The 94,962-nt window shown below is 69.3% G+C and carries 89 protein-coding genes and 2 pseudogenes; 48 read left to right on the plus strand and 43 right to left on the minus strand.

Going from position 1 to position 94,962, the window contains the following annotated elements; translation table 11 throughout:
* A partial coding sequence (locus D0D37_RS08235; protein WP_116199938.1) for a glycoside hydrolase family 2 protein occupies positions 1-2,675 on the plus strand: 2,675 nt, incomplete at its 5' end.
* 201 nt (positions 2,676-2,876) lie between these two features.
* Here D0D37_RS08235 and D0D37_RS08240 read toward each other — a convergent pair.
* Complete coding sequence (locus D0D37_RS08240) at positions 2,877-3,227, minus strand: ArsR/SmtB family transcription factor (protein ID WP_341867975.1); 351 nt, start codon at positions 3,225-3,227, stop codon at positions 2,877-2,879.
* Between the two features lie 75 nt (positions 3,228-3,302).
* On the opposite strand from D0D37_RS08240, the gene D0D37_RS08245 reads away from it, so the two are divergent.
* The 5 genes from D0D37_RS08245 (at position 3,303) to D0D37_RS08265 (ending at position 9,781) form a co-directional block, all read left to right on the plus strand.
* Complete coding sequence (locus tag D0D37_RS08245) at positions 3,303-4,454, plus strand: MFS transporter (RefSeq protein ID WP_116199940.1); 1,152 nt, start codon at positions 3,303-3,305, stop codon at positions 4,452-4,454.
* A gap of 163 nt (positions 4,455-4,617) precedes the next feature.
* The gene (locus D0D37_RS08250; protein ID WP_244223434.1) at positions 4,618-5,319 is read left to right on the plus strand and encodes an IclR family transcriptional regulator; all 702 of its coding nucleotides are present in this window, start codon (positions 4,618-4,620) and stop codon (positions 5,317-5,319) included.
* Between the two features lie 96 nt (positions 5,320-5,415).
* Positions 5,416-7,032: a thiamine pyrophosphate-dependent enzyme gene (locus D0D37_RS08255; RefSeq protein WP_116199942.1), complete on the plus strand. Its 1,617-nt coding sequence runs from the start codon at positions 5,416-5,418 to the stop codon at positions 7,030-7,032.
* Entirely contained in the window at positions 7,029-8,489 is a 1,461-nt protein-coding gene (locus tag D0D37_RS08260; protein ID WP_116199943.1) for an aldehyde dehydrogenase family protein, read from the plus strand. Before D0D37_RS08255 ends, D0D37_RS08260 begins: the two co-directional genes overlap by 4 nt.
* A gap of 44 nt (positions 8,490-8,533) precedes the next feature.
* Complete coding sequence (locus D0D37_RS08265) at positions 8,534-9,781, plus strand: MFS transporter (RefSeq protein WP_116199944.1); 1,248 nt, start codon at positions 8,534-8,536, stop codon at positions 9,779-9,781.
* A gap of 32 nt (positions 9,782-9,813) precedes the next feature.
* On the opposite strand, the gene D0D37_RS08270 is transcribed toward D0D37_RS08265, so the two are convergent.
* The 4 genes from D0D37_RS08270 to mgtA form a co-directional block, all read right to left on the minus strand.
* Positions 9,814-11,091 (minus strand): ABC transporter ATP-binding protein, encoded by a 1,278-nt coding sequence (locus D0D37_RS08270; RefSeq protein WP_116199945.1) that lies wholly within the window; start codon positions 11,089-11,091, stop codon positions 9,814-9,816.
* A gap of 18 nt (positions 11,092-11,109) precedes the next feature.
* The gene (locus tag D0D37_RS08275) at positions 11,110-12,843 is read right to left on the minus strand and encodes an ABC transporter permease (RefSeq protein WP_116199946.1); all 1,734 of its coding nucleotides are present in this window, start codon (positions 12,841-12,843) and stop codon (positions 11,110-11,112) included.
* 3 nt (positions 12,844-12,846) lie between these two features.
* Complete coding sequence (locus D0D37_RS08280) at positions 12,847-13,566, minus strand: MgtC/SapB family protein (protein WP_116199947.1); 720 nt, start codon at positions 13,564-13,566, stop codon at positions 12,847-12,849.
* 65 nt (positions 13,567-13,631) lie between these two features.
* Positions 13,632-16,199, minus strand: coding sequence for a magnesium-translocating P-type ATPase (gene mgtA / locus D0D37_RS08285; protein WP_116199948.1), 2,568 nt, complete (start codon positions 16,197-16,199; stop codon positions 13,632-13,634).
* Between the two features lie 249 nt (positions 16,200-16,448).
* Between mgtA and D0D37_RS08290 the strand changes: the two genes are divergently transcribed.
* The 3 genes from D0D37_RS08290 to D0D37_RS08300 all read left to right on the plus strand — a co-directional run bounded on the left by D0D37_RS08290 (position 16,449) and on the right by D0D37_RS08300 (position 18,711).
* Complete coding sequence (locus D0D37_RS08290) at positions 16,449-16,799, plus strand: ArsR/SmtB family transcription factor (RefSeq protein WP_116199949.1); 351 nt, start codon at positions 16,449-16,451, stop codon at positions 16,797-16,799.
* 25 nt (positions 16,800-16,824) lie between these two features.
* Positions 16,825-17,547, plus strand: coding sequence for a mycothiol-dependent nitroreductase Rv2466c family protein (locus D0D37_RS08295; protein WP_116199950.1), 723 nt, complete (start codon positions 16,825-16,827; stop codon positions 17,545-17,547).
* 348 nt (positions 17,548-17,895) lie between these two features.
* Positions 17,896-18,711 (plus strand): alpha/beta hydrolase, encoded by an 816-nt coding sequence (locus tag D0D37_RS08300; RefSeq protein ID WP_162834125.1) that lies wholly within the window; start codon positions 17,896-17,898, stop codon positions 18,709-18,711.
* Between the two features lie 3 nt (positions 18,712-18,714).
* On the opposite strand, the gene D0D37_RS08305 is transcribed toward D0D37_RS08300, so the two are convergent.
* Positions 18,715-20,091, minus strand: coding sequence for a helix-turn-helix domain-containing protein (locus D0D37_RS08305; protein ID WP_116199952.1), 1,377 nt, complete (start codon positions 20,089-20,091; stop codon positions 18,715-18,717).
* Positions 20,092-20,274: 183 nt separating this feature from the next.
* Between D0D37_RS08305 and D0D37_RS08310 the strand changes: the two genes are divergently transcribed.
* A complete protein-coding gene (locus tag D0D37_RS08310; protein ID WP_116199953.1) occupies positions 20,275-20,637 on the plus strand; it encodes a hypothetical protein in 363 nt (120 codons plus the stop codon).
* Positions 20,638-20,763: 126 nt separating this feature from the next.
* Here the strand turns inward: D0D37_RS08310 and D0D37_RS08315 are convergent, their stop codons facing one another.
* Positions 20,764-21,621 carry a sigma-70 family RNA polymerase sigma factor gene (locus D0D37_RS08315; protein ID WP_116199954.1) on the minus strand — a complete coding sequence of 286 codons (858 nt, stop codon included), beginning with the start codon at positions 21,619-21,621 and terminating at the stop codon, positions 20,764-20,766.
* Between the two features lie 72 nt (positions 21,622-21,693).
* Here D0D37_RS08315 and D0D37_RS08320 point away from each other — a divergent pair, with 72 nt between their 5' ends.
* Positions 21,694-22,380, plus strand: a complete 687-nt coding sequence (locus tag D0D37_RS08320) for an FMN-dependent NADH-azoreductase (RefSeq protein WP_244223435.1) — start codon at positions 21,694-21,696, stop codon at positions 22,378-22,380.
* On the opposite strand, the gene D0D37_RS08325 is transcribed toward D0D37_RS08320, so the two are convergent.
* Entirely contained in the window at positions 22,370-25,012 is a 2,643-nt protein-coding gene (locus D0D37_RS08325) for a glycoside hydrolase family 3 protein (RefSeq protein WP_116199955.1), read from the minus strand. The genes D0D37_RS08320 and D0D37_RS08325 overlap by 11 nt on opposite strands.
* 201 nt (positions 25,013-25,213) lie before the next feature.
* On the opposite strand from D0D37_RS08325, the gene D0D37_RS08330 reads away from it, so the two are divergent.
* The 3 genes from D0D37_RS08330 to D0D37_RS08340 all read left to right on the plus strand — a co-directional run bounded on the left by D0D37_RS08330 (position 25,214) and on the right by D0D37_RS08340 (position 27,082).
* On the plus strand, positions 25,214-25,957 hold the full coding sequence (locus tag D0D37_RS08330; RefSeq protein ID WP_116199956.1) for a dienelactone hydrolase family protein: 744 nt from the start codon (positions 25,214-25,216) through the stop codon (positions 25,955-25,957).
* 112 nt (positions 25,958-26,069) lie between these two features.
* Positions 26,070-26,426, plus strand: coding sequence for a hypothetical protein (locus D0D37_RS08335; protein WP_116199957.1), 357 nt, complete (start codon positions 26,070-26,072; stop codon positions 26,424-26,426).
* Positions 26,427-26,437: 11 nt separating this feature from the next.
* On the plus strand, positions 26,438-27,082 hold the full coding sequence (locus D0D37_RS08340; protein WP_116199958.1) for a phosphate signaling complex PhoU family protein: 645 nt from the start codon (positions 26,438-26,440) through the stop codon (positions 27,080-27,082).
* Here the strand turns inward: D0D37_RS08340 and D0D37_RS08345 are convergent.
* The 4 genes from D0D37_RS08345 to D0D37_RS08360 all read right to left on the minus strand — a co-directional run bounded on the left by D0D37_RS08345 (position 26,994) and on the right by D0D37_RS08360 (position 30,337).
* Complete coding sequence (locus tag D0D37_RS08345; RefSeq protein WP_116199959.1) at positions 26,994-28,193, minus strand: phosphatase PAP2 family protein; 1,200 nt, start codon at positions 28,191-28,193, stop codon at positions 26,994-26,996. The two genes, D0D37_RS08340 and D0D37_RS08345, sit on opposite strands and share 89 nt — an antisense overlap.
* A 128-nt stretch (positions 28,194-28,321) precedes the next feature.
* Positions 28,322-28,699 carry a hypothetical protein gene (locus tag D0D37_RS08350; RefSeq protein ID WP_116199960.1) on the minus strand — a complete coding sequence of 126 codons (378 nt, stop codon included), beginning with the start codon at positions 28,697-28,699 and terminating at the stop codon, positions 28,322-28,324.
* The gene (gene ftsW / locus D0D37_RS08355) at positions 28,696-29,904 is read right to left on the minus strand and encodes a putative lipid II flippase FtsW (RefSeq protein ID WP_116199961.1); all 1,209 of its coding nucleotides are present in this window, start codon (positions 29,902-29,904) and stop codon (positions 28,696-28,698) included. The genes D0D37_RS08350 and ftsW overlap by 4 nt, the downstream gene beginning before the upstream one ends.
* Positions 29,905-29,965: 61 nt before the next feature.
* On the minus strand, positions 29,966-30,337 hold the full coding sequence (locus D0D37_RS08360; protein ID WP_116199962.1) for a winged helix-turn-helix transcriptional regulator: 372 nt from the start codon (positions 30,335-30,337) through the stop codon (positions 29,966-29,968).
* Between the two features lie 96 nt (positions 30,338-30,433).
* Here D0D37_RS08360 and D0D37_RS08365 point away from each other — a divergent pair, with 96 nt between their 5' ends.
* Together D0D37_RS08365 and D0D37_RS08370 are read left to right on the plus strand one after the other, a co-directional pair.
* Complete coding sequence (locus tag D0D37_RS08365; protein WP_116199963.1) at positions 30,434-31,261, plus strand: alpha/beta fold hydrolase; 828 nt, start codon at positions 30,434-30,436, stop codon at positions 31,259-31,261.
* The gene (locus D0D37_RS08370; protein ID WP_167493510.1) at positions 31,252-32,376 is read left to right on the plus strand and encodes a hypothetical protein; all 1,125 of its coding nucleotides are present in this window, start codon (positions 31,252-31,254) and stop codon (positions 32,374-32,376) included. The genes D0D37_RS08365 and D0D37_RS08370 overlap by 10 nt, the downstream gene beginning before the upstream one ends.
* On the opposite strand, the gene D0D37_RS08375 is transcribed toward D0D37_RS08370, so the two are convergent.
* Positions 32,301-33,299 carry a DMT family transporter gene (locus D0D37_RS08375; RefSeq protein WP_116199964.1) on the minus strand — a complete coding sequence of 333 codons (999 nt, stop codon included), beginning with the start codon at positions 33,297-33,299 and terminating at the stop codon, positions 32,301-32,303. The two genes, D0D37_RS08370 and D0D37_RS08375, sit on opposite strands and share 76 nt — an antisense overlap.
* A 92-nt stretch (positions 33,300-33,391) precedes the next feature.
* Between D0D37_RS08375 and D0D37_RS08380 the strand changes: the two genes are divergently transcribed.
* The 5 genes and pseudogenes from D0D37_RS08380 (at position 33,392) to D0D37_RS08400 (ending at position 37,262) form a co-directional block, all read left to right on the plus strand.
* Complete coding sequence (locus D0D37_RS08380) at positions 33,392-34,282, plus strand: LysR substrate-binding domain-containing protein (RefSeq protein ID WP_425266909.1); 891 nt, start codon at positions 33,392-33,394, stop codon at positions 34,280-34,282.
* Positions 34,283-34,354: 72 nt separating this feature from the next.
* On the plus strand, positions 34,355-35,668 hold the full coding sequence (locus tag D0D37_RS08385; RefSeq protein ID WP_116199966.1) for an FAD-binding oxidoreductase: 1,314 nt from the start codon (positions 34,355-34,357) through the stop codon (positions 35,666-35,668).
* 54 nt (positions 35,669-35,722) lie between these two features.
* A pseudogene (gene fdxA, locus D0D37_RS08390) lies at positions 35,723-36,072 on the plus strand (ferredoxin).
* A gap of 23 nt (positions 36,073-36,095) precedes the next feature.
* A complete protein-coding gene (locus tag D0D37_RS08395) occupies positions 36,096-36,788 on the plus strand; it encodes a helix-turn-helix transcriptional regulator (RefSeq protein WP_116199968.1) in 693 nt (230 codons plus the stop codon).
* A 78-nt stretch (positions 36,789-36,866) separates the two neighbouring features.
* Positions 36,867-37,262, plus strand: coding sequence for an Imm7 family immunity protein (locus D0D37_RS08400; RefSeq protein WP_116199969.1), 396 nt, complete (start codon positions 36,867-36,869; stop codon positions 37,260-37,262).
* A gap of 190 nt (positions 37,263-37,452) precedes the next feature.
* Here D0D37_RS08400 and D0D37_RS08405 read toward each other — a convergent pair whose 3' ends face one another.
* Both D0D37_RS08405 and D0D37_RS08410 read right to left on the minus strand, forming a co-directional pair.
* Positions 37,453-37,926, minus strand: coding sequence for a DUF2249 domain-containing protein (locus tag D0D37_RS08405; RefSeq protein WP_244223436.1), 474 nt, complete (start codon positions 37,924-37,926; stop codon positions 37,453-37,455).
* A 135-nt stretch (positions 37,927-38,061) separates the two neighbouring features.
* Positions 38,062-38,493: a hypothetical protein gene (locus tag D0D37_RS08410; RefSeq protein ID WP_116199971.1), complete on the minus strand. Its 432-nt coding sequence runs from the start codon at positions 38,491-38,493 to the stop codon at positions 38,062-38,064.
* A gap of 171 nt (positions 38,494-38,664) precedes the next feature.
* Here D0D37_RS08410 and D0D37_RS08415 point away from each other — a divergent pair, with 171 nt between their 5' ends.
* The 4 genes from D0D37_RS08415 (at position 38,665) to D0D37_RS08430 (ending at position 41,575) form a co-directional block, all read left to right on the plus strand.
* Positions 38,665-39,663 (plus strand): zinc-binding dehydrogenase, encoded by a 999-nt coding sequence (locus D0D37_RS08415; protein ID WP_244223437.1) that lies wholly within the window; start codon positions 38,665-38,667, stop codon positions 39,661-39,663.
* A gap of 70 nt (positions 39,664-39,733) precedes the next feature.
* The gene (locus D0D37_RS08420; protein WP_116199973.1) at positions 39,734-40,141 is read left to right on the plus strand and encodes a RidA family protein; all 408 of its coding nucleotides are present in this window, start codon (positions 39,734-39,736) and stop codon (positions 40,139-40,141) included.
* Positions 40,138-40,992 (plus strand): MBL fold metallo-hydrolase, encoded by an 855-nt coding sequence (locus D0D37_RS08425; protein WP_116199974.1) that lies wholly within the window; start codon positions 40,138-40,140, stop codon positions 40,990-40,992. Before D0D37_RS08420 ends, D0D37_RS08425 begins: the two co-directional genes overlap by 4 nt.
* A 55-nt stretch (positions 40,993-41,047) precedes the next feature.
* Positions 41,048-41,575, plus strand: a complete 528-nt coding sequence (locus D0D37_RS08430) for a pyridoxamine 5'-phosphate oxidase family protein (protein ID WP_116200024.1) — start codon at positions 41,048-41,050, stop codon at positions 41,573-41,575.
* 886 nt (positions 41,576-42,461) lie between these two features.
* Here the strand turns inward: D0D37_RS08430 and D0D37_RS08435 are convergent.
* Complete coding sequence (locus D0D37_RS08435) at positions 42,462-42,971, minus strand: MarR family winged helix-turn-helix transcriptional regulator (protein ID WP_116199975.1); 510 nt, start codon at positions 42,969-42,971, stop codon at positions 42,462-42,464.
* A 55-nt stretch (positions 42,972-43,026) separates the two neighbouring features.
* Between D0D37_RS08435 and D0D37_RS08440 the strand changes: the two genes are divergently transcribed.
* Complete coding sequence (locus tag D0D37_RS08440; RefSeq protein ID WP_116199976.1) at positions 43,027-44,976, plus strand: MFS transporter; 1,950 nt, start codon at positions 43,027-43,029, stop codon at positions 44,974-44,976.
* 85 nt (positions 44,977-45,061) lie between these two features.
* Here D0D37_RS08440 and D0D37_RS08445 read toward each other — a convergent pair whose 3' ends face one another.
* From D0D37_RS08445 to D0D37_RS08495, 11 genes are all read right to left on the minus strand, one after another.
* The gene (locus D0D37_RS08445) at positions 45,062-45,886 is read right to left on the minus strand and encodes an HpcH/HpaI aldolase/citrate lyase family protein (protein WP_116199977.1); all 825 of its coding nucleotides are present in this window, start codon (positions 45,884-45,886) and stop codon (positions 45,062-45,064) included.
* Positions 45,883-47,091, minus strand: coding sequence for a CaiB/BaiF CoA transferase family protein (locus D0D37_RS08450; protein ID WP_116199978.1), 1,209 nt, complete (start codon positions 47,089-47,091; stop codon positions 45,883-45,885). The genes D0D37_RS08445 and D0D37_RS08450 overlap by 4 nt, the downstream gene beginning before the upstream one ends.
* Positions 47,088-49,070: an SUMF1/EgtB/PvdO family nonheme iron enzyme gene (locus tag D0D37_RS08455; protein ID WP_116199979.1), complete on the minus strand. Its 1,983-nt coding sequence runs from the start codon at positions 49,068-49,070 to the stop codon at positions 47,088-47,090. Before D0D37_RS08455 ends, D0D37_RS08450 begins: the two co-directional genes overlap by 4 nt.
* The gene (locus D0D37_RS08460) at positions 49,070-49,969 is read right to left on the minus strand and encodes a ribokinase (RefSeq protein ID WP_116199980.1); all 900 of its coding nucleotides are present in this window, start codon (positions 49,967-49,969) and stop codon (positions 49,070-49,072) included. Before D0D37_RS08460 ends, D0D37_RS08455 begins: the two co-directional genes overlap by 1 nt.
* Positions 49,966-51,294 (minus strand): ADP-ribosylglycohydrolase family protein, encoded by a 1,329-nt coding sequence (locus D0D37_RS08465; RefSeq protein ID WP_116199981.1) that lies wholly within the window; start codon positions 51,292-51,294, stop codon positions 49,966-49,968. The genes D0D37_RS08460 and D0D37_RS08465 overlap by 4 nt, the downstream gene beginning before the upstream one ends.
* Positions 51,291-52,451 carry an ADP-ribosylglycohydrolase family protein gene (locus D0D37_RS08470; protein ID WP_244223438.1) on the minus strand — a complete coding sequence of 387 codons (1,161 nt, stop codon included), beginning with the start codon at positions 52,449-52,451 and terminating at the stop codon, positions 51,291-51,293. Before D0D37_RS08470 ends, D0D37_RS08465 begins: the two co-directional genes overlap by 4 nt.
* Before the next feature lie 87 nt (positions 52,452-52,538).
* Positions 52,539-53,822, minus strand: coding sequence for an ABC transporter substrate-binding protein (locus D0D37_RS08475; protein WP_116199983.1), 1,284 nt, complete (start codon positions 53,820-53,822; stop codon positions 52,539-52,541).
* A 38-nt stretch (positions 53,823-53,860) separates the two neighbouring features.
* Positions 53,861-54,688: a carbohydrate ABC transporter permease gene (locus D0D37_RS08480; RefSeq protein WP_116199984.1), complete on the minus strand. Its 828-nt coding sequence runs from the start codon at positions 54,686-54,688 to the stop codon at positions 53,861-53,863.
* A gap of 3 nt (positions 54,689-54,691) precedes the next feature.
* A complete protein-coding gene (locus tag D0D37_RS08485) occupies positions 54,692-55,645 on the minus strand; it encodes a carbohydrate ABC transporter permease (protein WP_116199985.1) in 954 nt (317 codons plus the stop codon).
* On the minus strand, positions 55,642-56,667 hold the full coding sequence (locus tag D0D37_RS08490; protein ID WP_116199986.1) for a LacI family DNA-binding transcriptional regulator: 1,026 nt from the start codon (positions 56,665-56,667) through the stop codon (positions 55,642-55,644). Before D0D37_RS08490 ends, D0D37_RS08485 begins: the two co-directional genes overlap by 4 nt.
* 170 nt (positions 56,668-56,837) lie before the next feature.
* Positions 56,838-57,392 (minus strand): TetR/AcrR family transcriptional regulator, encoded by a 555-nt coding sequence (locus tag D0D37_RS08495; protein WP_116199987.1) that lies wholly within the window; start codon positions 57,390-57,392, stop codon positions 56,838-56,840.
* Between the two features lie 66 nt (positions 57,393-57,458).
* Here D0D37_RS08495 and D0D37_RS08500 point away from each other — a divergent pair, with 66 nt between their 5' ends.
* The 4 genes from D0D37_RS08500 (at position 57,459) to D0D37_RS08515 (ending at position 60,359) form a co-directional block, all read left to right on the plus strand.
* The gene (locus tag D0D37_RS08500; protein WP_116199988.1) at positions 57,459-58,220 is read left to right on the plus strand and encodes an ABC transporter ATP-binding protein; all 762 of its coding nucleotides are present in this window, start codon (positions 57,459-57,461) and stop codon (positions 58,218-58,220) included.
* Positions 58,221-58,230: 10 nt separating this feature from the next.
* The gene (locus D0D37_RS08505) at positions 58,231-58,449 is read left to right on the plus strand and encodes a hypothetical protein (RefSeq protein WP_116199989.1); all 219 of its coding nucleotides are present in this window, start codon (positions 58,231-58,233) and stop codon (positions 58,447-58,449) included.
* Between the two features lie 233 nt (positions 58,450-58,682).
* Positions 58,683-60,008, plus strand: coding sequence for an FtsX-like permease family protein (locus D0D37_RS08510; protein ID WP_116199990.1), 1,326 nt, complete (start codon positions 58,683-58,685; stop codon positions 60,006-60,008).
* 24 nt (positions 60,009-60,032) lie between these two features.
* The gene (locus D0D37_RS08515) at positions 60,033-60,359 is read left to right on the plus strand and encodes a putative quinol monooxygenase (RefSeq protein ID WP_116199991.1); all 327 of its coding nucleotides are present in this window, start codon (positions 60,033-60,035) and stop codon (positions 60,357-60,359) included.
* An 80-nt stretch (positions 60,360-60,439) separates the two neighbouring features.
* On the opposite strand, the gene D0D37_RS08520 is transcribed toward D0D37_RS08515, so the two are convergent.
* The 3 genes from D0D37_RS08520 to D0D37_RS08530 form a co-directional block, all read right to left on the minus strand.
* Positions 60,440-60,763 (minus strand): winged helix-turn-helix domain-containing protein, encoded by a 324-nt coding sequence (locus D0D37_RS08520; protein ID WP_116199992.1) that lies wholly within the window; start codon positions 60,761-60,763, stop codon positions 60,440-60,442.
* Positions 60,750-61,247 (minus strand): hypothetical protein, encoded by a 498-nt coding sequence (locus tag D0D37_RS08525; protein ID WP_116199993.1) that lies wholly within the window; start codon positions 61,245-61,247, stop codon positions 60,750-60,752. The genes D0D37_RS08520 and D0D37_RS08525 overlap by 14 nt, the downstream gene beginning before the upstream one ends.
* Before the next feature lie 137 nt (positions 61,248-61,384).
* On the minus strand, positions 61,385-62,410 hold the full coding sequence (locus tag D0D37_RS08530) for a LacI family DNA-binding transcriptional regulator (RefSeq protein ID WP_116199994.1): 1,026 nt from the start codon (positions 62,408-62,410) through the stop codon (positions 61,385-61,387).
* A gap of 137 nt (positions 62,411-62,547) precedes the next feature.
* Between D0D37_RS08530 and D0D37_RS08535 the strand changes: the two genes are divergently transcribed.
* The 3 genes from D0D37_RS08535 to D0D37_RS08545 are packed head-to-tail and all read left to right on the plus strand — an operon-like array spanning position 62,548 to position 67,546.
* Complete coding sequence (locus tag D0D37_RS08535) at positions 62,548-63,882, plus strand: MFS transporter (protein ID WP_208719861.1); 1,335 nt, start codon at positions 62,548-62,550, stop codon at positions 63,880-63,882.
* 26 nt (positions 63,883-63,908) lie between these two features.
* Complete coding sequence (locus D0D37_RS08540) at positions 63,909-65,966, plus strand: hydantoinase/oxoprolinase family protein (RefSeq protein ID WP_116199996.1); 2,058 nt, start codon at positions 63,909-63,911, stop codon at positions 65,964-65,966.
* The gene (locus tag D0D37_RS08545) at positions 65,963-67,546 is read left to right on the plus strand and encodes a hydantoinase B/oxoprolinase family protein (protein ID WP_116199997.1); all 1,584 of its coding nucleotides are present in this window, start codon (positions 65,963-65,965) and stop codon (positions 67,544-67,546) included. Before D0D37_RS08540 ends, D0D37_RS08545 begins: the two co-directional genes overlap by 4 nt.
* A gap of 27 nt (positions 67,547-67,573) precedes the next feature.
* Here D0D37_RS08545 and D0D37_RS08550 read toward each other — a convergent pair whose 3' ends face one another.
* Positions 67,574-67,984, minus strand: a complete 411-nt coding sequence (locus tag D0D37_RS08550; RefSeq protein ID WP_116199998.1) for an NUDIX hydrolase — start codon at positions 67,982-67,984, stop codon at positions 67,574-67,576.
* A gap of 418 nt (positions 67,985-68,402) precedes the next feature.
* Between D0D37_RS08550 and D0D37_RS08555 the strand changes: the two are divergent.
* Positions 68,403-68,807, plus strand: a pseudogene (locus D0D37_RS08555) (hypothetical protein); the annotation flags it as partial.
* Here the strand turns inward: D0D37_RS08555 and D0D37_RS08560 are convergent.
* Positions 68,799-69,164 (minus strand): ArsR/SmtB family transcription factor, encoded by a 366-nt coding sequence (locus tag D0D37_RS08560; RefSeq protein ID WP_116200000.1) that lies wholly within the window; start codon positions 69,162-69,164, stop codon positions 68,799-68,801. The pseudogene D0D37_RS08555 and the gene D0D37_RS08560 overlap by 9 nt on opposite strands.
* A 125-nt stretch (positions 69,165-69,289) precedes the next feature.
* Here D0D37_RS08560 and D0D37_RS08565 point away from each other — a divergent pair, with 125 nt between their 5' ends.
* From D0D37_RS08565 to D0D37_RS08580, 4 genes are all read left to right on the plus strand, one after another.
* Positions 69,290-70,525, plus strand: a complete 1,236-nt coding sequence (locus tag D0D37_RS08565) for an FAD-dependent monooxygenase (RefSeq protein ID WP_244223439.1) — start codon at positions 69,290-69,292, stop codon at positions 70,523-70,525.
* Positions 70,526-70,576: 51 nt separating this feature from the next.
* Entirely contained in the window at positions 70,577-71,386 is an 810-nt protein-coding gene (locus D0D37_RS08570; RefSeq protein ID WP_116200001.1) for a BPL-N domain-containing protein, read from the plus strand.
* A 186-nt stretch (positions 71,387-71,572) separates the two neighbouring features.
* Positions 71,573-76,102, plus strand: coding sequence for a DUF11 domain-containing protein (locus tag D0D37_RS08575; protein ID WP_244223440.1), 4,530 nt, complete (start codon positions 71,573-71,575; stop codon positions 76,100-76,102).
* A 44-nt stretch (positions 76,103-76,146) separates the two neighbouring features.
* Complete coding sequence (locus tag D0D37_RS08580) at positions 76,147-76,692, plus strand: AAA family ATPase (RefSeq protein WP_208719862.1); 546 nt, start codon at positions 76,147-76,149, stop codon at positions 76,690-76,692.
* A gap of 6 nt (positions 76,693-76,698) precedes the next feature.
* On the opposite strand, the gene D0D37_RS08585 is transcribed toward D0D37_RS08580, so the two are convergent.
* The 4 genes from D0D37_RS08585 to D0D37_RS08600 form a co-directional block, all read right to left on the minus strand.
* Entirely contained in the window at positions 76,699-77,319 is a 621-nt protein-coding gene (locus tag D0D37_RS08585) for a hypothetical protein (protein ID WP_208719863.1), read from the minus strand.
* Positions 77,320-77,413: 94 nt separating this feature from the next.
* Entirely contained in the window at positions 77,414-78,574 is a 1,161-nt protein-coding gene (locus D0D37_RS08590) for a sulfotransferase family protein (RefSeq protein ID WP_116200003.1), read from the minus strand.
* Positions 78,575-78,584: 10 nt separating this feature from the next.
* A complete protein-coding gene (locus tag D0D37_RS08595) occupies positions 78,585-79,364 on the minus strand; it encodes an SDR family oxidoreductase (protein ID WP_116200004.1) in 780 nt (259 codons plus the stop codon).
* 4 nt (positions 79,365-79,368) lie between these two features.
* Complete coding sequence (locus D0D37_RS08600) at positions 79,369-80,538, minus strand: DUF1214 domain-containing protein (protein ID WP_116200005.1); 1,170 nt, start codon at positions 80,536-80,538, stop codon at positions 79,369-79,371.
* A gap of 87 nt (positions 80,539-80,625) precedes the next feature.
* Here D0D37_RS08600 and D0D37_RS08605 point away from each other — a divergent pair, with 87 nt between their 5' ends.
* On the plus strand, positions 80,626-81,513 hold the full coding sequence (locus D0D37_RS08605) for a helix-turn-helix domain-containing protein (protein WP_116200006.1): 888 nt from the start codon (positions 80,626-80,628) through the stop codon (positions 81,511-81,513).
* 58 nt (positions 81,514-81,571) lie between these two features.
* Here the strand turns inward: D0D37_RS08605 and D0D37_RS08610 are convergent, their stop codons facing one another.
* Positions 81,572-82,045 (minus strand): nuclear transport factor 2 family protein, encoded by a 474-nt coding sequence (locus tag D0D37_RS08610; protein ID WP_116200007.1) that lies wholly within the window; start codon positions 82,043-82,045, stop codon positions 81,572-81,574.
* 82 nt (positions 82,046-82,127) lie between these two features.
* Here D0D37_RS08610 and cysD point away from each other — a divergent pair, with 82 nt between their 5' ends.
* The 6 genes from cysD to D0D37_RS08635 all read left to right on the plus strand — a co-directional run bounded on the left by cysD (position 82,128) and on the right by D0D37_RS08635 (position 88,731).
* Positions 82,128-83,045 (plus strand): sulfate adenylyltransferase subunit CysD, encoded by a 918-nt coding sequence (cysD, locus tag D0D37_RS08615; protein WP_116200008.1) that lies wholly within the window; start codon positions 82,128-82,130, stop codon positions 83,043-83,045.
* Positions 83,045-84,883, plus strand: coding sequence for an adenylyl-sulfate kinase (cysC, locus tag D0D37_RS08620; protein WP_116200009.1), 1,839 nt, complete (start codon positions 83,045-83,047; stop codon positions 84,881-84,883). Before cysD ends, cysC begins: the two co-directional genes overlap by 1 nt.
* Before the next feature lie 257 nt (positions 84,884-85,140).
* Positions 85,141-85,857: a class I SAM-dependent methyltransferase gene (locus tag D0D37_RS08625; RefSeq protein ID WP_162834126.1), complete on the plus strand. Its 717-nt coding sequence runs from the start codon at positions 85,141-85,143 to the stop codon at positions 85,855-85,857.
* Between the two features lie 76 nt (positions 85,858-85,933).
* Complete coding sequence (locus D0D37_RS48430; RefSeq protein ID WP_279630267.1) at positions 85,934-86,068, plus strand: hypothetical protein; 135 nt, start codon at positions 85,934-85,936, stop codon at positions 86,066-86,068.
* Positions 86,069-86,128: 60 nt separating this feature from the next.
* Complete coding sequence (locus D0D37_RS08630; protein ID WP_116200011.1) at positions 86,129-87,292, plus strand: YcaO-like family protein; 1,164 nt, start codon at positions 86,129-86,131, stop codon at positions 87,290-87,292.
* A gap of 17 nt (positions 87,293-87,309) precedes the next feature.
* Positions 87,310-88,731, plus strand: a complete 1,422-nt coding sequence (locus D0D37_RS08635; RefSeq protein WP_116200012.1) for a TfuA-like protein — start codon at positions 87,310-87,312, stop codon at positions 88,729-88,731.
* Here D0D37_RS08635 and D0D37_RS08640 read toward each other — a convergent pair whose 3' ends face one another.
* The 4 genes from D0D37_RS08640 to D0D37_RS08655 all read right to left on the minus strand — a co-directional run bounded on the left by D0D37_RS08640 (position 88,732) and on the right by D0D37_RS08655 (position 91,727).
* On the minus strand, positions 88,732-89,313 hold the full coding sequence (locus D0D37_RS08640; protein ID WP_116200013.1) for a hypothetical protein: 582 nt from the start codon (positions 89,311-89,313) through the stop codon (positions 88,732-88,734).
* A gap of 121 nt (positions 89,314-89,434) precedes the next feature.
* Positions 89,435-90,148, minus strand: coding sequence for a type 1 glutamine amidotransferase domain-containing protein (locus D0D37_RS08645; protein ID WP_116200014.1), 714 nt, complete (start codon positions 90,146-90,148; stop codon positions 89,435-89,437).
* On the minus strand, positions 90,145-91,065 hold the full coding sequence (locus tag D0D37_RS08650) for an acetoacetate decarboxylase family protein (protein WP_116200015.1): 921 nt from the start codon (positions 91,063-91,065) through the stop codon (positions 90,145-90,147). Before D0D37_RS08650 ends, D0D37_RS08645 begins: the two co-directional genes overlap by 4 nt.
* Before the next feature lie 80 nt (positions 91,066-91,145).
* Positions 91,146-91,727: a TetR/AcrR family transcriptional regulator gene (locus tag D0D37_RS08655; RefSeq protein WP_116200016.1), complete on the minus strand. Its 582-nt coding sequence runs from the start codon at positions 91,725-91,727 to the stop codon at positions 91,146-91,148.
* Between the two features lie 63 nt (positions 91,728-91,790).
* Between D0D37_RS08655 and D0D37_RS08660 the strand changes: the two genes are divergently transcribed.
* Positions 91,791-93,059, plus strand: coding sequence for an NADH:flavin oxidoreductase/NADH oxidase family protein (locus D0D37_RS08660; RefSeq protein WP_116200017.1), 1,269 nt, complete (start codon positions 91,791-91,793; stop codon positions 93,057-93,059).
* Here D0D37_RS08660 and D0D37_RS08665 read toward each other — a convergent pair.
* Positions 93,028-93,510 carry a hypothetical protein gene (locus tag D0D37_RS08665; protein ID WP_116200018.1) on the minus strand — a complete coding sequence of 161 codons (483 nt, stop codon included), beginning with the start codon at positions 93,508-93,510 and terminating at the stop codon, positions 93,028-93,030. The genes D0D37_RS08660 and D0D37_RS08665 overlap by 32 nt on opposite strands.
* On the opposite strand from D0D37_RS08665, the gene D0D37_RS08670 reads away from it, so the two are divergent.
* Positions 93,491-93,745 carry a hypothetical protein gene (locus tag D0D37_RS08670; RefSeq protein WP_116200019.1) on the plus strand — a complete coding sequence of 85 codons (255 nt, stop codon included), beginning with the start codon at positions 93,491-93,493 and terminating at the stop codon, positions 93,743-93,745. The two genes, D0D37_RS08665 and D0D37_RS08670, sit on opposite strands and share 20 nt — an antisense overlap.
* On the opposite strand, the gene D0D37_RS08675 is transcribed toward D0D37_RS08670, so the two are convergent.
* Positions 93,715-94,110, minus strand: a complete 396-nt coding sequence (locus tag D0D37_RS08675) for a winged helix-turn-helix transcriptional regulator (RefSeq protein WP_116200020.1) — start codon at positions 94,108-94,110, stop codon at positions 93,715-93,717. The two genes, D0D37_RS08670 and D0D37_RS08675, sit on opposite strands and share 31 nt — an antisense overlap.
* Positions 94,111-94,184: 74 nt before the next feature.
* Between D0D37_RS08675 and D0D37_RS08680 the strand changes: the two genes are divergently transcribed.
* Positions 94,185-94,829 (plus strand): NAD(P)-dependent oxidoreductase, encoded by a 645-nt coding sequence (locus tag D0D37_RS08680; protein WP_116200021.1) that lies wholly within the window; start codon positions 94,185-94,187, stop codon positions 94,827-94,829.
* The last annotated feature ends 133 nt before the right edge of the window (positions 94,830-94,962 follow it).

The raw sequence follows: 94,962 nt of genomic DNA on the forward strand, positions 1-94,962 counted from the left end.
AGCTCGAGGATGTGTATAAGCAACAGCCGGCGCTGTCCTGGGCACTGGACAGTGCACTGCCCGCGGCGGACGGCACCGCCGCGGGCAGTGCACTGTCCAGTGCCCAGGACATCGCCGGACTGAAGCCGGCTGTGGTCCCGGGGACGCCGCTGACGAGCATGATCGCCAACGGCGAGTATCCCGATCCGCTGTACGGCCACATCGTGACCGACACCGTTCCGGACACCCTCAAGGACACCGGCTACTGGTACCGGGTCGCGTTCCGGGTGCCGAAGCTGGTTCCAGGGCAGCGATTCTGGCTGCAGTTCGACGGGATCAACTACCTCGGGACCGTCTGGCTCAACGGCACCCGAGTCGGCACTGTCGAGGGCGCGTTCAAGCGGGCGGTCTTCGAGGTCACGGACATCGTGGCGAAGGCCGATGGGATGGCCTGGCTGGCAGTGCTGGTCGGAAAGCTCGACTACACCGACCCGCCCGCGCTGCCGAGTTACGCCAGCGGCGTCACGCGCGGCGGCCGCAACGGCGGCCCGACCGGAATCACGCTGAAGAACGGCCCGACTTTCTTTTGCACCGCTGGCTGGGACTGGCTGCCCACCATCCCTGACCGGGATCTAGGCATCTGGCAGCCGGTCACCTGGCGTACGACTGGACCGGTTCGGCTGGCCGACGTGCAGGTCACCTCCACGCTGTCGAAGGACTTGCGCACGGCGGACGTCGCCGTCGAACTTGCGCTGGACAGCGCCGGTGCGAAGTCCGTACTGGTGAAGGGATCGCTCGACGGACGCGAGTTCCGGCGGACAGTCAATGTTCCGGCAGGCGCGTCGTCGGTCGTACTGACGTCGAAGGACCTGGCCTGGCTGCGGTTGGACCGACCGAAGCTGTGGTGGCCCAACGGCTACGGCGACCCGTACCGCTACCGGCTGTCAGTCAGCATCGAATCGGGCGGCCAGGTCCACGACGAGCGAACGGTGGACTTCGGGATTCGCCGCATCGAGTACACGACACCGATGCGCTCGCCGTCCGGGGCGACGACCAACTGCCTGGCGATCACAGTCAACAACCAGCCGATCCTGGTAATGGGCGGCAACTGGGGCTTGGATGAGGCACTCAAACGAATCCCCCGGGAGCGGTTGCGCGCCCAGGTGCGCCTGCATCGCGACGCCAATCTCAACCTGATCCGCAACTGGAACGGCCAAAGCAGCACCGAGGACTTCTTCGCCGCCTGCGACGAGTACGGCATCCTGGTCTGGCAGGATTTCTTCTGTTCGACCGAAGGCCCGCCCGCGGAGAACACGGCCCGCGACCTCGCCAACATCCGAGACTGCATCGTACGATTCCGCAACCACCCGTCGATCCTGCTCTGGTGCGGCGGCAACGAGGGCCCGCCGCCGCAGCCGCTGATCGACGGCTTGGACGCACTGGTCGCCGAACTGGACCCGCAGCGCGTCGTGCTGACCAGCTCAGCCGGGGACACCGGAAAGAACCCAGTCGACGGATACCGGTCCGGCGGCCCGTATCACTGGGTACCGCCCGCGAAGCACTTTTCGCTCAACGACGGAACCCAATGGCCGCCGTTCCACAACGAGGTCGGTTCGTACTCGATCCCGACGCTGGAGTTCATCCGGAAGATGCTGCCGGAGTCTTCGTGGGAACACCCGGACGACTTCTGGGCTGACCGAGATGTGAACGGCAACGGAGGAAACGGCGGCGGGGCAGGCTACCTGCGCCTGACGGCCGAGCGATATGGGGAAGTGCGGAACCTGCCGGACTTCGCGCGCAAGTCGCAACTGATGAACTACGAGTGCATCAAAGCTATTTACGAGGCACCAGTGGCCAACATGCGGAGTGCTGGGCCATACCCGCGTACCGGGGTCATCATGTGGATGACCAATCCCGCGCAGCCGAGCTTTGTCTGGCAGATGTACAGCCACGATTTAGAGGCACACTCGTCGTTCTATGCGGTTCAGCACGCATGCCGGCGGATCAACGTAATCCTTGACGGGCAAAGTTCCGATGTCGTGGTGGCGAACCACACGCAAGCACCGGTGCGGGGCCGCGTCGAGGTCACGCTCTACGGGCTGAACGGCGCGGAAGCCGACCGCAGTTCGTTCGAGGTGGATGCTGGAGCCTCTGACCGAACTGTAATCGGGAACGTCGCTTCGCAATTGAAGGACGTCCCGTCCGAGATTGTCTTTGTCCGCTTGGTGTTCAGGGATCCTCGAGGCTCGGAGACCGTCCGAAATTTCTATTGGATGGAGAACCCCGCACGGGCGGCCGGGTTTGCCAGTCTGGACGGGATGCCCGCAGCCGAAGTCTCGGTGATCGCCGGAATCTCCCGAGGACGAAACGGCACCGAGATGGCTGTCGATGTACGCAACATCGGGAAGTCCGTAGCGTTGATGGTGCATCTGCAGGTTTACGACGTCCGGACCGGTGAGCGAATCTTGCCAGCCACCTTCAGCGACAATTACCTGAACTTGGCTGCCGGAGAAGCGACGACGGTAAAAGTTCAACTGGACAACGACCAGACCCGGCAGCACCCGAACCTAGGAGTCCGAATAGATGGCTGGAAAATCGACCAGCAAGCGTCAAGCTTGCGAGGGCGAGGCACCACAGTGACCTTCAACCAGGAAGCACTGAACACTCACCCAGCAATAACCACGTTCGCCCGCTAAAACCGCAGCCAACGCACCCAACCGGCGAGGCACCCACTCGACCCCCGCACCCCGATACGAAGCCTTCTCTGCGGTCTGAGGGTGGTTGTCAAGGCGTCTTTCCCGCCTTGACAACCACCCTCAGACCGTCAGCACAATCAGCTTCGGGGTGCCCCACGCAACCCCCACGGCAATGTCGCCGCCAGGCGGCGAGCCGCACTCTCACCCAGCAGAAGAACCCCGCTCCGCAGCACCAAGAACAGCCCCCAACAACCCAGGAAACCGCCCCTCCACATCCCCAAGGCGAACCCGCACAACCCGCCGCCGCCCCTCCGCGACAGTCCGAGTCAACCCAGCCTCCCGCAGCACCCGACAGTGATGCGAGAACGCAGGATTGCTCAGCCCCGCCTTCTCCACCAGCGTCGCACAGTCAATCGGCCCCCCAGCCTGATACATCGCCTTCAAAATAGCCCGCCGGCCAGGATCGGCGAGAGCACTGAGGATCACCGTCAGATCGAAAGACTCGACCGACGGCTCAGGCAACGTACGCGGCACGAGCGGACCTCCTCCCACACTTTGACCGTCATCGAATCAGAGTCAAATGTCCCGGATGTGACGATTCGACAAGCATCGAACGGTGCACGTCTGATGATCCTGGCAGCAGGCACGTTCGTGCTGGGAGTAGACGGATTCGTACTGCCAGGCCTGCTCACGGACATCTCCCGAGACCTGTCCGTAAGCGTGGCCACAGCAGGCCAGCTCACCACGACCTTCGCGATCTCCTACGCACTCGGATACCCAGTGATCGCGACGCTAGCGGGCCGAGCGGACCGCAGGGTCGTCATCGGAGCCGGGATGGCGGCGTTCCTCATCGGCATGGTCCTGCAAGCAGCAGGCCCGACCTTCAGCACCGTACTGGCCGGACGAATCATCGCCGCGCTAGGCGCAGCCGCCTTCCAAGCCAACGCCTTCGCCATAGCAGGCGTCCTAGCCCCACCGGAACGACGAGCAAGGGCATTCGCCGTAATCGGCGCAGGATCCAGCCTCGCCGCAGTGCTCGGAGTCCCGCTCGGCCTCCTGATCGGGCAGGCCTGGGGCTGGCGCGGCACCCTGTGGACGATCGTCGCGCTGGCCGCAGCAGCAGCAGCAGTCCTAGCCGGAATATTCGTCCCCTCGATGACTTTGCCCGCCACGACGATGCGCGACCGGCTCGCGATCATGGTCAACCCGCGCATCGTCACCCTCCTGGCAGTAAGCGCGCTGGTGCTGGCCCCATCGTTCTTGCTGATCGCGTACGCGTCAGCAGTAGTAGGAATCAGCTCACCGGGCAGCGCAACCGCGATTCTGCTCGCCCTGCTCACCAACGGAGCGGGCTTCTTTCTGGGCAACCGCCTCGTCGGATGGTTCGCCGACCGATTCGCCTCGCTGCCGCTGATCCTGGCCGGGCTCGGAATCGCAGGCGTGGCCGCAGCGTCGCTTTCGGTCCTCCAACAGTGGTTCGTCCCGACCCTCGCAGTGCTGTTCCTGCTGGGAATACTCGGCTCGGTACTGTTCATCCCGCAGCAAAACCGGGTGTTCGCAGCAGGCGGAGACGTCGCAGCAGTCGCGCTGAGCCTCAACGGCTCGATGAACTACGTCGGAACCGCGATCGGCGCGGGAATCGGCGGGCTCGTGCTGGCGAACGCCGGAGCGGAATGGCTCGGCCCCGCAGCGGCGGCCCTGGCAGCCCTGGTGCTCGCGATCGCGCTGGGCACCGCACCGGAACGGCGGGCGGCGAAGCTGGCCCGCGCAGCACCGTGAACGTCCAGTGTGGACAGACCGGAGAACGGCGGGTTGCCGTGTCCGCGGGACTGGCGGATGATGGGCGGCCAGTCCCCGTCCCGTTCCACCGCAGCCCCGGAGGCACGCGATCGCCGGCAACGCCGCCGAACCCGGGCGCACGGTCCTCAGCCGCGCGTTCGCGGTGCTGGATTCCTTCCTGTCCGGCCGCCCCGAGCAGACTCACGGCGAGATCACCCGGGCGACCGGGCTCGCGCCTGCCACGGTGCACCGGCTGCTGGCCGAACTGACCGGCTGGGGCGCGTTGGAGCGCACCGGCAGAGGCCGGTACCGGATCGGGCTTCGGCTGTGGCAGCTCGGGGCGCAGGCTCCGGGCGGGCGCGAGCTGCGGGACGTCGCGCTGCCGTTCCTGCAGGACCTGCTGCAGGTGACGCACGAGGTCGTGCATCTGGTCGTCCTCGACGGGGACCGCGCGCTGTATCTGGAAAAGCTCGAGGCGCATCCGGATGTCGTGGTGACCTCGCGGGTGGGATTGCGGTTGCCGTTGCACGCGGCGGGGCCGGGCAAGGTGCTGCTCGCGCACGCGCCGCCGGAGTGTCTCGAAAGCATTCTGACCGGCGGGCTGGAGCGGCGGGCCAGCGGGACGATCACGGATCCGGCGCGGCTGCGCCAGGTGCTGGCGGAGGTCCGGCTGCAGGGATTCTGCATTTCCCGCAACGAGATGACCGAGGGCGCGTCGTCGGTCGCGGCTCCGGTGCGCGGGCCGGGCGACCAGGTCGTCGCGGCGATTTCCGTGGTGGTGCCGAGTTGCACGCCGAATCTGTCGCCGCTGGTGCCGGTGGTCCGGATGGCCGCGCTGGGGGTCACGCGGGCGTTGCAAGGCTGAGGAACTTTTCCGCTGAGTGGAAGAGGGGCTGGGCGGCCGGGAACCGAGCCGGGACACTCCGGACCCACCTGCTTCGCACTGCCCGAGGAGAAGTCCGTGAGCCCTGCCCCGACCGTTCGCGACGCCGCGTTCGACGTGCTGCGCCGGTTCGGCGCCACGACGGTGTTCGCCAATCCCGGGTCGACCGAGATCGCGCTGCTCACCGACCTGCCCGACGACCTCGAATTCGTGCTGGCGCTGCACGAGGGTTCGGTGGTCGGCATGGCGACCGGCTGGGCGCTCGCGAACGACCGGCCCGCGGTCGCCATCCTGCACACCACCGCCGGGCTCGGGAACGCGGTCGGCGCGCTCGCGACCGCCCGGGTCAACCGCGCGCCGATGGTCGTGCTCGTCGGGCAGCAGGACCGCCGCCACCTCGCGCTGGAGCCGTTCCTGACCGGCCATCGGCTCGACGACCTGGCCCGTCCCGCGCCGGTGTGGATCGCGGAACCGCCGCGTGCACAGGACGTTCCGGGCGCGCTGGCCCGTGCCTGGCACGAGGCGCGCGAGCACCGCGGCCCGGCGCTGGTGATCGTGCCGATGGACGACTGGTCGGAACCGGCGGCCGTGGACGAGCCGCTGCCCGCCCCGGCCAAGCTGGTCCGCGCGAACGCCGCCGAGCCCGCGGTGCTGGCCGAGCTGGCGGAATTCCTCAGTACCGCAAGCAATCCGGTGCTCGTCGCAGGTGCCGGAGCCGACGATCCCGAGTCGTGGCGCGGGCTGACCGCGCTGGCGGAGAAGCTCGCCTGTCCGGTGTGGCAGGAGGCGTTCGGCGCGCGCGCCGGATTCCCGCAGGACCACCCGCAGTTCGCCGGACATCTGCCGCCGGGCCGCGAAGGATTGCGGAAAGCGTTGTCCGGCCACGACGCGGTGCTTTCAGTCGGTGCGCCGGTTTTCCGCCAGTACCCGCGGGAACCGGGACAGCTGACCGAGCCGGACACGCGCATCGCCGTGGTCACCGACGATCCGAACGAAGCGCACCGCAGCCCGGTCGACCTTGCCGTGCTGGCGCGGCCGTCGGCGGTGTGCGGTCCGCTGGCGGAGCTGATTCCGGCGAGGGAAGCGGGGCCGGGAAAGATCGGCCGGACCGTCGAGCTGCCTGGAGCGCCGGAGAACGGCGCGCCGCTGGGACCGGACCACGTGTTCGGTCTGCTCGCTCGCCAGTTGCCCAAGGACACGGTGCTGGTCGAGGAATCCCCGTCGAGCCGCCCGTTGCTGCACGCGTACGTGCCGGCCCGCGAGCCGCTCGGATTCCTCAGCGCGGCCATGGGCGGGCTCGGGTTCGGCATTCCGGCGGCGATCGGGCTGCGGATGGGCGGACTGAAACGGCCGGTGGTGGCGGTGATCGGGGACGGCTCGTCGCTGTACTCGATCCAGGCGTTGTGGAGCGCCGCGCATTACGGCGTCGGCGTCCTGGTGATCGTGCTGTCCAACGGCGGCTACGCGATCATGGACAAACTCGCCGTCCGGCACGGCGAACGCACGGCCGGGGGCGGAAAAGCGCCGTGGCCTGGGTTCGACGAGGTGAGCGTGAGCGGCCTCGCGAAGTCGCTCGGCTGCCCGGCGCGGCGGGCGGAAACCTACGAGGAACTGGAGTCAGTGTTGAACGAGGTGCTGCCGACGTTGGCCGCGCGCACGGAACCGCTGGTGCTGGAAGTGGCGGTGACGGCATGACGTTGCTTGGAAGCGAATGGCAGGGCCGGATCTTCTCCGGCGGCTGGATCCCCGGCGCGGGCGGCGAATACGACGCGGTCGAGCCAGCCACCGGGGACAAGCTGGCCCGGGTCGGCGCGGCGGCTCCGGAGGACGTCGCCAAGGCAGCGGCGGCCGCACAGGAAGCGCAGCGGGAGTGGGCCGCTCGGCCGTACGACCAGCGGGCGCGGGTGTTGCGCCGGGCGGCGCGGCTTTTCGAGGACCACGGCGACGAGATCGACGAATGGCTCATCCGGGAATCCGGTGCCACGCGGGGATTCGCGCAGTTCCAGACCCGCGCGGTCGCGGCCGAGGAATGCCACGAAGCCGCTGCGCTGGCCGCGCATCCGTACGGGGAACTGTTGCGTTCCAGCCAGCCTCGGCTGTCGATGGCGCGCCGGGTACCGGCCGGGGTGGTCGGCGTGATCTCGCCGTTCAACGCGCCGGTGATCCTGTCCATCCGCGCGATCGCACCCGCCCTGGCGCTCGGCAACGCGGTGCTGGCGAAGCCCGACCCGCGCACCGCGGTGTGCGGCGGCGTCGTGCTGGCCCGGATCTTCGAGGAAGCCGGGCTGCCCGAAGGTCTGTTCCACCTCCTGCCCGGCGGCGCGGACGTCGGCGCGGCGCTGGTCGAGGACCCGCTGGTGCGCGTCATCGCGTTCACCGGTTCGACGAACGCGGGCCGCCGGATCGCCGCGGCGGCGGGGGAGCGGCTCAAGCGCGTGCACCTCGAACTCGGCGGCAACTCGGCGCTGGTCGTGCTCGCGGACGCGGACGTCGAGCAGGCCGCGTCGGTTGGTGCGTTCGGTTCGTTCAACCATTCCGGGCAGATCTGCATGGCGACCGGACGGCACCTGGTCGCGGCCGAAATCGCCGACGACTACGCCGCCGCGCTCGCCGAACACGCGGCCAAGCTGACCGTCGGAAACCCGGCGAACGGCGACGTCGCGGTCGGTCCGCTGATCGACGCGGGACAGCGCGACCGCGTGCACTCGGTGGTCACCGGGAGCGCCGAGGCCGGCGCGAAGATCGCCACCGGCGGCACCTACGAGGACCTCTTCTACCGCCCGACCGTCCTTACCGACGTCCCGCTCGGCGCGCCCGCCTACGCCCAGGAGGTGTTCGGCCCGGTCGCGCCGGTCGTGCCGTTTTCCACAGTGGACGAAGCGGTCCGCCTGGCCGGCGGTACCGAATACGGGCTGTCGCTGGGCATCCTGACCCGGGACGCCGCGCGGGGCCTGGCACTGGCCGAGCGGATCCCGTCCGGCCTGGTGCACATCAACGACCAGACGGTCAACGACGAAGCCCTCGCGCCGTTCGGCGGGGTGGGGGATTCGGGCACCGGCTCCCGGCACGGCGGCGCGCAGGCCAACCTGGAGGCGTTCACCGAAACCCAGTGGGTCACCGTGCGCGGCGACCTTCCGCAGTATCCGTTCTAACCGAAGCATCCGCCCAGGTCCCCTCCGACGACGCAGGTGATGACATGACGGTCTCGACTGATCCCCGGGCGCGCCACGCCCGCTGGGTGGCTCCGCTGTGCTGGACGGCGGTGGCGCTCGAAGGGTTCGACCTGGTGGTGCTGGGCGTCGTGCTGCCCGCGCTGCTCAAGGACAAAGCGTGGGGGCTCGACCCCAATACGGCGTCGCTGATCTCGGCGGTCGGGTTGCTGGGCGTGGCGGTCGGCGCGTTCGCGATCGGCCCGCTCAGCGACCTGTTCGGGCGCCGCGGGATGATGCTGCTGACCGTGCTCAGCTTCTCGGTCTGCACGCTGCTCTGCGCGTTCGCGAACGGACCGTGGCTGTTCGGCGTGCTGCGGTTCCTGGCCGGGCTCGGGCTCGGCGGCGTGCTGCCGACCGCGCTCGCGCTGATCACCGAGTACGCGCGGATCGGCCGCGGCGGCAGCGCGACCACCGTGCTGATGACCGGCTACCACGTCGGCGCGGTGCTCACCGCGCTGCTGGGAATCCTGGTGCTGCAACGGCTCGGCTGGCAGTGGATGTTCGTCATCGGGGCCGCGCCCGCGCTCGTTCTGGTGCCGCTCATGGCGAAGTTCCTGCCCGAGTCGAAGGCGCTGGTGCGGGCGAAGGAAGAGCGGCGGAACCGCAATCCGCTCGGCGTCCTGTTCCGGCACGGCTACGGGCGCGCGACGATCGCGTTCTGGGTGACGTCGTTCATGGGGCTGCTGCTGGTGTACGGCCTGAACACGTGGCTGCCGCAGATCATGCGCGCGGCGGGCTACGAACTCGGCGCGGCGCTGGCGCTGCTGCTGGTGCTGAACGTCGGCGCGGTCATCGGCCTGCTGGTCGGCGGCCGGGTCGCGGACAAGATCGGCTACCGCCGGTCCACCATCCTCTGGTTCGCCGCGGCCGCGGTGTTCCTGGCGCTGTTGAGCATCAAGCTGCCCGGGGCGAGCGTGTACGTCGGGGTGCTGCTGGCGGGGATCTTCACCTTCAGTTCGCAGGTGCTGGTCTACGTGTACATCGCCCGCGTGTACCCCGCCGAGGCGCGCGGCACCGGGCTCGGCGCGGCGAGCGGGATCGGGCGGTTCGGCGCGATGTCCGGGCCGCTGGTGACCGGGCTGCTGCTGTCGGCGGGGCTGGCGTATCCGTGGGGCTTCTATCTGTTCGCGGTGGTGGCGGTGATCGGGGCGCTCGCGATCGCGCTGGTGAACCGGGACCCGGCACCGGACGCCCCGGCGGACAGCCCGGCGCCGCGGGTGGAGACCTCGTGAGTGTTTATGCCGGTTAGAACCGGCATAAACACTCACGACGAGGTGACGGTGAGGCGGTCGCTGTCGGTGTCGTAGTCGAACAGTTCCGCGTACCGGCCCCAGTCGATCGCTGTGTCCAGTTGCTGCCGGGCGTCGGCGGCGGAGAAGCCGCGGCGGAGGAGGTCGAGGAAGAACTCCGCGCGCAGCGTGCCGTCCGAACTGGCGGTGAGCGCGTTGACGATCGTGCGCACCAGCGGCGCCCGGTCGCGGACCTGACCGGCGAAAATCTTCTTGCTGGTCTGGATGTCCGCGGTGGTGAAGGCGGCACCGACCGGCGTCACGTGCAGGTCGCCGCCTGCCACGAAGAGAAAGTCCAGCAGGGCGGCAGCGTCCACGAGCGGCAGCAGGTCGTCTACCTCGAAGCTCAGCTCGGCGGCGAGGTCCGGCAGGTCGGCGTGGCTGCCGCGGGCGTGCACGAGTTCGACCAGACCGGCGAGGCCGCCGACCGAAGCGTGCGGAAGCGGTCGCGCGGTGGGCGTGGCCTGGGCGGGTTCGACGGCCGCCGGGTCGCGTCCGGTGAGCAGGTCGTAGAGCCGGTCGACCAGCGCGGCGAACGCGGGGGATTTGCGGTCGCGCGGGCGGGCGAGGTCGACTTCCACTTCCGCGCGCAGGTTTCCGGGATTGGAGCCGAGGACCAGCACGCGGTCCGCGAGCAACACTGCCTCCTCGATGTTGTGCGTGACGATGCAGACCGCCTTGGTCGGGAAATCGTCGCGCTGCCACAGGCTCATCAGCTCGGTGCGCAGGTTTTCCGCGGTCAGCACGTCGAGCGCGGAGAACGGTTCGTCCATCAGCAGGACGTCCGGTTCGAGCACGAGCGCGCGGGCGAACCCGACGCGCTGCCGCATTCCGCCGGAAAGTTCCTTGGGATAGGCGGATTCGAAGCCGTCGAGGCCGATCAGGTCGATCGCCTGCAGCGCGCGGTCCCGGCGGGCTTTCGGCGGGATGCCGCGCGCGGCTAGGCCGAGTTCGACGTTGTCCTGCACGGTCAGCCACGGCATCAGCGCGAAGGTCTGGAACACCATCGCGGTGCCCGGATTCGCCCCGTCGAGTTCGTCGCCGCGGTAGCGCACGGTGCCGCGGGTCGGGCCGATCAGTCCGGCGATCGTGCGCAGCAGCGTCGATTTCCCGCTGCCGGACCGGCCGAGCAGCGCGACGATCTCGCCCGCGCGCAGGTCGAGCGTGATGTCGTCGAGGACGCGCAGTTCGTCGCCCGCCGAACCGGGGAAGCTTTTGCTGACCTGCTCGACGGACACGAGTACTTCGGACATGGTGGGGACCTCTCAGGATCAGGACAGGGAGAACCGGCGTTCGGCGAGGCGGTAGAGCCGCCGCCAGAAGAGCCGGTTGAGGCCGACGACGTACAGGCTCATCACCGCGACTCCGAGCAGGATCCGCCCGGAGTCGCCGGTACCGGTCGCGTCGGCGATGTACGCGCCGAGGCCGGTCGCGGTGAGCGTGACCCCGTTGTAGGAAACGATTTCCGCGACAATGGACGCGTTCCATGCTCCGCCCGCCGCGGTGATCCCGCCGGTGACGTAGCTCGGGAAGATCGCGGGCAACACGAGCCTCCGCCACCACAGCGCGCGCGGCAGCCGCAGGTTCGCGGCGGCCTCGCGCAGGTCGTGCGGGATGGCCGAGGCGCCCGCGATGACGTTGAACAGGATGTACCACTGCGCGCCGAGGCTCATCAGCAGGATTCCGCCCCAGTCCAGGGAAATTCCGGTCGCCACGAGGACCGCGGTGATCAGCGGGAACAGGAAGTTCGCCGGGAACGACGCGAGCACCTGCACGACCGGCTGGGCGAGTCGCGACACCCGCGGGTTCATCCCGATCCACACGCCGATCGGCACCCACACGAGCGTGCCGACGACCACCAGGGTCACCACTCGCGCGAAGGTGAGCAGGCCGAGCAGGAGGACGTGGCCGATCTCGCCGTACCCGGTGGTCTCGCCGATGAACAGCACGCCGCGCACGGTTCCGTAGCTGATCAGCCCGAAGATCACGACGCTGAACACGATGTCCGCGGCGCGTCGCCGGGCGGAGGAGAACCGCAGCGGGTACTCGGCCAGCCCGAAGACCGCCAGCGTGCGATCGAGCGGGAACACCAGTTTGCCGAGCACCCGGCCGAGCAGCGTCGGGATCCGTGAGCGGCGCAGCAGGTCGAGCACCAGGCTGCGGGGTGCTTCGGCGGCTTCGGAGTTCTCGATGCGGAACCGTTCCGACCACGCCGTGAGCGGCCGCCAGAACAGCACGTTCACGCCGACGACCAGGATCACCATCACGCCCACAGCCAGCAGCACCTTGCCGAGGTCGCCCTGTTCGGAGGCGGTCGCGACGTACGCGCCGATGCCGGGCAGCGCGAACTTCTGGTTGTTCACGCTGAGCGCTTCGGAGGCGGTGAGGAAGAACCAGCCGCCGCCGAAGCTCATCATCCCGTTCCAGACCAGCGGAATCATCCCGCTCGGCACGTCGACGCGCCAGAATCGTTGCCAGCGCGACAGCCGCAGCAGCCGTGACGCTTCATCGAGGTCGCGCGGCTGCGATACCAGCGAGTGATGGAACGCGAACGTCATGTTCCACGCTTGCGCGGTGAAGATCGCGAAAATCGACGCGCATTCCAAGCCGAATTGCGAGCCAGGGAACAGTGCGATGAACCCGGTGATCGTCACCGACAGGAATCCGAGCACCGGCACCGACTGCAGGATGTCGAGCACGGGCAACAGGATCTTTTCGGTACGCCGCAGACGGGCCGCTGCGGTCGCGTAGACGAAGGTGAATCCGACCGACAAGACGAGCGCGACGAACATCCGCAGCAGCGAACGTCCGGCGTAGTAGGGAAGTTCAGCCGGGTCAGTGGACACTGTGGACGGTGCGGTCGCCGGAGTCCACGCCGTGGCGGCACCGTGCGCGAGCCGCACGATGAGCCACAACGCCGCGGCGGCGCCGAGGAACACCGCCACGTCGGCGAGCGTGCGGCGAGGCCGGACGAGCGCACCGCGGGTGGGGAAGGTTCGCAGCATGGTCTAGTTCTCGCTGTCTTCCTCGGTGTAGGAGAGTTCGGCCTGCCAGCGCACGCTGGTCACCGACGGCTCCATGGACAGCCGGCTCACGGCCGACTCCATCTGCTTGTCGTCGCGCTGATCGGCGGACAGTTCAGCGCGCACCTGCACTTGTCCGGCGGTATCGGTATTGGTGCTAGTTACCGATTGCAGCGCGAAATCCGTACGCGCCAACGCCTGTACGAGCAATGCGCGCACGTGTGCTTCGGCATCGTCCTTGGTCACCGCCAGGAAGGTGTACTGCGTCGGGGTTTCGCGGCCGGTCGCCGGACGGCGGTCGACCACCCGGCCGAGCGGGCGCAGCGCGATGTTCACCGCCATCACCACCGCGGTGCCCGCGCCCGCCGCCGTGTACAGCCCGGCTCCGGCCAGCGAGCCCACCGCGGCGGAACACCACAGCGTCGCCGCGGTGTTGAGTCCGCGCACAGTCAATCCTTCGCGCAGAATGACGCCCGCGCCGAGAAAACCGATTCCGGAAACGATTTGCGCGGCGACCCGGGTGGGGTCGGCGCTGGCTCCGCTGAATCCGTGCGCGGACAGCAGCACGAAGAGCGTCGAACCGGCTGCGACCAGCGCGTTTGTCCGCAGCCCAGCCATCCGGGCGCGGTATTGGCGTTCAAATCCGATTACTGTGCCGAGGCCTACGCCGGTGCCAAGGCGCAGCAGCATCTCCGCAGTCGTCATCTGCGCTCCCACTGGTTGTAACGAAAAGTTCGGAAAGGGGTTGGAAAAGCGTCAAAAAAGGACGGTTACCACCACGTACGTTGGCGTGCGTAACCGCGTTTCGCTACTTGAGCCGCCAGCGCGTACCCGGCCAGGACGAGCACCAGCCACACCAGGTAGCTCGCGGGCAGCGCCTGCATCCGCAGCGGTTCGGCGAGCGGTGACAGCGGCACCAGCAGTCCGACGAGCGCGGCAGCGGCCGTGGCCAGCACGACCGGGCGGCTGGCGCGCAGGGGAGTGCCGCGGCCGCGCAGCACGAGCACGACCAGCAGCTGCGACAGCAGACCCTCGACGAACCAGCCGGTCTGGAACAGCAATGGGTCCGCTCCCGCGCCGAAGACGTGCCACAGCACCGCGAACGTCGCGAGGTCGAACAGGGACGACAACGGGCCGAAGACCAGCATGAAACCGGTCAGCCCGCGGGCGTCCCACCGGCGCGGCTTGCTGAGGTAGTCGTCGTCCACCCGGTCCCACGCGAGCGCGAGCTGAGCCAGGTCGTAGAGCAGGTTCGACACCACGAGCTGGATCGGCAGAATGGGCAGGAACGGCAGGAACGCACTGGCCGCGAGCACCGACAGCACGTTGCCGAAGTTCGACGCGGCGGTGATGTTGACGTACTTCAGCGTGTTGCCGAGCGTCCTCCGTCCTTCGGCTACGCCGCGGGCGAGCACGCCGAGGTCGCGCTCCAGCAGCACCAGGTCCGCCGCGTCCTTTGCGGCGTCGGTGGCGGTGTCCGGGGCGATCCCGACGTCGGCGGTGCGCAGCGCGGTCACGTCGTTGACGCCGTCGCCGACGAAGCCGACCGCGCGACCGTTCTCCCGCAACGCCGTGACAACGCGGGCTTTGTGCGCTGGGGTGAGCTTCGCGAAGACGGTGGTGTCCTTGACGATCTCGCGTAGCTCAGCGTCGTCCGCCGCTTCCACCTGGCGGCCGAGCACGACGTCGCCGACCGGGATGCCCGCCGAATCCGCGACGCGCGCGGCGACGTGCCGGTTGTCGCCGGTCAGCACTTTGAGCGCGACGCCCTGCTCGCCAAGGGCTTTCACCGCGTTCACGACGCCGTCGCGGACCGGGTCGACGAATCCCACGAAACCGACGAGGATCATTTCGTTCTCGTCGGTTTCGTCAAATCCGTCGAGCCTGGCGTTGACTTCCCTCGCCGCTACCGCGAGCACTCGCATGCCGTGTTCGGCGTACGCGCGCACTAGTTCGTCCGCGCCGATCCGAGCGGCGTCGTCGAATTCGGCGACGACACCGTCGCGGCGTGCGTAGCTGCAGCGCGGCAGGATCTCGTCCGGGTCGCCCTTGCTGATCAGCAGGTGCTCGCTGCCGCGCCGGACCACGACGCTGGCCCGGCGGCGCGCGTGGTCGAAGCCGATCTCGGCGACGCCGGTGAACAGCGCGTCGGCGACCAGGTCGTCCTCGCCGTCGAACAGGGTCTCGATCGCCTCGTCCAGCCGGTCGTGCCGGTCGGTCTGGAACCGCACCGCCAGCCCGGCGTACTCGGCCGCTTCGCCGTCCGGGCTGCCGGAGTAGTCGACGCTGTGCGCGTAGGCGATCCGGTCCTCGGTGAGCGTGCCGGTCTTGTCGACGCACAGCACGTCCATCGCGGCGAGATCCTGAATGGCGTTGAGCCGCTTGACAATTACCTGCCGCCGGGACAGCGCCGCCGCCCCTCGGGCGAGGTTCGTCGTGACGATGACCGGCAGCATCTCCGGCGTGAGGCCGACCGCGACGGCGACCGCGAACATCCCGGCCTGCGCCCAGTCGCCGGTGACCGTGCCGTTGACGACGAGCACGATCGGCACCATCACGAGCATGAACCGCACGAGCGTCCAGCCGACGCGACGTACCCCGGCGTCGAAGCTGGATTCCCCGCGTGGTTCGGCGGATTGCTGGGCGAGCGCGCCGAAGTAGGTGTCACTGCCGGTCGCGGCGATGACCGCGGTGGCCGTTCCGCCGACCACCGACGTGCCCGCGAAGCCGAGCGCGGGCGTCTCGACGAGTTCATGCTCCTCGTGCTTGACTGGCTGGGGCGCCCGCTTCGCGACCGGCAGTGCCTCGCCGGACAGCGCGGACTGGTCCACCACGAAGTCTTTAGCAGCGACAATGCGGACGTCCGCCGGGATCACGTCACCAGGCCCGAGCAATACGACGTCGCCAGGCACGAGGTCTGCCGTGGGGACCTCGCGCTCGCTGCCAGGAAACTCCGCCGCGGCACGTCGACGCACCGTGACAGTGGTGGTGATCTGGTCGCGGACCGCACTGATCGCGCGCTCGGACCGGGCGTGCTGCCAGTAGCGCAGACCGATGCTGAGCACGACCATCACACCGACGGTCACCGCGCCGCGAATGTCGCCGACGCTTGCGAAGACGACGCCGAGCGCGGTCAGCAACGCGACGAACGGGCTGCGTGCGGCGGCCCAGACGCGCACGGGCGCACGGATCGTGCCGTCGATGCGGTTGTCGCCGAAGCGCCGCAACCGTTCGGCGGCTTCGTTCTCGGTGAGGCCTTTCGGCGAGCTGTCGAGATTCCGGAAAAGAGCGAGCACCGGCGCGTCGCCGTGGGCGCGCAGGGCGGGAAAGCGGGTCATGGTCGTCCCCTCGAGGTCAGCTGGGCGTCAGCGGACCGCGCGGGTTCTTCCGGACCTAGCTGGCTGCCGGGGTTCCCGCACGGTCGTGCCGACTACTTCCTTCGCCGGTCACCCGGCTCACCTCCTCCGCAAGACTCATCGACCGGCGTTTCGCGCCGGCCGGGGACCAGTAGAGCGCAGATCACGAAAACAGTCAAACACTTGTGCAACTGATGGGGGCTAAGTCACGCTGGGGGCCCACCCGAGAGGATGTCCGTCGTGTCCACCCCATCCGAGCCCCCGTCTCTCCCGGCCGACCTGCTGCAGGACGCGGCCGCGACGTTCGGCCTGCTGTCCGCGACCGTGCGGCTGCACCTGCTCTGGCTGCTGTCGCACGGGGAACGCGACGTCGGCACGCTCGCCGAGGAGACCGGCCAGACCGTGCCGACCGCGAGCCACCACCTGGGCAAACTGAAGCTCGCCGGCCTGGTCCGGGCTCGTCGCGAGGGAAAGCGGCAGGTCTACGTGCTCGACGACCCGCATGTGCGGCACATCGTCCAGCTGGCGGTGCAGCATCACCAGGAACTGTCCGGCGAGGTTCGGCGGAGCAAGGGCGCATAATCGCTTCCGGACGTAGAGTCGGGCCATGGCCGAGCTGAACTTCTACTTCGATCCGGTGTGCCCGTTCGCGTGGATGACCAGCAAGTGGGTCCGCCAGGTCGCCCGGCAGCGCTCGTACTCGGTGGACTGGCGGTTCATCTCGCTGCGGTTGCTGAACTCGCACCTGGACTACGCGACGCACTTCCCGCCGGAGTACGACGCCTCGCACACGGCTGGCTTGCGGTTGCTCCGCCTTGCGGCAGCGGTGCGCGCCTCGCATGGTCGGGAGGCGGTTGGTCCACTGTACGAGGTGTTGGGGGAGCAGAACTTCGAAAGCGGTCTGGTCGAGGACACTGCCGAGGCCCGGGCGGCCCACGGCACTCTTTCCGCGGCCTCTGCTGCTTTGTCGCGGGTTGGTCTTGACGTGTCGCTTGCTTCCGCGGTGGATGATTCTCGGTGGGATGCGGAGATCCAGCGTGAGACCGATGAAGCGCTTTCGCTGACTGGCAAGGATGTCGGGACGCCGATCCTGCACTTCCAGCCGCCGGAGGGGGTCGCGTTCTTCGGCCCGGTGATCAGTCGGCTGCCGTCGGATGCGGAGGCGGTGGAGTTGTGGGACCACGTCGTGGGGTTGGCGAGGTTCGCGGGTTTCGCTGAGCTGAAGCGGAGTTTGCGGGAGATGCCGCAGCTGCCGTCGTTCGGGGTGGCGGCGGGGGAGACTGGGAAGGAACAGGATTGGCATGGCGGGAGCCGTAGGCTGAAGAAGTAGGCGGCGGCTCACCTCAGCCGAACTCCAGACCGCGTGACCTTCGAGCAGTACGTCATGCGGATGCCGAAGGCGGCGATGACGGTGGTTCTCGACGTTCCCGGCACGTCGGTTCAGGTGATGTGGCGGCATCGCCGGATTTTCGACCGGTGGGTTGGGGAACTCGGCCGCCGTTGCCGTCTGTGCGTGAGCGGATCGCCGGTCAGGGCGAGGAGAGGCCCAGGCATGGTTCCAGGCTGACCGCATCGCGAACGCAGCCTCTGTGGCTTGCGTTACTCCGCCTGTCTTCTGGCGCTCCCGAACGTCTCGAACCTGACACACTGGGTTGTGACGACAACTCCGGGAGTGTCCATGTCGCGCGACAGCTATCGGACAGTTCGTGCACCGGACGGCCTCGATCTGGCCGGCACCCTGACCGAGCCGGACGGCAGACCTCGGCACGCGGTGCTGCTCGTGCAGGGCGCGAGCGTCACGCGCGAGGAAGGCGGCTTCTTCACCCGGCTCGCCGCGGGGCTGGCCGAGGTCGGCATAGCTTCCCTGAGAGTCGACCTCCCCGGCCACGGCGAGAGTGAAGGCCGACAAGAGGATCTCTCGCTTTCCGCTCTGCTGAACGTGATTCGCGGCAGCATCGAGCATCTGTCCAGCGCCGTCCCGGGTGTGCCCATCTCGCTCGCGGCGGCGAGTTTTTCCGGCGGTGTCGCGGCGTACTACGCGGCCAAGCGACCGGACGACGTCGAGCGGCTGGTTCTGTTCAACCCCCTCCTCGACTACCGCGGGCGGTTCATCGGCCAGAAGCCCGAGTGGTCGGCGGACGGCTACCTCAACGACGAAGGAGCCGCCGCTCTCAAGGAGCGGAACTATCTCGAGCACGGGCCCGGTTTCCGGCTCGGCCGCGCGTTGCTCAACGAGGCGTTCTGGTTCGAGGCACGGCAAAACCTTTCCCGCATCACCGCGCCGACGCTCATCGTGCACGGCACCGAGGACACCTTCGTCCCGGTCGAGTCGTCGCGGACGGCCGACTGGGAGCTGACCTGCGAGCACCGGCTGGTCCAGCTCGACGGGGCGCAGCACGGCTTCGCGGTGGACGGCGATCCGGCGTACGCCGATCCGCGAACGCGAGCGTGGCAACGGCAGGTGATCCGCGAAGTCCAGGAATGGCTGCGCTAACGGTCAGCTGTTCAGCGCCTCGCGCAATTCCCGTACGTCGGGGCGGTTGTGCCACGGCTTCAGCACGCCGACGACTCGGCGGAGTTCTTCCTTGGTGCGGCGCGAGTTCGTTTCCGCCGCGCGATGCGCGGAGATGAGGCCGGTTTGGGCCGCTTGGTCCGGTTCGCCGGAAAGGGCCAGCGAGTTCGCCATGAGGGACAGGAAGAACCCGTAGTCGCGACGGGAGAATTGGGTTTCCTTCAACGTTTTCTCGTACAGTTCGACCGACCGGCGCGGTTCGCCCGCTTCGGTGTAGCAGATAGCGGTCTGCATGTTCAGAAGAGTCGCGTTGAAATGCGCGCCCAGCGGCGATTCGGCCGGTCCGGCGTCGCCCAGCAGTTTCCAGGCGACGTCGAGTTTCCGGTTCACCTGGTCTGCCGACGCGCCGAGCATCGCCTCCGCGCGGGCTTCCTGTTGGGCTGCCTCGGCTTGGAGTCGCTGGGGGAGTGCCCAGGGACCTTTGCGCACCGCCCTGGTGAGGATGAGCATGCGCCGCGGATCGCGTTCGTCGTAGGCGACTTGGGCTTTTTTGAGCAGAATGTAGCCCTGCATCGTGCTGTCGCCCGCCGCCTGCGCCCATTCCATCGCGCGGTCGTGCCAGTACAGCGAATCTTCCATCTGCCTGCGGTCCCGGTAGAGCCATCCGGCGAACTCCGCGCCCTCGGACCCGATTCGCAGAAGGTCCCGCTGATCGTCGGCGGTCGCGTCGCGGGCGATGCGGTCGATGATGTCCAGCACGCCGAGCGTCATCGGAAGGGTTTTGGCCGCACCGCGTTCGCCGTCCTCGTATTTGTACTGGTCGAGCTGCCGCCGGAAATAGTGCGTGACGGTTTTGTCCATGTACCGCCGGGGATTCTCCACCGCTCGCGCGACGTGCTCGGCGCTGCCGATGCCGAGTGCGGGCAACGCCGCGACCGGCAGGCCGTTTTTGAGCAGTGAGCGACGACTGAGCGGGCTCATGGCGTCCCATTCTGTGGTCGGAGCCGCTGGCGGGGCCGCGTCGCCGAGAGCGGGCACGAGCCGGCCGAGGACGCTGGCCGCGACCGTGGCCCGGTCCAGCGGCAGCGCGACCGGCCGCCCGTCCACGATGACGGGGAGCAGCACGCTCGGCGGCCCCCGGAGGTCCGGCGCGGTGCCTTCCCGGAGCAGTTCCTCGAGCCGGGCTGGGCTGATGCGCAGAAGCCGGGCCAGCCGGTCGCGCCGGTGCGGACGAGGCTCGGACCGGCCGGATTCCCAGGCCCGGATGCTCTTTTCGTCCGCGGGGAGCAGCGCGGCGAGCTTTTCTTGCGTCAGGTTCGCCGCTTTGCGTGCCCGGACAAGCCCTTCTCGCCGTTCGCCCATGGGCGACACTCCTTCGCCACGAACCGGGGTCGTCAGATTACCGCAGGTGACCATGGGCGGGGCAAGGCAATTCGCTCGGTTGCCGCCCGCTTTTCGCCCGGTTTGCTGGCTGGTCCAGGCCACCGCCCGGCCCCATGGTGGTGGGGCACGCGAAGACACTTCCGAAGCTGAGAGGTGCATCGCATGAAGGCAGCAGCGGCACTAGGCGAGGCGACCCGCACCGGCCGTCCGGCGGTGGTCATCGTGTGCTGCCTGCTGTTGCTGCTGGTCCTGCTCTCGATGTGGCTGTGGCGGGCGCGCCGCCCGATCCCGCCGGCGCGCGGACGGCTGACCGTCCGCGACCTCAAGGCCCGGCTGGACTACGAGGTCCAGGCCGAGATCCAGCAAGCCCGGCTGGCCGAATTCCGCCGGACGGCCGAGGAACTCGCCGCCGAACGCGCCGAAGACGACACCGAGGTCATTCCGAAGGTCGAGGACACGATCGTCTTTCCGGAGGTCCCGAAACCGCGAAAAGGAGAGAAACCCGATAAAGCTCGGTGCGGTTAGGAGCGTCCCGCCCATCGCTCACTGCACCGTTACGCCTGCCCCAGCCTGGCGCGGCACGCCACCTCCCGCGGGCTGGGGCAGGCCCCATCCGTCTGCCGGTCGTTCCCGAGCAAAATGTATAACGGCCTATACGGTCTCGCGGAAAAGTGCGGCAATCTCGATCCTCGCCAACCGCTCGGGACTCACGATCACTTCATAAGCCTGCAAAAGACCGCCCCGGACCTCGATCTTCAGCACTCCCACCAGCCGCCCGGCCGGGGCGAGCACCAGCCCGACATCCCCGTCGACCAGCGCCAGTTCCGCCAGCCGCGCATTCCCCGCGAACAGCTTCGTCCCCTGCGCAACCTCGTCCGCCCCTCGCAGCACCGCAGCGGCACCGGGAGGCAGCATCGCCGGATCGGTACGCCGCACGACGTCCGGAGCCAGCACCGTCAGCAGCGTCGCCATGTCCCCGCCCCGAGCCGCGGACAGGAACGCCGTCACCACCTCCCGGTGCTCGGCCAGCTCCGCGACGGGAACAGCTGGTTCCCCGCGCACCCGCAACCGCGCGCGGCTGGCTAGTTTTTTCGCGGTCGCGGGCGTCCGGTCGAGGATCGGCCCGACCGCGTCGAACGGCACCGCGAACAGGTCGTGCAGCACGAACGCCACCCGTTCGGGCGGAGCCAGCCGGTCCAAGACCACCAGCAGTGCCCGGCCGACCTCCCCGGCCAGCAGGACCTCGTCTTCGGGAACAGCACCTCCGGCGGCATCAGGTACCGAAGAGACGGGCGTTTCCCGGCGGGCCCGCAGTGCGTCCAGGCAGAGCCGCGACACGACAGTGGTCAGCCAGCCGCCGAGGTTGTCGACGCCGGACGTGCGGTTCAGCCGCAGCCACGACTCCTGCACGACGTCCTCGGCTTCCGCCGCGGAACCCAGCATGCGGTAGGCCAGCGCGTGCAGCCGCGGGCGGTCGTCTTCGAAGCGCCGTGCCAGTGCGTCGTCCATCGGTCACCTTTTCCCGTCTCGATCCGTCATGGGAGTGCCGGCCCGAGGACCAAGGACGAGGAGAGGAACCGGATGACCGTCATGCTAGCGCCCCTGCTGCACGTCGATTCGAGCGCTGACCGCGAGGCGTCGGTGAGCAGGCAGCTGGGCGCGTTGTTCGCCGACGAGTGGCGCAGAGGAGGCGGAACCGTGTGTCGCCGCGACGTTTCCGCCGAGCCGGTACCGCCGCTGCGCGAGGCGTACGCGCGGCTCGGCCGCCGGGTGGAACGCAAGGGAGTGCTGTCGCTGGAAGACATCGCGACACTGATCGCGGACGCGGACGAACAGCGCGAATGGGATCTGACGCTGCCGCTGGTCAACGAGATCAGGGAAGCTCGCGCCGTGCTGATCGGGGTGCCGATGTACAACTTCGGCGTGCCCGCGACGCTCAAGGCGTGGATCGACCGGATCAGTTTCCCCGGCGTGTTCGTCGATCCGGACACTGGCCGGAAACTGTTGGCGGACAAGGACTTTGTGATTCTCAACGCCCGCGGCGGAGGATACGGTCCCGGCACGCCGCGGGAGAATTTCGAGTTCCAGGAGTCGTACCTGCGCGCTTATCTCGGCGACAAAGGCGTCGAGCGGCTGACGTTCGTGTCCGAGGAGTTCACCCGGGTCGGTGACGTTCCGGCGCTGGACGGGCTCGAAGACCTGGCCGCCGCGTCGCGCGCGGCGGCCAGGTCCCGGGTCGTAGAAACCGCTCAACGGCTCATCCGGTGAGGTCGGAACACTTCCGCGCGTCCGGATCCTTCGCCCCGCCCGGCGACCACCGCACGTTCGCGAACGACGCCGAGAACGCGCCGTCGGTGTAGACGAGGAACGGCGTGTCGACGCTCTCGAAGTCCAGCCCGCTCGCGAAGCAGGACAACGGGATCTTCACCGTCGACTTCTGTCCGGCGGGCAGGTCGCCGAACAGTTTCGTGGCGTTGACCTCGGACGAGCACGGGTAGACGCAGTGCAGGCTGACCACCGTCCGGTTCACCGGCGGCGAATGCACGATCACGTCGAACTCGAGCGCGCCGTCCGCGTTGAGGTACCCGCGAAGGTCGTCCGTGCCGCCGGGATGCTGCGAGTACAGCTGCGCCGCGCCGGTGCCGGTCCACGTCGCCTTCAGGCCGTCGCCCTGGACGTTGACGTCGGCCGGCACCACGTTGATCTCCGGGTGCGACGCGGTGCCGTCGGGACCGATCTCGGTGCCGCCCCAGTTCGCCGCCGAGCCGATGAAACTCTTGTACGGCGCGACATCCGTGCGGTCGAAGATCGGCAGGTCCTCGGTCGCGGTGCCGCCGCCTCCGGTCGACCCGCAGCGGGCCGGGCCTTCGGTCTCGTCGAGCTTGCCGACGGTGGTCCGCTGGTTCGACGTGAGGCCGTAGCCGAGCGCGAACAGCGGGTCGTAGCCGGGACTCCACGGGTTGAGCGGCGTCTGGCACGCGCTCTTCGGCCACGAATAGGACAGCTTGCCGTGGTACCCGCCGCGGTCCTTGCCGCGCACCAGCATGTCCGCGACGCCGCCGCCCTCAGTGCCGGGCAGCCAAGCGGCGACAAACGCGTCGGAACGGTTGAGTTCCTTGTTGACATACAGCGGACGCCCGCTGACGTACACGGTCACCACCGGCGTGCCCTTGCCGCTGACTTTGTCCAGCACCGCAAGGTCTTCCGGATACAGCTTCGCCGCTTCAAGGCTCTTCCGCTGCAGATCGCCGACGCCTTCCGCGTACGGAGTCTCGCCGACCACCGCGATGACAGCGTCGTAACCCTTGGGGTCGACGGTGCCAGTGGGGTCAAAGGTGACGTTGGCGGTGCCGAGATCCTCCTTGAGCCCGGCGAGGATCGAGGTGGCACCAGGGAAGTCCGCGTTGGTGTTCCCGGTGCCCTGCCAGGTCAGCGTCCAGCCGCCAGTCTGGTTCTGGATGCTGTCCGCGCTCTTTCCGACCACGAGCACCTTCGCGTTGCGCGCCAAGGGAAGCACATTGCCGTTGTTCTTCAGCAGCGTCTGCGACTTGCGTACCGCGTCGCGAGCGAGCGCCTTGTCCGTGAGCGCGTCCGGCGAACCGGCGTACCAGCGCTGCGACGGCTTGCGCTCCTCGAACAGCCCGGCGCGCAGCTTGACCCGCAGGATCCGGGTGACCGCGTCGTCGATGCGCGACATCGGGATCTCGCCGCCGCGCACCTGCGCGACCGTGTTGGCGATGAAGGCCTTCCAGTCGTTCGGGACCATCACGACGTCGATGCCCGCGTTGATCGCGCGCGGGCAGCTGGCGTTGGTGCAGCCGTCCACCTGGCCGATGCCGTTCCAGTCGGACACGACCAGGCCGTCGAAGCCCATCTTGCCCTTGAGGATCTGGTTGAGGACCTTGTCGCTGCCGTGGATCTTGCCCTCGTCGATGCCGAGGGCGGGGTTGGTCCAGCTGTTGAACGACGCCATGACCGTCTGCGCGCCCGCGGCGAGCGCGCCGTAATAACCCTGGCCGTGCAGGTTGATCATGTCCGCTTCCGAAGACGCGTTGACGCCCTGGTCCTGGCCGTTGGTGGTGCCGCCGTCGCCGATGAAGTGCTTGGCGGTGCCGATCACGCCGTTCGGCCCGATCCGCAGCCGCGCGCCTGCCTGCAAGCCGTTCATGGCTTCGTAGCCATAGGCGCGGGTGATGCGCGGGTCCTCGGAGAAGCCTTCGTAAGTGCGTCCCCAGCGATCGTCCTGCACCACGGCGAGGGTCGGCGCGAACGCCCAGTCCTGGCCCGTCGCCCGGATCTGCCGCGCGGTGGAGTTTTCGACGTCGCGCACCAGGCACGGGTCGTGCGCGGCACCGAGCGCGATGTTCTGCGGGAAAACAGTGGAGCCGTACACATTGTTATTTCCGTGCACGGCATCTATGCCCCAAATTACCGGAATCTTTGTCCTCGTGGCCTTGGCCGCGTCCCAATAGGAATCCGCGAGCTTGAGCCAGTCCTGCTGGCCGGCGTGCTTGTTCCCGCCCGGCCACGAGCCGCCGCCGTTGAGCACGGACCCGATGGAGTACTGGGTCACCTCGGCGGGCGTGATCGCGCCGATCTCGGGCTGGGTCATCTGCCCGACCTTTTCTTCCAGCGACATGCCGGAGAGGATCTGCTTGATCCGCCATTCGTCGACCGGGTTCTGCGGCATGGCGCTGCGCACCTTCGGCCAGTCCGACAGCTTGGGCAGCGAGTTTTCGATGCGGGCACAGCCGTTCCGGTCCAGCGCCGGGCGGCCGATGTCCGGCTGGCGCGGGGGAGCGGCGTGCGCGGCCTGCGCGGGGATCAGCCCGCCCATGAGGACGAGCGCGGCGAGCGCGACCCGGTTCCGGGCGCGCGGGGAGCGTGGAGGTCTGGCCATCGACAGTCCGTTCTGCGGAGGGCGGCCCGGAGCGGGCCCGGTGATCCTGACCGGGCAAACCGGACTCCGTCAATCCGCCGACCGCAGTGGTTCAGTCCACTGACCGGACAGGAAACACGACAATCGCGCGGCCAGGCGGCTCCTCGCCGAACGGGGATAGATTGATCGCGTACGCACTGCAATCAATGGAGGACAAAGCGGATGCGCAAGGAAAAGCTGGACGTTCCGGCCGCCGACGGGACCGCGGACGCGTACCTGGCCGTGCCGGACGGCGGGCCGCATCCCGGGGTGCTGCTGTTCCCGGACGCGTTCGGGCTCCGGCCGCGGATCGAGGAGATGGCCGACCGCATCGCCGAGGCCGGTTACGCCGTGCTGGCCCCGAACCTGCTCTACCGCGGCGGCCGGTCGCCGCTGGTCGACCTCGCCGCGCTGGAGGACCCGGAACGGCGGGGAGCGGAATTCGGCAAGCTGATGCCGCTGCTGGAAGCGCTCGACACCGAGACCATGACCCGTGACGCGGAGAAATACCTCGACTGGTTCGCCGCGCAGGACGGCGTCGCCGAAGGCCCGGTCGTGATCGCCGGCTACTGCATGGGCGGCACGAACGCGCTGCGCGTGATCGAGGCGTTCCCGGACCGGGTCAAGGCGATCGCGTCGTTCCACGGCGGGCGCCTCGCCACCGACCAGCCGGACAGCCCGCACCTGCGGGTCGGCGCGATCACCGGCGAGGTGTACTTCGGGCACGCCGACCAGGACCCGTCGGCCACCGCCGAGCAGATCAAAACGCTGGAGCACGCCCTGGACGAGGCAGGCGTGACCTACCGGTCGGAGGTCTACGAGGGCGCGTCGCACGGCTTCACGATGTCGGACACGGCGGCGTACCACGAGGAGGGCGAGAAACGGCACTGGGAGAACCTGTTCGCGCTCCTGGAACGGGTTCGCTGACCTGCTGTCCGTGAAGGGCTCCTTGAGGGAATCAGAATCCCTCAAGGAGCCCTTCACGGCACGCGGCCGGGTCCTGCGCGCGGAATCGGCGGCGGCCGTTTACGCTGACCGCATGGCCGATGGTGCGCTGTGCCGCGAACCAGTGGAGCTGACCGGGCGCGAGCGCTCGGTCCTGCGGAGCGTCGCGGTCCGCGGGACGGAGCCCGAACTGTTCTGCGAGCTGGAGGCCGGGCACGGCCACGAGCACGCGACCCCGGTCGGCGGACGCGGCGAGGAGCCGCTGATGTGGCTGCGCTGGTGGCCCGGCCGCCGGGTGCTGGAGACCCGCGCGCGCTGCGGCGCGGAGTCCGACGAGGGCGTGTTCTGCCGGGTGCCCGGCGGGCACGAGGGCAGCCACAGTTACGAGCTGGCCGAGCCCGAGGAGGCCTGGCCGCTGGCCGACGCGGGCCTGTCCGCCGGCCGCCGGTAAAGTCGCTCCACATGCGCGAAGGCTTCCAGGACGACCTGAAACAGCTCGACGGGCGTCTGGCGGCGATGGCCGAGGCGGCAGCCGAGGCGATGCGCCGGGCCACCCGGGCCCTGCTGACCATGGACCTGCCGCTGGCCGAACAGGTGCTCAGCGGCGACTCCGACCTCGACGACCAGCGGGCCGCGTGCGAGGACGAGGCGTATTCGCTGCTCGCCCTGCAGGCCCCGGTGGCGGGCGACCTGCGCGCCGTGCTGGCCGCGGTGTACTGCGCGGAGAAGCTCGAGCGGATGGGCGACCTCGCCGCGCACGTCGCGGGCACCGCCCGGCGCGGCCACCCGGACCCGACCGTGCCCGCCGACCTGGAAGCGGTGTTCGCCGAACTCGGAGAGGTCACCTCGGCGATGGCCGAGCGGCTCGCCGGCCTCGTGCACGGCGAGGCCCGCGGCGGCTACGCCGAGCTGAGCCGCGCCGACGAGCGCGTGGACGCGCTGCACGCCCGCGTGATGGCGACGGTCACCGCGCCGGACTGGACGCAAGACCAGCGGATCGCGGTCGCGCTGAGCCTGCTCACCCGTTTCTACGAGCGTTTCGCCGACCAGGCGGTGTCGGTCGCGAAGCGCCTGGAGTTCGCCGCGACGGGCGATCTCCCGGGCTGACGTCGGGCGGCGGACCGGCCGGAGCCTGGTTCGACGGACGCGGCGGCGAACCCGCGGCGCGCCCCTGCGGCGGACCGGGCGGGCGAGGCTTTTGCGAGCGCGCCGGACGGGCTGGCGGCTGCACGGGCGGCGGGGCCGGGTTCGGCGGCGGCGCGTCGGCAGGACGCGGCTGGGGCGCGGCAGTGCGGACCGGCTGCGAGTTCTGCTGCCGAGGCGGCGGGGTGGCTGGGTCGCGAGGTGCGGCAGTGCGGATCGGCTGCGAATTCTGCCGCCGGGGCGGGCCTCCCGCGTTCCGGGCATCCGGCTGCGGGCGAACTGGGCGGCCGCTGGCGTCCTGAGGTGCTGAATCGGCGGGACGGACCGATCGCGAACCCCGCGGCGGCAGAGAACCAGCGTCGTCAGGGCGAACCGGCGCGGCGTCAACGTCCCGACGCCTGCCGTCCGGACGGCCCGCGCGAGGCCCCCGTGGCTTCTCCTCCGCCGGAGCAAGCACCGTCGTAGCTTCCGGTACGACTCCTAAGAGCCCGAACGGCACCTTCCCCGCGAATCGCCGCACGAGCCCGGCCGCCGGAGCCAAGGCGTACCGCTGCAGCAGCAACGCCATCCCGGCCCCGAGCGCGAGTCCGATCAGCACGTCGTGCGGATAGTGCGCCCCGACGAACACCCGCGAGAAGCCCATCGTCGCCGCGAAAGCCGCGAGCCACGGCGCGCCCTTGCGCCAGGCGAAGGCACCGCCGAGCGCGACCGCTGCCGCGATGGTCGAGTGGTTGCTGGGGAACGACCAGTCGCCCGGCGGCGGGCAAGCGCCGACGATCGCCTCCGGCGGCAGCCCGCGGCACGGCCGCTGCTCGTGCACGAAGGCCTTCACGATCTCGCTGAGCACGTACGCCACCACCGTCGCCGCCGGGACCAGCAGCGCCGCAGCCATCCGCTCGGGCGAGCCGGTCGGACGCGCCCGCCACCAGAGCCAGGCGAAGAACGGGGCCACGAGGACCAGGCCGTAGGACGTGTACGCCAGCACGAGAGACTGCACCCAGCCCGGCATCGCCTGGGCGAAATGGGTGATCGCGTCGTACGTCTCGCTGCTGGAAGCTCCGGCCGTGGTCGCCATACAACCCCTCTCCGGTCCGCCGGTTCGCCTGGCGGCCATCTCGCGTTCACCCGAAGGTCACGAGCGTACCGAGCGGCGGAGGAGAGTCCGCGACGCCCCGTGAGTCCGCGAGGACTCTCTGGGACGGTTCAGGAGTCGGTGGTGTGCTTGCAGGTCACCGGCTTGCCGGGACCGGGAGCGCTCGCCTTGGCGAGTTCCTTCTTCTTGTCCAGCAGGATCCGGCAGTGCAGTGTCGCGCCCGTCGAAGGCGTCGCGGTGACCGAGGCGTCCTGTCCGGCGCTGACGACGACGTCCTGCTTCCACGGCAGCCCGAGCGGGCCGGTGAGCTGGTGCGGCGCGACCTTGTCTTCGTAGCGGTTGCCCGATTCGCCGTAGGTGACGCCGGTGGCCGTGGTCTGCTGGTCGGACGTGAGTTCGTAGGTGATCGCCCACGATTTCCCGGTCGGGTTGGAGCACGCGGCGAGCGCGACGACCGCGAAAGTAGCGGAGAGTGCCTTCTTGATCACGCTCGGACTGTACCGGAGCCCTTCTTCTCGAGCCCGGCGAGGAACGTCTGCGCGGCCGGTTCCTCGCGTGCGGCCTGGGCGAGGATGCCGAACTGCAGCATGGTGACCACGAGCGACGTCCCGCCCGCGGACACCAGCGGCAGCGTCACGCCGGTGACCGGCAGCGCGCCCGCGACGTAGCCGATGTTGATCAGCGCCTGCGCCACCAGCAGCAACGTGGTCGTCCCGGCGACCAGCCGCACCCACGGATCGGAGACCCGGGCCGCGGTGCGCAGGCCGATCACCGCGAGGCAGCCGAACAGCCCCAGCACCGCGAGGCAGCCGGCGAACCCGAGTTCCTCGCCGACGAGCGCGAAGACGAAGTCGTTCTGGACGTCCGGCAGGTAGCTCCACTTCGCCGCGCCCCGGCCGAGCCCGACGCCGAACCAGCCGCCGTCGGCGAGGGCGTACTGCGCCTGCTGTGCCTGGTAGCCGCTGCCGCTCGAATCGGGATTCGGCGAAAGGAAAGAAAGGATGCGCGCGAGACGATAACTGGCGAAAAGGGCGAGTACGACGATTCCGGCGACGCCCCCGGCGAGAATGGCGGCGAACAAGCGCTTCGGCGCGCCGGCGAACCACAGCAATCCCAAGGTGATCAGCGCGAGCGTGACCGTGCCGCTGAGATTCGGCTGGGCCAGCAGCAATGCGCACAACGCGAGCGTCACCGGGATCAGCGGCACGAGCAGGTGCCGCCAATGGTGCAGCACCTTCTGCTTCGACACCAGCAAATGCGCGCCCCAGAACACCAGCGCGACCTTCGCGATTTCCACTGGCTGCAAGGTGATCGGCCCGGCGGCGAGCCAGCGTTGCGCGCCGCCGTGGTCGGAGCCCAGCGGGGTCAGCACGAGAAGCAGCAGCACGAACGCGGCGGCGAGCGCCGGGGTGGCGGCCTTGCGCATCCGGGAAAACGGGATGCGGAGGCCGAGCGCGAAGGCGGCCGCGCCGAGCGCGACGAAGGTCAGATGCCGGAAAAAGGCTTGGTACACCCCGGTTCCGGCGGCCGGGTTGGCCGCCGCGGCCGAGGACGACAGCGCCATCACCGCGCCGAGCAGCGTCAGCAATGCCCAGATCGCGGTGATGATCCGGAACGACGCGAGCGGATGTGCGAAGAACTGTCCGATTGCGTGCCGGGCGGGTTTGCTGTCCCGTTCGGTTGGCGACTCCACAGCGGGAGTGTGTGCCGTTTTCCCTTCGCGGTGGCTGACCGACTCGCCAGTGTGCGGGAAATTACCGGTCGGATTCCTGATTGGCCTGGTCGACGTCGGCCATGTGTTCTTCCGCCCACGTGCGCAATACCGCGAGCGCGGACTCCAGCGACGCGCCGAGCGCGGTGAGCCGGTAATGCACCCTGGGCGGCACCGTCGCTTCCACGCGCCGCGAGACGAGACCGTCGCGGACGAGGCTCTGCAGGGTCACCGAAAGCATCTTCTGCGACACCCCGGGGATGCGGCGGCGCAGGTCGGCGAACCGCACCTCGTCCGGCGCGGCCTCGGCGAGGATCTTGACCGTCATCGACGTCCACTTCGTCCCGATCCGGTCGAGCAGCCGCCGGGTCGGGCAGGCCGGGTCGAACAGATCGCCGCGGGCGGAGGAGGTCACCTCGGGCTCACCACCTGTCGGAAAAGTGCCGTCTTGGCGGCACCGCTGGAGTTACCTACCGTGTGCTGGTAACCAATGGTAACCACAGGAGGTCCGATGAACGCGGTGCGGCAGGTCGAAGCGAACGGCGTCCGGCTGAACGTCGCCGTCGCCGGGAGCGGTCCGGCCCTGGTGCTGCTGCACGGGTTCCCGCACACCTGGCAGTTGTGGCGCGAAGTCATCCCGACACTGGCCGAGCAGTACCGGGTCATCGCGCCGGATCTTCGCGGCCTGGGCGCGAGCAGTCGTCCGGAGAGCGGTTTCGACGCGGGAACGGTCGCCGACGATGTCGCGGCCCTGCTCGACGCGCTGGACGAGCCGAACGCCGAGGTGGTGGCGATCGACCTGGCGGTGGCGGGCGCGTTGCTGCTGGCACTGCGGCAGCCGGAGCGAGTGCGCCGCCTGGTGCTGATGGAGTCGCTGCCCTGGGGTTTCCCGGCCAGCCCGCCGTGGTGGTTCGGCTTCCACGCGGTGCCGGGCCTCGCGGAGACTGTCCTTAATGGACACGAGGCGGAGTACGTCGGCTGGTTCCTCGACCAGGGCACGCTCGGCCGCGGCGTTCCGGCGGATCTCCAGGCGGCGTTCGCCGAGGCGTACACCGGGACCGACGCGCTCCGCTGCGCCTTCGAGTACTACCGGGCGTTGCCGGAGAGCGCCCGCCAGTTGACCGAAGCGGCGGCGAAGCGGCTCACCGTCCCGACGATGGCGATCGGCGCGAATCCGGTGGGCGACGCGCTGGAACAGCAGCTGCGCCCGATCGCCGACGATCTCACCGGGCACCTGCTGCCGGACTGCGGGCACCTGATTCCGCTGGACTGCCCGCGCGGATTCCTCGATCTCCTGCTGCCGTTCCTGTCCCGGGAGATACTGGCCGGGTGTCGTTGACGTCCGAGCTGGCCGACCCGCGGGGGACTCTCGCGCGCTGGTGCGCGCGGGTGTTCACCGGCACGGCCGCGGCCGCGCGCCGGATCGAGGAGGCGACGAACGGCGTGCGCCCGATCCGTCCGGTGCTTGCCCGTCCGCCGCGCCAGCACTGGGCCGAGATCGGCGGTGCGTTCGGCCAGCGGATCGCCGACCTCGTGCAGCCCGCCCCGCCGTACTACGCGCTGCTCGGGATGGTGCGTGCGCAGTGGGGCAGCGGTCCGTGGGCGCATGCGCAAGCCGCTCAGTACCCGACGCACGACGAGCTTCCGCCGGAGTACCGGGCACGGGCGCTCGGCATCCGTCCGGCCGCGGCGACCTGGCTCGACCTCGGCGACGGAATGCCTCACGGCGAAGCACTTCCGGGTGCCGAGGAGTTGTGGGGCGAACTGCTGGAACGCGCTCGCCGCTACCAAGCGCAGCACGCCCCGCCCGGCGTGCTCGGCGGACCGGGTGCGGAGGCCGGACTGGCGCGGACCGACTGGGTGCTGTCGGCGTGCGAGGACATCTACCGCTCCGGCCGCATCGACCCGCAGCTCGCCCGGGTCGTCGACGGCGGCGGCACGATCGCGGACCTGCGCGCCCTGCCCGCCGACGCGGCGGTGACCGAACTGGCGGAACTCGCGAAACGCTTACACGACAACGGTGCGCTGTGGGAGCTGCGCCGCCTCGCCGGTGCGCCGCCCGAGGGCTATCCGCTCGGGATCGCCGGGCCGACCATCGTGCCCGGCTGGGCGGACGGCGATCTTTTGCTCGGGAAGCTCGACCCCGAAGAGGGGATCGCCGCCGGCACGCTGCTGGACGTGAAGACCGTGCTGACTGTCGGCGATCCGGACCGCGCCGGGCGCTGGCTGTGGCAGATCCTGCTGTACGCCTGGCTCGACGTCGCCGACCTCTACCGCATCCGGGAGGTCGGGCTGCTGCTCGGGCGGCACGGCAAGCTGGTCTGCTGGCCGGTCGACGAGCTGGCCGCGGACCTGCTCGGCGGGGACGGACTGGTCGATCACCGTCGCGACGAGTTCAGGGACATGGCGCGCGGGCTGCTCGACGCGGCCGGGCTGAGCTTGGCCGGCGACTGAGCCGCGGGTCGCTTCGACGCGCCGCGACCGGCGAAACACACCGCGCCGAGCACGATTACGCAGCCGACGAGCTGCAGCGCGCCCGGCCGCTCGCTCAGCAGCAAGAACCCGAGGGCGACCGCGCCGACCGGCTGCAGCAGCATCATCGTCGCGCCGGTCGAGGCGGCCAGCCGCGGCAGCGCACCGGCGATCAGCAGCCACCCGATGACCTGGCCGACCATGGCCAGCGCGGCGAACCAGCCGAGCGAGGGCAGGCTGGGCGTCAGGTCGAGGCGGCCGAACGGAAGTCCGAGCGCGACCGACACGAAGCCCGCCGACACGGTCGCCAGCGACAGCGAGCGGACCTGCGTCGCGGGGCTGCTGCTGAGCCGGAGCAGCAGCAGGTACCCCGAATAGCCCGCCCCGGCGGCGAGCGCGAAAACCAGGCCCAGCACCGGGTTCGAGCCGGTCATCGTCGAGCCGAACACGCCGCCCGCGAGCACGATGCCGACGATCAGCGTCGGTGCGACGAACTTGAACCGCGGGTCCGGCCGCTCCTTGAGGAAGAGGAACGCCAGCAGCGGCACGATCACGACCTGCACCGAAAGCAGCATGGTCGCGACGCCCGCGCCGACGCGCGGGATCGCTTCGCCCCACAGGACGAAGTCGAGACCCAGACCGAGCCCGGCCAGCAGCGGCAGCAGGAGCTTCGCGCGCACGCGGGTCCGCCGCGCTTCGCTGAACGCCAGGAGCGCGAGCAGCGGCAGTGCGAGGACGCAGCGCCAGAACGCGCTGGTCGCCCCGCTGGCCCCGGAAACCTTGATGAGCACCGAGGTCAGCGCGATGCAGAGGCTGCCGGCCGCGGCCAGCAGCCGAGGGTCGGCGCGACCGGTGAGCGCGGCGATCGGACCGGCGGTCGGCAACGGGGCGGTTTCGGTGGTCATGCCTTCTATCGTGGGGTCGCTAACTATCAAGGACAAGTGAATGTTCCTGCGGGAAATCCGGTAGCATCACTACTGTGTTCAGTGTGGATCGGATGCGCGCCCTGCACGCGGTCGCGCAGCACGGCTCGGTCGCCCGCGCGGCGGCCGCGCTGCACGTCACGCCGTCCGGGGTGTCGCAGCAGCTGGCGAAACTGGAGCGGGAAGCGGGCCTGGCATTGCTGGAACCGCGCGGCCGGACCGTGCGGCTCACGCGCGCCGGGCAGGTGCTCGTCGGACACGCCGAACGCGTGCTGGCGCAACTCGCCGAAGCGCGCACGGATCTCGAACGGCTGCGCGAGGACGTCTTCGGGCCGTTGCGGATCGGGTCGATCGCGACCTGTGTGCACGCCCTGCTGCCGCCCGCGCTCGCCACGCTCACTGAACAGCACCCGCGGCTGAACGTGACGCTGGGCGAGGGCGAAGCCGAACAGACGTTGCCGAAGGTGCTCGCCGGCGACCTCGACGTCGCGGTGTTCGAAAGCTGGGCGGACCGGCCGACCGTGGTGCCGCCGGGGATCACGCAGGTCACGCTGTTCTCCGACGTCGCCGACCTGGCGCTGCCCGCCGGGCATCGGCTCGCGCACCGGCGCACGGTCGACCTCTCCGAGGTGGACGACGTGTCGTGGATCGGCTGGACCGGCCGGTCCGGCTGCTACGAATGGCTCGTGCACGTGCTCCGTTCGCAGGACCTGGAGCCGCGGATCAGTTGCACCATCGGAAGTTACGTGACGCAGCTGGCGCTCGTCGCGGGCAACGTCGGGGCCGCGCTCGTCCCGCGGCTCGCCCGAGGACCGGTGCCGGACGGGGTCCGGATGCTCGCGACGCGGCCGGTGCTGAACCGCACGATCATCGCCGCGTGCCGGTCCGGCGAGGAGGCGCACGGCGGGGTCCGGGCGGCGCTGGAGGCGCTCGGCGAGGCGTCGGCGACTTATGTGAACCACTGAATCTTCTTGCGCGGCTGCCCTTTTCGGCCGGTTCGGCCCTAGAGTCGACCTCGACGAGCAGGGGAGCCGCCCATGACCGCCGAGGATGCTGCCCGTGCCTTGCGGGCTCGACTGTCCGCCGGGCAGGTGCACACGTCCGGTCCTCAGTACGAATCGGCGGCGACGGTGTGGAACGCCGCCGTCGTCTCGCGGCCGGCTGTGGTGGTGGAATGCCGGAGCACGGCGGATGTCCAAGCCTCGGTGCGGGCCGCGCGCGAACTGGGTTTGCCGTTGTCGGTGCGGAGCGGCGGCCACGACTGGGCCGGACGCGCGGTGGCGGACGGCGGGATCACGCTCGACCTTCGGCCGCTGAACCGGGTCGTGGTCGATCCGGGGCGACGGGGCGCGGTGGTCGGCGGCGGTGCTCGGGCCAACGATGTGCTTGCCGCGGCGGAGGCGCACGGCCTGACCGCGGCGGTCGGCACGATCGGCACTGTTGGTTTCGCCGGGCTCGCACTCGGCGGCGGATACGGTCCTTTCGTGGGGAAATACGGCCTCGCCGCGGACAACCTGCTCGGCGTCGAGATCGTGCTCGCGGACGGCGAAGTCGTGCTCGCCAACGCTTCGCGGCTGCCGGACCTGTGGTGGGCGCTGCGGGGCGGCGGCGGGAATTTCGGCGTCGTGACGTCGCTGGGAGTGCGGTTGCACGCGTCACCGCAAATCACCACCGGTCCGGTCTGGTATTCGGCGACGGACGCCGCTCGGGTTTTCGCTGCGGTAACGGAAATCCAGGCTGGCGCGCCGGACGAACTCACCGTGCAGACCGGCGTCCTGGCCGGTGCCGACGGTGCGTTGTGCGTGCTGGTCTGGCCGACCTGGTGCGGTCCTGCTGATCCGGACAGCTTTCTTGCCCGGCTCGGAACTCCGCTCGCCTCGCAGATCGCGCCGGTCTCGTCGTACGCGGCGGAGATCGCCCGCCGGGACGCGATGTTCCCGGGCGGCCGATCGGTCACCATCCGCACGCGGTCGCTTCCGGCGTTCACTCCGGAGGCTGTCTCGGTGCTGGTGACGCAGACGGAAGCGCGGACTTCGCCGCTGTCGGGACTGTCGATCCACCATTTCCACGGCGTGGCCGCCCGGATTTCGGCGACGGACACGGCGTTCCCGCTGCGAGAAGACCACCTGATGGTCGAGGTGCTGGGACTGGGAGAGGACACCGACGACCGAGCCTGGGCGGATGCCACGTCGGCCGCGTTGGCCCCTCACGCGTTGCCGGGCGCGTACGCGAACCTGCTGGGACCGGATGTGCCCGCCGCGAACCCCTTCGGCCGCAACACGGCCCGGCTTCGGGACATCAAACACCGCTACGACCCGGACGGAGTTTTCCACGCCATTCCGTTGGCGTGACCTTTTTGCCGAGTGCATTGGTAAAAAAGAAGAGCCAGGGGGAGGGGGCGGGCCGTGGCGTACGTGATCGCCGAGCCGTGCGTGGACGTGATGGACCGGGCCCGGTGGACTGCATCTACGTCGGCGAGCGCTCGCTCTACATCCATCCGGACGAATGCGTGGACTGCGGCGCCTGTGAACCGGTGTGTCCGGTCGAAGCGATCTACTACGAGGACGACCTCCCGGAACGCTGGCACGTCTACGCCGAGGACAACGCCCTGTTCTTCAGCGAAACCCTGCCCGGCCGCGACGCGCCGCTGGACAGCCCCGGCGGTGCGGTGAAACTCGGCGACCTCGGGGCGGACACGCCGTTGGTCGCCGGGCAGCCGCGTCCGGAGATTCCCGCGCAGCAGTGTTTGCCCTAGTCCGCTCGGTTAAACTGGTCCGCATGAGCGAGCAGACGCTGACCGACCCGCCCGGCTCCCGCGCGCTGGGCGAGAGCCGGACCCGGGTGCTGGACGCGCTGCGTTCGGCGGCCTGTCCGGTCGCGGTGCAGGACGTCGCCGCACAGGTGGGCTCGCACCCCAACACCGCGCGGTTCCACCTGGACGGACTGGTCGAATCCGGCCTCGCCGAACGTCGCGCCGAAGACCGCACCCGCCCCGGCCGCCCGCGGACGGTCTACGTCGCGATCGCCGAGGAAGCCGCCGAGGGACGGCGCAGCTACCGGCTGCTCGCGGAAATGCTGACCGGCCTGATCGCGGAACACGTCGCCGAACCCGGGAAAGCCGCGGAATCGGCAGGCGAAGCGTGGGGCCGCTACCTGGCCGACCGTCCGCCGCCGAACCGGAGCGTCGACGAGGCCGAGGGAATCCGGCGACTGTCCACTGTGCTCAGTGACGCCGGTTTCGCCCCGGACCTGGCCGGTGATTCGGAGCGGCCGGTGATCCGGCTGCGGCACTGCCCGTTCCGGGAGGTCGCGGAGGAACGCCGGGATGTGGTGTGCGGTCTGCATCTCGGGCTGATGCGCGGGGTGCTGGCCGAGGTGCGCGCGCCTTTGACGGCGGAGCGGCTGGAGGCGTTTGTCGAGCCGTCGTTGTGTTTGGCGCATTTGAAACCGACGGGCAAACGTCGTCGCTGACCGCCGTCCTCAGCGGCACTGCGGTCAGTGGCTGGAAAACCGATCGCCTTAGCTCTTGGCCGAGCTTAGGCTTTTGCTATGTTCGAATACCACGGGTGGATCAGTCTTCGCTCGACCGCTGAGGCTGTTGACGACGAACCGCCCCTGCGCCTCGAAGAGATCCAGGCCCTGGTCGACGACTTGGCCGGCTACGCGCTGATTGATCTCCAGCCGATGAACGGCTCGTATTACCTCCACCTCGGCGGGCACCCGAATCACCGCGGGCAGCAGGGCGACGAGGTGATCGACTTGTTCGTGAAGGTCGGGCGGCTCGCTCCGGGGTCGTACGGGCTGCTGTACGTCCACGACGACGAACATCCGGAGCACCAGATGAGCTTCCGGGTCTTCCGGCTGGTCCGCGGCGAGGTCACCGAGCACGCGGATCACCTTCTGTCGCCGGCGATCCCTGTCTTGGAGGATGCGGAACCGAGCTGATCGCAAGGTGGCGGTCGACAGGGGCAAGCCGAATCCTCGCCAGCTGTCTGATGTGGACAGACACCGCAGCGAGACCCGAAGCGAGGCACGTCAAGGGATTCCACTGTGCGCGATCGATCGGCGGCCGGGGTGGAGGAGACCGGCCGCCGCGGGACGGGTGCCGAAGGGGAGTCAGCGCCGGTATCGAGGGTCAGGCCGGGACCGCGGCCCGGCCGATCCGTACTCGCCACTTCTCGGGCCCGGATTCCACGTATTCCCACGTGAAATCCTCGCCGTGCGTGGCGGTGAACTCGCGGCGCAGCGGCTTCGGGTCGTGGTTGTTGACGAGCACGAACGATTCCCCGGGCGCGAGCCGCGCGTAGCGGCCGAAGATGCGCGGATGCCGGGTGCCGTGCGGGATTTCGCGGACGTCCAGGACTTCCGCGCCGTCCAGTTCGCCGCCGTCGAGGAGCATGCGCAGCTCGTCGACCGAGTGCAGCACGGCGTCCTGGATCCGCCGCAGGGCGCGGACCAGCAACCGGGTCGCGGGGGCTCCGGCGGCGGTCGCGTTGAGGACGCGGTCGGCGGCGGAAAGGTACTCGGTCAACGGGCCCGAGGCGAACGCGATCAGCCGCGCGTTGGCCTCCGCGCGAGCCCTGCCGTCGAGCTGGAGTTCCGTGACCACGGCGGCCTTTTCCCGGTACTCCGCCAGAATTCGGCCGGACTGGGCGCGGAGGGCATCCAGTCACGGGAACCTCCCGGAAAGAGTATTTACGAGACTAACAGTGTAAAAGAACACGCCCGCGGACGTGACGCGGACTCAGGACGGGCCGATCCGCGCGAGGACGAGCCCGACCGGGATGCTGATCAGCAGCAGTACGACCAGTGCCTGGAACCCGTGCCGCAACCAGCGGGCGCGGCCGTCCGGAGAGCCGCCGCGCACGCCGAGGACCAGCAGTGCCAGACCGATGACCAGAACCGCGCCGCCGACGTCGACCACGGGGGTCGCCCCGGAGAGCGTTCCGGCTAGTACAGCGGCATTTCCGAAGTTCCAGGCCGCGACTTGAGCGCCGACCAGCCGTCGAGCTGGCACCGTCGGGGCGAGCAGTGCCTGTCCGATCCCGAGGCCGAGCTGGGCGATCCCGCCGACGAGCACGAGATACGCGACCGCCCACGCGCCGTGCGGGGTCGGATGCGGGGCGATGACCGCGGACGCGAGCCCTCCGGCGATTGCGCACCCGATGCCGAGCACGGCGAACGGTGCCGCGGCGGCGGTGCGAGGAGTCGTATCTCCAAACTAGTCTAGTGAAAACGATCAGCGCGGACCGGTCGGCGCGGGTGCGTCCGGAGCGAAAAATTCCCCGCTGTGACGGGATTCGCGTCGGGTCGGCGGCGGCCGGACCCGGCTGTTAGGTTCGCGGACGTGACAACAAAAGCGATGCGGGCGGTGGTTCACGAAGGCGCGGCGGGAGTCGCCGGGGTGCGGGTCGCGCAGGTCCCGGTGCCGCGACCCGGTCCGGGCGAAGTGCTCGTCCAGTTGAAGGCGGCCGGGCTGAACCACCGGGACCTGTTCATCGTGGACAGTCGCGATCCGGCCGACCCCTGGACCGTGCTGGGCTCGGACGGTGCCGGGGTGGTCGTGGCGGCGGGTGCGGACGCCGCCGTCGAGGTCGGCCTCGAAGTCGTCATCAACCCGTCTCTCGACTGGGCCGAGCCGGACGTGGTGCCGGAGGTGCCCGCCATTCTCGGGGTGCCGACGAACGGCACGCTGGCCGAGTACGTAGTCGTTCCGGCGGGCAACGTCGTGCCGAAACCCGAACACCTGAGCTGGACCGAAGCCGCCGCGCTCCCGCTGGCGGCACTCACCGCGTACCGGGCGCTGTTCACTCGCGGCGGGCTGACCGGCGGGGAACACGTGCTGCTGCCCGGTATCGGCAGCGGTGTCGCGACGTTTGCCCTCGCCATGGCGAAAGCTGTGGGCGCGACGGTCAGCGTCACCTCTCGCAGCCCCGAAAAGCGCGCCAGGGCAACGGAATTGGGCGCCGACCGCGCGATCGGCAGCGGCGGCGACTGGGTCGCCGAACTCGGCGAACCGGTGGACCTGGTCGTCGACAGCATCGGCTCGGCGACGTTCGACGCCTGCCTCTCCGTGCTGCGCTCCGGCGGCCGGATGGTGACGCTTGGCGCGACCACCGGGCCGGACGTGGAGTTGTCGCTGCGCAATCTTTTCTTCCGGCAGATCAGCCTGCTGGGCACTTCGATGGGCAGCGCGCGGGAATTCTCACAAATGGTCGCGCTGGTCACGGAGCACCGCCTGCGGCCGGTGGTGCACCACATCTACGACCTTGCCGACGGGCCGCGCGCGCTGGCGGGGCTGGCTGCTGGGGACCAGTTCGGCAAGCTGGTGGTCACGATCGGCTGATCCGGCCGGTCAGTTTTTGTCGGTGCCTTGTGCTCAACTGAGGGCACGAACCAAGGGAGGGGAACACCTGATGAGCAAGCGCTGGAATCCCGAGACGGTCGCGGCGCCGGTCGGCCGCTACAGCCACCTCGCGCAGATTCCTGCCGGCCACGAGCTGGTCGTAGTGGCCGGGCAGATCGGAGCCCGGCCGGACGGCATGCTCGCCGGGCCGGACGCGGAAGCACAGACGCGCGAGGTGCTGGCGAACATCGAACGCGTGCTCGCCGCGGCGGGCGCCGGGCCGGAACACCTGGTCAAGGTCTTCAGCATGGTCGCCGGCACCGAGCACCTGCCCGGCTTCCGCGCGGCCACCGGCGACGTGTTCAGCCGTTGGTTCCCGGAAAGCGACTGGCCGACGCAGTCGCTGATCGTGGTGTCGGCGCTGGCCAAACCGGAGCTGGTCGTGGAGATCGAGGCGATGGCCGCGGTGCCGCGATGACCATCACGCTCGGACAGTTGCGCATCGACCCGGTGACCGAACTGGACCACTGGCCCTTCGCCCCCGCCGACCTGTTCCCCGGGGTCACCCCGGAACATCTCGGGGACCATCAGGGCGACCTGGACCTGATGATCACCACGTACTTGGTGCGGACGCCGGACCAGACCGTGCTCCTCGACGCGGGGAACGGCAATGCCAAGGAGCGCCCGGTCCTGCTGGCGCACCACCAGCTCGACACGCCGTACCTGGACCGGCTGGCCGCTGCGGGCGTCGTGCCGGAGGACGTCGACGTCGTGGTGGCGACCCACCTGCACCCGGATCATTGCGGCGGCTTCACCCAGCTGGTCGACGGATCCTGGGACCCCACCTTCCCGCGCGCCCTGTACCTGATCCCGAGCGAGGAATACGCCTGGCTGCAGCAGATCCACGCCGAACGGCCCGAAGGAGGCGTCGCGGGCGACCTGGCCCGGACCTTCGAGGACAGCGTGCTCCCGGTCGTCGAGGCGGGTCTGGTCGAACTGATCGACCTCCCGTACGAGGTCGCGGACGGCATCACCCTGCGTTCCCTGCCCGGCCACACCACCGCCCACCTGATCGCCGAACTCACCGGCGGCGGCCGGCACGCGCTGGTGAGCGGGGACGTGCTGCACCACCCGTTCCAGTTCTCGGACCTGACGCTGCACCAAGGCGGCGACGCGGACCCCGCCGTTGCCGTGGAGTCGCGGCGAACCCTGTGCGAACTGGCCGCCGACCGGGACGCTCTTGTCCTGCCCGCGCATTTCCCCGCCGGACGAATCGACCGAGACGGCGACGGTTTCCGCTACCGCCCGGTCGCGTCAGGAGCCGCCTGACCCATTTTCTGGCGGGGCCGTGTCGATTCGGCGGCGTCCCGTTCGACGCATGGGCATGACTGACTACGAACCGACCTCGACCCGCAACCTCGACCGCTACGGAAACGCCCCGCTGCAGTGGAGCCGCGCCCGTGACGTCCTGGCCGCTGACACCCCGACCGCCGACTTGACGTTCTTCGTGGCGACCGTCCGCCCAGACGGCCGTCCACACTCGGCGGGCGTAGGCGCGGTCTGGGTGGACGACGCCCTGTACTTCGTCGGCGGGCCGGGCACACGCCGCTCCCGAAACCTCGCGGCGAACCCGGCATGCAGCATCTCGGTACGCCTGCGCGGCCTAGACCTGGTCTTGGAAGGCGACGCCCACCGAGTCACCGACATCGGCACCGTGGCGCACCTGGCCGAGGTCTACCACTCCGGCGGCTGGCCAGCGACCGCGGACGGGGACGCACTGACGGCGCCGTTCAGCGCCCCGAGCGCGGGCCCGCCGCCGTGGCACCTGTACCGGCTCACCTTGCGGCGTGCCGTGGGAGTCGCGTCGGAGGAGCCGCATGGGGCGACATGCTGGGAGTTCGCTGGGGAGTGAGCACGCCTGATTCTCGCGGCGTCGTTGCGGGACTGCATGCCGGGAGTTCGCCGACGGGGAGCGCAGCCTGCTTGTCGCGGAGTGGCTGGCGGGGACTGCCCGCCGGGCGTGCGTGGGCGCGAAGCGGGGTCTGTTCCCTCCCGAAGTCGCTGCGGGGGACTGCCCGCCGGTCTTCTTGTCGCGGGGTTCCGTGACGGACCTGCGTGCCGCGGATCCGGGGCGCAGTCTGCTTGTCGTGGAGTGGCTGCGGGGGAACTGCTTGCCGGGCGTTCGTGGGCGCGGAGTGCGGTCTGGTTGCGGCGGGGTGGCCGTGGCGGAGGTGCTTGCCGGACGTTCGCAGGTGCGGAGAGCGACTTGCTCCTCGCGGGGTGACGTTGCAGGCCTGCTTGCCGGACGGTCGCGGGTCCGGAGCGCGGTCTGTCTCTCGCGAAGTGGCTGCGGGGGAATTGCTTGCCGGGAGTTCGCGGGCGCCGTGCGTCCGGATGTCGTGGGTCGGCCATGGCGGGACGCTTGCCGGAAGCCTGCGGACCGGAACGCGGTCTGCCGAGGCAGCGGTCGCGGAGGAAGCGTGCGTCGCCTGCCGGACGTCGCACGGCTGTTGAGCCGGTCCTCGGTGTGGCGATGGCGGAGGGTGTTGCCGTCTGCCGATTAGCCCACGGCCGCGCGCGGTGACCGGCCTGGCGGAGGAGCGGTCTTAGCAGGAACCCACAGCCACCCCTGCGGTAACTTCGCCGCGCGTTGAGCGCAGTGCCACAGCAGCGGCCTGGCGGAACCACCTGTCTTCACCCTCTGTCTGGCTCGCGGTCGGCGGATTCTGCCGTAGGGGAGCGGCCGTTCGCGATGCAACGGCGGGGGAGCGGCCGTCAAAAGCCGCCCGCTCCGGGCATCAAGCACGCCCGTCCGGCCCCTCCCACTCCAAGAGCAACTCCCGAAGATCGTCGTTCATCCGGTCCTGTTCCGCATGCGACAGCACGCCCAGCAACCGAGCCTCGGTCTGTGTCTTCATCCCGAACACCTCTTGCGCCCGCGCCAGGCCCTCGTCAGTAAGACTGACCAGGATCTGCCGCCGGTCGCCAGGATCGATGTCCCGCCGCACCCAGCCCTTGCGTTCCAGCCCGGCGACGCGTTTGGTCACCCCGCCGGAGGTCAGGCGCATGCTGTCTAGCAGTTGCCCGGCCGAGAGGCGATACGGGGGACCGGCTCGTTTGAGCGCGCCCAGCAGTTCCACTTCCCACAAGCCGACCCCGAAGGCGTCGAACTCGCGGCGCAGTTCCGTTTCCAACAGCCGGGCGGCGCGGAGCAGGCGGAAGCTCAGCGCCTTGCTGACCCGGTCTACCGCGCGCACGCCGGTGATCTGCGCCATGACCCCGTCGACGTGGTCCCGCTCCGCTGGCATGGGCGAGTATTCTAACACCAGTAATTATCTTACCGGTCTCGAATCAGGACGGTCCGTGCACGCTTCCGCTACTCCCGAGCCCGATCCGCAGCGTTGGCGCGCCTTGTGGGTGTGCCTCATCGCGGGGTTCATGACGCTGCTCGACGTCAGCATCGTGAACGTCGCGCTGCCCTCGATGGAGCACGGGATCGGCGCGACGCCCGCGGACGTCTCGTGGGTCGTGTCCGGTTACGCGCTCACGTTCGGTCTCGCGCTGGTGCCGTCGGGGCGGCTCGGCGACGATTACGGCCGCCGCCGGATGTTCTTGCTCGGGCTGGCGTTGTTCGTGGCGACCAGCGTGCTGTGCGGAGCGGCGCCGAACGCGACCTGGCTCGTCGTCGCCCGGCTCGGGCAGGGCGTCGCGGGCGGGTTGCTGAATCCGCAGATCATCGGCCTGATGCAGCAGCTTTTCTCCGGCCGCGAGCGGGGCAAGGCGTTCGGCGCGTTCGGGGCGACGGTCGGGCTGTCCACCGCGATCGGTCCGGTGCTGGGCGGGTTGCTGATCCAGGGCATCGGCGTCGACGAGGGTTGGCGCTGGGTGTTTTACGTCAACCTGCCGATCGGCATCCTCGCCATCCTGTTCGGGCTGCGGCTGCTGCCGAAGGACTCGCGCAGCGGCCGGAAGCGGACGCCGGACCTGCTCGGGTCGGTGCTGCTCGGCGTGGCGGTCGTGCTGGTGATGCTGCCGTTGATCGAGGAAGAGGAACAGGCGACGTCGCCGCGCTGGTGGCTGATGGGCGTCGCGGCCGGGCTGCTCGTGTTGTTCGTGCTGTGGGAGCGCTGGCTCGGCAACCGCGGCAAGCAGCCGCTGGTGAACCTGAAGCTGCTGACCGTGCGCAGCTACTCGATGGGTTCCGCGCTCGGCATGGTCTATTTCGCCGGATTCACCGGGATTTTCCTGGTTCTGACGCTGTTTTTCCAGCAGGGCCTCGGCTACACGGCGCTGCAGGCCGGCGCGGCGATGCTGGCGTTCGCGATCGGCTCGGCGATCTCGCCGACCATCGGCGGACGGCTCGTGCACCGGTTCGGCAGGCCGATGGTCGTCCTCGGGACGCTGCTCGTGGCGATCGGGCTCGCCGGAACCGCGTGGCTCGTCCACGACTACTCCGGCGCGAACACCGCGTTCGTGCTGGCCGGACCGTTGTTCGTCGGCGGGTTCGGCAGCGGGCTGGTGATCTCGCCGAACTCGACGCTCGCCCTGGAAGAAGTCCCGCCCGCGGAAGGCGGCACCGCGGCCGGCGTGCTGCAGACCGGCCAGCGGATCGGTTCGGCGGTCGGCACCGCGCTCGGCGGGTCGCTGTTCTTCGGCGAACTCGGCCGCTCGCACGGGGATTACCACTCCGCGACCGCGCTCGGGCTGATCGGCTCGACCGCTCTGGTCGTGCTCGCGCTGCTGTTCGGCGTCGTCGACGTGCTGCTGTCCCGGACGCGCAAACGCCGCAGCACTCCGCAAAGCGCCCCGCCCGCGGCGATTTCCGGCACGGTAGGCGGTCTCGCTCCCGCTGAAACCGCCTCGGTGTCGCTGACGTCCCTGGAGACCTACGAAGTACGCCGCACCACGACCGGCACGGACAACACTTTCGCCCTGGACGCCCCGGCGGGCACGTACCTGCTGCTGGTCCAGGCAGGCGGCCGCGAGCCGGTGGCCCGGCACGTGCAGGTGGGCTCCGAACCGATGCGCGAGGACGTCGAACTGGCGCGGTCGGTCCGGCTCACCGGCACCGTGCACGCGATCCGGGGCCCGTTCCCGGGTGCGCAGGTCGCGGTGCTGGACGCTGAAGGCCAGGTTCAGCGGGTGACCGTCACGGACGAGGCGGGCCACTACGCCGTGGAGGACCTGTTCCCCGGCGAGTACACCGTCGTCGTGACCGGATACCAGCCGGTCGCGGGCCCGGTGCAGCTGACGACCGAGGGCCCGGCCCGCTTCGATCCGTTGCTGCGGCTGGTTTCCGCGGATCGGGCTTAACGTCCGTGAGGGGAACCCTCACGGACTCTGAGTCCCTCAGGGTTCCGCTCACGGACGTCGGGCGTCGCGTCCCGGTCGGCAGGGGTTAGTCGGAGACGAGCGCGAGGACTGCCAGGGCCTGGTCTCGCATCGCGACGTCCAGGAATGTCCCGTCGGCAAGCGCGATCGCGCCCACCCCGGCCTGGGTGGCGCCGTCCATTCGGGACAGCACCTCCCGTGCCCGGGCGACCTCCTCTGCGGTCGGCAGGAAAGCCGCGCGGATCGTCGGCAGCTGGGCCGGGTGAATCGCCGTCCGGCCGCGGAATCCGAGCGCTCGCCCGGCCCGGCAGCTTTCCGCCAGCCCGTCGAGATCCCGGACATTCGCGTACACCGACATCGCCGGCGGTGGCAGCCGCGCGGCGCGGGCGGCGTTCACGATCCGGCTGCGCGCCCAGGCGAGCCCGGCTTCGTCGGCGAGGCGCAGGTCGGATCGCAGATCTGCCTCGCCCAGTCCGAGCGACGCCGTCTGCGGGGAGGCGAGCGCGATCTCCAACGCCCGCTCCACCCCGAGCGCCGACTCGATCAGCGGGTGCAATTCCCGTCCAGGCAAAGCATCGGCGTGCGACCGGACGTCGAGTGACCCCTCGACCTTCGGCAGCCGCGCGCCCACCCACGGTGGCAGCGCGGCGACCGCGGCCATGTCTGCCGCGTGCCACGGTGTGTCCGGGTGGTTGATCCGCACCTGCACCGCACGCGACGCGGGCACGTCGGCCAGCAGGCGCATCGCGTTGTCCCGCGCGGCGTCCTTCTGCGCGGGCGCGACGGCGTCCTCCAGGTCGACCAGCACGACGTCGGCATCGGACGCGAGAGCCTTGACGACCCGATCGGGCCGGTCCGCCGGGACGTAGAGCAAGGTCAGCGCGGGCGTCATACCGCTCCCTCCGCACGCAACTCGGCGATCCGCGACGAGGTGAAGCCCAGCGAGTGGAGCACCTCGTCGGTGTCCGCGCCGTGCGGACGTCCGGCGAATCCGATGACGCCGTCGTTGTCCGACAACCGGAACAGCGGTCCCTGCATCAAGGTCGTGCCCAGTTCCGGGTCTTCGATCTCGTGGATCGTCCCCAGCGCACGGAACTGCGGGTCGGCCACGATGTCGGCCGCGTCGTAGATCGGGGCGACCGCAGCCTGCGCTTCCTCGAACGCGGCCACGACCTCGTCGCGCGTGTGCCGCGCGATCCAGCCGCCGACAGCCTCGTCCAGTTCGTCCGCGTGCGCGGCCCGGTCCGCGCCGGTCGCGAACCACGGCTCGTCGGCCAGTTCCGGCCGTCCGACCAGCCGCACGACGCGCTCCGCGATCGACTGTGCCGAGGTCGAAACCGCCACCCACTGCCCGTCGCTCGTGCGATAGGTGTTGCGCGGCGCGTTGTTCGTGGACCGGTTGCCGGTGCGCGGCTGGACCGTGCCGAGCTGGTCCCATCGCGTGATCTGCGGCCCGAGCATGGCGAGAATCGGCTCGATGATCGCGACGTCCACGACCTGGCCGCGTCCGCTGGCAGCGCGCCCGGCGAGCGCGACCATGATCGCGTACGCGGTGGCCAGCGACGCGACCCCGTCGGCGAGCCCGAACGGCGGCAGCGTCGGCGGCCCGTCCGGTTCGCCGGTGGCCGCGGCGAAGCCGCTCATCGCTTCGGCGAGCGTGCCGAAGCCGGGCCGCGAGCGATACGGTCCGAGCTGGCCGAATCCGGTCACCCGCGCCAGAACCAGCCCCGGATTGCGCGCGGACAACTCCTCGTAACCGAGGCCCCAGCGTTCGAGCGTGCCCGGTCGGAAGTTCTCGATCACCACGTCCGCGGTCTCGGCGAGCGCCAGGAACACCTCGCGCCCGCCGTCGCTGCTCAGGTTCGCGGTGACGGTGCGCTTGTTTCGCCCCAACGTCTTCCACCACAGGTTGACGTCGCCCTTGGCCACCCCGTGCGTACGCGACGGGTCGGGCCGCGACGGATGTTCGACCTTGATCACCTCGGCGCCCATGTCGCCGAGGTGCATCGCGGCCATCGGCCCGGCGAACAACGTCGACGCGTCCACGACCCGCAGCCCGGCCAGTGCCCCGGCGGAAGCTTCCCTCGACACGGTCATCGCGTCACGTCCCACGCGCAGCGGAACCCGACCGTCGCGCCCCTCGCTAGCCCCAACCCCGGCAACAGCAGCTTCACGCTGTACTCCGGCGCGTGGCGACCGCCTTCGACGTACCATTCCGAACCCTCGGCACGGTAATCGCTGCCGCCCTTGAGCATCACGAACCGGGTCCTCCCGTCGGAGTGTTCGCTTTCGGTCCAGTTCCACACCGCGGGCGCGCCGCGCCGCAGCCCGCCGGTTTCCCCGGCGAGCTGCCATTCGTCCTCGGTTGGCAACCGGCCGCCGCGCCACGCGCAGTACGAGCGGGCGTCGTCGAGGTCCACAAAGGTCACCGGCTCGTCCTCGACCGCAGGCCGACCGTCTACCCAATGCGCGAGGAACCGATGCGGCTCGACCGGCTGATATCCAGTAGCGGCAAGGAATTCCGCGAACTCGCCGTTCGTCACCTCGGTAGCGGCGACCGCGACCGGCGACGCCAGCGAACCGTCCCGCTGCAGTGTCCGGGCATCGTGCAGCCGCGGCGGCAACGGCTTCCATTCGTCCACATACGGCGCGCCTTGGTACATCCCGGTTTCGCGCCCGCGATACCGGACCGTCAGCATATAGGGCCCGGCAGGCAGCTCGACAACGTCCGTGAGGGGAACCCTGAGGGACTCAGAGTCCCTCAGGGTTCCCCTCACGGACTTCAGGCCGGGCTGGAGCCGAGCGGCGAGGCGGTGCGGGAAACGGGCATCGGGATCGTGGGGGAGGGTCGCCACCCGCGAAAGCCACGACGGCTCCGCCGCACCCTCGGCGACCCGCAGCAACGCCGAAATCCCGCGCGCGGGCACGCATCCGTCGGTGAAAAGATCGATCACCGGACCGTCAACGACCGGTCCGAGGTAATCCGAGTCGCCGCGGTTGATGACCGTCCACAGTGTCCAGTCGCCGAGTTCCCAGCGCGACGCGTAAACCCCGGCCGCCTCCGCTTCCGGCGTCAACGGGGCCAGCGGCGTCCACTCGCCCTCGCGCAGCAGGTCACCGGCTGCACGCTGCACCGTCACCATCCGCCGCACGGTCGCCGCGTCCCGCTGAGACCAGCCGACCCACACGCCGAACACGACTTCCCACACCATCACGCCGACGCCGTTCAACCACGCCGACTGCAGTTCCTCGGTGTGCTCGCGGTGCCACCGTCGCACGTGGTGCTGCATGTGCCGCCGCTCGTACCAGTGCGAACGCAGCACACCCGGCACCGGCGAATCGGCGAAAAACTGCGCCCACGAAGCCGAATGGTCCTCGATCCGCTCGACCGGCAGCTTCGATTCGCCCTCCAGCACGACCCCGGGCCGTGCGCGTTCGAGCTGCTCGACCAACGCCGGATCGGCCTTCTTCAACGTGTCCAGGAAGACGCCGTCCGCCCCGAAATCGGCCAGCACCGCGGACAATCCGGTGGCGTCGTCCTCGCCGCGACGAGTGCCGACGTCCCACGGGTTGTAGTCCACGAACACCCGCACGCCCGCCGAATGGAACACCTCGACCAGCTCGCGGAGGCCGGGCACGTCGCGGTAGAAATCCCACTGGTTGCGGTCGTCGAGGCCGATCACCGGGTACGCGTGCCACAGCACGACCGCGTCGAGGCCGCCGAACCGCTGATGCGCGTCGGCGAGGAACCGTTCTGGCGTGAACCGGTGTTCCTCGAACGAATACAGCAGCTCGTCCCACAACCACACCTGCGCGACCGTGTGGCATCCGGCGACCCACGCGGCTTCCGGCCGGTCGTAGGCGCGGCCGTGGTAGCTGTGCCGTTCGTGCGCGTCGGCACGCCATTGCCGCAGTCGCGCCCGCCACTCCGGACGGTCGGCGGGGTTCGCCGGGCCGACGAAGATCTTGGCCTCGTCGAGCGCGACGAGCTGTTCAGCCGACAGGGGAGCGCCGAGCGGGACCTCGGTCGGCTGGTCGATCGGGCGCGGGACGAGCGGGTCGAACACGTACGTCATCAGGCGTTTCCTCCGGTCGCGGACTCAGCGAACTCGGCGACCTCCGCAGCGGTCGGCACGGCGGACTGCGCACCGGGCCGGGTGACAGCGAGCGCGGCGGCAGCTCCGGCACGCTCGGCGGCTTCCCGGAGCGGGCGCCCCTCGGCGAGCACCGCCGCGAGCACGCCGCAGAACGTGTCCCCGGCTCCGGTGGTGTCCACAGGGGACACCTGGAAGCCAGGCAGGTGCACGATTTCCTGCTCAGCGACGACACAACCGGCCGCGCCGAGCGTGATCACCACTGCAGGTGCCCGCCGCTGCAGGATCCGAGCCAGCTCCTCCGGACTCCCCGAGGTCCCAGCCAGGTCCGCGGCTTCATGCTCGTTGACGATCAGCACGTCAAGGTCAAGCTCCGGCAGCGGCCGGGAAGGCGCGGCGTTGAGCACCATGCGCGCGCCAGATCGCCGGGCGGCAGCGGCAGCGGTCACGGTCTCCAGCGGAACTTCCAGCTGCGCGAGCACGACGTCCGCCGACGCGATCCGCTCCAGCTGCTCCTCGGCAAGCGAGAGCCGCGAGTTGGCCCCGGGCGCGACCACAATGGAGTTCTCGCCGTCCGGCGACACCATGATGAATGCGGTCCCAGTCGCACTGTCCACTCGCGACACCAGATCCGTCCGCACCCCGGCCTTCTTCAACGACGTCAACAGAAAGTCCGCGCCGTCGTCGACACCGAATGCCCCGAGAAACGTCGTCTCCGCCCCACCGGCAAGCGCCGCCGCAACGGCCTGATTGGCCCCCTTGCCACCCGGACTACGCCGCAAATCCCCGCCCAGGACGGTCTCGCCCCCGCGCGGCTGCCGCGGAACGTCAACTACCAAGTCGACGTTCGCCGATCCGACGACGGCAACCCGCCCGGTCACCGCGCCACCCCGGCCGTCCGTGCGGCGAGGTCGGTGATCCGCTGCTCGCCGCCCGGCAACGACGTCGCGATCCGGTTGTCCAGCGGCTTCGTCCACTGCTCGCCGATCCGGTCCACGCCCAGCAGCGCACCGACCACCCCGCCGACCGTCGCAGCCGCGGAGTCCGTGTCCCACCCAGCCGTGACAGCGAGCGAGATGCTCTTCCCGAAGTCACCGTCGCCGCAGGTCAGCGCGTACGCGATCACCGCGGCGTTGTTCAGCACGTGCACCCAATGGAGGTCGCCGTACCGGGCATGCAACCGGTCCAGTCCGTCGCGTACCGAACCACTACCAGCAGCTTCCCGCCCGAACCGCACCGCCGAGGAAATACGACTCTCCGGAGGCAGAACAGTTTCCGCCGCATCGAGGACATTGTGGACGGAGTCGCACACCATCGCCGCCGACGCCAGCGCAGCCGCCCACATCGCGCCGTAAATGCCGTTCCGGGTATGGCTGAGCCGCGCGTCGACCCACGCGAGCCGCGCGGCGCCGCGGACGTCACCGGGGGAGACCCAGCCGAAGACGTCGGTCCGGATCAACGCGCCGATCCACTCGCGGAACGGGTTGAGGTGCGTCGCGGTCTCCGGCACCGGCCGCGCGTCCAGCAGATTCCGGTACGCGGCCCGCTCGGCGGTGAACACCCGCCCGGCGGGCAGCTGCTCCAGCCAAAGCTGCGCGACGTCGTCCGTGGTGAACTCGCGGCCGTGCCGTTCCAGCAGCGTCAGCGCGAGGATCGGGTAGTTGAGGTCGTCGTCCTCCGGCATCCCGGAGATGTTCTCCTCCAAGGAAGTCGGCCGGGAGCGCCGGTTCCACGGCCACCTCGCCGCGACGTCGTCCGGCAGCCCGATCTCGGTGAACCACCGGTCCAGCGGCCAGCGTCCGGTCGCGCGCAGGATCTCCTCGATGCCCTCGCGCGGAATCTTCTCGACCGGCTTCCCGAGCAGACATCCCGCCGCCCGGCCGGTCCACGCGCCGAGCGTCCGGTCCGCGGCGGGCCGGGGGAGGACCGGCGCGGCCGGAAGCAGCGCGGCGATCTCGTCCCATCCGTCCGGCTCGTGCGGCGCGGCCGGGCAGGGGAGTGCGGCCAGTTCCTCCAGCAGCGTCCGGGCCAGCGCCCGCAACGCTGGGGGCGCCGGCCGCGGTCCTGCCCCGCTCACGGCGGGTGCTGGGTCGCCGCCAGCGGCGACCCAGCGCTCCCGCACCGAGGTGACGTCCTTGCCCTCCACTGCGGACTGGACGAACTCGTGCGCGAGCAGGTCTTCGGGCTGAGCCCAGGTCAGCCTCATGCCGCGGCCAGCGCGTCGAGAGCGGCGAGCCGCGCCTGGGTCCGCGCCCGGTCGGCCTTCACGATGTCGGTCGCGGCCGACGCGAGCAGCCGCCCGGTCTCGCGCAGGTCCATCTTGCTGGCCTCGCCGATCGGATCGATCCACTCGTCCGGCACGGACGCAGCGCCGCCGAGCCCGGCGCAAAGCGCACCCGCCATCGACGCGATCGAGTCCGCGTCCCGGCCGTAGTTCACCGATCCCAGCACCGCGCCGCGGTAGTCACCCTGGTGTCCCAGCACAAACCCGAGCGCGGCAGGCAATTCCTCGATTGCCTTGGTGCGCGACGGCCGCCGCGCGTCCATCGACATCTGCCGGTATTCCGGCCCGACCGAATCGAACGGTGCGACGACCGCGCGGATCTTCCGCGCGAGCGCCCGCTCCTCGTCGTCGGTCTTGGGCGCGGCCTTCCACCCTTCGAAGGCTTCAACAACCGCCTGCAGCGCGGCCAAAGTCCCGTCGTGCGACACCGCGAGCGCGGCCTGCACGACGTCGTCGATCGAGGCACCAGGCGCGACCGAAGCGGCGACCATGGCGGCCAGCACCCCGGCGGCTTCCCGGCCGTAGCTCGACTGATGCGGCGCGGTCAGATCGATCGCCTCGGCGTACGCCGCCTGCGGATCACCCGGGTTCACCACGCCGACCGGCGCGATGTACATCGCCGCGCCGCAGTTCACGATGTTGCCGACGCCCGCCTCACGCGGGTCCACGTGCCCGTAGTGCAGCTTCGCGACGATCCACTTCTCGGCGAGGAACACCCGCTGCAGCAGCAGCGCCGTCGACTCCAGCTCCGGCACCCAGCGCGGTTCACCGATCATCAGCGGCACCAGGTCCTCGGCCATCGAGTACGCGTCGAGGTGCGCGCGGCGCTTCGCGTAGACCTCCACGATCGCGCGGGTCATCAAGGTGTCGTCGGTGATGTGCCCGTCGCCCTTGTGGTACGGCGCGATCGGGCGCGCGTCCCGCCAGTTCGGGTACCACGGCGGAACGATCCCGGTCACCCGGCCGCCGTGGCGCTCCTCGATCTGCTCGGGCGTCCACCCTTCGGTCGCGCCGCCGAGCGCGTCCCCCACTGCCGCACCGGTGATCACTGCCACCGCGCGGTCCTCCAGCCAGGTCACCGGCTTGCGTCCCTTCATTCGCCGGCGCGGGCATGCCGCCCGCGCCTGTTGTGCGCGCCGGGGTCGCGAAGGACCCCGGCGCGGCGGTCACTTGCCGACGCTCTTCCAGCCGTCCTTCAGTTGCTGCGCCAGCGTGTTCGCGTCGATCTGGTTCGCCAGGAAGCGCTGGTAGGCAGGCGTCGCGACAGTGTCCTTCCACTGCGCGTACTTGCCGGCGAACAAATACGGCGCCGAGGTCAGGTACTTGCCCGAGGCCAGGATGGTGCTCCAGCCCTTCTTCGCACTGAGCTTCTTGTCCAGCGCTTCGCGAGCGGAGTTGCTCGCCGGGATCAGCGTGTCGGCTTCGTTGAGCGCGGCGAGGTTCTCGGTGTTGGTGAAGTAGTCCAGGAACTTCGCGGCCTGCTCGACGTGCTTCGAGTCCTTGTTCACCGACAGCGTCTGCGGGTTGGCGGCCTGCGCCGGTCCGGCCGGGCCGGCGATCGGGGGCAGCGCGACCCAGTCGAGGTCCTTCGGGGCGTCCTTCTCGATGTTCGCCGCCTGGTACGAACCCTGCACGGTCATCGCGACCTGGCCCGCGTAGAACGGGGCCAGCGCCTTGCCGCCGGACTGGGTCAGCGTCACCGGCAGGATCGAGTGGTCGGTCGCGTTCATGTCGTGCACCAGCTGCGGCAGCGCCATTTCGCCCTGGCCGACGCTGATCTGCGCCTGGTCGCCGGTGCCTTCGAAGTACTTGCCGCCGAACGCCGGAGCCATCGCCACGAACGTCGCGGTCGGGCTCGACAAGCCCCAGCCGAGGCCGTACTTGCCGTCCTTGGTGGCGGTCTTGGCCATCTGGCGCAACTGGTCCCAGGTCATCGTTTCGCCGGTCGGAATCTGCGCGCCGGACTGCTCCAGCAGCTTCTTGTTCGCGAAGACCACATAGGACTGAAGCTCGGTCGGGTAGGCGACGACCTTGCTGTCGACCGTCACCGAGTCGAGCACGCCCTTCGGGATGTCCGCGCGCTTTTGCTCGGACAGGTAAGGGGAGAGGTCGGCGAGGTAGCCGTCGGTCGCGAACGGCCCGATCCCGGCGGCTTCGTAGTGCACGATGTCCGGCGCGGTGCCCGCGTTGAACTGGGTGATCAGCTTGTCGTAGGCGCTGTCCCAGCCGGCCTGGACGACCTTGACCTGCGTGTCCGGATGCGCCTGGTTCCACGCCCCGACGATCTTGTTCGTGGCGGCGATCGCGGCGGGCTGGTCCGACAGCGACTGGAAGGTGAGGGTGACCGGCCCGCCGTCCCCGCTGCCGCTGTCCGCGCCGCTGCCGCACGCCGCGGCGAGCAGGCTGGTGAGGGCGAGGCTGGCGGCGATGGCCGCGCGTCGTGTCTTCATCGACCGACCTTTCGAGGGTGTTTCCGATGGGGTGGGGCTCATCCCTTCACCGCCCCGGCCATGAGGCCGCCGGTGAGTTTCTTCCGCAGGAGGCTGAAGAAGGCGATGCTCGGGATCGCCGCGAGCACGGCGCCCGCGGCCAGCGGACCGAGGGCGACCTTGCCCTCGCCGCCGATGAACATGGTGAGCGTGATCGGCAGCGTGTAGTTCTCCGGCGACTGCAGCAGCACCAGCGCGAAGAAGAACTCGTTCCACGACGAGACGAAGCTGAACATCGCGGTCGCGACCACGCCCGGGGCCAGCAGCGGGAACACGATGGTGCGCAGCACGGTGAACCGGGTCGCGCCGTCCATCGCCCCGGCCTCCTCCAGGTCGACCGGGATCGCCGCGACGTAGCCCTGCAGCATCCACAGCGCGAACGGGAGGATGTAGGTGGTGTGCACGAGCGTCAGCCCGACGAGGCTGTCGGCGAGGCCGAGCGTCCGCAGCACGAGGAACAGCGGCAGGATCACCAGCACCACCGGGAACACCTGGCTGACCAGGATCCAGGTGACGCCCGCGACGCGCAGCTTGCCTTTGAGCCGGGCCAGCACGTAGGCCGCGGGCACCGAGATCAGGATCGCGAGCACGGTGCTGGCCAGCGCGACCAGCAGGCTGTTGAACGCCGAATGCAGCAGGCCCTGGCGGGAGAGCGCTTCGCCGTAGTTGTCCCAGTGCCATTCGCTCGGGACCAGGTTGACCGAGAGCGAGTTCAGCTCCGCCGACGACTTCACCGACGCGGAAATCAGCCACAGCAACGGGAAACCGAGGAACAGCAGGTACAGCACGAGAGCCAGGTACTGCGCGGGGCGCACGGACCAGCGCATCGGTCACCGCCCCCTTTCCGGGCGGTCGCCGCGGAACTGCGACCGCAGGTAGATCGCGAGCAGCGCGACGACCACGACGACGAGGACCAGCCCCATCGCGGCGGCGTAGCCGATCTCGCGGTTCTTGAACGCTTCGAGGTAGACGAACAGCACCGGAACCATGGTTTTTCCGCCTGGCCCGCCCGCGGTGAGAACGTAAACGAGCGAGAACGAATTGAAGTTCCAGATAAAATTGAGAGAGGTAATAGAGCTGACGATGGGGCGCATGCTCGGCCACGTCACCGCGGTGAATCGCCGCCATGCGCCAGCGCCGTCCACGGCTGCCGCTTCGTGCAGTTCGGCCGGGATCTGTTGCAGGCCAGCCAGAAGCGTCACGGTGGTCTGCGGCATGCCGACCCAGACGCCGACCACGATCACCGCGGGCAAGGCGGTATTGAAATCGCCCAGCCAGTTGATTCCGTCCGGCAATCCGATGCTGCCGAGGAAGGCGTTGAGCGGTCCGCCGTTGGCCGAGTAGATCATTTGCCACATAATCGCGACGACCACTGGCGGCATCGCCCACGGAATGAGCGCGAGCACCCTCGTGAGGCCCTGGAGTTTGAGGCCGGAGTTGAGCAGCAGCGCAAGACCCATCGCGGCGGCCAACTGCAGGACGGTCACCCCGACCGTCCAAATCAGACCGATCCGGAGCGAGTCCCAGAACAGCGAGTTCCCGCCGAGGCGGACGAAGTTGTCGATCCCGGCGAAGCCGAAGTCCGGATGCCGCACCAGCCGGGTGTCGGTGAACGCCAGCACGATGCCGATGACCAGCGGGGCCACCGACAGCACCAGGATCGGGATCAGCGACGGCATCACCAGTGCGATCGCCTCGCGGCGGCGCGTGCGGGCCTGCGTGGTCTTCTTCGGGCGCGGCGGGGGAGCGGGGGCGGCTCGCCTCGGCTGCGTCGCGGTGGTCATTCCGTGTCCTCCACGTTCTGGTCCACGGTGGATTCCCGGACGAACAGCTCGGTGCCGACCGAGATCTGCTGCGCCGGGGCGTCCGCGTCGTCCGCGAGTCCGAGCATGAGCCGGGCGGCGGCGCGCCCGCGCTCGGCGGAGCCGAGGGACACGCTGGTCAACCGGGGCAGGAAAACCTGCCCGAGTTCGGTGTCGTCCATGCCGGTGATCGCGACGTCGCGCGGGATGCCGAGCCCCAGTTCCCGGGCGGCGCGGATGGCCCCGATGGCGAGGAGGTCGTTGGCCGCCACGATCGCGTCCGGCCTTTGTGGACGGTCGAGCAGCTTCCGGGCGGCCTCGATCCCCGCCGCGACAGTGAAATCGGCCGCGACCTCGACGTCCGTCTTGGCGGCGAAGTCCTTTGCGGACACCGCTTCGTCGAACCCGCGCTGCCGTGACGAGCCGGGCGTGGTGTCGAGCGGCCCGTTGAGGAAGCCGATCCGGCGGCGTCCCAGGGAAACGACGTGCTGCACCGCCGCGCCGATCCCGGCCGCGGAATCCGTGGAAACCGAACTGATCCCGCGATCGCTCATCGCGCGCCCGATCACCACGACCGGCACCGGGGCTTGACCGATCTGCTCGATCAGCTCGTCGTCGGTGCGCAGCGGAATCACGATCATGCCGTCGACGAATCCGCCGTGCAGGCTGTGCATCAGTTCCGCGGTCGACGCCGCAGTGTCCCCAGTGGACATCACCACGACCCGATAACCGTGCGGCGCGAGGACTTCGTGAATGCCGCGCATGATCTCTACGTAGACCGGGTTGCCGATGTCCGCCACCGCGAACGCGATCTGCGACGTCTTCTTCAACCGCAACGACCGCCCGATCGCGTCCGCGCTGTACCCGAGTTCGGCCGCGGCGGCCCGCACGCGCTCGACCATCGCCTTGCTCGCGCCGGTCCCGTGCAGCGCGCGCGAGGTCGAAGCCAGCGACACGCCGGCGCGCTCGGCCACCTGGATCAGCGTGGCTCGGGTTGACGTCATCGTCCCTCCCAGTCGGACACAGCGAGCAGCGGTGCGGATACTGCTGCTGGAAACGTTTCCAAGCTACGTTTCAGTGGTTCTGGAAACGTTTCCAAGCGGTGTCCGGAATCATGTCACCCGGATGGCGGACGTGTCAACGGAGCTGTCGCGGGGTCCCGGGATCTGTGATGTCAGCGTGACGTGCGCTGGTCCGCGCGGACGACATCCGCCGCCGAGGGGGCGTGGTCCGGATCGGTCAGCCACTGCAGCGCGGTCCCCACCAGCAGCGAGTAGTAATGCGCGCCGACCGCGTGGACGTCCTTCGGATCGGCGTCGGGTCCCAGATCGCCGAACGCGCGCGCGAGTCCGACGCGTGCCAGCTGCTGGCCTTCGGCGTTGATCTTCCGGACCTTCTCGTCGTGCTGCAGGTAGCTGACGCTCTCGAAGTTCACGAACCACAGCTCGCGGTGCTCCCGGATCGACTCGATGATCCGCGCCCAGCGCCGCTCCGGTCCGGCCTTTTCGTCGTCCGGGTCGGAGAGGACGGCGAACAGCATCTCGCCCCACTCGGTGTTCAGGTCGGACAGCGCCTGCGTGAGCAGCTGTTCCTTCGAGCCGAAGTGGTAGTTGATCGACGCCTGGTTGGCCCCGGAGGCGGCGACGAGGTCACGCACGGTCGTGCGCGCGTAACCGGCTTTGAGGAGGCATTCCCGGGCGGCGGTGATCAGGTTCTCGCGGTGTCCCACGCGTGCTACCGTAACATGTAAACGTTCGTTTTAAACGGGCGTTCATAACTCTGGGAGGACTGCAAGATGACCGCACCCGCGATCCGCACCCGGCGGCTGCGCTGCCGCTTCGAAGGCGAAGGCGGCCCGGTCGACGCACTGCGCGGCGTAGACCTGGACGTCCCGCGCGGCGCCTTCGCCGCGATCATGGGCCCGTCGGGCTCAGGAAAGACGACCTTGCTGCACTGCGCCGCCGGCCTGCGCACCCCGACCGAAGGCGCCGTCGAACTGGACGGCACCGATCTGTCTACTTTGGACGAACCACGCCTCGCCGAGCTGAGGCGCCAGCGGATCGGCTTCGTGTTTCAGCAGTTCAACCTGCTGCCCGCGCTGACGGCGGAGGAGAACATCGAACTGCCGTTGCGGTTGGACGGTCGCAACCCAGACCCGAAGCGCATAGCGGCCTTGCTGGCGCAGGTCGGACTCGCGCAGCGCGGGGGACACCGGCCGGGCCAGCTTTCCGGCGGACAGCAGCAGCGGGTGGCCGTGGCCCGCGCGCTGGTGACGGATCCGGAGGTGGTTTTCGCGGACGAACCGACTGGCGCGCTGGACATCCGCAGCGCACGGGAGGTGCTGGGCTTGCTGCGGAGTCTGGCGGACCGGGGGCAGACGATCGTGATGGTGACGCACGATCCGGTGGCCGCGTCCTATGCCGACGCGGTGCTGTTCCTGGCGGACGGGCTGGTGGTCGACCAACTGGCCCGGCCGACCGCGGCGACGGTGGCGAACCGGATGGCGGCGCTCGTGGAGTCCGCCGAGCGGGCGGCTGACGCGGTGGGCGCCCGATGAGGCGGCACGGTTGTTCGTCGCCGAGCGGGCCGGAACGCCCGGCGGAGACAGCAAGATCGAAGGGGGATTGACGTGGCGGGACTTGCTTTGCGGCTGTTCGGCGATCACCGTGCCGAGCGGTCGTGCGGTGTTCGTCGAGACAGCGTTGGCGGTGTGCCCGGTGACGTTCTCGGGCATCGCGTGCTCGGCGAGGTCGCGTGCGCTGGCCGTGAACCCGAAGGGGAATTGACGTGGTGAGAGTTGCTTTGCGGCTGTTGGGCGATCGGCGTGTCGCGGCCGTGACGACCGGCCGTGCGGTGCTCGGTGAGGTCGCGTGTGCTGGCCGTGAATCCGAAGGGGAATTGACGTGGTGAGACTCGCTTTGCGGCTGTTGAGCGATCAGCGTGCCACGGCCGTGGCGATCGGTCGTGTGGTGCTCGGTGTGATCGCGCGTGCTGGCCGTGAATCCGAAGGGGAAGTGACATGCTGAAACTCGCTCTGCGACTATTCGGCCACCACCGCGCCGCAGCCGTGGCCACCGGTTTGGTCGCGCTCGTCGGGATGGCGCTGGTGGTCGCGATGGCCGCACTGCTCGGCACCGGCCTGTCCGGCTCCACGGCGCCGGCCGATCGGGGGTTTCTCACGCAGTTTCCGCTCATTCTGGGCGGCTGGGTGGTGGCGATCGTCGTGTTCGCGATGGTGTCGACGATCGGCGTGACGCTCGCCGCGCGGTCCGGCGAGATCGGCGGGTTGCGGCTGATCGGGGCGGCGCCGCGGCAAATCCGCGTTCTCGTCTCGATGGAGACTCTCGCGATCACCGCCGTGGCCGCCTTGCCTGGCCTGGGGCTTGGCTACCTGCTCGGGCTTTTGCTGCTGAGCGGCGTGCGTTCCGCCGGGCTCACCGCGCCGAGCACGTCCTTCGCGCCCGGGATCGGGCTGCCGCTGGTCGGCGCCGCGGTGGTGCTGCTGGCCGGAGTCCTCGCGGCGTGGATCGGCAGCCGCGGTCCGGCTCGGCGGAGTCCGGTGGAGGAAGAGTCCGGCCCGCGGCGGGTGAGGTCGGCGCGGCCGCGGCGGATCGCGGCGATCGTGTTGCTGGCGGCGGGTTTCGGTTCGGCGAGCGCGGTGCTCGCCTTGCCCGCCGACAATATCGCGACGACCGGGATGACCGGTCCCGCCGTGGTGCTGTGCTCGATCGGGTTGGCCATCCTGGCCCCGGAACTGCTCACCGCGGCGAACCGGATCGTCGGCCGCCTGTCGCGCGGGGCGAAGAACGCCGAAGCGCATCTGGCGGGCGTCAACCTGCGCGCCGCTCCGGAACGCGCCCGGCCGATCGTCACCTTTCTGACGCTGCTGGTCGGCGTCTCCGCAGGCACGCTGGCCATGCAGGGAATCGAAAATCAGCACAGCGTCCCGGGCAGCGCCGCCGACGTGCTGGCGTCGATCAACTACCTGGTCGTCGTGCTGATCTCGCTGTTCATGGCGATCGCGCTGACCAACAACCTGGTGGCCGCGATCGGCGACCGCCGGACGGAGTTCGCGACGCTCTCGCTGATCGGCTCGACCGTCCGGCAGATCCGCGGCATGCTCCTGCGCGAAACCGCCGCCGCGACGCTGCTCGCGATTGTCGTGGCGGTGGTGGGTTCGGTGCTGTGCGTCCTGCCGTTCTCGATCGTCAAGACGGGCGGTCCGGCGGCCGCGTTCAGTGTTGTGCCCTTTGCGGTGAGCGCCGTTTTCGGGGGAGGGGTGGTGTTGCTGGTGACGTCGGTGGCCGGGGCGCGGGTGATTCGCGCCGCGGCGGTCGCCGGGTAGCCGGTCGCTTGCGATACTCGGTGCATGATCTTGATCGTCCTCAAAGCGCAGATCCGTCCCGACAAGCGAGCCGAATGGCTGGAAGGCATCGAGCGCTACACCGCGAACGTGCGCAGCGAACCGGGCAACGTCTCGTTCGATTACTACCAGAACGGCGGCAACGAAAACGAATTCGTCCTGGTCGAGGTCTTCGCCGACAGCGCCGCCGGGGACGCGCACGTCGCGACCGAGCACGCGCAGGACTTCTTCCCGTTCATGTCGACCGTCGTCGCGGAAAAGCCGCAGATCAACTACCAGAACCTCGACGGCGCGGCCTGGTCGGAGATGGCCGAGGTCACGCCGGTGGATTAGCGGCCGGCCGGCCGCGGAGACCGGAAGGTCCCCGCGGCCGGCTGTTTATCCACAGTGGACATTGGCGTCCGAGAAGGGCGTCAATCGCTGGATTGGCGCGTGCGCTCCACCCGCTGCGACTGCTCCACGATCTGATTCAAGGCCGCGACGTGCGCGCGCAGCGCCTGGTGCCCGGAATCGCTGAGGTTGAGCCAAGTTCGCGGCCGTTTGCCCACGTACCCCTTCTTGACTTCGACATATCCCGAGCCGGCCAGGTTCGTGATCTGCTTGGACAGCGCGGAGTCCGACAGTCCGGCCGAGTCGCGGACCCAGCTGAACTCGGCCCACTCGGTCCCGGACAGCAGCGCCACGATGGACAGCCGGGTGGGATCCAGCAGGAGCTGGTCCAGGTCAGGCACGGCCATGCGGCGCGCCCCCCGCGCGACTGCGCCGGATCAGCGCGGCCAAGCCTCGCCGCAGGTGCTGCCCGAACGCGATCAGCACGATCGCCAGCACCGCGCCCAGGATCGTGTTCCCATAGGGGACCTGCAAGTGCAGCAGCGCAAGCGCGACAGCCGCCGCCACGCACACCAGGACGATGACGAGCGCGACGCCGAACATCGGCGGGAGCGCCGACTTGTCCACCCGCACGCGGTGGCCCAGCCACGCCGCACCTCGACGGGTGCGCAGCAGCAGTACGTAGCCCACGACGAGCACGGCCAGCACCAGGCCCTTCCACTCGGCGGCGCCGGGCAGGAAATCCGACGAGGCCAGATACAGGAAGATGACCAGTGCGAAGGCGACGTCCACCCACTTCGCCCCGCGCAGGCCGTCCAGCGCCTGATCCCTGCGCTGGTCGACCTCCCGCAGAGCGCGTTCCGCCTCTTCCGGGGAGGGATGCTCAGCCATGACCGCCTCCTTGCTCTCGCAAAAGTACTTTCCTAAGGAGAAAGTACCGCAACACTTTCCTCTTAGGCAAGTACTTGCTTGACGTGCCGACGGACGCGACAGCTAGCGAGTCCGGAGCGGGCTCAGTTCAGCGGAGGTCATCCTCGCCGCTGAGTCGACTCCCGCAGCCGCAGTTCCGGGGTCAAAAACACCGGCCCCGCAGGCGTCTCAGCCCCGGACAGCCGGGACAGCATCAACTCGACCGCACGCTCGGCCAGCGCTTCGTGAGTCAGGTCCATCGCGGTGATCGGCGGTGTGCTCGTGCGGGCGTGTTCGCTATCGGTCAGCGCGGCAAGCAGCAAATCTTCCGGTATACGCAGGCCCTGCGCGGCAGCCGCGTCGGCGATGAGCGGGGCGAAATCGCTTGTGGCGACTACGATCGCGTCCGGCCGGTCCGGGCCGGACAGCAAGGGCTGCACCAGTTCGGGCACGTCTCCTGGGGTGAGGCCCTCGCTGAGCAAGGCAGTCCGCGGCGACAACCCGCGCCGCTTGCACCACGCCAGATAGGTTTCGCGCGGACGCCGGTTCCAGGCGTTGTCCTCGGTGCCGGACAGCAGCAGCACGTCGCGCGCGCCCTGGTCGCAGAGGTGGTCCAGCAGCGCCTCGACCACCGGCGGGTAGTCCAGCCGCACGGCCCACGGCAGGTCCGGCTGCTCCGGGTCCTCCTCGACGGTCACCACGGGCAAGCCCCGGCCGAGCAGTTCCGCCAGCGCGGTGTCGCCGCCGTAGGGGTGGGCCACGATGCAGCCGTCCATCGGCACGCTCGCCACCGCGGGGTCGTGCAGATCGGGAACGTGGATCAGCCCGGTCTTGTGCCGCAGCATCTCCGTCGCGATCGACCCGACGAGCCGGTTGAACGTCTCGGCTCGATCGGGCGTGCCGGCCACCGCGTAGCGCGGGCGCAGGATGAGGCCGACCAGTCCGGAGCGGCCGGTGCGCAGCGAGCGCGCGTTCGGGTTCGGGTCGTAGCCCAGCTCCGCGGCGGCCTCGCGCACCCGTGCCTTGGTCGCCGCCGAAATGGGCCTGCGTCCGGAAAGCGCGTGCGAGACCGTGCTGATCGAGACCCCGGCGCGCTCGGCGACCTCCCGGATCGTCACCGGCCGCTTGCCGCCCTCGGTGTCCACCGTCGTTCCCCTTCGCCTGCCTCCGGACGGCCCAGTATCGCCCACCGGCCGGCGGAAGAGGTCTTGACACCGCACCGGCGCGCGGGTTTGATGCCGCGAAAGCTCATCAAAACGTTTTGATGATGATAGGAGGCGCCATGGCCGCCCCGCACGAGCCCGCCCCGCCCGCCACCGCCGCGCCGACCGTCGGCGACGTCTGCACCGGCATGCGGCTGACCCGACGGCATTGGCTGGCCGGTTCGGTGCTGTTCTTCGCGTTCGTCGTCGAGGCCTGGGAACAGGTCGGGCTGGTCTACGTCTCGAACGGGATCGCCGGCGGGTTCGGGGTGGACAACACGAAACTGGGCTGGGCGCTGTCCGCGGTCGCGTTCGGCATGGTGCCCGGCGCGCTGCTGTGGGGCGGGCTGATCGACCGGCTCGGCCGCCGCCGCGTGACGGTCGCGAGCCTCCTGATCTACGCGGTGCTCGCGCTGGCCGCGGGGCTGTCACCGGCGTTCTGGCCGTTCGTCGTGCTGCGGTTCTTGTCCGGTGTCGCGTTCGGCGGCGTTTACGCGGTCACGTTCCCGTATTTTCTCGAATTGCTGCCGACGGCCCGTCGCGGCCAAGGCGCTGTCGCGCTCAGCATCGGCTTTCCCATCGGCACGCTGCTGTGCATCGGCGTGAGCCAGTCGCTCGGCGTGATCAGCTGGCGTGCCGTCGCCGTGGTCGCCGCGTTGGCCGGGCTGTGGGCGTTCGCTGTGCTGCGCTGGGTGCCCGAATCGCCGTACTGGCTCGCCCGGCGCGGCCGGCACGCGGAAGCCGCCGCCGTGCTGCGCGGCCTCGGCGCGGAAATTCCGGCCAGCACAACGTTTTCCGTCGAGGACGCCGATCGCAAAGCGGGCGCGATCCGCAACCTGTTCCGGTCGCCGGTGCGGCGGCGGTTCCTGCCGATGCTGCTCACGTCGTTCACTTTCAGCTGGGGCTATTGGGGTTTGCAGACGTGGCTGCCGGTCCTGCTGCAGAATCGCGGGCTGAGCGTGTCCGGCGCGCTGTGGTTCGTCGCGGTGACCCAGGTCGTGTCCGTCCCCGGCTACCTGCTCGCCGCGTGGCTGACCCGTCGCCACGGACGCAAGCGGATCTTCCTGCTGTTCGCGCTGGCCTCGGCGATCGGCGGCGTGCTGTTCGGGCTCGCCACCGGTTCGACGCAGCTGTACGCGGGCAACCTGATCCTCGCGTTCTTCTCGCTTGGTGCCTGGGGCATCTGGAACACGTGGTCGGCCGAAGTATTGCCGACCGGGTTGCGCGGTGTCGGCTACTCCTGGTCCACCTCGGCGATCCTGCTGGCCAACACCGTTTCGGTGCCGGTGATCGGCGCGATGATGGACCACGGCGTGGCGTCCTCGCTGACCGTCGCGTCGATTGTCGCCTTCCTCGTCGTCGCGCTGCTCGCCGTCCTTCCGCTGCCCGAGACCGAGGGTCGCGCGCTCACCTGATTTCCCTTATCTGACAAGGAGTTCCCATGACCTACCGGGTCGCCATGGACATCGGCGGCACCTTCACCGACGTGGTCGTCCACGACGGCGCGACGCAGCGGCTGCGCGCGGGCAAGGTGCTCACCACCCCCGACGACCTCGCGCGCGGTGTTTTCGGCGCGCTCGAAGGATTCGACCTGCCGTTCGCCGAGATCGAGTTCTTCGTGCACGGCACCACGCAAGGCCTGAACGCACTGCTCGAACGGCGCGGCGCGAAGGTGCTGATCCTGACCACGCAGGGGATCGGCGACGTCTACCGGATCGCGCGCGGCAACCGGAACCGGCTGTTCGACCTGCACTACCGCAAGCCCGAGCCGCTCGTCGGGCCGGAAGCGGTCGCGGAGGTCGCCGGACGCCTCGACGCCACCGGTGCCGAACTCGAACCGCTCGACGAGGACGCGGTGCGGCTGGTCGCGAAACGCGTGCGCGAAGAGGGGTTCGAAGCGGTCGCGGTGTGTTTCCTGTTCTCCTACTTGGATTCCGGGCACGAGCGCCGCGCCGGCGAGATCTTGCGGGACGAACTCGGCGACGACACGCTGGTCGTGCTCTCCCACGAGGTCGCGCCCGAATGGCGGGAGTACGAGCGCACGTCGACCGCGGTGCTCGAGGCCTACACCGGCCCGTCGGTGCACCGCTACCTCGACCGCATCGAAGCGCGGTTCACCGAGAAGGGCCTGCACGTTCCGGTGCACGTCATGCAGTCCTCCGGCGGTCTGGTCAACGCCGGGTTCGCGCGGCGGCATCCGTTGCAGACGCTGCTGTCCGGGCCGGTCGGCGGCACGATGGGCGGCGTCGCGGCGGCGAAGCTGCTCGGCCGTCCCGACCTGATCTGCATCGACATGGGCGGGACCTCGTTCGACGTCTCGCTGGTGATGGACTACGCGGCCGACGTTTCCCCGGACGGCGAGGCGGAGGGTTTCCCGCTGCTGATGCCGCTGGTCAACCTGCACACAGTCGGCGCGGGCGGCGGTTCGCTCGCCTACGCCGAGGGAGACGCGCTGCGCGTCGGGCCCGAATCGGCGGGCGCGGTGCCCGGCCCAGCTTGCTACGGCCGAGGCGGCACGCAGGCGACGGTCACCGACGCGAACTGTGTGCTCGGTCGCGTCGATCCCGAGTCGTTCGCGGGCGGGGGCATGCCGCTCGACCTCGATGCCGCGCAGACGGCCGTCTCGACGTTGGCGCAGCGGCTCAACATGGACCCGGTCGAGCTGGCGTCCGGCATCTGCGACGTGGGCAACGCCAAGATGGCGCAGGCGATCCGCACCCTGACGGTCGAGCACGGCCGCGAGCCGGGCCAATTCGCGCTGCTCGCGTTCGGCGGTGCGGGACCGATGCACGCGGCGTTCATCGCGCGGGAAATCGGCATCACCGAGGTGATCGTGCCGCGGTTCCCGGGCGCGTTCTCGGCGTGGGGCATGCTCGAAGCCGACGTCCGGCGGGACTTCACCATGCAGTTCTTCGCGAACGGAGCCGAACTTGACACCCGCGCCCTGCGCACGGCCCTCGACGCGCTGCGCGATCAGGCACTGGAAGCGTTGCGGGAACAGGGAATTCCCGAAGACCGGCAGTCGGTGACGCACGGCGTCGACATGCGGTACGAAAGCCAGGACTACACCCTGACCGCGCCGATCCTGGACTCCGATCCCGTCGACAGCCCCGATTTTCTGCCCGCTGTCGAGGCGCGTTTTGCCGAGATCCACCACCAGCGCTACGGCCATGCCACTCCCGGCGCGCCGGTGCAGTTTGTCGCGCTCCGCACCACGGGCCACGGCGTCGTCGACCGCTCCTCTGCGTCCGCCGAAGCGATCGTCGAGCGACCCGAGCCTGTTGTCCGCGACGTCGTTTTCGCCGGGCAGCCCGTGCCCACCACGATCGTGGCGCGCGCCTCGCTCGCCCCTGGCAGCCGGTTGTCCGGACCGGCGATCGTGCACGAGGAAACCGCCACCACGGTCGTCCCGCCGGACGCCGAACTCGCCGTCGACGACCACGGCTTCCTGGTCGTCACCCTCGCGGCCGCCGACCACCTGCAGGAGGAGCACGCGTGAGCATCAGCCCCGTCACCACCGAAATCATCCGCTCGGCGCTGATCCAGGCGGCCGAGGACATGAACATGACCCTGATCCGGTCGTCCTACACGCCGACGATCTACGAGGGCAAAGACTGCGCCGTCGCGTTGCTGGACCGGCACCACCGCGTCCTCGGCCAGTCGTCCGGGCTGCCGATTTTCCTGGGGAACCTGGAGATCTGCACGAGCCACACCGAGGACCTGTTCGGCGCGGACGTCTGGCAGCCCGGCGACGTCTGGGTGCTCAACGATTCCTACATCGGCGGCACGCATCTCAACGACTGCACGGTGTACGCGCCGATTTTCGTCGGTGACGACCTGGTCGGTTTCGCGGCTTCGCGCGCGCATTGGATCGACATGGGGTCCAAGGATCCCGGCGGTTCGATGGATTCCACGAACATCTACCAAGAAGGCCTCCGGATGGGGCCGACGCGGATCGTCGCCGGTGGCGTCGAATGCGCCGATATCCTGCGGCTGATCGAGACGAACGTGCGATTCCCGTACGTGACCCTCGGCGACATGCGCGCGCAGATCGCCTGTGCCCGGATGGGTGTGCGACGGCTCGGCGAGCTTTTTGCCCGCTATGGCGCGGAAACCGTCGACGCTGCCCGCGAGCAGATCTTCGCCCAGACCGAACGGCTCGAACGCGAACGGATCGCGGCGATCCCGGACGGCGAGTACGAGGCGACCGGATACCTGGACAACGACGCGATCGACCCGGACACGCCGCTGAAGGTGCGCGTGCGAGTGGTCGTCGACGGCGAATCGATGACGATCGACCTCACCGACTGTGCCGACCAGGCCACCGGTCCGGTCAATTGCGGCCGCTCCCAAGCGGTTTCGGCGGCGCGGGTCGGCTACAAGCTGCTGATCTCGCCGCAGGTGAGCCTCAACGGCGGTTCGTTCGCGCCGCTGGACGTGCAGGTCCGCGACGGCTCGATGCTCGGCGCACGGGAGCCCGCCGCGTGCCAGTACTACTACTCCAGTCTCGGCATGCTCATCGATCTCGTCGTAGCCGCGCTCGCGCCCGCGATGCCGGACCGAGTCGCCGCGGCCAGTTACGGCGATTCGATGATCGTGCAGTTCGCCGGTGACCATCCGCGGACGGGGGAGCCGTTCGTGACGCTGGAGGCGACCGTCGGCGGCTGGGGAGCTTGGGACGGCGGTGACGGGGAGACGGCGCTGATCAACAACGTCAACGGCTCGCTGCGGGACCTGCCGGTGGAGGTCGTCGAGACGCTGTATCCGGTGCGGGTGAACGAATATCGCATCCGCACGGGCTCGGGCGGCGCGGGTCGGTGGCGCGGGGGTGACGGCGTGGTCCGGGAGTATGTGATGGAGGCGGACCAGGATCTGTCGCTGTGGTGGGAGCGGTCGGTGACGCCCGCTTGGGGTCTGTTCGGCGGGTCGTCGGGGGCGCCGCCGCGGGTGGTCTTGAACCCGGGTACGGCGGAGGCGCGGGAGATGTTGAAGGTGAACAGCCTGCGGGTGCGCCGGGGAGACGTGCTGCGGTGCGAGTCTGGCGGGGGAGGGGGATACGGGACGCCGGATCGCACCTGAGCCGAGAGGGTCTGGCCGGGTTACTGTCTACTGTGGAGTATCGGCTAGCAGGCCGGTCTCGTGCAGGTGATCGAAGATGACCTGGTCGACCGGGGACACCCGGCTCCGGTCGGCGTAGGTCAGCCAGACGATTTCCTCGATCTCGCTGCTGGGAGTCAAGGCGCCGCGGTAGTCGGCGGTGTAGCAGGTCATCCGGACGGCGATGCCGGTGGCGTGCCCGTGGGCTTGGGCCTTGAAGGTGCCGAAATGTCGCGCGCTCTCGGGCGTGATGGCTACGGCCAGTTCCTCGTCGATCTCGCGGACGAGGGTCTGCAGATCGGTCTCGCCGGGTTCGCGTTTGCCGCCGGGGAGGTAGTAGACGTCCTTGCCTCGGGATCGCGTGCTGAGAACCCGGCCCGCGTCGAACCGGAGCCAGGCGATCTTGTCGATGACGGTCACGGGCTTCCTTCCGGGCAGGACGTTCGTCACCGACGGTAGCGGCCGGGGCGCTGGCGGCTCAACTGGATAGGCTGGCAGCACAATGGAATCCTCGCTCGGCCGTCGCTCGGTGCTTTTCCTTGACGTGGACGGAACGCTGCTGCCGTTCGGGCCGGGCTGCGAACTGCGCGAGCCGGGTTCTCCGCTGGAGCGGCTCGATCCGCGGTGGGGGGCAATGCCAGGGACTTAAGCGGCGTGGCCTCAGCCTACCGACCGTCCACAAAGGACGCCCCTCCCGCCGAAATGCCCGACCTATGCCCACTTAGCCCCTTCTGCCTGTCCGTGAGGGGAACCCTGAGGGACTCAGAGTCCCTCAGGGTTCCCCTCACGGACAGCAAACCCCGCGCCGGGTTCGCCCACCCCACGACCAGGACAGGCACGCTTCGAACCGCACCCACAGCGCCGCCTTAAGTCCCTGGCATGGGGGCGGCTCGCCTCGCTGCCTGTCGAGCTGGTGTGGGCCACGACGTGGGAGGACGAAGCCAACTCCGAAATCGCGTCGCGGCTTGGCCTGCCGCAGTTGCCCGTCGTGCGCTGGCCGGAGCCGTCGTCCGCGCAGGAGCGCGGAAATCAGTGGTTCGGTCTGCATTGGAAGACGCGAACACTCGTCGAATGGGCGGACAGGCGCCCTTTCGTTTGGGTGGACGACGAGATCACCGACGGCGACCGGGAGTGGGTGCGGTCTCGGCATCCCGGTCGGGCGCTGCTGCACCGCGTCGAGGCGAATCGCGGTCTCGCGGAGGAGGACTTCGCGGTCATCGGCGAGTGGCTGCGGTCATTCTGAAAGCTTCTGCTCCGCGAGGATCTCACCGGGTTGGGACAGGTCCCGGCGCTCCGCGGTCAGCAGGTCGAGCAGACCGGGAAGGCGGCGGTTGATTTCCGCCCGGCGCAACCGGATTCCCTTGCGGTTCCCGTAGTTGATCTCGTGGATGAGCCCGGCCTCGCGCAGCACCCGGAAGTGGTGCGTCTGCGTCTGCTTGGACACCGGGAGATCGAACGAGTTGCAGGTGCGCTCGCCGTCGCTCCCGTCCGCCGCCAGTTCGGCGATCACGGTGCGGCGATGCTCGTCGGCTAGCGCGCGGAACACCGTGCCCAGATCGGCGTTCCCGGCCTCGTCTTCGGCCGGACCGGACGCGGTCATCGCCTCACCTCTTTCAGGTACGTCTTGCATCGTACCTTACGGCCGTGCTTGACTGAAGGTACGACGAGTGACGTACCTGAGGGTGCATGGTGCTCGTCGCTTCCCTCCACGGAAAGGTTGCGGCCATGACGCCTTCGCGCGTCCTGATTCACGGTGCCGGTATCGCCGGCCCCGCTCTCGCCTATTGGCTGGCCCGGCACGGGTATCGGCCGACGGTCGTCGAGCAGGCCAAAGAGCTGAGATCCGGCGGCAGCGCCGTCGTGGTCAAGGAACCGGCGCTGACGGTCGCCAAGAGCATGGGCATCCTCGCGCAGTTGCGCGAGGTCGCCACCAGTTCGAGCGCCCTTTCGCTGCTCGATCCGGCCGGGCGGCAGCTCCTCCGGGTCCCGACGGCTTCCCCGCAGTCGGTCGAGGTGACCCGGTCCGACTTGTCCGCGGTGCTCCACCGGGCAGCGCGCGACGACGCGGAGTTCCTCTTCGACGACACGATCACCAGTCTTCGGCAGGACCCGTCGGGGGTCGACGTCACCTTTCGTCGCTCGCCGCCGCGCCGTTTCGACCTGCTCATCGGGGCGGACGGCATCCATTCCCCGGTGCGCCGCCTGGTTTTCGGGCCGGCGGAGCAGTTCACGACCGGCCTGGGCATGTACAGCGCGACGGTGCCGTTGGAGCCCGGCGCGCTCGGCGACCCGGAGGTGGCGGTGATGCTGACCGCGCCCGGCCGGATGCTCACCCTCCACCCGTCCCGGGGGAAGCCGCTCGCGATGTTCACCTTCCGCGGCGGGCGGGTGCCCGGCTACGACCGCCACGACACCGCGCTCCACAAGCGCATGGTGGCCGCGGCGTACGCGGGTATCGGCTGGCGTGGCCCCGAACTGGTCGAGGCGTACCAGAACCACCCTGCGCCCTTTTTCGATCCGCTCGCCAATGTGCGGATGGAGAAGTGGTCGCACGGCCGCGTGGCATTGCTCGGCGACGCGGCATCGGCAGTGGCCCTGCTCGGTGACGGGTCGAGCATGGCGATGGCTGGCGCGCACACGCTGGCCGAAGCGCTCGCGGCGCATCCCGGTGACCATGTGCGGGCTTTTCAGGCCTACGAGGCGAAGCACCGGCGGCAGGTGGACCCGAAGCACCGGCGCGTCGGCCTCGTCGCCACGCTGCTCGTTCCGCGAACTCGGCACGGGCTGGCGCTGCGCAATACTGTCGGCCGAGCTGTCGGTCTCGCTACTCGCACCCGAAACACCGTCCCGCCAAGCAGAACAGCCGGGTCTGAGCGGCTGGTGCGGGAATCGGGTGGTTCATTGAGTGCAGAATCCCCGTCAGGCGCAAAAGTGGGACTGTTACGAAAAGCTAATGGTTAGTGCTATCGTCGTCCGGCAGCTGGATCGGCCACCGAAGAGGAGAGAGAACCTATGCCCGGTGCGGACCTGAGTTCCGACCGCCGTCCAGCTCTGAGGCGACGGCGGCTGCTGGGCGGTCTTCTCTCGGCCGCGGCGTTGCTGGCCGCGGGCTGCGGTCAGCCGGAAGTCGTGGTGAAACCGCCGGCGCGGAGTTCCGAAGCGCCGCTCGCGCTGGTTTACAACGGGCCGCAGGGATGCGCGGATTGCGGTCCCGCGGTGGCTGATCTGCTGCGCCGGGCACCGCAGCATTACCGGGTCGAGTATGTCGGGCCGGGCACCGGGAAGCCGATCACCGCGGCCGTGCTGGCGGGGGCGCAGTTGTACGTCCAGCCGGGCGGCGGTCAGGATCTCGACCGGACCTGGGGCGACCTGCGGGAGTCCGCGGACGCGGTCCGCGACTGGGTGCGGGGTGGCGGCAGCTACCTCGGGCTGTGCTTCGGCGGTTACCTGGCGGGCCACGATCCGGGGTTCGGCCTGCTGCCCGGCGACACCCACGGTTACGCGGGTTCTCCCGGTTCCACGGTTCCGGACGAGCGAGACACCGTCGTCGAGGTCAGCTGGCGCGGCCGGCAGCGGCACATGTATTTCCAGGACGGGCCCGCTTTCCAGTTGGACGAGGGGTCCGCCGCGACGGTGCTGGCGACCTACCCGAACGGCGCGGCCGCGGTCGTCGTCGCCCCGTACGGCAAGGGGCGGGTCGGGGTCAGCGGGCCGCATCCGGAAGCCGACGGCTCCTGGTACGACGAGAAGGGGCTCGCCAATCCCGACGGCGTCCGGATGGATCTGGCCTACGACCTGATCCAGGCGACCGTCGCGCGATAACGGAAAACGCCGCGAATGTTTTTCGCGGGGTATTTTCTGTGTCGAAGGCGAACTCAAGTGGGTGACTTGTGCGCCCTTCCGCGCGTTCGAGTTGTCGGCGGCGGTCCGCGTTGATTCGATGCGATCATGGTGCGCTGGGCGGGTGGGAGCGGAAAAGCGGTCCGGCGGTTAGCCGTGCAGGTTCTCGTGACCGCGGTCGCCGTGTCGGGCGTGGTCGTAGGCGGTGCGGCTCCCGCGTCGGCGCAGACGTGGCCGGTGGAAGGCGAGCAAAGTCCGTCCGCTTTCGACTGCGACCATCTTTATTACAGCAATTTCCGCTCGGGCATGCAGTTCCGCACCGACGCGGCCGGGGACGCCGAGATCCAGAACACCGTGATCAGCAAACGGGCGGGCAGCGGCCTGCCGGATTACTGGTCGACCGATATGGCGCTCGGCAAGGATCCCGACACCGGCCGTCCCGCGGCGTTCTATTCCAGTTACACGAGCGCGAACCGGAAGCTGTACAAACACGTTTCCGGGACCGACTCGGTCACCGACGAGATCGCGGCCGGCCAGACCCGCGACCTGCCCGCCGGGGTCAACTGGGGCGGGACCGCCGCGGACCCGAACACGGGAATGCTCTTCGGCGCGCAGAACGGCGGCGCGCCGAAGCTGTTCGGGATGAACCTGTCGACCGGCGCGACGACAGTCTGGACCAGGGGTTCGAACCTGACGCCGGTGCCGTCGAACGATCCCGTCTTCCTCGGCGGCTCCCTGGTGCCCGACCTGTTCGTGGACGCCGACGGCGGCGCGTACTACGGCATTTCCTACGGCGGCTCGACCTATGTCTACCGGCTCGACCCGGCGACCGGGACCACGACGCGGGCGGTGCGCGTCGTCGGGCCGGGATCGAACAACGGGTTCAACAACTACGGAATGGCCTACTTCCACGGTTCGATCTACCTGGGCTACTACGGCGGCGCACTGTACAAAGTGGACCCGCGTACCGGCGCGTCGACGCTGGTGCCGGGCGGCAACGCCCAGGACAACCAGGTAGGCCGGATCACGTCCGAATCCGGCGGCTCGTGGCCGATCACCGACCTGGCGAGCTGCTCGATCGCGCCGAACCTGACCTCCCGTCTCGTGGTGCGCAAGACCGCCAGCGAGCAGACCGCGAAGCCGGGGGACACCGTGCGGTACACGGTGACGATCACCAACGAGGGCGACGCTCCCGCCCCGGCCGCCCGGCTCACCGACGATCTGAGCGCGGTCCTCGACGACGCCGCGTACAACAACGACGCGGCCACCACGACCGGCGGCTCGCCGACGCCGACCCAGCCGGGTTACGACGGCCGGAAGCTGACGTGGACGGGCGCGATCGCGCCGGGCGACACCGTCACCATGGCGTACTCGGTGACGGTGGGAAAGCCGCCCGGCGGGGACAAGAAGCTGACGAACGTCGTGACGGTCCCGGAAAGCAACTGCGCTGAGCCGTCGAAAGATCCGGCGTGTTCGACGGTCGTGCCGATCGCCACGCTGAAAATCGCGAAGCATGCCTCGCCCGCCAACCCGAGTCCGGGGAGCGTCGTCTCGTACACGGTCACCGTGACCAACGACGGCAAGGCCGATTGGAACGGGGCACGGGTCACCGACGACCTGACTGACGTCCTCGACGATGCCACGTACAACAACGACGCCCGCGCAACCGGATCCGGCACGGTTGCCTACGACGAACCCGGACGGGCGCTGCGCTGGACCGGTGACGTCGCGGTGGGCGCGACGGTCACCATTACGTACACGGTGACGGTCGGCGATCCGCCGCGCGGAAACCGTCGGCTGGTCAACCGGGTAGTCGGCCCGGACGGCTCGAACTGCGGCCCGGACCCCGCGTGCACCACGGACGAACCGATTTCCGGCTTGGTGATCCGGAAATCGGCCTCGCCCGCCGCCGCGAAACCGGGCGACACCGTCACGTACACGATCACGGCCGAGAACATCGGCGGCGCGACGGCGTCCGCGGTCCACCTGACCGACGACCTCACTGGCGTGGTCGACGACGCTGCCTACAACAACAATGCCGCCGCCACCATCAACGGCACTCTCACGCCGAGTCAGCCGGGATACGACCCGAACACGGCGAAACTGACGTGGACCGGCGACATTCCCGCCTCCCAGACCGTCACGATCCGCTACACGGTCACCGTGTATTCGCCGCCCCGCGGAGACCACAACCTGCGCAACACCGTGACCGGCCCGGAGGGATCGAACTGCGCGCCGGACAGCACGGACTGCGCCACCGAAACCCCGGTCGGCGCACTCGAAATCAAGAAGACCGCGGACAAGACCGACGCGAAACCCGGCGAGCGCGTCAGCTACACCGTGACCGTGCGCAACATCGGCGAGGCCGCCTATCCGGGAGCAACGTTCACCGACGACCTCTCTGGCGTCCTCGACGACGCGACCTGGAACAACGACGCGACAGCCACGTCAGGCACCACGTCCTTCGCCGCCCCGCGATTGCACTGGACGGGCGACGTTCCGGCCGGCGCCACCGTGACCGTGCGCTATTCCGTCACCGTCGGCACCCCGCCCGCTGGCGACAAGCACCTGCGCAACCTTGTCACCGGACCGGACGGTTCGACCTGCCCGCCCGGCAACACCGACCCGGACTGCGGAACGGACACCGGCATCGGCGCTCTCGAATTGTCGAAGACCGCGTCGCCCGCGACCGCGCAGCCCGGCGACAAGGTCACGTACACAGTGACGGCCCGAAACCCGGGCACCGCAACCTATCGAGGCGCGCGGTTCACCGACGACCTGAGCCGCGTCCTGGACGACGCGACCTACAACCACGACGCCGCCGCCACGTCGGGCACGGTCGACTACGCCGAACCCACCCTGACCTGGACCGCCGACCTGCCCGCGGGCGCGACCGCGACGATCACCTACTCGGTCGCCGTCAGCTCCGCGCAGACCGGCGACAGCGAACTCCGCAACGCGATCACCGGCCCGCCCGACTCCAGCTGCCCGCCCGGCAACACCGAGCCGGACTGCAACCCGGTGACCCCAGTCGCCCGCCTGCACCTCAAGAAGACCACGACTCCGTCGGATCCACGGCCCGGCGACACCGTCACCTACACCGTCCTGGTGGCCAATGACGGCAAGGCCGCCTACCACGGCGCGACCTTCACCGACGACCTGACCGGCGTCCTCGACGACGCGACTTACCACAACGACGCGCGCGCGACCAGCGGCACAATCGCTTACACCGCACCGAAACTGACCTGGAATGGCGACGTCGAAGCCGGTACGACTGTGACGGTCACCTACACCGTCACCGTGCACAATCCGCCGAGCGGCGACAGGAAACTCGTCAACGCGGTCACCGGCGACGGCAACTGCCCTCCCGGCGGCCACGATCCGGACTGCGGGACTGTCACCCCGTTGCCAGCTCTGAAGATCACGAAGAGCGCGACGCCGGCGGAGATCAAGACCGGCGACCGGGTCAACTACACGATCACCGTCAAGAACGTCGGTGAGGCGGACTACCGGGAGGCGTCCTTCACCGACAACCTCGCGGGCGTGCTGGACGACGCGACCTACAACGGTGACGCCAAGGCGGACACTGGAACCGTCGCTGTCGCGCCGCCGAATCTGACGTGGACCGGGGACTTGGCCAAGGGGGCGACCGCGACCATCACGTATTCCGTCACCGTCACCAACGCCGGTGACCACCGGCTCGTCAACACCGTCACCGGGAGCGGCTCGAACTGCCCGGAGGGCTCGACAGATCCGGACTGCCGCGTCGTGCTGCCGAAGCCGCACCTGCGGATCGCCAAGACCGCCGACCCGGCGATCGCCAAGCCTGGCGGCAAGGTCAGCTACACGGTGACCGTGCGCAATATCGGCGAAGCACCGCAACCGGATGCGTCTTTCACGGACGATCTGTCCGGAGTCCTGGACGATGCCGCCTACAACGGAGATGCCAAGGCGACCGCCGGAACCGTCCGCTACGACAGCCTGCGTCTGCAGTGGACCGGCCCGGTCGCGGCAGGCGCGGAGGTCACCATCACGTACTCGGTGACCGTCGGGGATCCGCCGCGCGGCGACAAGATCCTGCGCAATGCCGTCACGAGCCCGGACGACACGAACTGCCTGTCGCGAGACCCGGCTTGCGGCACCGAAACCCCGGTGCGCGCCATGACCGTCACCAAACGCGCGGGCGCGGCGACGGCGAAGCCGGGGGAGAAGATCACCTACACCGTCGACCTCGTCAACACCGGCACTGCGGGCTACCCGGACGCGGCGTTCTTCGATGATCTCTCCGACGTTCTGGACGACGCCACCTACAACCAGGACGCCAAAGCCACCAGCGGAACCGTCGAGCAGACCGGCTCGCGGCTGACCTGGCACGGGACGCTGGCGGTCGGCCAGACCGTCACGGTCACGTACTCGATCACCGTCAAACCCGAAGCCACTGCCGGGAGTCACCTGCGCAACGTCGTGGTGTCGCCGAATCCGGGCACCAACTGCGTCACCGGGACCGAACCAGGCTGTTCCACGGACACTCCGGTAACTCCGCCGACCCCGGGGATACCGCCGACTGGTCCGCCGGGCACACCGCCGCTGGCCTCGACCGGCACACCGCTGCTGGACCTCTTGTTCGGCTCGCTGTTCACCTTGCTCAGCGGTTTCGTGTTGCTGGTGGCCGCACGGCGACGCAGGCTGCGACGCTGAAAATCGCTGGCGGACCCGGGCGCGGAGCAGGCAGGGTCCCGGGCGTGACGATCTTCGTGGTGACCGGCATCCAAGCGGCCGGCAAGTCGACGGTGGCGCAGGCGCTCGCCGAGCGGTTGCCGAAATCCGTGCACGTGCGCGGTGACGCGTTCCGGCGGATGGTGGTCAACGGCCGGGTCGAAATGGGTCCGGCCGAGCCGCCCGCCGAGGCGATCCGGCAGCTTCGGCTGCGGTACGCGCTCGCGGCTCAGGTCGCGGACGGATACGCCGACGCCGGATTCACCGTGGTGCTGCAAGACATCGTGCTCGGCGAACACCTGACCGAAATGGTTGAGGCGCTTCGCGCGCGGCCCTGTTGCGTCGTGGTTCTCGCGCCGAGCGCCGAGGTGGTGGCGCAGCGCGACGCGGCTCGGCAGGCGGCGCGGGGGAAGGTCGCGTACCAGCCGGGCGACACCGGCATCGCCGCGCTGGACGCGTACCTCCGCGAAGAGACCTCGCGGATCGGGCTGTGGCTGGACACTTCGGAGCTGACCGTCGAGGAGACAGTCGACGAGATCCTTGCCCGGGCCGAAACCGACGCGGCGGTCTGACCGGCGTCAGTTCGGCGGCTGTTGCGGGCCTTCGCCCGGGTTGGGCTGCGGCGGCTCGGGCTGGGAGTAACCAGGCTGTCCCGGCTGCGGGTAGCCGGGCTGCTGTTGCTGCTGGAAGTAGCCGGACTGCTGGCCGGGCTCCGGCGCGGGGTAACCGGGCTGGGGCTGGCCAGGCTGCGGATAGCCAGGCTGCGCGTAGCCGGTCTGCGGATACCCGGGCTGGCCGTAACCGGCCTGCGGGCCGAACCCCGGCTGCCCGGCCGCGGGGTACCCGCCCGGCGCGAAACCGGGCTGCGGCGGGCGGTTGCCCTTCGCGACCGCGAGCACGACCAGCAGCCACGACAGCGCTTCGAGAACGGTGAGCGTGATGCCCACGGAGGTGAAGATCGTCGACAGCTCGGCGCTGCTCAGGTGATCCGACGCCACCCAGGACGCGACATTCGTCAGGATGAGCTGCCAGGCGAGGCTCAGCGCCGTGGCGACGAGCATGACCGCGAAGGCGGCCACCATCATCCCGGAGCCGCCGCGCGAGCGCCGGTTGATCGAGACGAACAGGCCGAACAGCCCCACGATCAGCAGCAACGCCTGCGGGAGGACTTGGAGGATCGTGCTGGTGAGGGTCGTCATGCCTGCTCTCCGCTCGAGGAACGTCGGGCAGATCCTAGGGGGCGGCCCCCTCCCGCGTGGCCGGTTCGCCGAAGATCCCGGTCTCGAAACGGCTTCAACTTCGGTGCGCGGCACGGTATCCGGCGAACCGCTCGTCGACCTCCTCGGCGGTCAGGCCGAAGTCAGCGAGGTCGTAGCGGTGCTTCGGTTTCGCGTCTCCGGTGCGGCTCCGCTCGTGCAGCGTGGTCATCGCGTCGCGCGCCTGCGGGGAGAGATCAAGATGGAAGTGCTGGTAAACGCCCTCGACGGTGCCGATCGGATCGGCGACGAAGTCCTCGTACCGGACGTCGCAGAACTGCGCCGGATTGTGCCGCTCCCGGGCAGTCGCGAACTGTTCCGCGCCGCGCGCCCACAGATCGAGCTGGCTGCGTCCGACGACCTCGCCGCGGAAGGTGTCCGACCAGCCTTCCGAAGCCTGCTCGGTCAGGCTGCACACCGACGCGATGATGGTGCTGGGCGCGCGGTGGGTCTGCACGACCAGCGCGTCCGGGTAGACCTCCATCAGCGCGTCGAGGGCGAACAGGTGGCTCGGGTTCTTGAGCACCCAGCGGCGGCCGGCGTCGGGGAGGCCGATGAGCTGCAGGTTGCGCCGGTGCCTGCGGTAGGCGTCGGTCCAGTCCTGGCCGTCGAGCCAGCGCGAGTAGCCGGGAACGTGCGCGAGGCATTCGTACGAGACGGATTTCAGCGACTGCCGAAGCAGTTGCCAGCATTCCTCGACCTGGTCCGCCGACATGTGGTGCAGGCCCATGAACTCGGGATGTTCGACGTGGTGCTGTTCGTAGCCTGCCTGGATCGCTTGGAAGACCGGGTTTTCCGCCCAGGTTTCGCGCGGCGGGCGCGGCTGCGGCATTTCGGTCAGCCACACTTCGAGACCTTGGTGGCCCGGGTCTTCGGTGAGCAGCCGGTGCAGCGCGGTGGTCCCCGTGCGGGGGAGGCCGGTGACGAAGATGGGCCGCTCGATGGGGACGTCGGCGTACTGCGGATTCTGTTTCCACGAAGCTTCGCTCAGCAATCGCGCGACCAATGCGCCGCGCAGGAACGCGCGATGGACTTTGTTGCCGTACGGGGTTAAATCGGCTTCGTTGGCGTAGGAATCGAGCAGGACGCGCAGGCCTTCGAGGTGCTCGTCGCCGCCGAAATCGTCGAGGCCGGTGAGTTTCGCGGCGGACGCGTGGAGGTCTTCGACCGTGCCGACGCTGTCTCGTCCTGGATGCATGCTCTTCCCCTCAGTGATGGTATTCGCCGGCGTTCACGTCGAGGCATTGCCCGGTGACGCAGCGGGCGAGCGCGGACGCGAGGAACACGACGGTGTCGGCGATCTCGTCCGGTTCCGGCAGGCGGCGCAGGTCGATCGTCTCCGCCGTTTCCGCGTACACCTGCTCCGCGGGCACGCCGCGTTCCTTGGCCAGGTAAGCGAAATACCACTTGAGCGAGTCGGCCCAGATGTAGCCCGGGGCCACGGAATTGACCCGGATTCCGCGCGGGCCGAGTTCCGACGCGAGGCTTTGCGCGAGCGCGAGCAGGCTCGCCTTGGCCATTTTGTACGCGCCGAAAGTGCGCCGGGAATGCCGCAGCACGGCCGAGTTGATCATCACGACCGAACCGGCGCTCTCGGCGAGCGCGGAGGTGCAGAGCCGGGTCAGCCGGAGCGCGGCGAGCACGTTGGTTTCGAATCCGGCGCGCACGGCATCGAGTTCGACTTCGGCGAGGTCAGTGATCGGCGGGATGGCGAAAGCGTTGTTCACCAAGGTGTCCAGCCGCCCGAACTCGCTCAGCGCGGTCTCGACGAGCTTGGTCGCCGAGGCGTCGTCGGTGATGTCGGTGGGCACCGAGACGGCGCGACGGCCGAGCGCTTCGACCTCGGTTTTGACTTCGGCGAGCCGGGATTCGGTGCGGGCCGCGAGGACCACGTCGGCCCCGGCCGCGGCGGAGCGCAGCGCGATGGAGCGGCCCAGTCCCGGGCCGATTCCGGAGACGAGAACGACTTTGCCGGTGAGGAGGTCCATGAAGTCAGCCCAGCATCCTGGCCGCGACCGCGGCCTGTCGCGCGGCGATCCGCTCTGCCCATTCCTCGGGCGTCACACGGGCCTCCTTGCGGAACGGCAGCCGGTCGGCGAGTTCGCCGAACTTCACGACCTCGACCTCCGGACCGTCCTTTACGGTCAGTTCCCGGGCCAGCCGCTGCCAGCGGATCTGGACGTAGCCGCGGTCGTGCCCGGTGCGTTCGAGCCAGTTCGCGACGCCGGGGTCGCGTTCGCTGACCACGAACCGCATCTTGCCGTCCGGGTCGACCCGGGCCTGGTCGGCGGTGAGGCTGGTCTGGTGGTTCAGGTAGTCCAGCGAGACGTACCACGGGCTGCCGAGCTGGATGCCCTGGTACGGCGCGTCCGAACGGGGCACGGTGACGATCATGACCTCGTCGTCGGCGAGTTCGTAATGCCCGGCCGAGGAGTACTGCGTGGGCAGGCCGCCGGGCGTGCTGCGCGGTTCGGTCATCGTGTTCACCGGCAGGTTCAAGTAGAACCACTTGGGGAAGGCGAGGAACGTCCGGATCCGGCTGAGCAGGATCTTCCCGGTGACGCCGTAGCGTTTCTCCATCGCGGTCCGCGACAGCGCGGGCGGCGCCTGGCCGGTGGTGTCGGCGCAGCGGAGCTGGATCGTGCCGCGCTGTTCGGTCGCCCAGTCGCTGTAGACCTCGCGCACGACGAGCATCGACGAACCCGGGCCGAGGACGAAATAACCGGGCTCGGGGTCGGGTTTCGCCGGGCCGAAGCGGATCTCGAAGGAACCGTCAGCGGCGATGGGGATGTCGCGGTCGTCGAACGCCGTCATGCTGTCGGGCACCTCGACCGGCGTGTAGTCGCCGTTGAGGATCTGGAAGCTGAGGTCGGCGGTGGTGCCGCGGGTTCCGGTGACGACGTACTCGCGGTCCTCGCGGATGTTCGCGTTGAAATACAGGGTGTCCGGGTTGTCCAGGCCCATCTTCGTGTACGGGCCGGTGGACAGGGTGAAGTACGGGAAGTCGCGGTCGTAGGCCCACGCCGTCTGGACCGAGGCCCGGATGCTGCCCGCGAGGTAGTCGTAGCCCTCGACCAGGTCCTGTTCGGTCCGGACGTGCGGCGCCTCGGCGATGATCTTTTCGGCTTCGGCGATCGCGCCGGCGAGCGGTTCGGTCAGCACCGGAGACTCCTCACACTGGTCCAACTCTGTACCGGGGTGGTACGTTCGGTGTCGGTTGAGACTAGAACGCGTTCTAAGGACGGGTCAATGGCGGTTGCCCGGCGCTCGCCGCCGACGCAGCGGGTCGTGCGGCTGCTGGACTATTTCGCGGCCCGGCCGGGCCAGCGGTTCGGGCTTTCCGCGCTGGCCCGCGAACTGGACCTGAGCAAGCCGACCTGCCTCGGCATCCTGACCGAGCTGACCGCGAGCGGGTACGTGGTCCGCGATCCCCGCTCGACGACCTATCGCCTGGGGCCGGCGATGATCGCGGCCGGGCGCGCGGCCTCCGAGGGTTTCGGCGCCAGCGAAATCGCCCGTACGCACCTGGAAGAACTCAGCGCCCGCTATCAGGCGACGTGCACCGCGTCGGCCGTGGTCGACGGGCGGATCCTGATGCTGCAGAGCGCCGGTCCGGGCAAGGTGCGGCTCGGCGAGACGTATCCGTTCGCACCGCCCGTCGGGCTGATGTACGTGCTGTGGGACGCGGAGTCCGCCTTCGACGACTGGCTGGCCACGCCGCCCGCGGTGCCGGTGCGGCTGGACGAGGCGTACCTGCGACGCGTGGTCGCCGAGTGCCGGGAGCACGGATATCTGGTGGAAAGCCTGACGTCAGCGGGCCGTCGGCTGTACACGCTGATGGCGGGCGTGGCGGCTGGCGACCTGCCGCCGGAAGTGCGCGGGCTGGTCGGCGAGCTGGTGTCGAGCCTGGGGGAGCGGGTGTATCTCGGCGCTGACCTCGAACCGCGGAAGAAGCACGCGGTGAGCCTGCTGGCCGCGCCGACCTTCGACGCGTCGGGGCGGCAGGAACTGGTGCTGACACTCTCAGTGGGCGAACCGATCACCGGCGCGGAAATCGCTCGCCGGGGCGCGGCGTTGGCCGCGGTCGCGGATGCGGTGACGGCGGAGACGGGCGGGGTTCGTCCTGGCCAGGCTTGACGTCCGTGAGGGGAACCCTGAGGGACTCTGAGTCCGTCAGGGTTCCCCTCACGGACGATCAGGCGGGCTGGCCCCACATGTTCGCTGTCAGCTTCCATCCCGGCTGGTCCTTCATCGTCACCAGCGTTTCGTACAGCCGCTCGTACCCGGTGCTGCTGATCCGCCACGCGCCGTCCTCGCGCCGGTAGGTGTCCTCGTAGTACGCGGCCCCCTCGATCACCACCCGGTGTTCGGCGACGATCACCTTGTCCTGGAACATCCACCGGCCGGTCGCGGTGTCACCGTCGATCTCGATTTCCGGGTGGCCGGCGAAGTGCATCGTCGTGATGCCGGGGCCGACCGTGGTGCGCAGGAACTCCATGAGAGCGTCGCGGTTGTCGAAGTTCAGCGGTTCGCCGTAGGAAGGCGTGCCGTAGTGCACGCGGGCGTCGGCCGTCAGCGTCTCCGCCATCTCGTCCCAGCGCTTCAGGTCGAGGCACCGGAGGTAGCGGAATTTGACGCGGCGGATTTCTTCGAGTGCGGCCAGGTCCATGCGCTCAGCGTCCTCCGCCGCTTGACCCGGCGCAAGAACCTGTTCTACTTTTCTGTCCTCGAACCTCGGAAGGGCGGATCCGATGGCGACCCAGGCACCCCCGGCCTACGAGCTGAGCCACCTCGGTGCGCTCGAAGCCGAGGCCGTGCATGTCTTCCGCGAGGTCGCGGCTACCTTCGAGCGGCCGGTGCTGCTGTTCTCCGGCGGCAAAGACTCGATGGTGATGCTGCACGTCGCGGCGAAGGCGTTCTGGCCCGCGCCGCTGCCGTTCCCGGTCATGCACGTCGACACCGGGCACAACTTCGACGAGGTCATCCGGTTCCGGGACGAAACCGTCGAGCGCTACGGATTGCGGCTGGTGGTCGCGAGCGTCCAGGACGACATCGACGCGGGCCGGTCCGTCGAGGATCCGAAGGCGGGCCGGAACCGGCTCCAGACGGCGACTTTGCTGCGCGGCATCCGCGAGAACGGCTTCGACGCGGTGTTCGGCGGCGCGCGGCGCGACGAGGAGAAAGCCCGGGCCAAGGAACGCGTGTTCAGCTTCCGCGACGAGTTCGGGCAATGGGATCCGCGGCGACAGCGCCCGGAATTGTGGAATCTCTACAACGGCAGGCATCGCAAGGGCGAGCACATCCGGGTTTTCCCGTTGTCGAATTGGACCGAGCTGGACATCTGGCAGTACGTCGAAGCGGAGAACGTGACTCTGCCGTCGTTGTACTACGCGCATCGCCGGTCGGTGGTCCAGCGCGACGGGATGCTGCTCGCGGACACCCGGTTCCTTACCTTGGGTGAGGGCGAAGTTCCTTATCCGGCAACGGTTCGCTTCCGCACGATCGGGGACGCGACCTGCACCGGGTGCGTCGAATCGACCGCTTCCTCGCCCGCGGAAGTGGTGGCCGAGGTCGCCGCGACGCGGGTCACCGAACGCGGCGCGACCCGGGCCGACGACCGCATTTCCGAGGCCGGGATGGAAGACCGCAAGAAGGAAGGCTACTTCTGATGACCGCCGGGGACCGGGTCACGACGGTGCGGCTCGCCACCGCGGGCAGCGTGGACGACGGGAAATCGACCCTCATCGGCCGGTTGCTGTTCGATTCGAAGACGGTGTTCACCGACCAGCTCGAAGCGATCGAGCGCACCAGCCGGGACCGGGGCGACGCGTACCCGGACCTCGCCCTGCTGACCGACGGCCTGCGCGCGGAACGCGAACAGGGCATCACGATCGACGTCGCGCACCGGTACTTCGCCACGCCCAAACGGAAGTTCATCATCGCCGACACCCCGGGACACGTGCAGTACACCCGGAACATGGTCACCGGAGCGTCCACTTCGGACGTCGCGCTGATCCTGGTCGACGCGCGCAAGGGCGTGCTCGAACAGTCGCGCCGGCACGCGTTCCTGGCCAGCCTGCTGGGCATCCGGCACCTGGTGGTGTGCGTGAACAAAATGGACCTCGTGGACTGGTCGCAGGAGCGGTTCGAGGAAATCCGCGAGGACTTCCGCCGGTTCGCGATGAAATTGCGGACGCCCGATCTGACGTTCGTGCCGATGTCCGCGCTGCACGGTGACAACGTGGTGCACCGGGGCGCGAGTATGCCTTGGTACGAAGGCACTTCGCTGTTGCACCACTTAGAGCAGGTGCATGTCGCGTCCGATCGCAACCTCGTCGACGCGCGTTTTCCGGTGCAATACGTGATTCGTGAACACAGCCGGGATTTCCGCGGTTACGCCGGCACCGTAGCCGGTGGCGTGTTCAAGCCCGGCGACGAAGTGACCGTGCTGCCGTCCGGGTTCACCACGACGGTGCGTGCGATCTGGGGTCCCGGCGGGGTCGAGGTGCCCGAGGCGTTCGCGTCGCTGGCGGTCACCATCGAGCTTGCCGACGAGCTGGACCTCAGCCGCGGCGACCTCATCTGCCGTCCGGGCAATCGTCCGCACGTCGGCCAGGACGTCGACGCCATGGTGTGCTGGTTTTCCGAACAGGCCGCGCTCGCTCCGGGCGCGAACTATCTCGTCCGGCACACGACCCGCGAGACCAAGGCCGAGGTCCGCGCGCTCGACTACCGGCTGGACGTCACCACGCTGCACCGCGACGAGGCCGCGGAGTCGTTGTCGCTCAACGAGATCGGCCGGATCCGGCTGCGGACGCGGCAGCCGCTGCTGTTCGACCCTTATCTGCGCAATAGGCCGACCGGGGGTTTCCTCCTGGTCGACGGACACTCCGGCGACACCGTCGGCGCGGGCATGATCACCGGTCCGAGCGCGACGGCGCCGAACGTGGTCTGGCATCCGGCGGCGGTGTCGCGGGACGAGCGCGCGACCCGCGGCCGGACGGTCTGGCTCACCGGGCTGTCCGCGTCGGGCAAGTCGAGCGTGGCCGTGGAACTGGAGCGCAGGCTGGTCGCCTCAGGCCGCCCTGCCTATCTGCTGGACGGGGACAACCTCCGGCACGGCCTCAACGGCGACCTCGGGTTCGCCCCGGCGCAGCGGGCGGAGAACATCCGCCGCGTCGCGGAGGTCGCCAAGCTGTTCGCCGACGCCGGGGTAGTGGCTGTCGTGTCGTTGATCAGCCCGTATCAGGCTGACCGCGAACTCGCGCGGGCGATACACGAAACCGCGGGTTTGCCGTTTTCGGAAGTTTTCGTCGACACCCCGCTCGAAGTGTGCGAGGACCGCGATCCGAAGGGCATGTACGCCAAGGCGCGGTCGGGGGAAATCACCGGATTCACCGGAGTGGACGCGCCGTACGAACGGCCTGCCTCCCCGGATCTCGTGCTGCGGCCGGAAAACGGCGACCCGGGAGCGATGGCCGCGCTGGTTCTCGCGGCCCTGGAGTAACGCCCGAGCAGAGCAGGATTCATTCGTACGGCCGGGTTAATTCGCGCTGTGGCCGTTTTTTTCGCCGAGGGCCGATCGGGCAGGCGTGACAGCGTCTTCGGGTAAGGCCATTTGACCCGGTGCCGCGAGCGCTGCGACTCTGGAGTTCTGCCTCCGGCGGAATGCCCGCCGGGTGCTGAGGTCTCGGTCGAGCCGGGCAATTCGCTGCCCGGTCCGGCGTCATCCGCATTTCGGCAATGGTGCTTGGAGTGTCAGGCGTGGATGTCACTTTCTTCGAACAGGCTTTGCGGCGCGAAATCCGGCCGGGTTCCTTCGCGGTCGAAATCGGCGACAGCACGCTGCCGGTCGCTCCGCAACCGCTGGAATGGTGGAAACGGGAGCCCGGGGCCCAGCCGCCGGTGGGCTCGGACGTGCTCGACTGGGTGCGGGACGGCTACGTGCTCGACATCGGCTGCACGACCGGCCGTGACCTGGAGACTCTCGCTGGTCGTGGGGTGCGCGGGCACGGGATCGAGCTGATGCCGGTCGCGGTGGCGATGGCGAAAGCCGCGGGGGTCTCCTGCGTCCGTGCGGATGTTTTCTCCTACACGCCGCCGCGAACCGTGGACGCCGTCCTCGCGGTCGGCGGCAACGGCGGAATGGCGGCGCGGCTGGCCGCACTGCCGGAATTCCTGCATCGATTGTCCTCGTGGCTGAACGAAACCGGCCGCATTGTGTTCACCAGCACGGATTGGCGCCGGCTGCCGCCCGGGACATTCAACAACCGCGAACTGCCGGACGGCGGATACCGGGGCGACATCCGGATGCGGCTGTGGCTCGAGGACGAAGCCGGTCCGTGGTTCCCGTGGCTGTTCGTCGATCCCGACGCGCTGGAAAAAGCCTGCTCCGAGGCGGGGCTGCGGATCGCCGACCGCAAGGAATGGCAGGGCGGGATCGCCTACGCGGCGCTGCTCGAACGGGCCGTTTCCGCCTGACTGTACGGGGAAAGCAGGTTTCCGCCCCCGAATTTCCCTGGTCCGCAGGGAAAAGTGGAACGAAAGGAAGTCAACCATGCACGAAATCGTGCTGCCCACGGCCGCCGAACTGGAAGCCGACCTGGCGGGCGTCCGCTCGGAAAAGATCTCGACCTTCCAGTCCCCGTTCGCCGAGGGCGTGGCCGAGAGCAGCGAACTCTGCGGCTGCTGACCGGGGTCGGGCTGGCGGCGGTCCCGCCAGCCCGATCGGCGCGGAAGAAACGAGGGGAAGATGACGGAGCAGGCGACCGCGGGCCTGGCCAAGGTGGTGTTCGACGGAACGCACCGGAGCCGCCGGCCGGAGGAGACGTGGCAGTGGATCGAACCGAAACTGCCGCGGCTCGGCATCACTCGCGTCGCCGACGTCACCTGGCTCGACGAGATCGGGATCCCGGTCTTCCAGGCGATGCGGCCGAACGCGCGGACCCTCTCGGTGTCCCAAGGCAAGGGCGTCAGCGCCGCGCTCGCCCGGGTGTCCGGGGTGATGGAGGGCGTCGAACTCTGGCACGCGGAACATCCGCTGGAATTCCCGACCGAGACGGCCGCCGTCGCTGAGTCGGAGCGGTTCACCGGGTATCGCGTCGACGAACTCGCCCTTGCTGCCCGGCATTGCCTCAATCCGGACACGCGCCTGGAATGGCGGACGGCGCGGCTGGTCGACGGCAGCGGCACGTCGCTGGTGCCGGTGGAGCTGGTCACGCTCGACTTCCGGTTCGACGAGCGCTGGCTCCCGCCGCTGTTCCGGATCAGCAGCAACGGTCTGGCCAGTGGAAACACCCTGGACGAGGCGTTGCTGCACGGGATGTACGAGGTGGTCGAACGCGACTCGATGGCGCGCAGGGCCGCCGGGGAGCCGTCGCTGCTGGTCCACCCGGAAACTGTCGAGAACGCCGGTCTGGTCGCGCTGCTGGAGAAGTACCGGGCGGCGAAGGTGCACGTCCAGATGAGCTTTCTGCCGAATCCGTTCGGCATCCCGGCTTTCGACGTGCTGATCTGGAGCGACGCCTTCCCCGCGACGTTCACCGGCTCCGGTGCCCACTTGGACGCGGCGGTCGCGCTGTCCCGGGCGCTCACCGAAGCCGCGCAGTCTCGAGCCACCGCCATCGCCGGGGCGCGCGACGACATCGGCAAGGCTCCTTACCGGGAAGCCCGCGTCTTCGGCGTCCGGCGCTCGTCGGATTCGCCGCCCTTCAAGGAGCAAGACGGCCCTGCGATCCCGTTCGCCGACATCGAATCGGCCCCACTGGCCACTTTGGACGGTGAAGTGCGAGACGTCGCCGCGCGAGTCAAACGGGTGACCGGCCACGCCCCGCTGTATGTCGACCTGACCCAGCCGGACCTCGGGATCCCGGTGGCGCACGTCGTCTGCCCGGGAACCTCCTTCCAGCACCATTGACCCGGAACGGACGCCTCATGCCCCGTCGTATTCTTTTCGTCGGTCCGAGCCTGCCGGACGCCGCCGAGCTGGCGCGGGGCTCGGACATCGAGGTGCTGCCGCCGGTGGCCGCGGGCGATCTGCCCCGGCTGTCGGTGGCCGCCGGCGACGCGGTCGGCATCGTCGACGGCTACTTCCACCAGGTCGGCACCGTGCGGCACAAGGAGATCCTGGCGTTGCTGGGCGAAGGGGTACGGGTGCTGGGCGCGGCCAGCATGGGCGCTTTGCGGGCCGCAGAGCTGGACGTCTTCGGCATGGAGGGCATCGGCCGGATCTACGCGGACTACCGCGACGGGCGGCTGGAGGCGGACGACGAGGTCACCCTGCTGCACAGCACTCCGGAAGAGGATTACCGGCCGCTCTCGGAACCGCTGGTGTGCATGCGTGCCACGTTCTCCCAGGCAGTGGCGGCCGGGGTGTGCGACAGCGAGACCGCTGCCTGCCTCGTCGCTGTCCTGGCCTGCTGGCCGTTCGGCAGGCGGTCCTATGACGGTCTGGCCGCGGCTGGCCGGGAAGCCGGAATCGACCCGAAGCTCGCCCGCGAGATCGGCCAGTACTGTGTCGCGCATCGGCTGGATCCCAAACGCTCGGACGCGATCTTGCTGCTGGACGCCTTGCGGCACGAGCGCCCGACCCCGCTCGACCCGCCGACGGTGAACCGGACTTCTTTTCTCTACCTGTGGCAAACGGCCGCGCTGGGGCTGGAGATCGGGGACTCGCCGCACCAGGGCCACCTCGGAGCACTGCGGGCCTGCCAGCTGTTCGCGGCCGACTATCCCGAGTTCCATCGAACGGTGATTTTCCGTGCCCTAGCAGCGAAATGCGTCGAGGAATGCGGCACGGAGCCTGCAATCGAAGACGCCGCAGTCGCGCAGATCGCTTTGCAGCACGGCGAACACCGAGGCTTGTACCGCCTCCCGGCCGACCCGGAGCGGCTGCGGTCTCTCGCTGCGCAATGGCTGACTTCGGCGGAGCAGGACATCCTGACCCCGTCGGAGGGGCTGCTCGTGTTCCTCGTGCGAAGCTTCCGGGTGAGTCCGGGCCTTACCTGGGAGGAACTGCCGCTTCGGCAGTTGCGGGAGAAGCCGTTGTGGGAGGACGCCCGGCGCCTCGTCCAGCTCGCGTGGGAGGTCAACGACCGGGTGTTCGGCGAGGGGCAGGAGCGGGACGTCAACGACCTGTCGCACGAGAAGATCCTCGACCTGTTCGCCGAGCGCTGGGGAGTCGTCCGCGCGGAGCTGGAACTGGCGGCGCTGGACCGCGGGCTGGAGTCGCTGGACAGCCTGGTGATGGCGGGCCGCGCGTTCTACCTGCTCGCGCGGTACAACCCGGACCTGGTCCGGCTCACCGTCGAGGCGGCCGACGCCCCGGCGGCGAGCCGGCTCCGTGCGGAATTCTAGCTACCGCGACAGGGCCAGGCACCGGATCCCGAAGCGGTCGCCGTAATTGTTGAAATAGGAGACCAGACTGAAACCTTTGGCGACCCAGGCCGGATTCTGCCAGCGGCAGGCGGCGTGGAAGTTGATCGGGACCGACGTTCCGTGCCCGACGCACCGCCAGGAAGCGACATTGTCGCCGACGCTGGCGTCGGAATAGCCGAGGGAGTTGCAGTATTGGTTGACCGCGATTCCGCCGACATCGGCGTAGGCGGACGGATTGGCCCAGCACCGGCCGCCGCTGTTGGTCACGGTGAATCCGGCCGCGACCAGGTCGGAAAATTGCCACCGGCAGGCAGCGGTCAGCGGCACCGCCGTGTCGATTTTGTGGTTCCCGACGCAGAACCAGACGTCGGCTCGCCGTGTGACGTCGGCGAACCCGTTCGCTTGGCAAAACTCGCGAAGCGTCATGCCGCCGAGATCGCCGACGGTGGCGGGCGACGCGCTCTTGGCGGGCGCGGCGGCTGCAGCGGGGGAAATGAGCAGGAATGCGAGCAACGCGCCGCCCACCGCGGCCAGCAGCGATCTGAACCGTGATTCTCTCATCGGAAATCCGTCCGTCTCTGTCCGGAATTATCGCTTTGTGGTTCGCCTCGCGAAGCGGTCCGGGTATCGTTGCGCGCTGGGACGGGTGAGCACAATCAGCCTATGAGCGTAAGGCGTGGCGTCATTTGCGCGATGCGGCGGAGACGTCGGCGATGATCCGGCGCGCGAGCGCGGCCGAGGAACCAGGGTTCTGGCCGGTGTAAAGATTGCGGTCGACCACGACGTGGGACTTCAACGGGAGTCCGGCGGTATAGTCCGCGCCCGCCTCCTTGAGCCGGTCTTCCAGCAGCCACTTGGCTTTCCACGCGAACGGGTTGAAGCGCTCCTCGACGTTGGAAAGGCCCGTCATCCGGTAACCGGCGAACGGCCAGGTTCCGTCCGGGTTCTTCGCCGCCAGCGCCGCGGCCGGGGCGTGGCACAGCAGCGCCAGCGGCCGGGCGGAGGACAGCCGTTCGGTCAGCAGCGCACCGGAAACCGGGTCGACGGCGAGGTCTTCCATCGGGCCGTGGCCGCCGGAATAGAAGACGACGTCGAACTCGTCCGGGTCCACTTCGGACAGATCGGCGGGCTGGGCCAGCACGGGGGAGAGGCGGTCGAGTTCCGCCTTCAGTTTCTTGGCGGTGCGAGGAAGAACGCCGCCTTTGACGCCGAGGCTGAGCTGGTCGACCACGGGCTGCTTGCCGCCGGGGGTGGCGACGGTGACGTCCCAGCCTGCTTCGGTGAACAGCGTGTAGGGGACGACGAACTCCTCGGCCCAGAACCCGGTCGGATGCTCGGTGCCGTCCTTCAGCGTCCAGACCCGCGCGGCGGAAAGCACCTGCAGAACCTTGGTCATCGCGAAACTCCTTGCTGCGGAACCGAGTAGGGGACTGGCAAGTGCAGGGCGAGCTGGCCTTCGGCGAGCACGTCGAAGCGGACCGGGCGGGTCGGCTTGAGCGAGCGCAGGTCGTCGCTCATCCGGCCGCGGCCGAGTTGCAGATCCACCTTGCGCGGGAAGGACGTGCTGCCCGCCGACAGGGCGTTGGTCTGGCTCAGCGTCGAGTGCCACGCGCCGTTGATCGTCGTGTACGAGGTGAGGGTCGAAACGCGATCGCCGCTGGCGTACCTGGTCTGTGCGGGGGTGGCCGCCGACAGTGCCAGGTCAAGCTCGCCGGAGTCGTTGGCGACGCGCGCGGTGGTGCGGCTGGAGTCGATGTCGACGTCGAGTCCGGTGAGCCACTTGGGAAAACCGTAGCCGTCATGGCCGCGGACCTGCGCGATGTCGGTGTTGACCGGCAGGGACAGGACGTAGGTGTCGAGGTGGTCGTTCTTCAGCGCGGCGACCAGATCGACGAACCCGAGCTTGCCGTGCCGCGCGGGCCGGACCGCGACGCCGACCGCGGCTTCGGTGTAGAAGTCGATGTCGCATATGTCGTAGCGGAAGAACATCACCGACACCAGGCCGAGTCCGGGCGCGACCTCCAGCGGTGCCAGTTCCTTCGGCAGGCGGGCGCGGATCGCGCGGGAGCGGGCGAGCATCGTGAGGCGCGCGGAGGACATCCGGTAGTAGAAGTTCGGCGTCAAGGTGGACCCGATCGGCGACTCGACCCTCGTCTTCGGCAGCGAGCGGAAGAACTCGACGCCGCTGACGCGAAGATCGCGAGCGACCTCGTCGAGGTCGGTCTCCATCCGATAGCGGTCGTACAGGCCGCCCTCGGGGACGGTGACGAGGCGACCGCCGAGGTCGACCTCCACTTGTCCGGTCGGTGCCATTGGGGTCGCTCCCTCGCCTTATGTGTGCAGTGCTTACATCACGGTAAGCCTCGATGTGAGCACTGTCAACACGAGGGCTGTCACTCACCCGTCCGGGCGGCGAAAACCGCGGCGAAGGAGGCGCGGACCTGGTTCGCGACGTCGTCCGGGGAGGCGCTGGAGAGCTTGCCGTCCAGGTGGAGGCAGGCCAGTCCGTGGACCATTCCCCACCCGGCGATAGTGATGGCTGCCAGGTCGGCGTCGGGGAACACGGCACCGACAGCGCGGGCGAGCGTCTCGTGCACTGCGGCTGCGGCGGCGACGCGGTCGTCGCTCGTGTCGTCGCAGGCGTTGCCGAACATGAGCCGGAACAGCGCCGGGCGACGGAGGGCGAAGTCGACGTACGCGACGCCCAGTTCGGCCAGTCCGGCGACGGTGGCCGGCGAGGCGTCGCCCTGGCTCAAGTCGGCGTCCAGGTCGCGCAGGCCCTGGGCGGCCAGGGCGGATTCGAGGGCGTCTCGGTCGGCGAAATGCCGGTACGGGGCGGTCGGGGAGACGCCCGCTTTCCGTGCGACTGCTCGCAGGGAGAACTGCTCGCCCTGTTCGAGCATCTGCATCGCCGTCGTCAGCAGGGCGGCCCGCAAATCGCCGTGATGGTAGCCGTCCTTCGTGTAAGTTGACACCGCTTACATCGCCTCCTACTCTCATGTGAGCACTGCAAACATACCGCACGGATCGCAGGAATCATGAGCACCTCGCCCTTGTTCGCGCCGTTCGCGCCCGCCCACGGGCCCGCGCTGGCCAACCGGCTCGTCAAAGCCGCCATGGAGGAGAACATGGCCGGACCCGGGCAGCTGCCCGACGAACGGATCCGCCGCCTGTACCGCCGTTGGAGCGAGGGCGGCGCCGGACTGCTCGTCACCGGCAACGTGATGGTGCACGCCGAAGCGTTGACCGGTCCCGCGGGCATTGTCCTGGACGAGCGGTCGCCGCTGGAGCCGTTCCGCGCGTGGGCGGAGGCGGCCAAGAGCGGCGGTGCGCGGGTGTGGATGCAGATCAACCACCCCGGACGCCAGGTGATGGCGAACATGCCCGGAGTCGCGTGGGGTCCGTCGGCGATCAAGGTGGACGTCGGCAAGCAGAGCAAACGGCTCGCGCAGCCGACCGAGATGACCGCTGACCAGATTGGACAGACAGTGGCGAGGTTCGCCGAAACCGCCCGCCGCGCCGAGGAAGCCGGGTTCGACGGCGTCGAGATCCACGCTGCCCACGGGTACCTGCTGTCGCAGTTCCTTTCCCCGTTGGTCAACACTCGGACTGATGAGTGGGGCGGCAGCTTGGAAAACCGGGCGCGACTGCTCCTCGACATCGTGCGAGCCGTGCGAGACGTCGTGTCGCCGTCTTTCGCGGTCGCGGTGAAATTGAATTCGGCCGATTTTCAGCGAGGCGGATTCGACGCTGCTGATGCCGGTCGGGTGATCGAAATGCTGGCTCCGCTCGGCGTGGACGTGGTCGAGCTGTCCGGCGGCAGTTACGAAAGCCCGGCGATGTCCGGCCGCTCCGCCGACGAGCGCACAGTGGCCAGGGAGGCGTACTTCCTGACCCTGGCGGAAGAACTCGCCCGGACGAGCCCGCTGCCGCTGATGCTGACGGGCGGCATCGTCCGGCGGTCGGTCGCCGAGCAGGTCCTGGCTGGCGGCATCGACCTCGCCGGGATGGGGACCGCCCTCGCGGTGGACCCTGACTTGCCGAAGAAGTGGCTTCACGACGAGGACGCCGCGGTGGAGCTGGCGCCGGTGACGATCAAGGACAAAGCGCTGGCGTCTGCTGCGGGTATGGCGCGGGTGCGTCGCCAGCTGCGGCGGCTCGGCGCGGGCCGTTCGCCGCGTTTGCGCACGAATCCGAAGCTGGCTCTCGCGAAGGAAACCGTTCTGCAGCAACGCGCCCTGCGTCGTTACCGTGACTGGCTCAACGCCCGGGGTGTCAGCAGGACGTTTTCGACGCAGCAGGCGTGACTGCTTTGTTCCAGACCGTGACAGTCGATCCGTCGGCTCTGATCTCCACGACCGGGAACGGTTTCTCCATCGGGTTGCCGTACTGCGTCTGCTCAGGACTGAACTGGATGGTGCCGCTCGCGCCCCGGACGGCGTCGCGGAGGCTGCCCTGGCTGATCGCGGAGCCGCCGTCGTCGCCGGTGACCACGGTCAGTTTCCCGTTGGCGCACGGGGTGTTGCCCTGCGTCCAGGATTGCACGAACGGCCCGAGATCGGCGCCGCAGCCGGTGAAGTACACGACAGTCGGCGCGACCGAGCAGAGATTCTGGTCCAGGTAGGCGAATTGAGTGAGCAGCGGGTCGCTGCGGGAGACGACGGCGGGCTGGGCGCCCGGCGAGGTGAACGGGAACCGGTGCGCTGGGGGCATTTCCTCGGCGACTCGGACTTTGAAGATGCCGACCGCGGTCGTCACCATTCCCGGGTTGACCGGTGCGGTGCTGCCGGGGCCCGCGATGTACCTGAGCTTCTCACAGGTTTTCGCGCGCGTCCCCGGCGCCTGGGACGCGGTGGCGGAGGCGATCACGTCGACCGCGGCGATCGGCGTCGGCGGGGTGCTCGGTTTGCGGCTCGCGGCGTTGCGCCGACCGGCGGCGGTGTTGCCGGAGGCCCCGTTCGCTCAACGGATCTCGCGCTCCTGGCGGTCGTAGGCCTCCTGCGCGGCCGAGATGACGCCGACGTGTGCGTTCGACCATTCCTGCAAGGCGCGCAGGGGTTCGCGCAGGGAATCGCCCGCTTCGGTGAGCGTGTATTCGACGCGGATCGGAACCCCGGGGCACACGGTGCGGCGCACGAGGCCGTCCCGCTCGAGCGTGCGCAGCGTCTGGGTGAGCATCTTCTTCGAAATGCCCTCGATCCGCCGGTTCAGGCCGGAGAAGCGGGAGCTGCCGTCGGAAAGCGCGGCGACGACCAGCACTGTCCACCGGTCGCCGATGCGATCCAGGACGCGGCGCGCCGGGCAGTCCGCGCGGTAGGGGCTGCCGTGGAGGACTGGCCTGGTCAGGTGGGTTACCACAAAGTGCCTTCTTCCCGTCGGAGAGTCGCTCTCCTACGGTAACCGAAGTCATCGGCTTCGGAGAAAGGAAACTCGTGTCTCGCATCCTCGTCCTCGGCGGTACCGGTTACGCAGGTTCGGCCATCGTCGCGGAGGCCGCCGCTCGCGGTCACCAGGTCACCGCGCTGAGCCGCTCGCTTCCCGAAAAGCGGATTTCCCGGGTCAGGTACGTCGAAGGCGACGTCACCGACGAAGCGATGCTCTCGGCATCCGTGCGGGACTCGGACGTCGTCGTCGGCGCGCTCGCTCCGCGCGGCCAGCTGGCCAGCGTTTTCCGGGAGGTCTATCGCACCGTCATGCGGCTGGCGGACGCCGCGGGCGTGCCGCTGTTCCTCGTCGGCGGTGCTTCGTCGCTGCGCCCGGCACCCGGAGCGGAGCGCTTCGTCGCCGACCTCAGCCATCTCCCCGCGGAACTCCACGACGAGATCCGCGCCGGGGCCGCGCTCATTCTCGAAGACCTTCCGGCCGCGCCCGCGTCGCTCGACTGGGTGTTCGTGAGCCCGGCGCTCCGGTTCGGCGCCCGGATGCCCGGCGAACGGCTCGGCCGGTACCGGCTCGGCGGCGACGTCGCGGTCGACCCCGAAGGCGGCGCGATCTCCGCGCCGGACTACGCCCTCGGTTTCGTCGACCTGATCGAGAAGGGCGAACGCCGTCGCGAGCAGGTCAATCTCGGCAACTGACGGAGAGGGGGGTGTCCCTATGTGGTTTGTCAAGCCGCTGCGGGGGCGGAGGCGGGTTCGGGGTGGCGGTAGTGGGTGTGGTTGCGGAGCATGGCGTAGAGGACGTCGCAGCGTCGGCGGGCGAGGCATATGA

It is taken from the genome of Amycolatopsis circi, from assembly GCF_003385235.1.
GTDB lineage: Bacteria > Actinomycetota > Actinomycetes > Mycobacteriales > Pseudonocardiaceae > Amycolatopsis > Amycolatopsis circi.

Excerpts from the sequence above, each read along its gene's own strand:
- D0D37_RS08420 (WP_116199973.1), top strand. The coding sequence starts at position 39,734 with ATGAGCAAGCGCTGGAATCCCGAGACGGTCGCGGCGCCGGTCGGCCGC.
- D0D37_RS08565 (WP_244223439.1), top strand. The coding sequence starts at position 69,290 with ATGACGCCTTCGCGCGTCCTGATTCACGGTGCCGGTATCGCCGGCCCC.
- D0D37_RS08480 (WP_116199984.1), bottom strand. The coding sequence starts at position 54,688 with ATGCGCTGGTCCGTGCGCCCCGCGCAGTACCTGGCTCTCGTGCTGTAC.
- D0D37_RS08400 (WP_116199969.1), top strand. The coding sequence starts at position 36,867 with ATGTTCGAATACCACGGGTGGATCAGTCTTCGCTCGACCGCTGAGGCT.
- D0D37_RS08275 (WP_116199946.1), bottom strand. The coding sequence starts at position 12,843 with ATGCTGCGAACCTTCCCCACCCGCGGTGCGCTCGTCCGGCCTCGCCGC.
- D0D37_RS08310 (WP_116199953.1), top strand. The coding sequence starts at position 20,275 with ATGAAGGCAGCAGCGGCACTAGGCGAGGCGACCCGCACCGGCCGTCCG.
- D0D37_RS08590 (WP_116200003.1), bottom strand. The coding sequence starts at position 78,574 with ATGCATCCAGGACGAGACAGCGTCGGCACGGTCGAAGACCTCCACGCG.
- D0D37_RS08320 (WP_244223435.1), top strand. The coding sequence starts at position 21,694 with ATGACCGTCATGCTAGCGCCCCTGCTGCACGTCGATTCGAGCGCTGAC.
- D0D37_RS08570 (WP_116200001.1), top strand. The coding sequence starts at position 70,577 with ATGCCCGGTGCGGACCTGAGTTCCGACCGCCGTCCAGCTCTGAGGCGA.
- D0D37_RS08270 (WP_116199945.1), bottom strand. The coding sequence starts at position 11,091 with ATGTCCGAAGTACTCGTGTCCGTCGAGCAGGTCAGCAAAAGCTTCCCC.
- D0D37_RS08265 (WP_116199944.1), top strand. The coding sequence starts at position 8,534 with ATGACGGTCTCGACTGATCCCCGGGCGCGCCACGCCCGCTGGGTGGCT.
- D0D37_RS08540 (WP_116199996.1), top strand. The coding sequence starts at position 63,909 with ATGACCTACCGGGTCGCCATGGACATCGGCGGCACCTTCACCGACGTG.
- D0D37_RS08280 (WP_116199947.1), bottom strand. The coding sequence starts at position 13,566 with ATGACGACTGCGGAGATGCTGCTGCGCCTTGGCACCGGCGTAGGCCTC.
- D0D37_RS08660 (WP_116200017.1), top strand. The coding sequence starts at position 91,791 with ATGAGCACCTCGCCCTTGTTCGCGCCGTTCGCGCCCGCCCACGGGCCC.
- D0D37_RS08445 (WP_116199977.1), bottom strand. The coding sequence starts at position 45,886 with ATGACGCCCGCGCTGACCTTGCTCTACGTCCCGGCGGACCGGCCCGAT.
- D0D37_RS08490 (WP_116199986.1), bottom strand. The coding sequence starts at position 56,667 with ATGACGTCAACCCGAGCCACGCTGATCCAGGTGGCCGAGCGCGCCGGC.
- D0D37_RS08430 (WP_116200024.1), top strand. The coding sequence starts at position 41,048 with ATGACTGACTACGAACCGACCTCGACCCGCAACCTCGACCGCTACGGA.
- D0D37_RS08455 (WP_116199979.1), bottom strand. The coding sequence starts at position 49,070 with ATGACGTACGTGTTCGACCCGCTCGTCCCGCGCCCGATCGACCAGCCG.
- D0D37_RS08585 (WP_208719863.1), bottom strand. The coding sequence starts at position 77,319 with ATGACGACCCTCACCAGCACGATCCTCCAAGTCCTCCCGCAGGCGTTG.
- D0D37_RS08560 (WP_116200000.1), bottom strand. The coding sequence starts at position 69,164 with ATGACCGCGTCCGGTCCGGCCGAAGACGAGGCCGGGAACGCCGATCTG.
- D0D37_RS08465 (WP_116199981.1), bottom strand. The coding sequence starts at position 51,294 with ATGAGGCTGACCTGGGCTCAGCCCGAAGACCTGCTCGCGCACGAGTTC.
- D0D37_RS08535 (WP_208719861.1), top strand. The coding sequence starts at position 62,548 with ATGGCCGCCCCGCACGAGCCCGCCCCGCCCGCCACCGCCGCGCCGACC.
- D0D37_RS08425 (WP_116199974.1), top strand. The coding sequence starts at position 40,138 with ATGACCATCACGCTCGGACAGTTGCGCATCGACCCGGTGACCGAACTG.
- D0D37_RS08385 (WP_116199966.1), top strand. The coding sequence starts at position 34,355 with ATGACCGCCGAGGATGCTGCCCGTGCCTTGCGGGCTCGACTGTCCGCC.
- D0D37_RS08330 (WP_116199956.1), top strand. The coding sequence starts at position 25,214 with ATGCGCAAGGAAAAGCTGGACGTTCCGGCCGCCGACGGGACCGCGGAC.
- D0D37_RS08475 (WP_116199983.1), bottom strand. The coding sequence starts at position 53,822 with ATGAAGACACGACGCGCGGCCATCGCCGCCAGCCTCGCCCTCACCAGC.
- D0D37_RS08500 (WP_116199988.1), top strand. The coding sequence starts at position 57,459 with ATGACCGCACCCGCGATCCGCACCCGGCGGCTGCGCTGCCGCTTCGAA.
- D0D37_RS08670 (WP_116200019.1), top strand. The coding sequence starts at position 93,491 with ATGCCGACCGCGGTCGTCACCATTCCCGGGTTGACCGGTGCGGTGCTG.
- D0D37_RS08525 (WP_116199993.1), bottom strand. The coding sequence starts at position 61,247 with ATGGCTGAGCATCCCTCCCCGGAAGAGGCGGAACGCGCTCTGCGGGAG.
- D0D37_RS08635 (WP_116200012.1), top strand. The coding sequence starts at position 87,310 with ATGCCCCGTCGTATTCTTTTCGTCGGTCCGAGCCTGCCGGACGCCGCC.
- D0D37_RS08435 (WP_116199975.1), bottom strand. The coding sequence starts at position 42,971 with ATGCCAGCGGAGCGGGACCACGTCGACGGGGTCATGGCGCAGATCACC.
- D0D37_RS08640 (WP_116200013.1), bottom strand. The coding sequence starts at position 89,313 with ATGAGAGAATCACGGTTCAGATCGCTGCTGGCCGCGGTGGGCGGCGCG.
- D0D37_RS08380 (WP_425266909.1), top strand. The coding sequence starts at position 33,392 with ATGCGCGCCCTGCACGCGGTCGCGCAGCACGGCTCGGTCGCCCGCGCG.
- D0D37_RS08325 (WP_116199955.1), bottom strand. The coding sequence starts at position 25,012 with ATGGCCAGACCTCCACGCTCCCCGCGCGCCCGGAACCGGGTCGCGCTC.
- D0D37_RS08610 (WP_116200007.1), bottom strand. The coding sequence starts at position 82,045 with ATGGACCTGGCCGCACTCGAAGAAATCCGCCGCGTCAAATTCCGCTAC.
- D0D37_RS08605 (WP_116200006.1), top strand. The coding sequence starts at position 80,626 with ATGGCGGTTGCCCGGCGCTCGCCGCCGACGCAGCGGGTCGTGCGGCTG.
- D0D37_RS08300 (WP_162834125.1), top strand. The coding sequence starts at position 17,896 with ATGTCGCGCGACAGCTATCGGACAGTTCGTGCACCGGACGGCCTCGAT.
- D0D37_RS08395 (WP_116199968.1), top strand. The coding sequence starts at position 36,096 with ATGAGCGAGCAGACGCTGACCGACCCGCCCGGCTCCCGCGCGCTGGGC.
- D0D37_RS48430 (WP_279630267.1), top strand. The coding sequence starts at position 85,934 with ATGCACGAAATCGTGCTGCCCACGGCCGCCGAACTGGAAGCCGACCTG.
- D0D37_RS08650 (WP_116200015.1), bottom strand. The coding sequence starts at position 91,065 with ATGGCACCGACCGGACAAGTGGAGGTCGACCTCGGCGGTCGCCTCGTC.
- D0D37_RS08260 (WP_116199943.1), top strand. The coding sequence starts at position 7,029 with ATGACGTTGCTTGGAAGCGAATGGCAGGGCCGGATCTTCTCCGGCGGC.
- D0D37_RS08515 (WP_116199991.1), top strand. The coding sequence starts at position 60,033 with ATGATCTTGATCGTCCTCAAAGCGCAGATCCGTCCCGACAAGCGAGCC.
- cysC (WP_116200009.1), top strand. The coding sequence starts at position 83,045 with ATGACCGCCGGGGACCGGGTCACGACGGTGCGGCTCGCCACCGCGGGC.
- D0D37_RS08305 (WP_116199952.1), bottom strand. The coding sequence starts at position 20,091 with ATGGGCGAACGGCGAGAAGGGCTTGTCCGGGCACGCAAAGCGGCGAAC.
- D0D37_RS08485 (WP_116199985.1), bottom strand. The coding sequence starts at position 55,645 with ATGACCACCGCGACGCAGCCGAGGCGAGCCGCCCCCGCTCCCCCGCCG.
- D0D37_RS08450 (WP_116199978.1), bottom strand. The coding sequence starts at position 47,091 with ATGACCGTGTCGAGGGAAGCTTCCGCCGGGGCACTGGCCGGGCTGCGG.
- D0D37_RS08365 (WP_116199963.1), top strand. The coding sequence starts at position 30,434 with ATGAACGCGGTGCGGCAGGTCGAAGCGAACGGCGTCCGGCTGAACGTC.
- D0D37_RS08315 (WP_116199954.1), bottom strand. The coding sequence starts at position 21,621 with ATGGACGACGCACTGGCACGGCGCTTCGAAGACGACCGCCCGCGGCTG.
- D0D37_RS08645 (WP_116200014.1), bottom strand. The coding sequence starts at position 90,148 with ATGACCAAGGTTCTGCAGGTGCTTTCCGCCGCGCGGGTCTGGACGCTG.
- D0D37_RS08510 (WP_116199990.1), top strand. The coding sequence starts at position 58,683 with ATGCTGAAACTCGCTCTGCGACTATTCGGCCACCACCGCGCCGCAGCC.
- D0D37_RS08595 (WP_116200004.1), bottom strand. The coding sequence starts at position 79,364 with ATGGACCTCCTCACCGGCAAAGTCGTTCTCGTCTCCGGAATCGGCCCG.
- D0D37_RS08630 (WP_116200011.1), top strand. The coding sequence starts at position 86,129 with ATGACGGAGCAGGCGACCGCGGGCCTGGCCAAGGTGGTGTTCGACGGA.
- D0D37_RS08520 (WP_116199992.1), bottom strand. The coding sequence starts at position 60,763 with ATGGCCGTGCCTGACCTGGACCAGCTCCTGCTGGATCCCACCCGGCTG.
- D0D37_RS08345 (WP_116199959.1), bottom strand. The coding sequence starts at position 28,193 with ATGGCGACCACGGCCGGAGCTTCCAGCAGCGAGACGTACGACGCGATC.
- D0D37_RS08290 (WP_116199949.1), top strand. The coding sequence starts at position 16,449 with ATGTCCGTCGTGTCCACCCCATCCGAGCCCCCGTCTCTCCCGGCCGAC.
- D0D37_RS08375 (WP_116199964.1), bottom strand. The coding sequence starts at position 33,299 with ATGACCACCGAAACCGCCCCGTTGCCGACCGCCGGTCCGATCGCCGCG.
- D0D37_RS08340 (WP_116199958.1), top strand. The coding sequence starts at position 26,438 with ATGCGCGAAGGCTTCCAGGACGACCTGAAACAGCTCGACGGGCGTCTG.
- cysD (WP_116200008.1), top strand. The coding sequence starts at position 82,128 with ATGGCGACCCAGGCACCCCCGGCCTACGAGCTGAGCCACCTCGGTGCG.
- D0D37_RS08245 (WP_116199940.1), top strand. The coding sequence starts at position 3,303 with ATGATCCTGGCAGCAGGCACGTTCGTGCTGGGAGTAGACGGATTCGTA.
- mgtA (WP_116199948.1), bottom strand. The coding sequence starts at position 16,199 with ATGACCCGCTTTCCCGCCCTGCGCGCCCACGGCGACGCGCCGGTGCTC.
- D0D37_RS08295 (WP_116199950.1), top strand. The coding sequence starts at position 16,825 with ATGGCCGAGCTGAACTTCTACTTCGATCCGGTGTGCCCGTTCGCGTGG.
- D0D37_RS08335 (WP_116199957.1), top strand. The coding sequence starts at position 26,070 with ATGGCCGATGGTGCGCTGTGCCGCGAACCAGTGGAGCTGACCGGGCGC.